The organism is Ensifer sp. BR816, from assembly GCF_000378985.1.
In the GTDB taxonomy this organism is placed as follows: domain Bacteria; phylum Pseudomonadota; class Alphaproteobacteria; order Rhizobiales; family Rhizobiaceae; genus Sinorhizobium.
Genome location: NZ_KB905370.1, coordinates 1 through 111,713, shown reverse-complemented (window position 1 = coordinate 111,713; position 111,713 = coordinate 1). Strand labels below are relative to the sequence as shown.

Annotated in this window: 108 protein-coding genes and 2 other RNA genes (1 of these 110 running past the window's edge); 73 read left to right on the top strand and 37 right to left on the bottom strand. The window is 63.2% G+C overall.

Annotation, left to right across the window (positions count from 1 at the left end; translation table 11 throughout):
• The 24 genes from RHIBR816_RS0100550 to ligA all read left to right on the top strand — a co-directional run.
• A protein-coding gene (locus RHIBR816_RS0100550; RefSeq protein ID WP_018234579.1) for an N-acetylmuramoyl-L-alanine amidase crosses the window boundary here: on the top strand, positions 1–155 show its 3' end. Its footprint begins 610 nt before the window's first position; the window shows 155 of its 765 coding nt (coding positions 611–765); its start codon lies beyond the left edge, outside the window; it ends in the stop codon at positions 153–155.
• Between the two features lie 224 nt (positions 156–379).
• A complete protein-coding gene (locus RHIBR816_RS0100545; protein WP_018234578.1) occupies positions 380–913 on the top strand; it encodes a lytic transglycosylase domain-containing protein in 534 nt (177 codons plus the stop codon).
• Positions 914–1,083: 170 nt separating this feature from the next.
• Positions 1,084–2,271: an FAD-binding oxidoreductase gene (locus tag RHIBR816_RS0100540; RefSeq protein ID WP_018234577.1), complete on the top strand. Its 1,188-nt coding sequence runs from the start codon at positions 1,084–1,086 to the stop codon at positions 2,269–2,271.
• Positions 2,272–2,343: 72 nt separating this feature from the next.
• An RNA gene (gene rnpB / locus RHIBR816_RS35365) (RNase P RNA component class A) lies at positions 2,344–2,737 on the top strand.
• A gap of 405 nt (positions 2,738–3,142) precedes the next feature.
• The gene (mraZ, locus tag RHIBR816_RS0100530) at positions 3,143–3,583 is read left to right on the top strand and encodes a division/cell wall cluster transcriptional repressor MraZ (protein ID WP_018234575.1); all 441 of its coding nucleotides are present in this window, start codon (positions 3,143–3,145) and stop codon (positions 3,581–3,583) included.
• Between the two features lie 14 nt (positions 3,584–3,597).
• Positions 3,598–4,623, top strand: a complete 1,026-nt coding sequence (gene rsmH, locus RHIBR816_RS0100525; protein WP_018234574.1) for a 16S rRNA (cytosine(1402)-N(4))-methyltransferase RsmH — start codon at positions 3,598–3,600, stop codon at positions 4,621–4,623.
• Between the two features lie 6 nt (positions 4,624–4,629).
• Positions 4,630–5,031: a hypothetical protein gene (locus RHIBR816_RS0100520; RefSeq protein WP_018234573.1), complete on the top strand. Its 402-nt coding sequence runs from the start codon at positions 4,630–4,632 to the stop codon at positions 5,029–5,031.
• Positions 5,031–6,779 (top strand): penicillin-binding protein 2, encoded by a 1,749-nt coding sequence (locus RHIBR816_RS0100515; RefSeq protein ID WP_018234572.1) that lies wholly within the window; start codon positions 5,031–5,033, stop codon positions 6,777–6,779. The genes RHIBR816_RS0100520 and RHIBR816_RS0100515 overlap by 1 nt, the downstream gene beginning before the upstream one ends.
• 67 nt (positions 6,780–6,846) lie before the next feature.
• A complete protein-coding gene (locus RHIBR816_RS0100510; RefSeq protein ID WP_018234571.1) occupies positions 6,847–8,307 on the top strand; it encodes a UDP-N-acetylmuramoyl-L-alanyl-D-glutamate--2,6-diaminopimelate ligase in 1,461 nt (486 codons plus the stop codon).
• 1 nt (position 8,308) lies between these two features.
• Positions 8,309–9,742, top strand: coding sequence for a UDP-N-acetylmuramoylalanyl-D-glutamyl-2,6-diaminopimelate--D-alanyl-D-alanine ligase (locus tag RHIBR816_RS0100505; RefSeq protein ID WP_018234570.1), 1,434 nt, complete (start codon positions 8,309–8,311; stop codon positions 9,740–9,742).
• A 137-nt stretch (positions 9,743–9,879) separates the two neighbouring features.
• On the top strand, positions 9,880–10,980 hold the full coding sequence (gene mraY / locus RHIBR816_RS0100500) for a phospho-N-acetylmuramoyl-pentapeptide-transferase (RefSeq protein WP_018234569.1): 1,101 nt from the start codon (positions 9,880–9,882) through the stop codon (positions 10,978–10,980).
• Between the two features lie 5 nt (positions 10,981–10,985).
• Positions 10,986–12,377 (top strand): UDP-N-acetylmuramoyl-L-alanine--D-glutamate ligase, encoded by a 1,392-nt coding sequence (gene murD, locus RHIBR816_RS0100495; protein ID WP_018234568.1) that lies wholly within the window; start codon positions 10,986–10,988, stop codon positions 12,375–12,377.
• An 80-nt stretch (positions 12,378–12,457) separates the two neighbouring features.
• Positions 12,458–13,612, top strand: coding sequence for a putative lipid II flippase FtsW (gene ftsW / locus RHIBR816_RS0100490; RefSeq protein ID WP_018234567.1), 1,155 nt, complete (start codon positions 12,458–12,460; stop codon positions 13,610–13,612).
• A gap of 3 nt (positions 13,613–13,615) precedes the next feature.
• Positions 13,616–14,737 carry an undecaprenyldiphospho-muramoylpentapeptide beta-N-acetylglucosaminyltransferase gene (gene murG / locus RHIBR816_RS0100485; RefSeq protein WP_018234566.1) on the top strand — a complete coding sequence of 374 codons (1,122 nt, stop codon included), beginning with the start codon at positions 13,616–13,618 and terminating at the stop codon, positions 14,735–14,737.
• A complete protein-coding gene (gene murC / locus RHIBR816_RS0100480; RefSeq protein ID WP_018234565.1) occupies positions 14,734–16,143 on the top strand; it encodes a UDP-N-acetylmuramate--L-alanine ligase in 1,410 nt (469 codons plus the stop codon). Before murG ends, murC begins: the two co-directional genes overlap by 4 nt.
• A gap of 3 nt (positions 16,144–16,146) precedes the next feature.
• Positions 16,147–17,121: a UDP-N-acetylmuramate dehydrogenase gene (murB, locus tag RHIBR816_RS0100475; RefSeq protein ID WP_018234564.1), complete on the top strand. Its 975-nt coding sequence runs from the start codon at positions 16,147–16,149 to the stop codon at positions 17,119–17,121.
• Between the two features lie 301 nt (positions 17,122–17,422).
• On the top strand, positions 17,423–18,349 hold the full coding sequence (locus RHIBR816_RS0100470; protein ID WP_018234563.1) for a D-alanine--D-alanine ligase: 927 nt from the start codon (positions 17,423–17,425) through the stop codon (positions 18,347–18,349).
• Positions 18,337–19,266, top strand: a complete 930-nt coding sequence (gene ftsQ / locus RHIBR816_RS0100465; protein ID WP_018234562.1) for a cell division protein FtsQ — start codon at positions 18,337–18,339, stop codon at positions 19,264–19,266. The genes RHIBR816_RS0100470 and ftsQ overlap by 13 nt, the downstream gene beginning before the upstream one ends.
• Positions 19,263–20,594, top strand: a complete 1,332-nt coding sequence (gene ftsA / locus RHIBR816_RS0100460; RefSeq protein WP_018234561.1) for a cell division protein FtsA — start codon at positions 19,263–19,265, stop codon at positions 20,592–20,594. Before ftsQ ends, ftsA begins: the two co-directional genes overlap by 4 nt.
• 101 nt (positions 20,595–20,695) lie before the next feature.
• A complete protein-coding gene (gene ftsZ, locus RHIBR816_RS0100455; RefSeq protein WP_018234560.1) occupies positions 20,696–22,474 on the top strand; it encodes a cell division protein FtsZ in 1,779 nt (592 codons plus the stop codon).
• A 328-nt stretch (positions 22,475–22,802) separates the two neighbouring features.
• The gene (gene lpxC / locus RHIBR816_RS0100450) at positions 22,803–23,756 is read left to right on the top strand and encodes a UDP-3-O-acyl-N-acetylglucosamine deacetylase (protein WP_018234559.1); all 954 of its coding nucleotides are present in this window, start codon (positions 22,803–22,805) and stop codon (positions 23,754–23,756) included.
• Between the two features lie 333 nt (positions 23,757–24,089).
• Positions 24,090–24,956: an outer membrane protein assembly factor BamD gene (locus tag RHIBR816_RS0100445; protein ID WP_018234558.1), complete on the top strand. Its 867-nt coding sequence runs from the start codon at positions 24,090–24,092 to the stop codon at positions 24,954–24,956.
• Positions 24,957–24,992: 36 nt separating this feature from the next.
• A complete protein-coding gene (recN, locus tag RHIBR816_RS0100440; RefSeq protein WP_018234557.1) occupies positions 24,993–26,666 on the top strand; it encodes a DNA repair protein RecN in 1,674 nt (557 codons plus the stop codon).
• Positions 26,667–26,831: 165 nt separating this feature from the next.
• On the top strand, positions 26,832–28,985 hold the full coding sequence (gene ligA, locus RHIBR816_RS0100435; protein WP_018234556.1) for an NAD-dependent DNA ligase LigA: 2,154 nt from the start codon (positions 26,832–26,834) through the stop codon (positions 28,983–28,985).
• Between the two features lie 281 nt (positions 28,986–29,266).
• Here the strand turns inward: ligA and RHIBR816_RS0100430 are convergent, their stop codons facing one another.
• Positions 29,267–29,671, bottom strand: coding sequence for a VOC family protein (locus RHIBR816_RS0100430; protein ID WP_018234555.1), 405 nt, complete (start codon positions 29,669–29,671; stop codon positions 29,267–29,269).
• Between the two features lie 75 nt (positions 29,672–29,746).
• Positions 29,747–29,902, bottom strand: coding sequence for a hypothetical protein (locus RHIBR816_RS37865; protein ID WP_198294129.1), 156 nt, complete (start codon positions 29,900–29,902; stop codon positions 29,747–29,749).
• 169 nt (positions 29,903–30,071) lie between these two features.
• On the opposite strand from RHIBR816_RS37865, the gene panC reads away from it, so the two are divergent.
• The 5 genes from panC (at position 30,072) to RHIBR816_RS0100400 (ending at position 33,397) form a co-directional block, all read left to right on the top strand.
• Entirely contained in the window at positions 30,072–30,947 is an 876-nt protein-coding gene (gene panC / locus RHIBR816_RS0100420) for a pantoate--beta-alanine ligase (RefSeq protein ID WP_018234553.1), read from the top strand.
• 2 nt (positions 30,948–30,949) lie between these two features.
• A complete protein-coding gene (gene panB, locus RHIBR816_RS0100415; protein WP_018234552.1) occupies positions 30,950–31,771 on the top strand; it encodes a 3-methyl-2-oxobutanoate hydroxymethyltransferase in 822 nt (273 codons plus the stop codon).
• A 167-nt stretch (positions 31,772–31,938) separates the two neighbouring features.
• Entirely contained in the window at positions 31,939–32,655 is a 717-nt protein-coding gene (locus tag RHIBR816_RS0100410; protein ID WP_018234551.1) for an AzlC family ABC transporter permease, read from the top strand.
• A 3-nt stretch (positions 32,656–32,658) separates the two neighbouring features.
• The gene (locus tag RHIBR816_RS0100405) at positions 32,659–32,967 is read left to right on the top strand and encodes an AzlD family protein (RefSeq protein WP_018234550.1); all 309 of its coding nucleotides are present in this window, start codon (positions 32,659–32,661) and stop codon (positions 32,965–32,967) included.
• Positions 32,968–33,157: 190 nt separating this feature from the next.
• Entirely contained in the window at positions 33,158–33,397 is a 240-nt protein-coding gene (locus RHIBR816_RS0100400) for a hypothetical protein (protein WP_018234549.1), read from the top strand.
• 270 nt (positions 33,398–33,667) lie between these two features.
• On the opposite strand, the gene RHIBR816_RS0100395 is transcribed toward RHIBR816_RS0100400, so the two are convergent.
• From RHIBR816_RS0100395 to RHIBR816_RS37860, 5 genes are all read right to left on the bottom strand, one after another.
• Positions 33,668–35,503: an aminopeptidase P family protein gene (locus RHIBR816_RS0100395; protein ID WP_018234548.1), complete on the bottom strand. Its 1,836-nt coding sequence runs from the start codon at positions 35,501–35,503 to the stop codon at positions 33,668–33,670.
• 363 nt (positions 35,504–35,866) lie between these two features.
• Positions 35,867–35,995, bottom strand: a complete 129-nt coding sequence (locus RHIBR816_RS38840) for a hypothetical protein (protein WP_018234547.1) — start codon at positions 35,993–35,995, stop codon at positions 35,867–35,869.
• 83 nt (positions 35,996–36,078) lie between these two features.
• A complete protein-coding gene (locus tag RHIBR816_RS0100385; RefSeq protein WP_018234546.1) occupies positions 36,079–36,954 on the bottom strand; it encodes a 50S ribosomal protein L11 methyltransferase in 876 nt (291 codons plus the stop codon).
• Between the two features lie 128 nt (positions 36,955–37,082).
• Positions 37,083–37,682: an SCO family protein gene (locus RHIBR816_RS0100380; protein WP_026186498.1), complete on the bottom strand. Its 600-nt coding sequence runs from the start codon at positions 37,680–37,682 to the stop codon at positions 37,083–37,085.
• Positions 37,683–37,835: 153 nt separating this feature from the next.
• On the bottom strand, positions 37,836–37,994 hold the full coding sequence (locus tag RHIBR816_RS37860; protein WP_018234544.1) for a hypothetical protein: 159 nt from the start codon (positions 37,992–37,994) through the stop codon (positions 37,836–37,838).
• A 248-nt stretch (positions 37,995–38,242) separates the two neighbouring features.
• On the opposite strand from RHIBR816_RS37860, the gene RHIBR816_RS0100370 reads away from it, so the two are divergent.
• The 4 genes from RHIBR816_RS0100370 to RHIBR816_RS0100355 all read left to right on the top strand — a co-directional run bounded on the left by RHIBR816_RS0100370 (position 38,243) and on the right by RHIBR816_RS0100355 (position 42,016).
• Positions 38,243–40,321, top strand: coding sequence for a methyl-accepting chemotaxis protein (locus tag RHIBR816_RS0100370; RefSeq protein WP_018234543.1), 2,079 nt, complete (start codon positions 38,243–38,245; stop codon positions 40,319–40,321).
• A gap of 2 nt (positions 40,322–40,323) precedes the next feature.
• Positions 40,324–40,788, top strand: coding sequence for a chemotaxis protein CheW (locus RHIBR816_RS0100365; protein WP_012708610.1), 465 nt, complete (start codon positions 40,324–40,326; stop codon positions 40,786–40,788).
• A gap of 266 nt (positions 40,789–41,054) precedes the next feature.
• Complete coding sequence (locus tag RHIBR816_RS0100360; RefSeq protein ID WP_018234542.1) at positions 41,055–41,438, top strand: hypothetical protein; 384 nt, start codon at positions 41,055–41,057, stop codon at positions 41,436–41,438.
• A gap of 275 nt (positions 41,439–41,713) precedes the next feature.
• Positions 41,714–42,016 carry a hypothetical protein gene (locus tag RHIBR816_RS0100355; protein ID WP_018234541.1) on the top strand — a complete coding sequence of 101 codons (303 nt, stop codon included), beginning with the start codon at positions 41,714–41,716 and terminating at the stop codon, positions 42,014–42,016.
• A gap of 75 nt (positions 42,017–42,091) precedes the next feature.
• Here the strand turns inward: RHIBR816_RS0100355 and RHIBR816_RS0100350 are convergent, their stop codons facing one another.
• Both RHIBR816_RS0100350 and RHIBR816_RS0100345 read right to left on the bottom strand, forming a co-directional pair.
• Entirely contained in the window at positions 42,092–42,592 is a 501-nt protein-coding gene (locus RHIBR816_RS0100350) for a CreA family protein (protein ID WP_018234540.1), read from the bottom strand.
• A gap of 85 nt (positions 42,593–42,677) precedes the next feature.
• Complete coding sequence (locus tag RHIBR816_RS0100345; RefSeq protein ID WP_034815865.1) at positions 42,678–43,913, bottom strand: diguanylate cyclase; 1,236 nt, start codon at positions 43,911–43,913, stop codon at positions 42,678–42,680.
• A gap of 273 nt (positions 43,914–44,186) precedes the next feature.
• On the opposite strand from RHIBR816_RS0100345, the gene RHIBR816_RS0100340 reads away from it, so the two are divergent.
• Both RHIBR816_RS0100340 and RHIBR816_RS0100335 read left to right on the top strand, forming a co-directional pair.
• Positions 44,187–44,879, top strand: a complete 693-nt coding sequence (locus RHIBR816_RS0100340; protein ID WP_026186497.1) for a phosphoribosyltransferase — start codon at positions 44,187–44,189, stop codon at positions 44,877–44,879.
• Positions 44,880–44,964: 85 nt separating this feature from the next.
• Positions 44,965–45,426: a GNAT family N-acetyltransferase gene (locus RHIBR816_RS0100335; RefSeq protein WP_018234537.1), complete on the top strand. Its 462-nt coding sequence runs from the start codon at positions 44,965–44,967 to the stop codon at positions 45,424–45,426.
• A gap of 12 nt (positions 45,427–45,438) precedes the next feature.
• On the opposite strand, the gene RHIBR816_RS0100330 is transcribed toward RHIBR816_RS0100335, so the two are convergent.
• The 3 genes from RHIBR816_RS0100330 to RHIBR816_RS0100320 form a co-directional block, all read right to left on the bottom strand.
• Positions 45,439–48,063 (bottom strand): ATP-dependent helicase, encoded by a 2,625-nt coding sequence (locus RHIBR816_RS0100330; protein ID WP_018234536.1) that lies wholly within the window; start codon positions 48,061–48,063, stop codon positions 45,439–45,441.
• A 103-nt stretch (positions 48,064–48,166) separates the two neighbouring features.
• Positions 48,167–48,598 (bottom strand): carboxymuconolactone decarboxylase family protein, encoded by a 432-nt coding sequence (locus tag RHIBR816_RS0100325; protein WP_018234535.1) that lies wholly within the window; start codon positions 48,596–48,598, stop codon positions 48,167–48,169.
• Between the two features lie 21 nt (positions 48,599–48,619).
• The gene (locus tag RHIBR816_RS0100320) at positions 48,620–49,441 is read right to left on the bottom strand and encodes a cyclase family protein (RefSeq protein ID WP_018234534.1); all 822 of its coding nucleotides are present in this window, start codon (positions 49,439–49,441) and stop codon (positions 48,620–48,622) included.
• A 253-nt stretch (positions 49,442–49,694) separates the two neighbouring features.
• On the opposite strand from RHIBR816_RS0100320, the gene RHIBR816_RS0100315 reads away from it, so the two are divergent.
• Entirely contained in the window at positions 49,695–50,888 is a 1,194-nt protein-coding gene (locus RHIBR816_RS0100315) for an efflux RND transporter periplasmic adaptor subunit (protein ID WP_018234533.1), read from the top strand.
• The gene (locus RHIBR816_RS0100310; RefSeq protein WP_018234532.1) at positions 50,885–54,040 is read left to right on the top strand and encodes an efflux RND transporter permease subunit; all 3,156 of its coding nucleotides are present in this window, start codon (positions 50,885–50,887) and stop codon (positions 54,038–54,040) included. Before RHIBR816_RS0100315 ends, RHIBR816_RS0100310 begins: the two co-directional genes overlap by 4 nt.
• A 39-nt stretch (positions 54,041–54,079) precedes the next feature.
• Here RHIBR816_RS0100310 and RHIBR816_RS0100305 read toward each other — a convergent pair whose 3' ends face one another.
• Positions 54,080–54,520: a DUF1772 domain-containing protein gene (locus tag RHIBR816_RS0100305; RefSeq protein WP_018234531.1), complete on the bottom strand. Its 441-nt coding sequence runs from the start codon at positions 54,518–54,520 to the stop codon at positions 54,080–54,082.
• A 477-nt stretch (positions 54,521–54,997) separates the two neighbouring features.
• Here RHIBR816_RS0100305 and RHIBR816_RS0100300 point away from each other — a divergent pair, with 477 nt between their 5' ends.
• Positions 54,998–56,404, top strand: a complete 1,407-nt coding sequence (locus RHIBR816_RS0100300; RefSeq protein ID WP_026186496.1) for an FAD-binding oxidoreductase — start codon at positions 54,998–55,000, stop codon at positions 56,402–56,404.
• Positions 56,405–56,467: 63 nt separating this feature from the next.
• Positions 56,468–60,211 carry an AsmA-like C-terminal region-containing protein gene (locus tag RHIBR816_RS0100295; protein ID WP_018234529.1) on the top strand — a complete coding sequence of 1,248 codons (3,744 nt, stop codon included), beginning with the start codon at positions 56,468–56,470 and terminating at the stop codon, positions 60,209–60,211.
• Between the two features lie 45 nt (positions 60,212–60,256).
• On the opposite strand, the gene RHIBR816_RS0100290 is transcribed toward RHIBR816_RS0100295, so the two are convergent.
• From RHIBR816_RS0100290 to ssrA, 4 genes are all read right to left on the bottom strand, one after another.
• A complete protein-coding gene (locus tag RHIBR816_RS0100290) occupies positions 60,257–60,481 on the bottom strand; it encodes a ribbon-helix-helix domain-containing protein (RefSeq protein WP_018234528.1) in 225 nt (74 codons plus the stop codon).
• Positions 60,482–60,574: 93 nt separating this feature from the next.
• Positions 60,575–60,793, bottom strand: coding sequence for a DUF4169 family protein (locus RHIBR816_RS0100285; protein WP_018234527.1), 219 nt, complete (start codon positions 60,791–60,793; stop codon positions 60,575–60,577).
• A gap of 16 nt (positions 60,794–60,809) precedes the next feature.
• Entirely contained in the window at positions 60,810–61,325 is a 516-nt protein-coding gene (locus RHIBR816_RS0100280; RefSeq protein ID WP_018234526.1) for an SspB family protein, read from the bottom strand.
• A 199-nt stretch (positions 61,326–61,524) separates the two neighbouring features.
• Positions 61,525–61,881, bottom strand: a transfer-messenger RNA (tmRNA) gene (gene ssrA, locus RHIBR816_RS35475).
• Positions 61,882–62,015: 134 nt separating this feature from the next.
• Here ssrA and RHIBR816_RS0100275 point away from each other — a divergent pair.
• From RHIBR816_RS0100275 to RHIBR816_RS0100240, 8 genes are all read left to right on the top strand, one after another.
• The gene (locus RHIBR816_RS0100275; RefSeq protein WP_018234525.1) at positions 62,016–62,810 is read left to right on the top strand and encodes a thymidylate synthase; all 795 of its coding nucleotides are present in this window, start codon (positions 62,016–62,018) and stop codon (positions 62,808–62,810) included.
• Between the two features lie 130 nt (positions 62,811–62,940).
• Positions 62,941–63,546, top strand: a complete 606-nt coding sequence (locus RHIBR816_RS0100270; RefSeq protein ID WP_018234524.1) for a glutathione S-transferase family protein — start codon at positions 62,941–62,943, stop codon at positions 63,544–63,546.
• Complete coding sequence (locus RHIBR816_RS0100265) at positions 63,539–64,078, top strand: dihydrofolate reductase (RefSeq protein WP_018234523.1); 540 nt, start codon at positions 63,539–63,541, stop codon at positions 64,076–64,078. Before RHIBR816_RS0100270 ends, RHIBR816_RS0100265 begins: the two co-directional genes overlap by 8 nt.
• Before the next feature lie 204 nt (positions 64,079–64,282).
• A complete protein-coding gene (gene hflK / locus RHIBR816_RS0100260; protein WP_018234522.1) occupies positions 64,283–65,365 on the top strand; it encodes an FtsH protease activity modulator HflK in 1,083 nt (360 codons plus the stop codon).
• The gene (gene hflC / locus RHIBR816_RS0100255) at positions 65,362–66,294 is read left to right on the top strand and encodes a protease modulator HflC (RefSeq protein ID WP_018234521.1); all 933 of its coding nucleotides are present in this window, start codon (positions 65,362–65,364) and stop codon (positions 66,292–66,294) included. The genes hflK and hflC overlap by 4 nt, the downstream gene beginning before the upstream one ends.
• A 7-nt stretch (positions 66,295–66,301) precedes the next feature.
• Complete coding sequence (locus RHIBR816_RS0100250; protein ID WP_012708553.1) at positions 66,302–66,487, top strand: DUF2065 domain-containing protein; 186 nt, start codon at positions 66,302–66,304, stop codon at positions 66,485–66,487.
• 6 nt (positions 66,488–66,493) lie between these two features.
• Positions 66,494–66,880 (top strand): ACT domain-containing protein, encoded by a 387-nt coding sequence (locus RHIBR816_RS0100245; RefSeq protein WP_018234520.1) that lies wholly within the window; start codon positions 66,494–66,496, stop codon positions 66,878–66,880.
• A 207-nt stretch (positions 66,881–67,087) separates the two neighbouring features.
• Positions 67,088–68,596 carry a Do family serine endopeptidase gene (locus RHIBR816_RS0100240; RefSeq protein WP_026186495.1) on the top strand — a complete coding sequence of 503 codons (1,509 nt, stop codon included), beginning with the start codon at positions 67,088–67,090 and terminating at the stop codon, positions 68,594–68,596.
• A gap of 41 nt (positions 68,597–68,637) precedes the next feature.
• On the opposite strand, the gene RHIBR816_RS0100235 is transcribed toward RHIBR816_RS0100240, so the two are convergent.
• Positions 68,638–69,210: a GNAT family N-acetyltransferase gene (locus tag RHIBR816_RS0100235; protein WP_018234518.1), complete on the bottom strand. Its 573-nt coding sequence runs from the start codon at positions 69,208–69,210 to the stop codon at positions 68,638–68,640.
• Positions 69,207–70,094, bottom strand: a complete 888-nt coding sequence (gene serB, locus RHIBR816_RS0100230) for a phosphoserine phosphatase SerB (protein WP_018234517.1) — start codon at positions 70,092–70,094, stop codon at positions 69,207–69,209. The genes RHIBR816_RS0100235 and serB overlap by 4 nt, the downstream gene beginning before the upstream one ends.
• On the opposite strand from serB, the gene miaA reads away from it, so the two are divergent.
• Complete coding sequence (gene miaA, locus RHIBR816_RS0100225) at positions 70,093–71,004, top strand: tRNA (adenosine(37)-N6)-dimethylallyltransferase MiaA (protein WP_018234516.1); 912 nt, start codon at positions 70,093–70,095, stop codon at positions 71,002–71,004. The two genes, serB and miaA, sit on opposite strands and share 2 nt — an antisense overlap.
• 11 nt (positions 71,005–71,015) lie before the next feature.
• Here the strand turns inward: miaA and RHIBR816_RS38965 are convergent, their stop codons facing one another.
• Positions 71,016–71,447: a hypothetical protein gene (locus tag RHIBR816_RS38965; RefSeq protein ID WP_026186494.1), complete on the bottom strand. Its 432-nt coding sequence runs from the start codon at positions 71,445–71,447 to the stop codon at positions 71,016–71,018.
• A gap of 455 nt (positions 71,448–71,902) precedes the next feature.
• Complete coding sequence (locus tag RHIBR816_RS0100215) at positions 71,903–73,885, bottom strand: ATP-binding protein (protein ID WP_198294163.1); 1,983 nt, start codon at positions 73,883–73,885, stop codon at positions 71,903–71,905.
• Positions 73,886–74,288: 403 nt separating this feature from the next.
• Here RHIBR816_RS0100215 and RHIBR816_RS0100210 point away from each other — a divergent pair, with 403 nt between their 5' ends.
• Both RHIBR816_RS0100210 and ilvN read left to right on the top strand, forming a co-directional pair.
• Positions 74,289–76,067, top strand: coding sequence for an acetolactate synthase 3 large subunit (locus RHIBR816_RS0100210; RefSeq protein WP_026186492.1), 1,779 nt, complete (start codon positions 74,289–74,291; stop codon positions 76,065–76,067).
• A 21-nt stretch (positions 76,068–76,088) separates the two neighbouring features.
• The gene (gene ilvN / locus RHIBR816_RS0100205) at positions 76,089–76,661 is read left to right on the top strand and encodes an acetolactate synthase small subunit (RefSeq protein WP_012708543.1); all 573 of its coding nucleotides are present in this window, start codon (positions 76,089–76,091) and stop codon (positions 76,659–76,661) included.
• Between the two features lie 228 nt (positions 76,662–76,889).
• On the opposite strand, the gene RHIBR816_RS0100200 is transcribed toward ilvN, so the two are convergent.
• Positions 76,890–77,735, bottom strand: a complete 846-nt coding sequence (locus tag RHIBR816_RS0100200) for an aldo/keto reductase (RefSeq protein WP_018234512.1) — start codon at positions 77,733–77,735, stop codon at positions 76,890–76,892.
• Between the two features lie 516 nt (positions 77,736–78,251).
• Here RHIBR816_RS0100200 and RHIBR816_RS0100195 point away from each other — a divergent pair.
• The 4 genes from RHIBR816_RS0100195 to RHIBR816_RS0100180 all read left to right on the top strand — a co-directional run bounded on the left by RHIBR816_RS0100195 (position 78,252) and on the right by RHIBR816_RS0100180 (position 80,583).
• Positions 78,252–78,845 carry a LysE family translocator gene (locus RHIBR816_RS0100195; protein ID WP_018234511.1) on the top strand — a complete coding sequence of 198 codons (594 nt, stop codon included), beginning with the start codon at positions 78,252–78,254 and terminating at the stop codon, positions 78,843–78,845.
• A gap of 79 nt (positions 78,846–78,924) precedes the next feature.
• Positions 78,925–79,557, top strand: coding sequence for a nitrile hydratase subunit alpha (gene nthA / locus RHIBR816_RS0100190; protein ID WP_018234510.1), 633 nt, complete (start codon positions 78,925–78,927; stop codon positions 79,555–79,557).
• Positions 79,554–80,213, top strand: a complete 660-nt coding sequence (gene nthB / locus RHIBR816_RS0100185) for a nitrile hydratase subunit beta (protein WP_018234509.1) — start codon at positions 79,554–79,556, stop codon at positions 80,211–80,213. Before nthA ends, nthB begins: the two co-directional genes overlap by 4 nt.
• A complete protein-coding gene (locus RHIBR816_RS0100180; protein ID WP_018234508.1) occupies positions 80,200–80,583 on the top strand; it encodes a nitrile hydratase accessory protein in 384 nt (127 codons plus the stop codon). Before nthB ends, RHIBR816_RS0100180 begins: the two co-directional genes overlap by 14 nt.
• A gap of 12 nt (positions 80,584–80,595) precedes the next feature.
• On the opposite strand, the gene RHIBR816_RS0100175 is transcribed toward RHIBR816_RS0100180, so the two are convergent.
• The 4 genes from RHIBR816_RS0100175 to RHIBR816_RS0100160 form a co-directional block, all read right to left on the bottom strand.
• On the bottom strand, positions 80,596–81,414 hold the full coding sequence (locus tag RHIBR816_RS0100175; RefSeq protein WP_018234507.1) for an anti-sigma factor: 819 nt from the start codon (positions 81,412–81,414) through the stop codon (positions 80,596–80,598).
• A complete protein-coding gene (locus RHIBR816_RS0100170) occupies positions 81,411–81,965 on the bottom strand; it encodes an RNA polymerase sigma factor (protein ID WP_018234506.1) in 555 nt (184 codons plus the stop codon). Before RHIBR816_RS0100170 ends, RHIBR816_RS0100175 begins: the two co-directional genes overlap by 4 nt.
• A complete protein-coding gene (locus RHIBR816_RS0100165) occupies positions 81,949–82,323 on the bottom strand; it encodes a hypothetical protein (RefSeq protein WP_026186491.1) in 375 nt (124 codons plus the stop codon). Before RHIBR816_RS0100165 ends, RHIBR816_RS0100170 begins: the two co-directional genes overlap by 17 nt.
• 167 nt (positions 82,324–82,490) lie before the next feature.
• Entirely contained in the window at positions 82,491–83,579 is a 1,089-nt protein-coding gene (locus RHIBR816_RS0100160; RefSeq protein WP_018234503.1) for an AbrB family transcriptional regulator, read from the bottom strand.
• 298 nt (positions 83,580–83,877) lie between these two features.
• Here RHIBR816_RS0100160 and RHIBR816_RS0100155 point away from each other — a divergent pair, with 298 nt between their 5' ends.
• The 7 genes from RHIBR816_RS0100155 to RHIBR816_RS0100125 all read left to right on the top strand — a co-directional run bounded on the left by RHIBR816_RS0100155 (position 83,878) and on the right by RHIBR816_RS0100125 (position 92,965).
• Positions 83,878–85,005 (top strand): ATP-dependent RecD-like DNA helicase, encoded by a 1,128-nt coding sequence (locus RHIBR816_RS0100155; RefSeq protein ID WP_026186490.1) that lies wholly within the window; start codon positions 83,878–83,880, stop codon positions 85,003–85,005.
• A 37-nt stretch (positions 85,006–85,042) separates the two neighbouring features.
• Positions 85,043–85,675, top strand: coding sequence for a LysE family translocator (locus RHIBR816_RS0100150; protein ID WP_018234501.1), 633 nt, complete (start codon positions 85,043–85,045; stop codon positions 85,673–85,675).
• Between the two features lie 280 nt (positions 85,676–85,955).
• Positions 85,956–89,030, top strand: coding sequence for an AAA family ATPase (locus tag RHIBR816_RS0100145; RefSeq protein WP_018234500.1), 3,075 nt, complete (start codon positions 85,956–85,958; stop codon positions 89,028–89,030).
• Positions 89,011–90,225, top strand: a complete 1,215-nt coding sequence (locus tag RHIBR816_RS33565; RefSeq protein WP_034814703.1) for a YcaO-like family protein — start codon at positions 89,011–89,013, stop codon at positions 90,223–90,225. The genes RHIBR816_RS0100145 and RHIBR816_RS33565 overlap by 20 nt, the downstream gene beginning before the upstream one ends.
• 4 nt (positions 90,226–90,229) lie before the next feature.
• Positions 90,230–91,036 (top strand): TfuA-like protein, encoded by an 807-nt coding sequence (locus RHIBR816_RS0100135; RefSeq protein WP_026186489.1) that lies wholly within the window; start codon positions 90,230–90,232, stop codon positions 91,034–91,036.
• A 36-nt stretch (positions 91,037–91,072) separates the two neighbouring features.
• Positions 91,073–92,257 carry a hypothetical protein gene (locus RHIBR816_RS0100130; protein ID WP_018234497.1) on the top strand — a complete coding sequence of 395 codons (1,185 nt, stop codon included), beginning with the start codon at positions 91,073–91,075 and terminating at the stop codon, positions 92,255–92,257.
• Between the two features lie 21 nt (positions 92,258–92,278).
• A complete protein-coding gene (locus tag RHIBR816_RS0100125) occupies positions 92,279–92,965 on the top strand; it encodes a hypothetical protein (RefSeq protein ID WP_026186488.1) in 687 nt (228 codons plus the stop codon).
• Positions 92,966–93,110: 145 nt separating this feature from the next.
• Here RHIBR816_RS0100125 and RHIBR816_RS37355 read toward each other — a convergent pair whose 3' ends face one another.
• The 5 genes from RHIBR816_RS37355 to RHIBR816_RS0100095 all read right to left on the bottom strand — a co-directional run bounded on the left by RHIBR816_RS37355 (position 93,111) and on the right by RHIBR816_RS0100095 (position 97,076).
• On the bottom strand, positions 93,111–93,461 hold the full coding sequence (locus tag RHIBR816_RS37355) for an EF-hand domain-containing protein (protein ID WP_026186487.1): 351 nt from the start codon (positions 93,459–93,461) through the stop codon (positions 93,111–93,113).
• A gap of 17 nt (positions 93,462–93,478) precedes the next feature.
• Positions 93,479–93,724, bottom strand: coding sequence for a glycine zipper 2TM domain-containing protein (locus tag RHIBR816_RS0100115; protein WP_018234494.1), 246 nt, complete (start codon positions 93,722–93,724; stop codon positions 93,479–93,481).
• A gap of 263 nt (positions 93,725–93,987) precedes the next feature.
• Positions 93,988–94,662, bottom strand: a complete 675-nt coding sequence (locus RHIBR816_RS0100105; protein WP_018234493.1) for a MerR family transcriptional regulator — start codon at positions 94,660–94,662, stop codon at positions 93,988–93,990.
• Between the two features lie 385 nt (positions 94,663–95,047).
• On the bottom strand, positions 95,048–96,151 hold the full coding sequence (locus RHIBR816_RS0100100) for a hypothetical protein (protein WP_018234492.1): 1,104 nt from the start codon (positions 96,149–96,151) through the stop codon (positions 95,048–95,050).
• Between the two features lie 214 nt (positions 96,152–96,365).
• Positions 96,366–97,076 carry a DUF899 family protein gene (locus RHIBR816_RS0100095; protein WP_018234490.1) on the bottom strand — a complete coding sequence of 237 codons (711 nt, stop codon included), beginning with the start codon at positions 97,074–97,076 and terminating at the stop codon, positions 96,366–96,368.
• A 299-nt stretch (positions 97,077–97,375) separates the two neighbouring features.
• Between RHIBR816_RS0100095 and RHIBR816_RS0100090 the strand changes: the two genes are divergently transcribed.
• The 4 genes from RHIBR816_RS0100090 (at position 97,376) to RHIBR816_RS38235 (ending at position 100,695) form a co-directional block, all read left to right on the top strand.
• The gene (locus RHIBR816_RS0100090) at positions 97,376–98,128 is read left to right on the top strand and encodes a pyridoxine 5'-phosphate synthase (protein ID WP_018234489.1); all 753 of its coding nucleotides are present in this window, start codon (positions 97,376–97,378) and stop codon (positions 98,126–98,128) included.
• Between the two features lie 187 nt (positions 98,129–98,315).
• Positions 98,316–99,713, top strand: coding sequence for a PLP-dependent aminotransferase family protein (locus RHIBR816_RS0100085; protein WP_018234488.1), 1,398 nt, complete (start codon positions 98,316–98,318; stop codon positions 99,711–99,713).
• A gap of 188 nt (positions 99,714–99,901) precedes the next feature.
• Positions 99,902–100,303 carry a DUF983 domain-containing protein gene (locus RHIBR816_RS0100080; protein ID WP_026186486.1) on the top strand — a complete coding sequence of 134 codons (402 nt, stop codon included), beginning with the start codon at positions 99,902–99,904 and terminating at the stop codon, positions 100,301–100,303.
• Between the two features lie 188 nt (positions 100,304–100,491).
• On the top strand, positions 100,492–100,695 hold the full coding sequence (locus RHIBR816_RS38235) for a GDCCVxC domain-containing (seleno)protein (RefSeq protein WP_084810967.1): 204 nt from the start codon (positions 100,492–100,494) through the stop codon (positions 100,693–100,695).
• Between the two features lie 28 nt (positions 100,696–100,723).
• Here RHIBR816_RS38235 and RHIBR816_RS0100075 read toward each other — a convergent pair whose 3' ends face one another.
• Both RHIBR816_RS0100075 and RHIBR816_RS0100070 read right to left on the bottom strand, forming a co-directional pair.
• Positions 100,724–101,362, bottom strand: coding sequence for an NrsF family protein (locus RHIBR816_RS0100075; protein ID WP_018234486.1), 639 nt, complete (start codon positions 101,360–101,362; stop codon positions 100,724–100,726).
• 1 nt (position 101,363) lies between these two features.
• Complete coding sequence (locus tag RHIBR816_RS0100070; protein WP_018234485.1) at positions 101,364–101,972, bottom strand: sigma-70 family RNA polymerase sigma factor; 609 nt, start codon at positions 101,970–101,972, stop codon at positions 101,364–101,366.
• 162 nt (positions 101,973–102,134) lie between these two features.
• Here RHIBR816_RS0100070 and RHIBR816_RS0100065 point away from each other — a divergent pair, with 162 nt between their 5' ends.
• Genes RHIBR816_RS0100065 through RHIBR816_RS0100050 form a run of 4 tightly spaced genes read left to right on the top strand, consistent with a single transcriptional unit; the run spans position 102,135 to position 104,704 of the window.
• A complete protein-coding gene (locus RHIBR816_RS0100065) occupies positions 102,135–102,458 on the top strand; it encodes a DUF2282 domain-containing protein (RefSeq protein WP_018234484.1) in 324 nt (107 codons plus the stop codon).
• Positions 102,459–102,488: 30 nt separating this feature from the next.
• Positions 102,489–103,415, top strand: coding sequence for a DUF692 domain-containing protein (locus RHIBR816_RS0100060; RefSeq protein WP_018234483.1), 927 nt, complete (start codon positions 102,489–102,491; stop codon positions 103,413–103,415).
• Positions 103,402–104,202, top strand: a complete 801-nt coding sequence (locus RHIBR816_RS0100055; RefSeq protein WP_018234482.1) for a DNA-binding domain-containing protein — start codon at positions 103,402–103,404, stop codon at positions 104,200–104,202. The genes RHIBR816_RS0100060 and RHIBR816_RS0100055 overlap by 14 nt, the downstream gene beginning before the upstream one ends.
• Before the next feature lies 1 nt (position 104,203).
• A complete protein-coding gene (locus RHIBR816_RS0100050; protein ID WP_052522664.1) occupies positions 104,204–104,704 on the top strand; it encodes a DoxX family protein in 501 nt (166 codons plus the stop codon).
• A gap of 45 nt (positions 104,705–104,749) precedes the next feature.
• On the opposite strand, the gene RHIBR816_RS0100045 is transcribed toward RHIBR816_RS0100050, so the two are convergent.
• A complete protein-coding gene (locus RHIBR816_RS0100045; RefSeq protein WP_018234480.1) occupies positions 104,750–105,361 on the bottom strand; it encodes a 2-hydroxychromene-2-carboxylate isomerase in 612 nt (203 codons plus the stop codon).
• A 147-nt stretch (positions 105,362–105,508) separates the two neighbouring features.
• Positions 105,509–106,396 (bottom strand): SDR family oxidoreductase, encoded by an 888-nt coding sequence (locus tag RHIBR816_RS0100040; protein WP_018234479.1) that lies wholly within the window; start codon positions 106,394–106,396, stop codon positions 105,509–105,511.
• Positions 106,397–106,550: 154 nt separating this feature from the next.
• On the opposite strand from RHIBR816_RS0100040, the gene RHIBR816_RS0100035 reads away from it, so the two are divergent.
• On the top strand, positions 106,551–106,955 hold the full coding sequence (locus RHIBR816_RS0100035; RefSeq protein WP_018234478.1) for a helix-turn-helix domain-containing protein: 405 nt from the start codon (positions 106,551–106,553) through the stop codon (positions 106,953–106,955).
• A 114-nt stretch (positions 106,956–107,069) separates the two neighbouring features.
• Here RHIBR816_RS0100035 and RHIBR816_RS0100030 read toward each other — a convergent pair whose 3' ends face one another.
• Complete coding sequence (locus tag RHIBR816_RS0100030; RefSeq protein ID WP_026186483.1) at positions 107,070–107,789, bottom strand: aspartate/glutamate racemase family protein; 720 nt, start codon at positions 107,787–107,789, stop codon at positions 107,070–107,072.
• Between the two features lie 221 nt (positions 107,790–108,010).
• Here RHIBR816_RS0100030 and RHIBR816_RS0100025 point away from each other — a divergent pair, with 221 nt between their 5' ends.
• From RHIBR816_RS0100025 to RHIBR816_RS0100015, 3 genes are read left to right on the top strand one after another with little or no spacing between them, the layout of a single operon-like run.
• A complete protein-coding gene (locus RHIBR816_RS0100025; protein ID WP_018234476.1) occupies positions 108,011–108,475 on the top strand; it encodes an Lrp/AsnC family transcriptional regulator in 465 nt (154 codons plus the stop codon).
• A gap of 45 nt (positions 108,476–108,520) precedes the next feature.
• Positions 108,521–109,789 carry an NAD(P)/FAD-dependent oxidoreductase gene (locus RHIBR816_RS0100020; protein WP_018234475.1) on the top strand — a complete coding sequence of 423 codons (1,269 nt, stop codon included), beginning with the start codon at positions 108,521–108,523 and terminating at the stop codon, positions 109,787–109,789.
• Positions 109,790–109,792: 3 nt separating this feature from the next.
• Positions 109,793–110,692: an aminoglycoside phosphotransferase family protein gene (locus tag RHIBR816_RS0100015; RefSeq protein WP_018234474.1), complete on the top strand. Its 900-nt coding sequence runs from the start codon at positions 109,793–109,795 to the stop codon at positions 110,690–110,692.
• Positions 110,693–110,695: 3 nt separating this feature from the next.
• Here the strand turns inward: RHIBR816_RS0100015 and RHIBR816_RS0100010 are convergent, their stop codons facing one another.
• Positions 110,696–111,394 carry a thermonuclease family protein gene (locus RHIBR816_RS0100010; RefSeq protein ID WP_026186482.1) on the bottom strand — a complete coding sequence of 233 codons (699 nt, stop codon included), beginning with the start codon at positions 111,392–111,394 and terminating at the stop codon, positions 110,696–110,698.
• Positions 111,395–111,713: the final 319 nt, after the last annotated feature.

The following is a 111,713-nucleotide window of genomic DNA, read 5'->3' as shown; positions in this document are numbered from 1 at the left end:
TTGAAGTTACCGGAGATTTTTGCGGGAGCACGGAAGGCGTCGTGGCCGCTTTCCAGCGGCATTTCCGCCAATCACGGGTAGACGGGATCGCCGATGTTTCCACCATCGATACGCTGCACCGGCTGCTTGCGGCACTGCCGAATTTCGGTGCTTAGGAAGCAATTTTCGATCGCCCTGATTTAGCGCCCCCGATGCTTTGATGCGCGATTTTTTTGCGTTTGCCACATGTTTACCATGATAGACCCTTCATTTCCGGTCCATCAACGCAGGAGATGCGGCGTCTAGCACGGGTGCTCCTGTCAAGGAAAACGATCGGGAAATCGGTCGACGGTGGGGTGCGCCGTCCGGCCAGTTCCCCAGACCGGAGACTTCAAACTAAATGAGAATAGCGTTTGTTGCTGCGGCGGCGGCATGCTTTGGCATGTTCATCGCCGGGATGGGTACGTCGTATGCAGGGGGTGTCGACAAGACCATCAAGACTTCTGCAATTCCCTCGGTAACGAGAACGACAGGCTATCCAACTCCCCAATTCGACCTGACGCGCGGATCGCAATACACGATCCTTATCCAGTCCTATGCCAAGCAATATGGCGTTCCCGTCGATCTCGCTCATGCCATCGTCCAGGTGGAAAGCAATTTCGATGCGAGCGCCCGGGGCAGCGCCGGTGAAGTCGGCCTCATGCAGATCAAGCCGGCCACGGCACGCATGATGGGCTATTCCGGTTCGGCCAAGGGCCTCTACGATCCCGCTACCAACATCAAGTTCGGCATGCTGTATCTGGCGAAGGCCCAGGAGCTTTCGGACGGGACGACCTGCGGCACGATCCTCAAGTACAATGCCGGCCACGGCGCCAAGCGCATGAACCCGGTGTCGAAGCGCTATTGCGGCAAGGTCAAGAACATTCTCAATTGATATCGAACGAGCCGCTCGCCGGGCGGCCGTCAAGGGTTCTGGAACTCCCGCGGGTTCGAGGACATGGCCGGATGGGTCTCGCGTTCCGGCATGACATTATATTTGAAGCAACTCGGTGTCATTGACCGGGCGGCATGTTATTCCCGCAGCGAAGCGTCAAGGGGATATCCATGTCGGAAAACTTTGATTTCGTTATTGTCGGCAAGGGCATGATGGGTGCTGCGGCGGCACGCCATTTGAGCCTTGCAGGTGCGCGTGTCGCCCTCGTCGGGCCGGACGAGCCGGAGGATTGGGCGAATCACGGCGGCGTTTTCGCCAGCCACTACGATAATGCCCGCATCACCCGGACGATCGACAATGATCCGGTCTGGGCGCGTCTCGCGCGCCGCTCGAACGATCGGTACCCCGAAATCACAGAGGCAAGCGGCGTCGAATTCTACTTCGAGGTCGGCTGCCTGATTGCGGCGCCGGCGCCTGGAAGCGCCTTCGACTATCTCGAGAAGGTGGCGCAGGCTCGCGACCGGCTCGGGGTCGATGCGCCATTGATCCCGAGCGACGATCTCGCGGACCGATTTCCCTGGTTCCGCTTTCCGCGCGGCTACGCGGGGATTCATGAGGCGCGCGGCGCCGGATATATCAATCCCCGGGCGCTGGTGCGTGCCCAGACGATCGCCGCGGAGAAATCCGGTGCGCGGGTGATCCGCTTCGAAGCGGTAGCTGTCGAAGAGGCCGGGGATTCGGTCGTCGTGACCACACTTGACCGTCGGTCGGTGCGCGCTGGACGCGTTCTCATCGCCGCCGGCGGCTTTTCGGTATCAGCCGCGCTGCTGCCGAGACCGATCGATCTGGTGGTGAAGGCGCGCACGGTGCTGTTCGCGCAAGTCGCGGCGGAGGATCTCGCCCGATTTCATGGCATGCCGTCACTGATCGGCGCGGCGCCCGAGCAGGAGAAAAGCTACTATCTTCTGCCGCCGGTTGCCTATGCCGACGGCAAACACTACATCAAGATCGGCGGCGATCCGACGGACCGGATCCTTGCCGGCGAACCGGCAATCAGGGAATGGTTCCGTGGCAGCGCCAGCGCCGAGGCGGCCGATCACCTGCATGCGGTGCTGGCCGATACAGTCCCGCGCTTCAGACCGGTTTCGACGCATCGTTCGCCTTGCGTCACGGCGTTCACGCCGCACGGCTATCCTTACATAGGCTTTGTAAGCGATCGCATCGCCGTGCTCACGGGCGGCAACGGGCAAGCGGCCAAAAGCTCCGACGAGATCGGCCGGCTGGGTGCGGCGCTGGTGATGGACGGTCGGCTCGATGCTGGCGAATACGAGACCGATTTCGCGATCGCCTACCGATGAGCGGCCGGTGCAGAGAAGCGAAAGCGTCGATTTTTCTGGCGCTAGCTTACCCGGTCGGTTAATGAGCCTCTGCCAGTTGGCCGGGCAGCCGCGCCCCGCAGGTGCCGAAAGGCCGCGGGGTGAGGAAAGTCCGGGCTCCACGGAAACACGGTGCCGGATAACGTCCGGCGGGGGCGACCCCAGGGAAAGTGCCACAGAAAGCAAACCGCTCCGCCTGCGGAGTAAGGGTGAAAGGGTGGGGTAAGAGCCCACCGCGGACATGGCGACATGGACGGCACGGTAAACCCCACCGGGAGCAAGACCGAATAGGGATGACACGGGCGTAAGCCCAGCCTGTTTCCAGGTCCGTCATCCGGGTGGGTTGCACGAGGCTGTGCGCAAGCGCAGTCCCAGATGAATGGCTGCCACGTTCCGCCTCTTCGAAGGTGGAGCCATACAGAACCCGGCTTACAGGCCAACTGGCGATTTTACTTCTTAGCGTTCAGGGTGCGGTTTCGGGCGTCGACGCCGGGGAACGGCGGGCCTTCGGTCGCGCCCTAGGTACACTTTGTGCACTGCTTTTGCGCGGGATTCCAAGGCATTAGCAGTCCGATCGTAACCCTTTGTTAAACTTAACAACCTATCAATATTTGATCATCCGCGAGGCTGTTTCCAGGCTTCTCCCATTGACGCCCATTTGGTCCCATGTTATCCCATAATGGTACTGCGCAAGGGCCGCGTCGTGGCCCATCATCGCAAAATTCCAGTGTTCCTTCCTCGGAAGGTTCAGGCGGACATGCTTATGTCCGGCGGGGGTCTTTTGTGCGTGCAGGCGAATGTTCGCGCGGGCCGATGACCATGGCCCGTCACGTGGGGGCGGCCGTTTCGCGTCATGAACCGCTTCTTGTCACATGCTACGAACCGGATCGATGCCAAGGGGCGGGTTTCCGTTCCTTCGGCCTTTCGCGCCGCGCTTACGGAGGCGGGGGTGCGAGAGCTATACTGTTTCCAGGACTTCGTCTTTCCGGCAATCAGCGTCGGCGGACCGGAGCTTCTGGATCGGTTCGAGAGGCAGATGGCGGCCGAGGATCCGTTTTCGGATGCGGCCAACCAGATGTCGCTCCTCGTTCACGGGGGCGGCGTCTTCGTGAGGCTCGACCCGGAGGGCCGGCTGATGGTGACGGATTTCATCCGCGACTTCACCGGCATTTCGACCGACGTGACCTTCGTCGGGCGGGGCGATCATTTTCAGCTCTGGGAGCCGCAGGCGTTTGCGAGGGCGCAGGCGGAGGCCCGGGAGGGGCGCAAGCAGCGGGGCCTGCGTCCGCAATAGTGTGGAGAGGCGGAATGGTGACGGATCAAGGCGACAGAGCTTCTGAAGCCGAAGGCGGACCGGTTCGTCACATTCCCGTCATGCTCGCCGAGGTGCTGGCGGCTCTTGCTCCGGCGTCCGGCAAGGTCATTCTCGACGGCACCTTCGGCGCCGGCGGCTATACGTCCGCGATCCTGGATGCGGGTGCCGACGTGATCGCGCTCGACCGCGACCCGACGGCGATCGCTGCGGGTCAGCCGATGGTGGCCGCTTCCGGGGGAAGACTCAAGCTCATCCATTCGCGTTTTTCCGAGTTGGCGGACCATGCGCCGGAAGGCGGGCTCGACGGCGTCGTGCTCGATATCGGCGTTTCGTCCATGCAGATCGATGAGGCGGAGCGTGGCTTCTCCTTCCAGAAGCAGGGGCCGCTCGACATGCGCATGTCGGGTGCCGGCGTCTCGGCCGCCGATGTCGTCAATCGGGCTAAGGTCTCCGATCTCATTCGCATCTTCGGATTCCTGGGCGAGGAAAAGCAGGCGGGCCGCATCGCGCGTGCGATCGAGAAGCGCCGTGCCGGGCAGCCCTTCGAAACGACCCGTGATCTCGCCAACCTCATCGAGACGGTGACGCCACGCAAGGCCAAGGACAAGATCCATCCGGCGACGCGCGTCTTCCAGGCGCTGCGCATCTTCGTCAACGACGAGCTCGGCGAACTCGCCAATGCGCTTTTTGCCGCCGAGCGCGTGCTGAAGCCCGGCGGGCGGCTCGTCATCGTCACCTTTCATTCGCTTGAGGACAGGATCGTCAAGACATTCTTCCAGGACCGCTCGGGCAAAGCGGGCGGGTCACGTCACCTTCCGCTGGTGACCGCTCGGGACGCAACCTTCACGCCAGTCGGCAAGCCTATGGTTGCGGCGAGCGAGGATGAAGCGTCCCGCAATCCGCGCGCCCGATCGGCGAAATTAAGAGCCGGCATCCGCACGGAGGCTCGGTCGCCGGGAGATGATCAGTCCATTTTCAACCTGCCGGAGCTGGCGAGTCTTGCCAGACTAGGGGGCTAAGAAACGATGCTCAGAACGCTCGATATCGTGCTGATTGTCATCATGACGGGGGCGGCCACGGTCACCTACACGATCAAGCACCAGGCCGAGAACAAGCTCGAGGAAGTCCGCAAGCTCGACGCCGCGATCAAGCTCGAGGAGGACACGATCGACCTGCTCAAGGCCGATTGGGCGCTGCTGACCCAGCCGAACCGGCTGGAACGGCTCGTCGGCGCCTTCGCCGCCGATCTGCAGCTGGCGCCGACCCCCTCGACGCAGCTCGCCAGGCCCGAGGAACTGCCGATGCTGAAGGCGGATGTGCCGCCCCCGGAGGAGGGCAAGGACAAGAAGAGCAAGGGCAAGAAGGAAGACGGCATCGCGGCCGTCATCAATGCCGATAACATCGCAACAGGTTCGGTGGCGCGCTGATGTCGTTTCTCTCCCGTATCATGGTGTTGAAGAGCAAGGCGCATTTCTCTGCCGGCGGCAACAACCGCCCCGTGGAATCAGGCGTCAACGTCACGTTCCAAGGGACGCGCAAGAAGAGCGCCAGCCAGGCGAAAAGCCGCGTTGCGATCGTGATTGCGAGCTTCGGTCTCGCCTATGCGGTGATCGGCGGGCGGCTGGTGCAATACGGGATGGCGCAGCCGGAGACGGTGTCCTCGATCGGGCGTGCCGACAATCTCATGGCCTCGCGTCCCGATATCCTCGATCGCAACGGCGAGATCCTCGCGACCGACATCCGCACCGTCTCGCTCTATGCCGAGCCGCACAAGATCGTCGATGCGGACGAGGCGGTTGAGCGGCTGGCAACGGTTCTGCCCGATCTTAACGCCCGGGAGATCTACAACAAGCTCAAGTCGAATTCGCGTTTCCAGTGGCTGCGCCGGCAATTGACGCCGAAACAGCAGAGCGAAATCCTGGCGCTCGGCATTCCCGGGATCGGCTTCCGCCCGGAAAAGCGCCGCTTCTACCCCGGCGGGCCGACTGCCGCCCATATCCTCGGTCATGTCAATATCGACAACCGCGGCGTCGCGGGCATGGAGCGCTACATCGACAGCCAAGGCCTCGCCGATCTCGCGGCGATCGGCATGACCAGCGACGCCAAGCTCGAGCCGGTCAAGCTCTCGATCGACGTGCGCGTCCAGAATATCGTCCGTGACGTCATCGATTCCGGCATGAAGAACTATAAGGCGATCGCCGCCGGCGCTGTCGTCATGGACGTCCATACTGGCGAGGTGCTGGCGATGGCATCGGTGCCGGATTACGACCCTAACAAGCCTGCCGAAGGTGCCGAAGAGGGATGGATGAACCGCATGTCGAACGGCACGTTCGAGATGGGCTCCACGTTCAAGACCTTCACTATCGCCATGGGCCTCGATTCCGGCAAGGTGACGCTCAACGACAGCTTCGACGCGAGGGCGCCGATCCGCATCGGTGGCTTCACCATCAAGGACTTCCACGGCAAGCGCCGGGTGCTGACCGTGCCGGAAATCTTCCAGTACTCCTCCAACATCGGCACGGCAAAGATCGCCGACCTCATCGGCATCCCGGGGCACAAGGAATTCCTCACCCGCCTCGGGCTGCTTTCCAAGCTGCCGACCGAACTGCCGGAGGTCAAATCGCCGACCCAGCCGCGCGAATGGAAGAAGATCAATTCGATCACCATCTCCTTCGGTCACGGCGTCTCGACCACGCCGCTGCAAACGGCGGTGGCCGGCGCGGCATTGGTCAACGGCGGCAAGCTCATTCCGCCGACCTTCCTGCCGCGCACGGAGGAACAGGCGAACGACCTTGCGACGGCGGTCGTCAAGAAAAGCACGAGCGACGACATGCGTTTCCTGCTTCGCTGGAACGGCATCGCCGGCTCCGGCAAGCGGGCGCTGGTGCCGGGCTTCAACGTCGGCGGCAAGACCGGCACGGCCGACAAGGTCGTCAACGGCCGCTATTCGAACGACCTGAACTTCAACGCCTTCCTTGCGGCCTTTCCGATCGACGATCCGAAGTACATCGTGCTGACCTTCATCGATGCGCCGACGACCGGCGAGGGCGGAGGGCGCACCGCTGGCTCGAACGCCGCGCCGATGGTGCGCGACATCATCAGTCGCTCGGCGCCGCTGCTCGGCGTCGAACCGAAATTCGGAGAAGACGGTTCTGCCTTGCTTGTGTCTTATTGACCGTGAAATGAGAATGCGGACGATTCGCGATTTCGGCGGATCGATATCGGTGTGAGACGTGCAGTTCATGAAGATCACGGACCTGGCGGGAACGAATTTCCCGGAACTTTCGGCGCAACTGACGGGCAACGCCTCGGCGATTGAGATTGCCGGCATCACCGCCGACAGCCGGCAGGTCAAGGCGGGCGATCTCTTCGTCGCCGTCGCCGGGACCAAGGCGAACGGCACGGCCTATATCGCCGATGCCCTGTCGCGCGGCGCGGCGGCCGTGATTGCCGCAAAGGGGGCCGGCGCGGAGACCGGCGCGCCGGTGTTCGAGCTTTCCGACCCGCGCCGGTTCCTGGCACGGGCCGCGGCCCGCTTCTACGGGCGCCAGCCCGAGACGATGGTGGCGGTGACCGGAACCGCGGGAAAGACGTCGGTCGCCTCCTTTACACGGCAGATCTGGGCGCATTCCGGCCTTGCGGCGGCAATGATCGGCACGACCGGCGTCACGGCGCCTGGCCGCAACGACTACGGCTCGCTGACGACACCGGATCCGGTGTCGCTGCACAAGCTGCTTGCCGAGCTCGCCGACGAGGGCGTGACCCACGCGGCAATGGAGGCGTCGAGCCACGGCCTCGACCAGAGCCGGCTCGACGGTGTCCGATTGGCCGCCGCCGCCTTTACCAATCTCGGCCGCGACCACATGGACTATCATCCGACCGTCGAGCACTACATGGCCTCGAAGATGCGCCTCTTCGGCGCGCTCCTGCCCAAGGGCTCGCCGGCGGTGATTTTTGCCGACGATCAATGGTCCGGCGAGGCGATCGCCGCGGCCAGGAAGGCGGGGCATGACGTGCGTACCGTCGGCCGCAATGGCGATTTCATCAGCTTGAAGCGGGTCGAGCATTTCCGTCACAAGCAGTCGGCGGAAGTCCATGTCGGCGACGACATCTTCGAAATCCACGTGCCGCTCGCCGGCGACTTCCAGGTCGCCAACGCGCTTGTCGCCGCCGGCCTCGCAATGTCCACCGGGATTGAGGCGAAGACCGCCTTCTCGGCGCTCGAAAAGCTGCAGGGCGCATCCGGCCGGCTGGAACTCGTCGGGCAGACGACGGACGGTGCACTTGCCTATGTGGATTACGCCCACAAGCCCGACGCACTCGAAAACGTGCTTGAATCGGTGCGCCCGTTCACCACCGGCCGGGTCATCATCGTCTTCGGTTGCGGCGGTGACCGGGACAAGGGCAAACGTCCGATCATGGGTGAAGTTGCCGCTCGGCTGGCGGACATAGTGATCGTCACCGATGACAATCCGCGCTCGGAAATTCCCGAGGTGATCCGTTCGGAGATCATGGCCGGTGCCAGGGGCGCCACCGAAATCAGCGACCGCGCCGAGGCGATCCGTACTGCGGTCGGCATGCTGAAGGCCGGTGATACGCTGATCGTTGCGGGCAAGGGACACGAGGAAGGGCAGACGATCGGCTCCGTGACGCTGCCGTTCTCCGATCATGCGGAAGTACGCAAGGCGCTGGGAGGGCGGTGAGTTGAACTGGCTCTGGACATGCAGCGATCTCCTGGCGGCCATGAACGGCCGCCCGGTCGGCAACCTGCCCGAAGGTATCATCGGCATCTCGATCGACAGCCGCACGATTGAAAAGGGCGAGGCCTTTTTCGCGATCCGGGGCGATCGCGTCGATGGCCATGACTATGCGGGAATCGCGCTTGCCAACGGAGCCTCATTGCTCGTCGTCAGCGAAGGAAAGCTCCCGGCGCTCGGGCGCCTGATCGCGCCGATGATCGTCGTCGACGATGTCTTGGAGGCGATGATCCGCCTCGGTTGCGCCGCGCGCGACCGGAGTGCGGCGAAAGTCATCGCCGTCACCGGCTCGGTCGGAAAGACGACGACGAAGGAGATGCTGAGGCATGTCCTGTCGCCGCTCGGGCGGGTCCACGCTTCCGTCGCATCCTTCAACAATCATTGGGGTGTGCCGCTGACGCTTGCGCGCATGCCGGAGACGACCGATTTCGGCATTTTCGAGATAGGCATGAATCACCATGGCGAGATCCGGCCGTTGACCGCGATGGTGCGTCCCCATGTGGCCGTCGTGACCAGCATTGCCGCTGCGCATCTTGGCAACTTTGCCAGTCTTGACGAGATTGCCTCGGCGAAGGCGGAGATCTTCGAGGGCGTCGTCAAGGGCGGCCACGCGGTCATCAACCGCGACAGCCCGCAGTTCGACATCCTCGAAAGGGCAGCCGTGGCGGCGGGCGTCAGCCACATCCACGCCTTCGGCGCAAATCCCAAATCGGAATATCGGCTGATCGAATTCGCCGGGGGAGCGGAGCGTTCCGTCCTGTGGGCAGGAATCGGCGGCAGGACGCTGGAGGTGACGATCGGCGCACCGGGACGGCATATCGCCGAGAATGCCCTGGCGGTGATTGCCGCCGCGCAGCTCGCCGGCGCGGACCTCGACCGCGTCATTGCCTCGCTCGCCACCATGCAGCCTGAAAAGGGTCGCGGCTTGCGGCATCGCCTCAGGATTGGCGCCGGCCACCTGACGCTGATCGATGAAAGCTACAATGCCAACCCGGCGTCGATGCGGGCGGCGATCGCCCTGCTGCGCGACGCCGAGCCGCCTGCCGGCAGCCGCCGTATCGCGATCCTCGGTGACATGCTGGAGATGGGCGAGCATTCCGCGGCCGTACACGCCGCTCTGGCGGAGCCGCTCGTTCAGGCGGGCATAACCGACATCTGGCTCGCCGGTCCCGACATGGCGCATCTGCGCGACGCTTTGCCGGCCGAGATTTCGGTCGTGCACCGCGAGGCCGTGGGCGACCTGATCGCCTACGCGCTCGGCGCCGTCGCCGCCGGCGACGTCGTAATGGTCAAGTCGTCGAAGGGCACCGGTTGCGCCAAGATCGTTCAGGCGCTTCTCGATGCCTATCCGCAAGAGTTGGCCGAAGCGGGGGAAGTATAACGGCGTTGCCACCAATGCTGGTGGATAAGGCCTCGGCCAGGGGAAATGGCCTAACATAGTCAAGTGCAAGTGGGTATCGTCTATCAGATGATTCTGTTGGACGATGTCCGATTCTAAACCTTTGGGGAAGGTCCCTTATGCTGATCTGGCTCGTGGAACTGGCGGACCACTTTCAATTCTTCAATCTCTTCCGCTACATCACTTTCCGCACGGGTGCAGCTCTCTTCACCTCCGCCCTGATCGTGTTCCTGTTCGGCCCGGCCATTATTTCCTCGTTGCGCATCCGCCAGGGCAAGGGTCAGCCGATCCGTGCCGACGGGCCACAGACGCATTTCAAGAAGGCCGGCACGCCCACCATGGGTGGCCTGATGATCCTCGCCGGCATCGTCGGCTCGGCGCTGCTCTGGGCCGACCTCTCGAGCATCTATGTCGTGTCGACGCTGCTCGTCACGCTCGGCTTCGGCGCAATCGGCTTCTACGACGATTATCTCAAGGTCACCAAGCAGTCGGACAAGGGCTTTTCCGGCAAGGCGCGCCTCGGCATCGAATTCGTGATTGCCGCGATTGCGGTTTTCTTCATGATGCGTGCGGCGCTTTCGACCGGAACGGCAGGCTCCACTTTCGGGTCGTCCGTGGCGTTCCCGTTCTTCAAGGACCTGATGCTCAATCTCGGCTATTTCTTCGTGCTTTTCGGCGGTTTCGTCATCGTCGGCGCGGGCAATGCCGTGAACCTGACCGACGGTCTCGATGGTCTCGCCATCGTGCCGGTGATGATCGCTTCCGCCGCCTTCGGGCTGATCGCCTATCTCGCCGGTAACGCGGTGTTCGCCAACTACCTGCAGATCCATTTCGTGCCCGGCACCGGCGAACTCGCCGTCATTCTCGGCGCCGTAATCGGGGCGGGGCTCGGCTTTCTGTGGTTCAACGCCCCGCCGGCGGCGATCTTCATGGGCGATACCGGCTCGCTTGCGCTGGGCGGCCTGATCGGCACCGTTGCCGTCGCGACCAAGCACGAGATCGTCATGATCATCATCGGCGGGCTCTTCGTCATCGAGACGCTGTCGGTCATTATCCAGGTCTTCTGGTTCAAGCGTACCGGCAAGCGCGTCTTCCTGATGGCGCCGATCCACCATCACTTCGAGAAGAAGGGCTGGACGGAGAGCCAGGTGGTGATCCGCTTCTGGATCGTTGCAGTCATTCTGGCGATGGTCGGCCTCTCGACCCTCAAGCTGCGGTAAGCGAGATGATCCCGGTCACCACATTCAGGGGCAGGAAGGTCGCGCTCTTCGGCCTCGGCGGTTCGGGGTTGGCGACGGCCGAGGCGCTGGTCGCAGGCGGCGCCGAGGTCACCGCCTGGGACGACAATCCGGAGAGCGTCGCGAAAGCCGGCGCCGCGGGAATCGCGACGGCGGATTTGCGTCATGTCGACTGGAACGGCTTCGCGGCTTTCGTGCTTTCGCCGGGTGTGCCGCTGACACATCCGAAGCCGCATTGGACCGTCGATCTCGCCCACCAAAACGGTGTCGATATTATCGGCGACGTCGAGCTTTTCGTGCGCGAGCGCCGCGCCCATGCCCCCGATTGCCCCTTCATCGCCATCACCGGCACCAACGGCAAATCGACGACGACGGCGCTGATCGCCCATATCCTCAAGACCAGCGGGCGGGACACGCAACTCGGCGGCAATATCGGCACGGCGGTGCTGACGCTCGATCCACCAAAGGCAGGACGCTTCTACGTGGTCGAATGCTCGTCCTACCAGATCGACCTGGCGCCGACGCTCGACCCGACGGCCGGCATCCTGCTCAATCTGACGCCCGACCATTTGGACCGGCACGGCACCATGCAGCACTATGCCGACATCAAGGAACGATTGGTGGCGGGAAGCGCTACCGCCGTCGTCGGCGTCGACGACAGTTTCTCCAGCCTGATTGCCGACCGGGTGGAGCGTGCCGGAACCAGGGTCGTGCGTATATCGCGCCGTCATGTGCCGGCCGACGGAATTTATGCCGAGGGATCGTCGCTCATGCGGGCTGAGGGCGGGACATCGTCGCTCTTTACCGATCTTTCCGGCATCCAGACGCTGCGCGGCGGGCACAATGCCCAGAATGCGGCGGCGGCCGTCGCCACCTGCCTTGCCGTCGGCGTCAGCGAAGATGAGATTGTCAACGGGCTGAAGAGTTTTCCGGGCCTCAAGCACCGGATGCAGCCGGTTGCGAAAAGGGACGACATCGTCTTCGTCAATGACAGCAAGGCGACCAATGCCGATGCGGCCGCTCCCGCGCTTTCGAGCTACGAGCGGATCTATTGGATTGCCGGCGGCCTGCCGAAGGAAGGCGGCATCACCTCGCTGTCGCCGTTCTTCCCGAAGATCGTCAAGGCCTATCTGATCGGCGAGGCGGCGCCGGCCTTCGCGGTGACGCTCGGCGAAGGCGTGCCCTACGAGATTTCCGGCACCTTGGAAAAGGCGGTCGCGCACGCGGCGGCGGATGCGGCGCGGGACCGCCAGGGCCCGGCCGCGGTGATGCTTTCCCCGGCTTGCGCAAGCTTCGACCAGTACAAGAATTTCGAGGTGCGGGGCGATGCCTTCGTCGGCCACGTAGCGGCCCTCGAAGGCGTGACCATGCTCATCTGACGCACGACGCCTGGACAGGCGCGTCGGAGCCGGGTTTTTCGGAAGTTGGCGTATGGTGCGCCGGAAAAGGGGACAGACAGATGGTAAGCCGAGCCGAACGTGGCCCCGTGGCCGACTGGTTCTGGACGATAGACAGGTTCTTCCTGGCGACCTTCATCCTGCTGATGGGCGTCGGCTTCATGCTTTCCTTCGCCGCCAGCCCGCCGGTCGCCGAGCGGCTCGGGCTCGACAGCTTCCACTTCGTCAAGCGTCACGCGGTCTTCCTCCTGCCGTCGCTCGTGGTGATGGTGGGCATATCCTTTCTGTCGCCGCGGCAGGTCCGGCGCGCGGCGATCATCCTGCTCGCTGCATCGCTCGGCATGATGGTGCTCGTTCTCTTCGTGGGCGAGGAGGTCAAGGGTTCGCTCCGCTGGATCTCGATCGCCGGCATTTCGATCCAGCCGTCCGAGTTCATGAAGCCGGCCTTCGTCGTCGTCTGCGCCTGGCTTTTTGCCGAGCACGCCAAGCAGCCGGAGATCCCCGGCAACCTCTTGTCGATCCTGCTCTTCGGCATCGTCGGCGCGCTGCTCGTCGCCCAGCCGGATCTCGGCCAGACGATTCTCACTGCAGCGGTATGGGGCGGCATGTTCTTCATGGCCGGCATGCCGTGGCTCTGGATCATCGTGCTGGCCGGGGCGGCCGCGGGCGGCTTCTTCGTCGCCTATACGATGCTGCCGCACGTCGCCGGCCGTATCGACCGATTCATGACCGGCGAGGGCGACACGTTCCAGGTGGATACGGCGCGCGATGCCATCATCCGCGGCGACTGGTTCGGCCGCGGCCCGGGCGAGGGTATCGTCAAGCGCATCATTCCCGATAGCCACACCGACTTCGTCTTCTCGGTGGCCGCAGAAGAGTTCGGCATCATCTTTTGCATGGTGATCGTGCTGATCTTCGCCTTCCTGGTCATGCGCGGGCTCAACCACGCTTTCCGCGAACGCAACGATTTCAACCGCTTTGCCGTCGCCGGCCTAGTGCTGCAGATCGGCATCCAGTCGATGATCAATATCGGCGTCAATCTCGAACTGCTCCCGGCCAAGGGCATGACGCTGCCGCTGATTTCCTATGGCGGCTCGTCGATGGTGGCGATCTGCGTGACCGCCGGCTTCGTCCTGGCGCTCACCCGTCACCGGCCGGAGAAACGCGCGGTGGAGCGCAGCCTCTTTCGATCCGGCATCGGAGTGCCGGCGGAGTAAGACATGGACAAGGGCATCATTTTTCTTGCCGCCGGTGGGACCGGCGGGCACCTCTTTCCCGCGGAGGCGCTTGCGCACGAGCTGAAGGCGTCCGGCTACGCCGTGCATCTGGTGACCGATAGCCGTGCCGAGCGCTATGCGGGAAAATTTCCGGCCGACGAGGTGCATGTCGTGCCTTCTGCGACGATCGGTTCGAAGAACCCGATCAAGTTGGCGCAATCGGCCTGGAAACTCTGGACCGGTTTGCGCGCTGCGCGGCGTCTGATTGCCCGTCACAAACCCAGGGCGGTCGTCGGGTTCGGCGGCTATCCGACGGTGCCGCCGCTGCTTGCCGCGACCGGCATGAGGGTTCCGTCGCTGATCCACGAGCAGAATGCCGTGATGGGGCGCGCCAACAAGATGCTGGCTTCGCGGGTGCAGGCGATTGCGGGCGGTTTTCTTCCCGAGAGGGTGGGCGCCTTTGCCGCGAAGACCGTGATGACCGGAAACCCTGTCCGCCCCGCGGTGCTGGATGCGGCGAGGGTCGCCTATGCGGCGTCGGATGGTGGCCCATTCCATCTCGTCGTCTTCGGCGGCAGCCAGGGGGCGCAATTTTTCTCGAAGGCCGTGCCGCAAGCGATCTGCCGTCTCGACGACGGGCAGCGCCAGCGGCTCAAGGTGACGCAACAGGCGCGCCCCGAGGATCGGGAAGGCGTCGCCGCCGCCTATGACAAGCTCGGCATCCCGGCGGAAGTGTCGCCGTTCTTCACCGACATGGCCGCGCGGATCGCCTCGGCGCATCTGGTGGTCTGCCGCTCCGGGGCCTCGACCGTTTCCGAGGTGTCGGCGATCGGCCGCCCGGCCGTCCTCGTTCCCTATCCCTACGCGCTCGATCACGACCAGGCGGCGAATGCCGCAGCACTTGCCGCCAAGGGTGGGGCGCGGGTCATCGCCCAGGCGGAGCTCAGCGCCGAGCGGCTCGCGGGCATCCTTTCCGACGCCATGAACAACCCCGAGGCGCTGGCGCAGATGGCCGCGAACGCCCGGGAAACCGGCAAACCGGACGCCGCGCGCTTGCTTGCGTCCCTGGTAGAGGCTATTGCCAGCGGCTCGACAGTCGCCAAGTTCAAGGAAGCACGCTCATGAAAATGCCGAAGACGATCGGGCTGGTACATTTCATTGGGATCGGCGGCATCGGCATGAGCGGCATCGCTGAGGTGCTGCACAATCTCGGCCACCGGGTGCAGGGCTCGGACCAATCGGACAGCGCCAATGTGCAGCGTCTGCGCGAAAAGGGCATCAAGATCTCGGTCGGTCACAAGGCGGAAAATCTCGGCGATGCCGAGGTGGTGGTCGTCTCGACGGCGATCAAGAAGGATAATCCCGAACTGATTGCGGCGCGCGAAAAATTCCTGCCGGTGGTGCGCCGCGCCGAGATGCTGGCCGAGCTGATGCGCTTCCGCAATGCGATCGCCATCGGCGGCACCCACGGCAAGACGACGACGACGTCGATGGTCGCGGCGCTGCTCGATGCCGGCGGTCTCGACCCGACGGTGATCAATGGCGGCATCATCAATGCCTATGGCACCAATGCGCGCATGGGGGCAGGCGAGTGGATGGTCGTCGAGGCGGACGAATCCGACGGTACCTTCCTGAAGCTTCCGGCCGATATCGCCGTCGTCACCAATATCGACCCGGAGCACCTCGACCATTACGGCAATTTCGACGCCGTGCGCGCGGCCTTCCGGCAGTTTGTCGAAAACGTGCCCTTTTACGGTTTCGGTGTACTCTGCCTCGATCATCCGGAAGTCCAGTCCATGGTCGGCAAGATCGAGGACCGCAAGGTCGTGACCTATGGCGAGAACCCGCAAGCCGATGTGCGCTATCACAATGTCCGGATGGACGGCGCAACCTCCGTCTTCGACATCGAGATCCGCCGCCGTCGCACCGGCCAGGTGATTCAGCTCGAGGGCCTGCGCCTGCCGATGCCCGGCCGCCACAACGTCTCGAACGCCACCGCAGCCGTCGCCGTCGCCCAGCGTCTCGGGATGGAGCCGGCGGCGATCGCCAAGGGACTTGCCTCCTTCGGCGGCGTGAAGCGCCGCTTCACGCTTACCGGCGAATGGAACGGGGCGCGTATCTTCGACGACTACGGCCATCATCCCGTGGAGATCAAGGCGGTCCTGAGGGCGGCGCGCGAGGCCTGCCAGGGGCGCATCGTCGCCGTGCACCAGCCGCACCGCTATTCGCGCCTGTCGAGCCTGTTCGAGGATTTCTCCTCCTGCTTCAACGATGCCGATACCATTCTGATCGCGCCGGTCTATGCGGCAGGCGAGGACGCGATCGACGGCGTCAATTCCGAAGCGCTCGTCAATCGTATCAAGGCCGCCGGCCACCGCGACGCTCGCTACCTCACCGGCCAGGAAACGCTGGCACCGGTCGTCTCGAAGATTGCGCAGCCGGGCGACTTTGTGGTTCTCTTGGGGGCTGGCAGCATCACCTATTGGGCCGCGGCGCTTCCCAGGGAACTCGCGGAAATTTCAGGAAGTTGAAGCATGAAGCAGGTTAACGGTCAGAAACTCCTGGACGCGCTCGGAAGCGGCGTCAGTGCAATTCGCGGTCGAATCACGCCCGATGCCCCGATGGACCGCGTGACCTGGTTTCGTGCGGGCGGGCTTGCCGAGCTGATGTTCCAGCCGCACGATACGGATGATCTGGTCGCTTTCCTCAAGCTGGTGCCGGAGGAGGTGCCGGTGATGGTGATCGGCGTCGGCTCGAACCTGCTGGTGCGCGACGGGGGTATTCCAGGGGTCGTCATTCGCCTTTCCGCCAAGGGCTTCGGCGATCTGGAGATCGTCGGCGAGAACCGCATCAAGGCGGGGGCGATCTGCCCGGACAAGAACATCGCGGCCATGGCGCTCGACCATGGCATCGGCGGCTTTTACTTCTACTATGGCATACCGGGCTCGATCGGCGGCGCGCTGAGGATGAACGCTGGCGCCAACGGCGGCGAGACGCGGGAACGCGTCGCCGAGGTCCACGCGGTCGATCGCAAGGGCAACCGGCATGTTTTGAGCAATGCCGATATGGGCTATTCCTATCGGCATACCGCCGCGGCCAAGGATCTGATCTTCACGCATGCGATCTTCGAAGGCTTTCCGGAAGACAAGGCGAAGATCCGCAACGACATGGATGCGGTGCGCCAGCATCGCGAGACGGTACAGCCGATCCGCGAGAAAACCGGCGGTTCCACTTTCAAGAATCCCGATGGCCATTCGGCCTGGAAGCTGATCGACGAGGCCGGTGGCCGCGGCATGATGATCGGCGGGGCCCAGATGTCGCCGCTCCACTGCAACTTCATGATCAACACCGGCCAGGCGAGCGGCTACGAGCTCGAATATCTCGGCGAGACGGTGCGCGCGCAAGTGCTGGAGCATTCCGGCATCAAGCTCGAATGGGAGATCAAGCGGATCGGCAAATTCATGCCGGGCTACGAGATCAAGGAGTTTCTCGGCCGCGCTGCGGGCTGAGGCGAAAAAAGCTCAAGTGAACGGGGGCCGCGACGGAGATACGTCGCGGCCCCTTTTGCATTCCGCGCTTAGCCGTAACCGCCGCCATAGAAAGTGCCGATTCAGCCGCGAAGCCGTTGATACGGGTTGATTCTGTTGAGGGCAGACAGCGCCCCCGCAACAAGAGTTAACCAAAGTAAACGATTCATTAACCATAATGTCGTTGTAGTGGCCCTACGCGGAGATCTCGCGACTCGGGGCTGATGGAAACAGCCAGACGCAAGCAAGCTTTGCGATAGTGGCGTACTGTTTGGGGGTCTAAATGAGCGGCAGGCATGTTGCTGTCCTGATGGGCGGATTTTCCTCGGAGAGGCCGGTGAGCCTGTCTTCCGGGGCGGCTTGCGCGGATGCCTTGGAAGCCGAGGGCTATCGCGTCACCCGCGTCGATGTCCGGCGTGACGTGGCTGCCGTCCTCGCAGAGTTGCGTCCGGATGTCGTCTTCAATGCGCTGCATGGGCCGTTCGGCGAGGACGGCACGATCCAGGGTATTCTCGAGTATCTCGAGATCCCCTACACCCACTCCGGTGTGCTGGCTTCGGCGCTTGCCATGGACAAGGCGCAGGCGAAGCACGTCGCCAAGGCCGCCGGCATTCCGGTTGCCGAGGCATTGATCATGGATCGCCGCGCGTTCGGTAACGCTCACCCGATGAAGCCGCCCTATGTGGTGAAGCCGGTGCGTGAGGGGTCGAGCTTCGGCGTCGTCATCGTCAAGGAAGACCAGTCGCATCCGCCGCAGGTCATTACCTCCAGCGAATGGCGCTACGGCGACCGGGTGATGGTCGAACGCTACATTGCCGGCCGCGAACTCACCTGCGGCGTCATGGGCGACGTGGCGCTTGGCGTCACCGAGATCATTCCGCAGGGCCACGCCTTCTACGACTATGATTCGAAATACGTAAAAGGTGGTTCGACGCATGTCATTCCGGCGCGGATTTCACCAAATATTTACCAAAAAATACAATCCTTGGCGGTGAAGGCGCATCAGGCGATCGGTTGCCGCGGCGTCAGCCGATCTGACTTCCGTCTCGATGATCGTGGCGATGGCGAGGGCGAGTTGATCTGGCTGGAGATCAACACGCAGCCCGGCATGACCCCGACCTCCCTGGTGCCAGAAATGGCGCAGCATGCGGGCCTTCAGTTTGGTGAGTTTCTAAGGTGGATCGTGGAGGACGCATCGTGCTTGCGTTGAGGGGCAGAAGGGGCAGAAGGGTTCGTCCTTCGCTCGGCGTCGCCGCCGAGGGTGATGACGCATTCGTGTTGCCGCGCCCGCTGCGCAAGGGCGTCCGCTTCCTGGTCAGCCTTGGTGCCGGCCGCGTCCGTTTCCCGGCTCATACCGGTACCTTTTCCGCTGCCGCCTTTCTTCTGGCGACCGGCCTCTACGGCATGTCGCTCGGCGGCCACACGCAGAACTTCGCGCAGGCGTCGACGACGGCTGCCGGCTTTGCCATCGAAGACGTCCGGGTCTCCGGCAACGAGCAGACCTCGGAGATCGACATCCTCCAGCAGCTCGGTCTCGACGGAACGACCTCGCTCGTGGCGCTCGATATCGCCGAGGCGCGCCGCCTGATCGGCGAATTGCCGTGGGTGGAAAGCGTCACCGTGCGCAAGGTCTATCCGGCGACCATCGAGGTGAACCTCAAGGAGCGCCGGGCCTTCGGCATATGGCAGCACGGGTCGGACCTGTCGCTTATCGAGCGCAGCGGCAGCGTGATCGCTCCCTTGCGCGACAACAAATTCGCCGCACTGCCGCTCTTCGTCGGCCGCGATGCCGAGACGGCGGCGGCCGCCTTCTACGACGAGTTTTCCCGCTGGCCGGAGTTCCGCTCGCGCGTAAGGGCCTTCGTGCGTGTCGCGAGCCGGCGCTGGGATCTGCGCCTCGACACCGGCATTGTCGTCAAGCTTCCCGAGAAGGATGTCGCCAGGGCGATGCGGGTTCTCGCGGAGATGGAAGAGGGTCACCAGCTTCTCGAGCGCGATATCGCTGCCGTCGATCTGAGGCTTGAGGACCGTACGACCGTGCAACTCACGCCGGAAGCGGTTGCGCGCCGGGAAGTGGCGCTGAAGGCGAGGGAGAAGATGCTGAAGGAGCAGGAGAAGCGGATATGAGTCTGTTCGGGTCCGCCAATTTTGGCCTTCCGCGCCTGAAGCCGCTTTCCTCGAAGCGGTCGCACGTCGTTTCGGTGCTCGACATCGGCTCGACCAAGGTCGTCTGCATGATCGGCCGGCTGACGCCGCGCGCCGAGAGCCAGATCCTGCCCGGCCGCACCCACAATATCGAGATCATCGGCATCGGCCACCAGAAATCGCGCGGCGTGAAGAACGGCGTGATCGCTGACCTGGATGCCGCCGAAAGCGTCGTGCGGCTTGCCGTCGATGCAGCCGAGCGGATGGCCGGGCTGACGATCGACAGCCTCATTGTCAATGTCTCGGCCGGCCGCCTGCAGAGCGACGTCTATACGGCGACGATCGACCTTGGCGGGCAGGAGGTCGACGCGAACGACCTCAAGAAGGTGCTCGCCGCCGCCGGCCAGCAGTCGCTCAGGACCGATCGGGCAATCCTCCATTCGCTGCCGACCGGCTTCTCGCTGGACGGAGAGCGCGGCATCCGCGACCCGCTGGCGATGTTCGGCGACGTCCTCGGCGTCGACATGCATGTACTGACCGTCGAACGGGCCGCGCTGAAGAATCTCGAGCTTTGCGTCAACCGCGCGCATCTCTCGGTCGAAGGCATCGTCGCCACGCCCTATGCCAGCGGCCTTGCCGCACTCGTCGACGACGAGGTCGAGCTCGGCTGCGCGGCGATCGACATGGGTGGTGGCACGACGACCATCTCGGTCTTCGCCGAGGGCAAGCTCGTCCATGCGGATGCCGTCAGCCTGGGTGGCCATCATGTGACGACCGATCTGGCACGGGGACTGTCGACGCGGATCGAGGATGCGGAGCGGCTGAAGGTCGTGCACGGCTCGGCACTTCCGAACAGCGCCGACGAGCGCGATATCGTTTCCGTGCCGCCGATCGGCGAGGACGACCGCGACCAGCCGACCCATGTGCCGCGCGCGCTCGTCTCGCGCATTGTCCGCGCCCGAATCGAGGAAACGCTGGAACTCATCCGGGACCGCATCCAACGGTCCGGTTTCAGTCCGATCGTCGGCAAGCGCATCGTGCTGACGGGCGGCGCCAGCCAGTTGACCGGCCTGCCGGAAGCGGCGCGGCGGATCCTGGCGCGCAACGTCCGCATCGGCCGGCCACTCGGCGTTTCGGGCCTGCCGGCGGCCGCCAAGGGTCCGGCATTCTCCACGGCCGTCGGTTTGATGATCTATCCGCAGGTCGCCGATCTCGAGACGCATGCCAGCCAGGGCGGCATGCTCTCCGCCTTCGGCGGCGGCAACAGCCGTATCGCCCGAATGGGCCAGTGGTTGAAAGAGAGTTTCTGAGTTCCGCCGGCGCAAGTGTGGCGCCGGGCAAGACGGGTATTTGAGTTTTAAAGATTTGGCCGGCTCGGCAAGGCGGCCAGAGAAAGAGAAGGAACGGTACTATGGCCATCAACTTGCAAAAGCCGGACATTACCGAGCTGAAGCCCCGTATCACGGTCTTTGGCGTCGGCGGCGGCGGCGGCAATGCCGTCAACAACATGATCACCGCGGGCCTCCAGGGCGTCGATTTCGTGGTCGCCAACACGGATGCGCAGGCGCTCACCATGACCAAGGCCGAACGGATCATCCAGATGGGTGTCGCCGTTACCGAAGGTCTCGGTGCTGGCTCGCAGCCGGAAGTGGGCCGCGCGGCTGCCGAAGAATGCATCGATGAGATCATCGATCATTTGCAGGGCACGCATATGTGCTTCGTCACCGCCGGCATGGGTGGCGGTACCGGCACGGGCGCTGCGCCGATCGTCGCCCAGGCGGCCCGCAACAAGGGCATCCTGACCGTCGGCGTCGTTACCAAGCCCTTCCAGTTCGAAGGCGGGCGCCGTATGCGCATCGCCGACCAGGGCATTGCCGACCTGCAGAAGTCGGTCGATACCCTGATCGTCATCCCGAACCAGAACCTCTTCCGGATCGCCAACGACAAGACGACCTTCGCGGACGCCTTCGCCATGGCCGACCAGGTTCTCTATTCCGGCGTCGCCTGCATCACCGACCTCATGGTCAAGGAAGGCCTCATCAACCTCGACTTCGCCGACGTCCGCTCGGTGATGCGCGAAATGGGCCGTGCCATGATGGGCACCGGCGAGGCATCCGGCGAAGGCCGTGCCATGGCCGCCGCGGAAGCGGCGATCGCCAACCCGCTGCTCGACGAAACTTCGATGAAGGGCGCGCAAGGCCTGCTCATCTCGATCACCGGCGGCCGCGACCTCACCCTCTTCGAGGTGGACGAGGCGGCAACGCGCATCCGCGAGGAAGTGGATCCGGACGCCAACATCATTCTCGGCGCCACTTTCGACGAAGACCTCGAAGGCCTGATCCGGGTCTCGGTGGTCGCAACCGGTATCGATCGTGGAGCTGCGGAGGTTGCCGGCCGTTCCGCCGACTTTCGCCCGGTAGCGCCGAAGCCGATCGTTCGTCCGTCTGTCGCCATTCCGGCCCCGCAGCAGCCCGTCCTGCAACAGCCAGTCGCGCAACAGCCGGTCCAGCAGATCGCCCCGCAGCCGGTCCAACAGCCGGTTCAGCAGGTCGATCCGATCGCACTTGCGATCCGCGAGGCCGAAATGGAGCGTGAACTCGACATTGCAACCCGGGCACAGGTCGCTGCACCGGCCCCACAGGTCCAGGAAGAGGCCTTTCGCCCGCAGAGCAAGCTCTTTGCCGGCGCCGCTCCGGTGGAGGCCGCTCCCGTAGCCCGCGCGCCGCAGCCGATGCCGCGGCCCGTCGAAGCGCCGATCCAGGCTCAGGCCCAGCCGCAGTTCCAACCGCAGCCGGTCCGCCAGGAACCCGCCCCGGTCGTGCGCCAGCAGGCCGAGCCGGTGCGCATGCCGAAGGTCGAGGACTTTCCGCCCGTCGTGAAGGCCGAGATCGACCACCGCGCGCAGCCGGCGGCCGCGCTTCAGGAAGAGCGGGGTCCGATGGGCCTGCTCAACCGCATCACCAGCTCGCTCGGGCTGCGTGAGCGGGAAAGCCAGAACGTCGCGTCCGACATGACATCGGCGCCGCCGAGTGCCGCTTCCCAGCAGCGCCGCCCGCTGTCGCCGGAGGCGAGCCTCTATGCGCCGCGTCGCGGTCAGCTCGACGATCATGGTCGCGCAGCGCCGCAAATGCGCTCGCAAGAAGACGATCAGCTTGAGATTCCGGCGTTCCTGCGCCGTCAATCGAACTGATTCGCGAGCCGTTCCCTCACCTTGCCGGTGCCCGGGCGTTAGCCCGGGCATTTTCACTTTCTCGTTTTGATTCAATGGGTTGAGATTTCCATTGTGCGCATATGAATTGCGTAACAAAGCGAAACGAACAGTGATTTGGAATGGTGCCTCCGAACTCTTATTTTCAACATCGGATAGGGGACGCATGCGATTCCATCGGACGCTGCAGTTCGAAGAACGTGTCTTCGGCCGACAGCTGCCGGGTCACGATCGGTAGGTCTGCGCTGATCGTCGCGGCGCCCCGCAAGAGTTTGGCTTCGGCCGGTATTGATTTGAAAGTGACGAGAGAATGGGAATCGAACTGCTCGGGTTTCAGACAACGATTGCAAGCCCGATAACTCTCAAGGGAATTGGCGTTCACTCCGGTGCCGAGGTGGAGATCACCTTCCATCCGGCCGAGGCGGATGCCGGGATCGTCTTCCAGCGGGTTCTTGCCGGCGGGCGCGTGAGCGAGTTCAGAGCCGTTTCGTCGCAGGTCGGCAACACGGATCTGTGCACCGTCCTCGGACTTTCGCCGGCGACGTCGATCGCAACCATCGAGCATGTTATGGCGGCGGTCTACGCGCTTGGCCTCGACAACTTGCTGATCGAAGTCAATGGCGCGGAAATGCCGATCATGGATGGCAGTTCCGAGCCTTTCATCGACGCCATCGAGCAGGCGGGGATCCAGGCGCTCGCGGTCAAGCGCCGCTACATCCGCATCCTCAAGCCGGTCCGCATCGAATCGGGCGCGTCCTGGTCGGAGTTCACGCCCTATGACGGCATGCGCTTCGAGGTCGAGATCGATTTCGACTGCCCGCTGATCGGTCGCCAGGCCTGGAAGGGCGACATGACACCGGCGGTCTTCAAGCGGGAACTGTCGCGGGCGCGGACCTTCGGCTTCATGCGCGACGTCGAGCGGCTGTGGGCTGCCGGCTTTGCGCTTGGCTCGTCGCTCGAAAATTCGGTGGTGATCTCCGACGACAACACGGTCGTCAATGTCGAGGGTCTTCGCTATGCGGACGAGTTCGTCCGCCACAAGACGCTCGACGCCGTGGGCGACCTTTCGCTTGCAGGCGCGCCGTTCCTCGGATGCTATCGCTCCTATCGCGGCGGCCACAAGATGAATGCCAACGCGCTCAAGGCTCTTCTGAGCGACCCGACGGCCTACGAGGTTGTCGAAACCGCATCCCAGCGCCAGCGCACGCGGTCCCGCGAATTGGTCGCGGTCGCTGCCCCGGGATTTGCGCCCTGGTCCGCATAAGAATACAGTTCATTTCTCTCCAGTCGCCGGCCGAAAGGCCGGCGTTTTTCATGAGGGGGTAGTAATGAAACAATACGAATCGGGTTGGAAAACAGCGCGTCCTCTGCGGAAACCAGCTGGAGCGTCACAAATTTGCATGAATTGCCGATCATGACGTTGCGGTCTTGAGGCAACTTGCTCTAAAACGCGCAAGTCTGGCGGATGCCAACCGCTACTGCATGTCTCCTTAAATCGACCTCGATGTAAGGAGACATGCAGCAATCTAAAGTGCTACAGCGACCTTTGCGCGTTTGGTTAAGACGCGCGGCGCTGTAGGTGAAACGGGAATATCCGATGGTTCTTGCAGTCTCTGTTGACATAAAAAAATCAGCGCGTGTCGCCGCCGTCGTTCTTGCGGCTATTGCCGGCAGCAGCCTGATCACCGCCTGCCAGAACGACCCGGATATCGATATTACCAAGCTCACCGCCGAGACCGATCCGCCGGAAGTGCTTTATAATCAGGGCCTGGCCAACTTGAATGCCGGCAAGACGACGGAAGCGGGGCGCAAGTTCGACGCGATCGACCGGCAGCATCCATTCTCCGAATATGCCCGCAAGGCACTGGTGATGAACGCCTTCGTGGCGTACCGCAACGGCCAGTACCAGGACGCCATCAACTCCACCAACCGTTATCTCAATCTCTATCCGCAGTCCGAGGACGCGGCCTATGCGCAATATATCCAGGGCCTCGCCTATACGAAGCAGATCCCGGCGGTGACGCAGGATCAGAAGCCTGCGCAGAGGGCGATCGAGGCGATGCAGGTGGTGGTCGACAAGTATCCGGACTCCGAATATGTCGATGACGCGCAGTCCAAGATCCGCTTCGCCCGGGACCAGCTCGCCGGCAAGGAGATGCAGGTCGGGCGCTATTACCTCGAGCGCAAGGAATATCTTGCCGCCATCTCCCGGTTCCGCGTCGTCGTCGAGCAATATCCGAACACCAACCAGGTCGAGGAAGCGCTGGCGCGTCTCGTCGAAGCCTATTTCTCGATGGGCGTGACGGCCGAAGCCCAGACGGCGGCGGCGGTGCTCGGGCACAACTACCCGGACAGCCAGTGGTACGCCGATTCCTACAAGCTGCTGCAGTCGGGCGGTCTCGAACCGCGCGAAAGCGGCACGTCCTGGATCGCGCGCGCGGGCAAGAAACTCATCGGCGCCTGATTGCCTCAGCGCTTCCCAAGGAAGATATGACACCGGATGCTCGCGCAGCTCTCGATCCGCGATATCGTCCTGATCGAACGGCTTGACCTCAGCTTCGACGCGGGGCTCTCGGTGCTGACCGGTGAAACCGGCGCGGGCAAATCCATCCTTCTCGACAGCCTGTCGCTGGCGCTCGGCGGCCGCGGCGACGGTTCGCTCGTGCGCCATGGCGAGGACAAGGGGCAGGTGACTGCGGTCTTCGACGTGCCGCCAGGCCACGCGGCGCGGATCCTCCTGCACGAAAACGGCATCGACGACGACGGCGACCTGATTTTCCGCCGCGTGCAATCGGCGGATGGCCGGACCAAGGCCTTCATCAACGACCAGCCGGTGAGCGTGCAACTGATGCGCCAGGCGGGGCAAGTGCTCGTCGAAATTCACGGCCAGCACGATGACCGGGCGCTTGTCGACATCGACGCGCACCGCGCGTTGCTCGACGCCTTCGGCGGCACCACCGAGCCGGCGCAAGAGGTCGCGGCGCTCTACCGTGCCTGGCGGGACGCCGAGCGGGGGCTGAAGAAGCACCGCGAGCGCGTCGAGGCTGCCGCGCGCGAGGCGGATTATCTGCGCGCCTCGGTCGAGGAACTGGAGACGCTGGCGCCGCGCGATGGCGAAGAAGAGGAACTGGCCGAGAGCCGGGCGCGGATGATGAAGGTCGAGCGCATCGCCGGCGACATCAGCGAAGCGTCCGAATTCCTGAACGGCAATGCTTCGCCGGTACCGCTGATCGCCTCGCTGGTGCGGCGGCTCGAGCGCAAGAGCCACGAGGCGCCGGGCCTGCTGGAAGAGACCGTAGAGCTCTTGGACACAGCACTCAACCAGCTTTCCGACGCGCAGATGGCGGTGGAGCGGGCGCTGCGAAACACCGAATTCGACCCGAAGGAACTGGAGCGCGTCGAGGAGCGGCTCTTCGCGCTCCGTGCCGCCAGCCGCAAATATTCGGTGCCGGTCACCGAACTGCCGGCACTTGCCGTGAGGATGATCGCCGATCTCGCCGACCTCGACGCCGGCGAGGAGAAACTGAAGCAGCTCGAAAAACAGGTGGGAGAGGCGAGGACGGCCTTCGATGCTGCGGCCCGATCGCTTTCCGAGAAACGCCACAACACGGCCACCGCGCTCTCGGCAGCGGTCATGGCAGAGCTGCCGGCACTGAAGCTCGAGCGCGCCCGGTTCATGGTCGAGGTCGCAAGCGATCCCAATTCGCCTTCGGCCGAGGGCATCGATGTCGTCGAGTTCCATGTGCAGACAAATCCCGGCACGCGTCCGGGGCCGATCATGAAAGTGGCCTCGGGCGGCGAGCTTTCCCGCTTCCTCCTGGCGCTGAAGGTGGCGCTTGCCGATCGGGGCTCGGCGCCGACGCTCGTCTTCGATGAGATCGATACCGGCGTCGGCGGTGCCGTGGCGGATGCCATCGGCCAGCGACTGAAGCGCCTTTCGAAGACCGTCCAGGTGCTTTCCGTCACGCATGCGCCGCAGGTTGCCGCGCGCGCCGCGACGCACCTGCTGATCTCCAAGGGGCCATCGGCGCAAAAGGCCGAGATGATCGCGACACGTGTCGCCCGCATGGACGATGAGGCGCGCACCGAGGAGATCGCCCGCATGCTCGCCGGCGCCTCGATCACCGAGGAAGCGAGGGCGGCGGCGGCGCGATTGCTGGCCGGCAACGGCTGATCGCAACGACTTCTTTCGCGCCGAATGCCTACCAGCGCCGCGCATCTGCTCAGTCGCGCAAAGGCCATTGTAGCACTTTGAAATGCTGCATGATTTTGTCGTCAAACCGATTCCGATTTGAGGAATCATGCAGTAAAAACGACTCCCAATCCGGAGTCGCCATTCATGCTGAACGAGAAGCCACCCGTCGAGCAATTGACCGAAACGGAAGCGGCGGAGGAACTTGCTTTCCTCGCCGCTGAACTCGCCCGCCACGATGCGCTCTATCACGGGCAGGATGCGCCAGAGATCTCGGACGCGGACTACGACGCGCTGAAGCGCCGAAACGATCTGATCGAGCAGCGCTTTCCGGCGCTCGTCCGCGAGGACAGCCCCTCGAAGAAGGTCGGTGCGGCGCCTTCGCTGACCTTCCAGGCGGTCGTCCACGCCCGGCCGATGCTCTCGCTGGACAACACCTTTTCCGACGAGGATGCGCGCGATTTCGTCGCTGGCGTCTACCGTTTCCTGGGGAAGCTCCCGGATCACTCGATCGCCTTTACCGCCGAACCGAAGATCGATGGGCTTTCCATGTCGCTGCGCTACGAGAACCGGCGGCTGGTGACCGCGGCAACGCGGGGCGACGGCACGACGGGCGAGAACGTCACCGCGAATATCCGGACGATCCGGATGATCCCCCAGACACTGCCCGCCGATGCGCCGGACGTCGTCGAGGTCCGCGGCGAGATCTATATGGCGAAATCCGATTTCGCCGCCCTCAATGCCGAGATGGCGGCGCAGGGCAGGCCGCTCTACGTCAACCCGCGCAACACGGCATCCGGGTCGCTCCGCCAACTCGACGCGAAGGTGACCGCGAGCCGCAAGCTGCGCTTCTTCGCCTATGCCTGGGGGGAGATCTCGGCAATGCCGGCGGATACGCAGTTCGGCATGGTCGAGACCTTCAAGGCCTGGGGCTTCCCGGTCAATCCGCTGATGCAGCGGCTCTCCTCCGCAGACGAGCTGCTGGAGCACTATCACCATATCGAGCGCGAGCGGCCGGATCTCGATTATGATATCGACGGCGTCGTCTACAAGGTCGACCGGCTCGATCTGCAGGGACGGCTCGGCTTCCGCTCACGCTCGCCCCGCTGGGCGACGGCGCACAAGTTTCCGGCCGAACAGGCCTTCACGCGGCTCAAGGGCATCGACATCCAGGTCGGCCGCACCGGCGCCCTGACGCCGGTCGCGCGGCTGGAGCCGATCACGGTCGGTGGCGTCGTCGTCACCAATGCGACGCTGCACAACGAGGACTATATCCGCGGCCTCGGCAACAGCGGTGAACCAATCCGCGAGGGGCGTGACATCCGCATTGGCGACATGGTCATCGTCCAGCGGGCAGGGGACGTCATCCCGCAGATCGTCGACGTGGTGATGGACGAGCGGGCGGAGGCGGCGGAGCCCTACAGGTTCCCGACCACATGCCCGATCTGCGGCAGCCATGCGGTGCGCGATATCAACGAGAAGACCGGCAAGGTGGACGCCGTGCGCCGCTGCACCGGCGGCTTCGTCTGCCGGGCCCAGGCTGTCGAGCACTTGAAGCACTTCGTCTCACGCCACGCCTTCGACATCGAGGGGCTCGGCTCCAAGCAGATCGAATACTTCTTCGAAAGCGAAGATCCGACACAGTCGATCCGGACCGCGCCCGACATCTTCACGCTGGAACGCCGGCAGGCGGGGTCGCTCACGAAACTCGAGAACATCGAGGGGTTCGGCAAGGTCAGCGTTCGCAAGCTCTATGAGGCGATCAATGCCCGCCGTTCGATCGCGCTCCATCGCTTCATCTACGCGCTCGGCATTCGCCACGTCGGCGAGACGACCGCGAAGCTGCTTGCCCGCTCCTATGGCAGCTATGAGCATTTTGGCGCGGCGATGTCAGAGGCGGGCAGTCTTGCCGGGGACGCCTGGAACGAGCTCAATAGCATCGAGGGCATCGGCGAAGTCGTCGCCCGCGCCATCGCTGAGTTCTACAAGGAACCGCGCAACCTGAAAGTTGTTGCGGATCTCCTCGAAGAAGTGACGCCGGAAAGCGCAGATACGAAGATCACGACGGACAGCCCCGTAGCCGGTAAGACCGTGGTCTTCACCGGGTCGCTCGAAAAGATGACACGCGACGAGGCGAAGGCGAGGGCGGAAAGTCTCGGCGCCAAGGTGGCGGGCTCCGTCTCGAAGAAGACCGATATCGTGGTCGCGGGCCCCGGCGCCGGATCGAAGCTCGACAAGGCCCGCGAACTCGGCGTTCAAACCATGGTCGAGGACGAGTGGCTGGCGCTGATCGGGGGGTAACGCGGCACACTCGATAGCGTGCGCGTCTTGAGTCTTTTCACGGCGCCGACGCGCAGTGGCTGGATTCCTGTGACAAGCACAGGAATGACGGATGCGGGGACCGACGCGTCCCCTTCCACCCTGGTGGTGCGCGGAATTGCATTCTGCTGGTTCAGGCGGAGGGCACGCTGCTCTTCCTGCGGTGGGGCAGCGCCTCCTCTCACACCTCATTCCTGCGCTTGTCACAAGAATCCAGCCGCGCCGCGTCGGCGGCGCGGAGAGATTCTCTTGTACCCTGCCGATCAGCCCTGTTGTTGCGCCGACATATCCATCCACATGAACTCCCAGACGTGGCCATCGAGGTCCTGGAAGCTGATGCCGTACATGAAGCCGTAGTCGATCGCCGGTTTCCAGGGCTTGGCCCCGGCGGCGAGTGCCTTGGCGAGCATGTCGTCACATTCTGCGCGGCTTGCGGCGGAGAGGGCGGTGATCACCTCGGTGCCCTTCGACGTGTCGCTGATCTCGCCGGTGATGAAACTGCGGAATTTCGGCTCCGTCAGAAGCATGGCGAAGATATTGTCGTCGATGACCATGCAGGCAGCCGTGTCATCCGAGAACTGCTCGTTGAAGCTGTAGCCGAGGGCAGAAAAAAAGGTCCTCGATGCTTTCAGGTCCTTGACCGGCAGGTTGACGAAAATCATGCGCATGGGGTGCTCCTCGTTGGGATGTTGATATTGTCAAGGACGAAGGCAAATGCTCTCTGCCGACAGGTGGGAGGGCATTTATCTGGCGTCGGGCCTGCGGCTTTCAAGTGCCTGATCAGCCGAGGCTGCGGCGAAGCGCTCGGCGAGCGGGTTTCGCTTGAAATGCTCGGCGACGAAATTGACGAAGACGCGGGTCTTCGCCGGAAGCAGGGTGCTGCTGGAGTAGTAGATCAAGATCGGAACCGCATCGGCCGCCCTACCAAATCCATTTGTGTTTTTGCGCTGCACAAGATAGACCTTGCACCCAAAATTTGTGCATTTGCCTTTTCGCGGGGCTGGCTACGCGCCATATCAGCGGAGCGGGGCGTATATATCCCGCCCCGGCGGATTGGAGGGTCCGGAGATGAAGACCATAACCACCATCGCCGAATTGCGCGCGGCCCTTGCCGACCACCGGCGTGCGGGCAAGACGATCGGCCTGGTGCCGACGATGGGTTACCTTCATGTCGGCCATATGGAGCTCGTACGCCGCGCCCGCAGTGAAAACGACGTGGTCGTCGCCAGCATTTTCGTCAATCCGCTGCAGTTCGGTCCGAACGAGGATCTGGCCAAATATCCGCGCGATCTCGCCCGTGACGAAAATATGCTGACCGAAGGCGGCGTCGATTTCCTCTTCGCACCGGGCGTCGCGGACATGTATCCGCATCCGATGGAAACGATGGTCGACCTGCCGAAGCTCGGCTCCGAGCTCGAAGGTTCGGTTCGGCCCGGCCACTTCGCCGGCGTTGCGACGGTCGTTACCAAGCTCTTCAATATCGTCCAGCCGGACCGCGCCTATTTCGGTGAGAAGGATTTCCAGCAGCTCCAGATCATCCGCCGCATGGTCGAGGATCTCGCCCAGCCGGTCACCGTCGTCGGCGTGCCGACGGTGCGGGAGGCCGACGGGCTCGCCTGTTCGTCGCGCAATGTCTATCTCAGCGCCGACGAACGCCGTGGCGCCGCGATCGTGCCGAGGGCCCTGGATGAGGCCGAGCGGCTGATCGCGAGCGGCGCCACCGATCCGGCCGTGGTCGAAAAGGGCGTCACCGAATTCCTGTCGAGCGAGCCATTGGCCCGCCCTGAGGTAGTGGCGCTGCGCGACCCGCAAACGCTCGAACCGGTGAGCGAGATCGGCGACAAACCGGTGCTGCTCCTGCTTTTCGTCCGCTTTGGCACGACCAAGCTGCTCGACAATCGCGTCATCGCTCCAAATTCCGCCCGTTTTGCAAAGGTTGCCTGAGAATGAGCGTCCAAACCACGAAGCGGCGGCTAAGCCCTGCCAGTATCGAAGCCTTGAAAGGCGAACGCCCGATCGTCAGTCTCACCGCCTATACGACGCCGATCGCGCGCCTTCTCGACCCGCATGTCGATTTCCTGCTGGTCGGGGATTCGCTCGGCATGGTGCTCTACGGCCTTGATACGACGGTCGGCGTCACTCTCGATATGATGATCGCCCATGGTCAGGCGGTGATGCGCGGCTCCGAACGCGCTTGCGTCGTCATCGACCTTCCCTTCGGCTCCTATCAGGAATCGAAGGAACAGGCCTTCCGCAGCGCCGCACGTATCCTCAAGGAAACCGGCTGCAGCGCGGTCAAGCTCGAGGGCGGCGCGGAAATGGCCGAGACGGTCGACTTCCTCGTCAGCCGCGGCATTCCGGTGCTCGGCCATGTCGGGCTGATGCCGCAGCTGGTCAACACGACCGGCGGCTATCGCTCGGTCGGCCGCAACGAGAAGGAAGTGGCGAAGATTCGCCGCGACGCCAAGGCGATCGACGATGCCGGCGCCTTTGCGATCGTCGTCGAAGGCACGGTCGAGCCGGTCGCCCGCGAGATTACCGCGACGCTGCGCTGCCCGACCATCGGGATTGGCGCGTCGCCTGCCTGCGACGGCCAGATCCTCGTGTCCGACGACATGCTTGGCATCTTCAACGATTTCAAGCCGCGCTTCGTCAAGCATTTCGCCGAGCTCGCCCCGGCGATCTCGAAGGCGGTGGAAGACTATGCCAGCGAGGTCAAGGCCCGCACCTTCCCGGGCATTGAGCATACGTTCCAGGTGAAGCGCTAAGACTATGCCGCGGCGGCAAGTGTCACGCCGCGGCCCTTCCAGCATCATAAAATTCAATCACTGCATCAGTGTAATTGAATTGTCGCGGCTTCCTTGAGGGCCTATCTGTCCCGCACGAAGAACTTGCGAGCGCCGCTCGCGCGTCGGGCTCCGACGGGAGGACATCGATGGACAGAGACGAATTCCGCGACGGCGTGCGCGGCGGCTTCCCGATCATGGTAGCGGCATCGCCTTTCGGCGCGCTGTTCGGGGCGCTGGCCGTCGACAACGGCTTTACCATTGCGGACGCCGTCTTCATGAGCGCGATGGTCTATGCCGGCGCCAGCCAGATGGTCGGCATCGAGCTGTTCGGCAACAATGTTCAGCCCTGGCTGGTGGTGCTTTCGGTCTTTGCCGTCAACTTCCGGCACGTGCTCTATTCGGCCTCGATCGCCAGGAACATCCGTCACTTCACGCCGGTCCAGAAGTTCTTCGCCTTCTTCCTGCTGATCGATCCGCAATATGCGGAGAGCGAAAGGCGGGCCGAGCGCGGGCTCCCGGTCAGCTTTTCCTGGTATCTCGGCTTCGGCCTGATCATCTATTTCCCCTGGCTCATCACCACGGCAATAGGGGCTGTCTTCGGACAGTTGATTGGCGATCCGAGGGTGATCGGTATCGACGTGCTCTTGCCGATCTATTTCCTCGGGCTGGTGCTCGGCTTCCGCAAGCGCGACCGGTTTCTGCCCGTTGTCGCGGCCAGCGCCGGCGCCTCCGTTCTGGCGATGCATTTCGTCGGCTCGCCCTGGCATGTCAGCATCGGCGCGCTCGCCGGCGTGCTGCTCGCCGCCTGCCTGCCGCTGGAGCGGCCGGCGAGCGACATTCCCGCCGTCGAAAGGGAGGCCTGAGCCTTGGACGCCCAGCACCTCAACCTGATCTATCTGATCATCGCCGCGGCGGTCGCCACCTTCGCCACGCGGGTCGGCGGCTATGTGCTGATCACCCAGCTAAAGCACATTCCCCCGCGGCTCGAAGCGGCGCTGAACGCCGTTCCGGCGGCCGTGCTGACGACGCTCGTGGCTCCTGCCTTCGTCTATGGCGGTTTCGACGTGGCCGCTTCGATGTTCGTCGCCTTTGCCGCGGGGCTCCGCTTCTCGACGCTGCGGATGCTGCTCATCGGCTGGATCGTGGTGATGGTGATCCGGCATCTGGTTCTTTAGAGCAGGACGCCCTCACATACGCTCGCGCCGTGGCTCTATCTGTCATTGCCGCATTTGTGCGACGTCAGATGATTCCACCTGTTTGCAAAATGCTGTCGCTAGCCACCCGCCATTGGCGTAAGCCGGCTCATGGATTATCATCCTCTCGTTGCCGGAGAGGCAATGTCCCTCCGGCCGTGGAGGAGCGACCATGATTACCCGGATCATTATTGCCTTATCGCTGGCGCTCGCGCCTGTCGCTGCATTTGCCAACTCCTGCCCCACCCAGATGGCGGCAATCGACGCGGCCCTGCCGAATGCTTCCCTTTCCGATGCCGACATGGCCAAGGTCAAGGAACTGCGGGCGAAGGGCGAGCAGTTGCACCAGGCCGGCGATCACGCCGGGTCGGAGGCAGCACTTGGCGAAGCAAAGAAAATGCTCGGAATCTGAATGGAGAAGCCGGGTTCGTCCCGGCTCTTCAGCTCCGATCGAGGCGTCGAATGGCCTATCGAAAGCGCCGTTCACGGCGAGTTTCGTCCAGAAATCTCGTGTGAACTGTGTAATCCAGTAAAATTCTCGGGTTACACGGAAGCGTCGGGGTGCATATAACGGCCTTGTTGGTTGAGACTTCAATCCTCCCAACGGAGGCCCGGCTGCCCCCTGTAGCCCCAGCCCACGCCGCCGGGCCTCCCTATCGACTTAATCAGATACCCAGCTGACTCAACGGGAAACGGGTTCCGTTGCGGCCGCCAGCCATTGGCGCGTATCGTCGCCGGCGATGAGCGGCATGAGCTTGTCCCGCGTTTCGGCATGATAATCGTTGAGCCAGGCAAGTTCCTCGTCGCTCAAAAGGGCCGGCAGGACGAGCCGTCGATCGATTGGGCAATAGGTCAGCGTGTCGAAGCCGAGCATCGGCAGATCGCCGCCGGCGATTGCTGCGGCTTCCCGGGCCACAACGAGGTTTTCGATACGGATGCCGAAGGCGCCGGGGCGATAATAGCCGGGCTCGTTGGAAAGGATCATGCCGGGCAACAGTTCCTGGGTCGCCAGCCGGGCGATCCGCTGCGGGCCTTCATGAACCGAGAGATAGGAGCCGACGCCGTGGCCGGTGCCGTGCGCGTAGTCGGCACCCGCCTTCCAGAGTGCGATGCGGGCGAGCGGGTCGAGATCGACACCGCGCGACCCCGTCGGGAAGCGCGCCGTGCTGATTGCGATCATACCCTTCAGCACCAAGGTGAAGAAGCGCTTCTGCTCCTCCGGCACGGCGCCGATCGCGACGGTGCGGGTGATGTCGGTCGTGCCGTTGATATATTGCGCACCCGAGTCGATCAGGAACATGGTTCCCGGCTCGATCGGTCGGTCAGTGTCCGTGGTGACGCGGTAGTGCATGATCGCGGCGTGCGAGCCGGCGCCGGCGATCGTGTCGAAGGAAATGTCCTTCAGCGGGTTCTGCATGCGCTCGCCGGCGGCTGTGCGCACCGCCTCCAACTTCTTCGTCGCGCCGATTTCCGTGACGCTGCCCGGCTCGGTCTTGTCCAGCCAGGCGAGGAATTCCACCATCGCCGCGCCGTCCTGCAGATGCGCGCGCACCGAACCGGCGATCTCCGCCGGGTTCTTGCAGGCGCGCGGCAGCCGCGCGGGGTCGGTCGCCTCGATCACGGAGCCGCCTTTCGACCGGATCAGTTCGCCGATCGCAAAGGGAGCGAGGTCTGGATCGATCATGATCGCCGCGCCGGTCGCGGCGAGGGCCGCGAGCCGGCCGTCGAGATCGCCAGGGGGTAGAATATCCCCAAGCTGGGTCAGATAGGCCTCCTGCTCGATGCCGGTCTTGCGCTTGTCGAGGAAGAGCTCGGCGCGGCCGTCCGCATGAATCATGGCGCGTGCCAGCGGATGCGGCGTGTGCGGCACGTCGCTGCCGCGGATATTGAAGGTCCAGGCGACGGAGGAGGGGTCGGTCAGCATCACCGCCGTCGCCTTGGCCTTTGCGACGCTTGCTGCAATCGTGGCGATCTTGTCCTTGGCCAACTGTCCCGCGTGCTCGATCGGCTGGATGGCGACGCGGCCGAGGGGAGTGGCAGGCCTGTCCGTCCAGAGCCGGTCGAGCGGATTGTGGTCGAGAAAGACGAGCGCGCCGCCAATTGCCGCGAGCGCCTTTTCGAGACGCCGGACCTCCGCCGCGGTGTGCAGCCAGGGATCGATGCCGAGCCGGAAACCCTTCGGCGCCTGCGCCTCCAGCCAGACATGCGGCGGCTTGCCGACGAGGTCGCCGCCGGAAAAGACGTTGCCGTCCACCTGTTCCTTCAGCTGGGTTACGTAACGTCCATCGACGAAGACGATCGCCTCACGCTGCGTGACGAGAGCGATACCGGCCGAACCGGTGAACCCGGTCAGCCAGGAGAGCCGTTCGGATGAGGCCGGCACGTATTCACCTTGGAATTCGTCGGCCCGCGGCACGAGGAAGCCGTCGATGCCGAGCGGCGCGAAGGCGGCACGCAAGGCGGTGGCCCGCTCCTTGCCGAACTGGGGCGTGGAGGTGACTTCGAAGGATTGAAACATGATTATTTCCAATAGGGCTTGGCGGGGAACCGCAGGGAAGGTTGCACCATGTTAGCGGAAACGGCGCTTCGGGGGAAAGAGGCGACATCCTGCCATGAGCAACAGGCCGAGCGGCTAACGATTCCCTCCGATTTGTCATACATATGCGCGGTCTGCATGGCTCCCATGCGCCGGTGTATCTTTCTCTATTGAAATGATAGGGTATAAGGGCGCCAACGAACGCGGACGAAGGTCCGGCAGTTCAAAAGACTGCAGTTCCGAGATAGTTGGTCGTCTGTTCTCCTCCTCCCTCAAGGCGGCCAATTTCGGAACGGTAGAGCCCGCTCGAGCGCTCCTCCTCCTCAAGCTCGCGGGCATGGTCGGTCAAAAGCCGGCCAGCGGGCGATGCTCCGGCATCGCCTTTGTTTCGAAAAGGCCGCCCTCCATGATGGATCGGGCGGCCTTTTCATTTTGGGCTGCCGAACAAGCCTTGCACCGCTCGGTCAAAAACATCCAGCAATTCTAAGTGCCGCAGCGTCCTTTGTACGTCTGATTACGTCTGATAAGACGCACGGCGCTGTAGTGAGGGGCCAAGCCTACTGCGTCAGGTGGATCGTCACCCAGCCGTTTCTCCAGATCGTCCGAACATGCCTGAGCCGCTGGCCGTTATAGGCGGCGAGCACCTTCCAGCGCTGTTCGGCAAGGATGCCGGAAAGGATGACCGAGCCGCCGGGGGCGAGGTTGGCGACGAGCTGGGGCGCCATCTTCATCAGTGGCCGCGCCAGAATATTGGCGATGATGAGATCGAAGGGACCGTGTGCGCCGAAGGTCGTCGAATGGAAACCGGGTGCCGTCGCGAAGGTCAGGCCGGCGGCGACGCCGTTGCGGCGCGCGTTCTCCGCGGCGACGCGGGTAGCAATCGGATCAATATCGGTTGCGAGCCCCGGTACATGCAGGAGCTTCCAGGCGGCAATCGCCAGCACGCCGCTTCCGGTGCCGAGGTCGAGGACGTTGCGGATGCGACGTGCGTGGGTCACGGAGGCGAGCATTTCCAGGCAGCCGGCCGTCGTTCCGTGGTGGCCGGTGCCGAAGGCCTGCCCGGCATCGATTTCGATGGCGATCTCGCCGGTCTTCACCTTGTCGCGATCATGGGAGCCGTGGACGACGAAACGGCCGGCGCGCACCGGTGCGAGGCCTTCCAGAGACTTGGCGATCCAGTCGATCTCCGGCAGCACCTCGCGCTCGATCGGAAGGTGAGAGAATTCGGCGGCGAGCGCATCGGCAAGGCGGCATCCGACGCTCTCCTCTTCGTCCGCCATCATGTAGACGGAGGCTTCCCAGATGTCGCGCTTCTCGTCGATTTCCATCGTCGCAACGGCGTAACCATCGTCTTCGAAGATCATGCTGATGACGTCGAGTACGGCTGCCGCCTGCTTCTCGGTGGTGGTGACGAAAAGACGTATCTCGCTCAAGGTTCTTCCCTTCGGCTGCCCAACGGCCTTCGCGCCTCGTTCAGGCGCGCGGGCTCCGCCGCTAACATGATTGGCGCACAAACGCAAAGTGCCGGATGACCGGCACTTTCGAGGCTATGGAGCTGCCGTCAACCCCTTACGAGGTTTTCGAGCTTCTTGACGGCGGTTTCGGGGTTTTCGCCATAGGAGATCGTGCCGGTGAACTTTCCGTCGGCGTCGATCAGGAAGACCGAAGCCGTGTGGTCCATGGTGTAGTCGCCATCAGGCTTAGCTTCGTCGACCGGCACCTTCTTGAAGTAGACCCGGTAGCCCTTGGCCATTTCGAGCACCTTGTCCGGGGGGCCGGAAATGCCGGTGATGCGTTTCGACACGTTGGAGACGTACTGACCGAGGATTTCCGGCGTATCGCGTTCCGGGTCCACCGTGACGAAATAGGCCTGCAGCCTCTGGCCCTCGGGATCGACCTTTTCCAGCCAGCCATTGAGTTCGAACAGTGTCGTCGGGCAGACTTCCGGGCAATGCGTGAATCCGAAGAAGAGCGCGGTCGCCTTGCCGGCGAACGCCTTCTCGGTGATCGGCTGGCCGTTCTGGGCAACCAGCGTGAAGGGCACGCCGAATGGGCCGGAGGATGCCTGTTGCTTCGGCTGGGTCATGTCGTAAGTGAGCCAGCCGAGGATGGCCACCATCACGAGTATGGCTGCCCAGAGGACGATGCGTATCGATTTCATCATTGCCACCGGTCTGTTGCGGCCGATTGCCGGCCGTCGATGAACACGAGGCTTTGATAGCGCGTCGTCGCGGGCGGCGCAAAGGCACAATTGCCGCAGCCATTTCCTGCCTCAGCATCGGAAGATTACTCCCGACCTCGTGCCGGATTTCTCTCAGAAGCACCAAGAAACGCCCGTCTGGGCGAGCGACAGGAAGATATCCGCGCCATGGGCAAGCCAGCCCTGGAAAGCGAACAGGCAGACCAGCGCGAATACACCCGTGAGAAGGGTGAGGACGAGGGGAGAAAGCGATCGTTTCGTGTCCGTGCGCATGAGGCGATCATAGCATCCCGAAATGGCAAAGATAGAGGTCCAGCCCGATCAGGGCGTTTAGAGGGAATGTGGGGCCGTGTATTAGCGAATGTTTAAGGTCTCTTTGACACTGTCGGCAGACGCGGAGAAGTGCACCACTTCGATATGACATGAGGTCATCCGGTTGATCGAGCCCGGTTATCCGCATCGATCGCAACGGAGGACCGCGCTCGCGCTGGGCAGGTCCATTGCCACGGACTGCCACTTAGATGACCACGTCTCCTTCCGAAACGCGCACCCTTTCTGTCAGCCAACGGCTGGCGACGCTCGCAGCAGCGGCCTTTCTCGGTTTTGGCTGCGTGCTCGGCGTCGGCTTCTACCAGAACAGCCGCTCCGAAGCCGCGCTCGAGAAGGCGATCGTCGCAGAAAACGGCATGAAAATCGCCGAGGACATGCGGTTTGCCAGTATCGAACTGGTGCTCATCGCGATGGATACGATCATCGACCGCGAAGAGGGCAGGATCCAGCCCGAACGGGCAACGCAGATCAAGGAGTCGCTCGCCCTGCTCGACGCCCAGATGCCCGATCTCGAGGCCTTGGCGCGGCTACTTGGCAAATCCGGGCAGCTCGCAAGTTTCGGATCCGATCTCGCCGCACTCCGCAAGGCGATCGAAGTCGACTTGAAGAAACTGGTGGAGGACGGCGCGCCGACGGAGGAATTCGCTCGCCTGGACGACGCGATCGACGGCGGTGGTGAGCGCATGAATGCCCTCCTGACCGAAATCACGGATGCCGCGGCCAACCTCGCCACGGAGCGCACCGAGGAAGCGCGCGTCGCGTCAAGCCACGCGCTGCTATTGCAAACCGCCGTGGGTATCCTGGCCATGGCCGGCATGCTGGGGCTGATCTGGTTCCACGGGAATGCGCTTCGCCGGGGTATTCTCGGGCTGCGCGACAGCATGCAGCGCATCCACTCCGGCGATCTGACCTCGGCCGTCGCTGCCCTCGACCGCGGCGACGAAATCGGCGAGATGGCCCGCTCGGTTGACCTGTTCCGCGCCGCGGCAATGGAAAAGCGCTCGCTCGAACAGAATGCCGCGGCAAGCCGCGGAGAGATGGAGCAGGAGCGCGAGCGCCAGGCTGCGGAGCGCGAGCAGGTTGTCGGTCGCATCAAGGCGGCTGTGGACGCTCTCGGCCGGGCGCTCAATCAGCTTGCCGAAGGCAATCTCGCCGTTACCATTCACCAGCCCTTCGAGGAGGGTCTCGACACGCTGCGCCGCGACTTCAACAACGCGGTCGAACGGCTGAGCCATGTTCTAAGCAACGTGAAGGAGAACGTGGTCTCGATCGACTCGAACGGCCGGCAGATGCGCAGCGCCGCCGACGACCTGGCGCGGCGGACGGAAAGGCAAGCGGCATCGCTGGAGCAGACATCGGCAGCACTGGAGGAGATCACCGTTACGGTCAAAACCGCGACCAACCGCGCCGAGGAGGCGAGCCGTATGGTCGGCGAGACGCGCGTCAACGCCGAGGAATCGGGCCGTATCGTCGGGGAGGCCATCTCCGCCATGGCCCGCATCGAGGGGGCATCCAACGAGATCGGTAAGATCATCAACGTCATCGACGAGATCGCCTTCCAGACGAACCTCTTGGCGCTCAACGCCGGCGTCGAGGCGGCGCGGGCCGGCGAGGCCGGCAAGGGCTTTGCCGTCGTCGCCCAGGAGGTCCGCGAACTGGCGCAACGGGCCGCCGGTGCCGCGAAGGACATCAAGGCATTGGTGTCGCGCTCGGGCAACGAGGTCGAAACCGGCGTCAAGCTGGTCCAGGCGACCGGTGACGCGCTCGGACGTATCGGTGCAAATGTCGTGCGCATCAACGAACACATGAGCACAATCGTGCAGGCGGCGCGCGAACAGTCGACCGGGCTCAACGAGATCAATGCTGCAGTCACCCAGCTCGACCAGATGACGCAGCAGAACGCCGCCATGGTCGAAGAGACCAATGCGGCCAGCCATACGCTCGCCCAGGATGCGGAGAAGCTCAGCGAGATCCTCAGCCAATTCCGCAACGGGCAGGCAAGCGAAATTGCAATGCGCGCGGCCGCTCCTGCAGCAGCAGCGCCGTCGATCAAGTCAAGCCCGGCAAGGCCCAACATTCAGGCCAACTCCGGCAAGGCGGTGGCCGCAAGACCCGTGGCGCTTCGCCAACCGGTGGCCGCACAGGCGTCCACCCGTCCGGCTCCATCTCCCGCCAAAGCGCTCATGGGCAAGCTGGCGGGTGCTTTCGGGAACACATCGGCCTCCGTGCCTTCCGCCACGGCCTCCGGTGACAATTGGGAAGAATTCTGATCATGAGCAACGCAATCAAGCAGTCCGGCGCCTATCTCGAAATCGTCTCCTTCCATCTGGGAGACCAGGAGTTCTGCATCGACATCATGGCGATCCGCGAAATCCGCGGCTGGGCGCCGGTGACGCCGATGCCGCACACGCCGCCCTATGTGCTCGGTCTCATCAACCTGCGCGGGGCGGTGATCCCCGTCATCGACATGGCGTGCCGGCTCGGCATGAAGATGACCGAGCCGTCGGAGCGTTCGGCGATCATCGTCACCGACATCGCCGGCAAGCTGGTAGGCCTTCTGGTCGAGCAGGTTTCGGACATGATGACGATCCGCAGCGAAGACCTGCAGCCGGCGCCGGAGATCATCCCGGAAGCCCAGCGGGCCTTCTGCCGCGGTATCGTCGCCCTCGAGAAATCGATGGTCTGCTTCCTCAACCTCGACACCGTCATTGCCGACGAATTGGCCCAGGCCGCATAGCTTCAACCGACAACCGCGCCCATTCCTCCAGGGTCCGCGAGAGCGGGCCCCTTTTTGCTTTCACAATAGGGAAGAGACAGCTCGGGCAAGCGCGCGATCCCGATCACGGTTGAATGAGCGAAAGTGACCAGTTGCCGTAGGCGCCAGCGAGGAACACCTGCACCGGAAACGAGTTATGGCAAGTGCAGCATCGGTGAGGAAGCCTTATACTGACAGCCGCAGCATCCCGCTCGAGCCGGATGCTGAACGGACACAGGAGCAATGCCATGAGAGTTTCGCTGAGAGCATCATTCGCCGCATTTGCCCTCTCATCCATTCTTGCCGGCGCTGCCGCACCGGCCTTTGCGAACGGCTTTTATGAGGGTATCGACCCGCATCATCCGCCGGGGACCCAGAACAGAGGATCGATGTTCGTTCCCATGGTTGAGAGCCCCTACTATGTCGAGCGCGATGTCTATGTCGATCCGGCACCGACCGGCAGTATCTATGTCGACCCGGCACCGACGGGCAGCATTTATGTTGAGCCTGTGCCGCTGGGCATTTACGGCCAATCCCCCTCCGAGATTCGCGAGCACTACGAGAACGAGTATCAGGGTGGCGGTCAGGGCGACTACTACCAGGGTATCATCCCTCCGGCTCCGGTTCCCTAATTCGCTGAGAGCCCGGCATCCGGTCAGCGCATCCCTGGTGTTCGGCGACAAGGCAGCGGCGTAACCGCAGCGGGCAAAGCTATGCGTCAAGTTAAAGTTGCTTAATCTGCTTCACGGTTGCATGAGCAAACGTGACGAAACATTGACTGGTCGAAGGAAGCCAGCGCTTTGAAAGGTGTTATGCTGGTAACTGCAGCATCCGTTAGGAGGCCGTATGCTGCCACTTTGCATCCGTCTGGAGGCGAGGATGCTGAACGGAGATAGGAGCTAACGCCATGAGAGTTTCTCTACGAACTTCATTCGCCGCATTCGTCCTCTCGTCCGCGCTTGCTGGTGTTGCCGCGCCGGCCCTTGCGGACAGTTATTATCAAGGCATTGATGCGAACAACCCTCCCGGGACGCAGAACAGCACGCGTGTGCTGATGCCCCGTAGGGCCGCTCCGTCGAATGTCGATGTCATGCCGACGGGCAGCATCGACGGCCAGCGCGTTTCCCCCAGCAGGGGTATGACTTATCAGGAAAGGTACGAGGCCGGCGAGGGCCAGTACTATCGCGGCATTATCCCGCCGACGCCCTGAGGGCTTGAGCGATCAGCTTTCGTCTCGCTTTGAAGACCTCTGTACCGCCGCCGCGATCGATCGCGACGGCGGTCTCTATTGGGGCTGGCCCTTTTCCCAGGTGACCGTCTGGCCGAAGAGCGGCACGGTCGTAATCGACATTTTCGCCGACCCGTCCGTTATCTGACGCGAGTGCGCCAAATAGATCAGCGTGTCGTTCGCCTTGTCGTAGATGCGGGTCACCAGGAGGTCCTTCCAGATCAGCGACAGGCCGGAACGGAAAACTTCCTCTCCTTCGTTCGAAAGATCGATGTCGCCGATGCTGATCGGCCCCGTCTGGCGGCAGGCGATCGAATTGTTCGAGGGATCCTCGAACCAGTTGCCGTTCTTCAGACGGTCGATGACGCTGCGGTCGAAATAGGTGACGTGGCAGGTGACGCCGCTGACCTTCGGGTCGCGCACCGCATCGATCTTGATATCGTTGCCGAGCCAGTCGACGCCGACTTTGCCGACCGTCTCGGCGCGGGCGGGCAGGGCGGCCGTGGCCGACAGGGCGAGGGAGGCGGCGAGAAGCAGGGTGCGGGTGCGGCGGGACATGGGTATCCTCCAATGGGCAGCACCGTTCACATAGGTGGTAGCGTTGGCAATGCAAGACGCCGGGAGCCCGTGTTGCTTCGGCGCCTCATGCGGTCTGTCGCAACTGCTCCTGTTGGACGAAGCCGGCCTGTCGCAACTGCGCGGCGGCCGCAGCAAGTGCCCGGGCGCTGGCATCGATCTGGCGATGCTTGGCGATCGAGCAGCGATCACGTCCATCGGCCTTGGAATCATAGAGCGCCAGGTCCGCGCGGATCATCACGTCCATGATCGTGTCGCCGGGCGCTGCGGCGGCGATGCCGATGCTGACCGTCAAGCGGATGCGCTGATGCGCCCGGCCGACCGGCGTATCGCGCACTGTGCGGCAGATCGCCTCGGCGACGGCTGCCGCCTGTTCTTCCGTATGGTCCGGCAGCAGGATCCCGAATTCCTCGCCGCCAATCCGTCCGAAAATACCGAGCCCATCGAGAAATACTGAAACCGTCTCCACGAAATGGGAGAGCGCCATGTCACCGCAAGCGTGGCCGTAGTGGTCGTTGATCTGCTTGAAATAATCGAGATCGAGCTGGAGGAAAGCTGCCGGCCGCTGATGACCAAGGCAGTCGGCGAGCGCCCGTTCTCCGTCTTCGATCAGCGCTCTGCGCGACATTGCGCCGGTCAGCGGGTCGCGAGCGAGCATCGTCCTCAGGCCGGCGATGACGCGATTTTCAATCGTCAGGATCATGGAGACGAAAAGGGCGGGGAGGAAGACGATCTGCAGGAAGGCGAGCGAAAATTCGAAGATGAACGCGGGGAAGGCGGTGAGGCCAAGCGACGTTTCCGGCGTGGAACCCACGGCGTTGACCAGCCCCGCAAAGGCGATCGTCAGCAAGCCGATAACCGCGGCCCGGAACGTTGGGTTGTCTTTCGCCCGCCCGTCAAGGCTTGGCAGGCCGATGACGACGAGGAAAGCGGCGCCGCAGCCCGTGATGACGATCATGCGTCCACCGAAGCTGTCTTGACCACTCAAACCGATAAGAAACCCGGCCGCGGCTGCCGCAGATGTGAGTGCGGCGCAGGCGCCGGTAGAAATCCTTGCGTCCATGAGCCGGCGAAGGCCAAAAAGGAGGGCGCAGAAGGCAGCTATCAACGCCGCATAGCCGGGCATGGCGACCAGCGGCACGTGCAACGACGTCGCCGCCAGCAGGAGAGGCATTGCAATCGCGGATAGTGCGCATGCGATCGAGAATTCCCGGGCGCCCAAGGCTTCGGAGCTTCGCAGGCGTAGAAGGGCGGGCAGGAGTGCCAAAAGCGCAATGACCGATATGGCAGGAAAAATGCTCATTTCGAAACGGCCTGTCGTGCTAAAATACAAAGGTTGGCTTTCGGGCCAGCGGTATGCGTGATCAAATTCGTAGCGGTGCCGTATTAACGAAGGCCGGCCAAATTCGCTGCAATTTGAGCGTTCTGCCTTTCTCGCATTGGTTGCGAACGAAAATCTCGGACCGGGTCAATGGGTCCAGGTCCAGGAGGGCAGGGTCTCGGTCGATCCATGGAGCCTGAATGGCCGATCGCCCTTGCGATATGCATCGTCAGACGATGGTCCGGAGCGTGCGCCATGTCCCATGAGAACCTCTGCTTTTCAGACCGGATCGACGCAGGCCGAAGGCTCGGCGTGGCGATCGCGCGGGAGGGCTTCGCCGATCCGCTTGTGATGGCGCTGCCGCGCGGCGGCGTGCCGGTTGCCTGCGAGGCGGCGGCGATCCTCGGTGCCCCGCTCGAGCTCCTGATCGTGCGGAAGATCGGCGCTCCGGGACATGCCGAGTTCGGCCTCGGCGCACTTGTCGATGGCGACGAACCACAAGTGGTCCTCAACGCCGAGGCGATGCGCCTGGTCAAGCCGTCCGAGGCCTATCTCGAGGCCGAAACTGCACGCCAGCGCCTCGAACTGGAGCGTCGCCGCAGGCTTTACCTCGGGGACCGGCCGCGCGTTTCGCCGGAGGGGCGCAATGTCATCATCGTCGACGACGGGATCGCCACCGGCGGCACGGTAAGGGCCGCCGTTCAGGCGCTCCGGAAGGCGGGGGCCACGGCGCTTATGGTCGCCGTCCCGGTGGCTCCGCCGAGCGCGATCGCCAGCCTTCGCCGGCAAGTGGAGCGGGTGATCTGCCTGGCAACGCCTCACCCTTTTCACGCCGTCAGCATTTACTACGACGACTTCGAGCAAACCACCGACGCGGAGGTGATCGCACTGATGCGGCGCGTGAAAGGCGAAGAAATCGCCTCGGCGGGTTCGGTTGAAAATCAGTGACGGACGGCGTGCGGCTGCGCATGGACCTCGCCGATATCAAGGGTTATGCTGGCGCCCCGTAACGGCCCTTCCGGTAGGTTCGACAATGAGTGAAAACCTCTCCATCCGCCCGGTCGTCCGGAGCGACTATGATCAGTGGCTGTCGCTCTGGGAAGGCTACAATGCCTTTTACGGACGCGCGGGCGACAGCGCGCTCGCACCGGACATCACCGGCATGACCTGGTCGCGCTTCTTCGACGCCTATGAGCCGATGCATGCGCTGGTTGCAGAGAAGAAGGGCCGGCTGGTCGGGCTCACTCACTTCATCTTTCACCGCACCACCACCGCAATCCAGCCGAACTGCTATCTCCAGGACCTCTTCATCAACGAGGCGGCGCGCGGCGGCGGGGTCGGCGAGGCGCTGATCAACGGGGTCTTCGACGCAGCGAGGCGCGCGGGCACCTCGCGTGTTTACTGGCTGACGCACGAGACGAACGTCAAGTCGATGCGGCTCTACGACAAGGTGGCGGAGAAATCCGGCTTCGTGATGTACCGGATGGTGATTTGAGGGCACTTTCCCTCACACCCTTTCCACAAAGCCATCCAGCACTCGCTTCTGGCCGGCGCGGTCGAAATCGATCGTCAGCTTGTTGCCTTCGATCGCGGCAATGTTGCCGTTGCCGAATTTGAGGTGGAAGACGCGGTCGCCGACACTGAAGCGCGAGGGTTCTGCGGTCGTCGACTTGGCGATCAACTCGCCCTCGATGGTGCGGGTTCGGGGGCCTGATTCACCGTAGCCGATGCGCTCGACGGCATGGCCGGAGCGGCTGCCCCAGTTGTCGCGGGTGGCGTCCGTGCGATGCTGCTGAGCGCGTTTCCAGCCGGGCGTCTGGTAGGTGTTTTCGAATGGGTCGGCCTTGTCGAAGCGCGATTGACCGTAACCGCCGCGATTGTAGCCGCCATAGGAGACGTCCTGCTCGGCGACTTCGACATGGTCGATCGGCAACTCGTCGAGGAAGCGCGACGGCATCGTCGACTGCCAGAGGCCATGGATGCGGCGGTTCGAGACGAACCAGATATGGCAGCGGCGCTTGGCCCGGGTGATGCCGACATAGGCGAGGCGGCGCTCCTCCTCGAGGCCGGCGCGGCCGCCCTCGTCGAGAGCGCGCTGATGCGGAAAGAGGCCTTCCTCCCAGCCAGGCAGGAAGACGGTGTCGAATTCCAGGCCCTTAGCGGAATGCAGGGTCATAATCGACACGGCATCCATGTCCTCGTTCTGCTCGACATCCATGACGAGCGCGACATGCTCGAGGAAACCGCGCATCGACTCGAAGGCCTCCATCGAGCGGATAAGTTCCTTGAGGTTTTCAAGCCGTCCCGGCGCCTCGGCCGACTTGTCCGCCTGCCACATCGCCGTGTAGCCGCTTTCGTCGAGGATCTGCTCGGCAAGCTCCGTATGCGGCGTCGTTTCGAGCAGCGTCTGCCAGCGGCGGAAATCGGTGACGACGTCGAAGAGCGCCTTGCGCGCCTTCGGCTTCAGCTCGTCGGTTTCGATGATCTCGGTAGCGGCGGCCAGCATCGGGACATCGCGGGCGCGGGCATAATCGTGTAGGTTGCGAACGGTCGTGTCGCCCAGCCCGCGTTTCGGCGTGTTGATGATGCGCTCGAAGGCGAGGTCATCGGCCGGCTGGCAGACGAGGCGGAAATAGGCCATGGCGTCGCGGATTTCGAGGCGCTCGTAGAAGCGCGGCCCGCCGATGACGCGATAATTGAGGCCGAGCGTGACGAAGCGGTCTTCGAATTCGCGCATCTGGAAGGAGGCGCGCACCAGGATCGCCATGTCGTTCAGATTGTGCTTCTGGCGCTGGAGCTGTTCGATCTCCTCGCCGACGGCGCGGGCTTCCTCTTCGGAATCCCAGGCCGCATGGACATGCACCTTCTCGTCGTCCGGGTGACTGCGCTCGGTGAAGAGCGTCTTGCCAAGCCGGCCCTCGTTGTGGGCGATCAGATGGGCGGCGGCACCGAGGATATGCTCGGTCGAGCGGTAGTTGCGCTCGAGCTTAATGACCTTGGCGCCGGGAAAATCCTTCTCGAAGCGGAGAATATTATCGACCTCGGCACCGCGCCAGCCGTAGATCGACTGGTCGTCGTCGCCGACGCAGCAGATGTTGACATGGGGTTTCGCCTCGGTCGTGCTGCGGGATTTCCCCTCCCCAACCCCTCCCCACAAGGGGGAGGGGCTAGATTGCCGCGCCGACTGGCGTTCATTTCTGTGTTCCGATTGGGTGCCGGAGGCGGCCACACGCTCCTGCCCCTCCCCCTCGTGGGGAGGGGTTGGGGAGGGGTCTTTTTCCCGGGCAGCTTGCGGCCGCTGCGCCAGAAGCCGCAGCCACATATATTGCGCCGTGTTGGTATCCTGATACTCGTCGACGAGGATATAGCGGAACTTGTCGTGATAGTCCTTGAGCACGTCCGGGTTGGCGCGGAACATGCGGATCGGATGCAGCAGCAGGTCGCCGAAGTCGCAGGCGTTCAGCGTCAGCAGCCGGTTCTGGTAGGCGGCGTAGAGCTCCCGGCCCTTGCCGTTGGCGAAGGCGCGGGCGTCTCCCTCGGGTATCTGCGCCGGGTCGAGGCCCTTGTTCTTCCAGGTGTCGATCATCCCGGCGAACTGCTTGGCCGGCCAGCGCTTGTCGTCGAGGCCCTCGGCCTGGATGAGCTGCTTGATCAGGCGCACGACGTCGTCGGTATCGAGGATGGTGAAATCGGACCTCAGGCCGACGAGTTCGGCATGGCGGCGCAGGAGCTTGACGCCGATCGAGTGGAAGGTGCCGAGCCAGGGCATGCCTTCGACCGCATGGCCGACGAGCACGCCGATGCGCTCCTTCATCTCGCGCGCCGCCTTGTTGGTGAAGGTCACTGCGAGGATCTGCGACGGGTAGGCGCGGCCGGCCGACAGGATATGGGCGATGCGGGTGGTGAGCACCCGCGTCTTGCCGGTGCCGGCGCCGGCAAGCACCAGGACCGGGCCATCCAGCGTTTCCACAGCTTCTCGCTGTTCCGGGTTGAGACCGGAGAGATAGTCCGGCCGCTGCGCCTTGTCGCGGGCGGCCATGGCGCGCGCGGCGATGCCGCCGGCGGCAGGCGCAGGTTTGCGCGGCGCCGGCTCCTCATCGAAGAAGGGAATGTCGTCGAAACCTTTGCTCATGCGGCCCAATGTAGTGATTCGGGACCGAAAGGCCAGAAAGGATGTTCTTCTTTTATTCCGGAGTCTCGACGGATCTGGGCAAGCCTGTGGAAAGACTGGTGTTTTAGGACTGCAATTTGATCTGCTGTCGGTGGAGCGTCGCGTCGAAGACAGGATCGACGGGAACCTGCAGCGCCGTCGCCAGCTGGTTGGTCTTGGCGGCGAGCGAAATGACGCGCAGCAGATCGGCGTGCTCGGCCTCGCTCATGCCCTTCGCCTTGGCGGCCGCCGTGTGCGAATGGATGCAATAGCCGCAGCCATTGGTGACGGAGACGGCGATATAGAGCATCTCCTTCACCAGCGGATCGAGCGCCGAGGGCGTCGCCATCACCGCCTTGGCCTCCGCCCAAGTGCGCTCCAGCAGATCCGGATCGAAGGCGAGCCAGAGCCACATATTGTTGATGAAGTCCGATTTCCGCGTGGCGCGTATGTCGTCGAATACCGCCTTGACGCGCGGGTCGGTTTCCGGATCGAGCGGCGGGGTGACGGTGCTCATGGTGCTCCTTTATCGCGGTTCCTAAACGAGGGCGAAGACGCGCGCCGGACCACCGGTGCCGCCGCGGTGCTTCGGCGCGCCGAGGACGAGCGTTGCGCCCTTGGCCGGAAGCTTGTCGAGATTGGCCGCGGCCTCCAGCCCCCAGCGCCCCTCCGGCAGCCAGGCGCGATGGGTGGCGAAATCCGGTGAAATGCCATGGTCGAGGGAGAGCGTGTCGACGGCGATGCCGGCTGCCTTCGTCTCCTCGAGCAGGAACTTGGCGGCTTCGACATGGAAACCCGGGAAGTGCAGCTTGCCTTCGCCATCGGCATTGCGGAACTTTTCCGTGACGACATGGTCGGCCCAGCCGGAAAGCATCGCGACGCAGGCATTTTCCGGGATGTCGCCATTGGCGGCGATCCACGCCTTGATGTCGTCCGGCGTGACCTGCGCATCGGGGTTGGCCCCGGCCTTCTCGCGAATGTCGACGACGCAGAGCGGCACGACGAGTTTTTCGACCGGCAGCTCGGCCACCGACAGGCCGTCGGCGGAGAAATGCAGCGGCGCGTCGACATGCGTGCCGGTATGTTCGTTCACCCGGAGCTCGAACAGGTTGAAGGTGTGTTCGGCGAAGTTGAACTTCTGCTCGCGGAAGAACTGCTGCTGGCCGAAGAAAGTCGGAAACTCTTCATGGAGTTCATGGGTAAGGTCGGTGACGTTCGCATGGCCGGCAGCGAGGGCCGGCGACGCTACCCCGATGCCGGCGGCCGCGGCGCCCGCCGTTCCAACCGCGGCGGCACGGAAGAAGCCGCGCCGCGACAACATCTGCTGTTTTACCGATTCGATCACGCATGCATCGCACATGTGCCTCTCCCGCGTTTCAACGTCCGGTTTCATGGACAGAATAGCCGAGCCGCGGCGGCTGTAAACAGGGATCGTCCAGCGCCGGCGTGCGGTCGCGCCATGATGCGGTCAACAAATTCTGCTTTCATTACAAATGCGTAATGATGGTGTTCCGAGATTGCCCGAACGCGCGCAAATAACGATACTCTGGACAACTCGGAACGTTCCGCCGGTACGCGCCGCGCTGGAGCGCGTATCTTATTCGGAGACATGAATGCGCTTTTTGAAGCAACTGGCGGTCAGCCTCGTCGTTCTCGTCGTCGGGGGCGCCGCCTGGGTGCGCTTTGCCCCCGGAGCGGGAGAAACGCTGGGGGCAATCGGTGTTTCGCATCCGCTGATCGATGCGCTGTCGGGATCCGAGAGCGGCGGAGGAGCAGGCGGCGGACGGCGCAACGGCGGGCGCGGAGAAGGTGGGCGCGGCTTCTCGGACGCGGCGCTGGTGGTCGTCAGGCCGGCTGAAAGCGCCATCGTCAACAACAGGCTGAACGCCATCGGCAATGGCGAGGCGATCCGTTCGGTGACCGTGACGCCGGCTTCCACGGGCAACCTCACGGAAATCCTGGTAAAATCCGGTGATCGGATCGAGGAGGGCCAGGTGATCGCGCGGCTTGACAGCGACGAGCAGATGATTGCTGCCGAACAGGCGAGGCTGACGCGCGACAGCGCCTCGGAAAAGGTCGAGCGCTACCGCAACCTCGGAACGGCGCGCGCGGTGACTGCGGTCGAGATCCGCGACGCAGAGATCGCCATGCAGGCGGCCGAACTGGCGCTGAGAACGGCTGAGCTCGATCTGAAGCGGCGCGACATCGTGGCGCCCTCGAAGGGCATTGTCGGCATCATCACCATCAATGTCGGCGATTATGTCACCACGTCGACGCCGATTGCCGTCGTCGACGACCGGTCGCAGATCCTGGTCGATTTCTGGGTACCGGAACGCTTTGCCAGCAAGATTTCCGTCGGGCAGCCGGTCACGGCGAATGCGGTGGCGCAGGCCGGCCGCCAGCTCACCGGTGCCATCCATGCGATCGACAACCGTCTCGATCAGGCAAGCCGGACGCTCCGGGTACGGGCGCGGCTCGAAAATCCGGACGACATGCTGCGCGCCGGCATGTCCTTTTCCGTCATGATGACCTTCGACGGCGATCGTTATCCGACCGTCGATCCACTGTCGGTCCAGTGGAGCTCGGAAGGGTCCTATATCTGGCGCGTCAGCGGCGACAAGAGCGAGCGGGTGCCGATCAAGATCATCCAGCGCAATCCCGACAAGGTGCTGGTCGAGGCGCAGATCGCCGAGGGCGACCGCATCGTTACCGAGGGTGTACAGCGGTTGCGCGATGGCGGTGCCGTGCGTGTCGCCGGCGAGGCGGGGTCCGAACGCGAGCAAAAGGTGGCGGGGGACGCGCAATGAACATCGGCATTGGCGGTCACCACGGCAGTTCGCCCGGCGGCCAGGGCGGAAAGACAGGCTTCACCGCGCTCTTCATCCGCCGGCCGATCTTCGCGCTGGTGGTCAACATGCTGATTGTCGTCGCGGGTCTTGCTGCCTGGAACGGCATCGAGATCCGCGAACTGCCGCAGGTCGACCAGCCGGTCATATCGGTGACGACGGAGTTCGAGGGTGCTTCGCCGGAGACGATCGACCGCGAGGTGACGTCAATCATCGAAGGCGCGGTGTCGCGCGTCCAGGGCATCAAGGGCATCTCCTCGTCATCGTCCTTCGGCCGCAGCCGCGTCACGCTCGAATTTTCCGACACGACCGACATCGGCCAGGCGGCAAACGATATCCGCGATGCGCTCGGCCGGATCAGCGGTCAACTGCCGGACGACGCGGAGGAGCCGCGCATCGTCAAGGCCGATTCCGACAGCCAGCCCATCATGCGCCTGGCACTCACCTCCGATACCATGTCGATGGAAGACATGACGCTCTTGGTCGAGAACGAGATTAGCGACCGGCTAGCGGCGGTCGAGGGCGTCGCCGATGTCACCGTCTATGGCGACCAGGAGAAGATCTTCCGCATCGATCTCAACCAGGCGAAGCTCGCCGGGCGCGGCGTCACCGTCGCCAATCTGCGCGAAGCGCTGGCGAATGCCTCCTACGACGTGCCCGCCGGCTCGCTGACGAGCGCCAGCCAGGACATCTCGGTCCGCGCGACCGCGGACCTGCAGACGCCCGAGCAGTTCGAGAACCTGATCCTCGGCAGCAATGTCCGGCTACGCGACGTGGCGACGGTGACGCTCGGTCCGGATACGGGGAGTTCGGCACTGCGCTCCAATGGCCGCCAGGGCATCGGCCTCGGCATCATCCGCCAGGCCCAGTCGAACACCGTCGATATTTCCGAAGGCGTTCGCAAGGTGGTCGATACGATCTCCACGGACATCCTGCCGCCGGGCACCGAGCTCAAGATCACCAGCGACGATGCGGTGTTCATCAATGGCGCTATCCACGAGGTGGAGATTGCGCTCGTCGTCGCCGTCTTCATCGTCACGCTCGTCATTTATCTCTTCCTGCTCGATTGGCGGGCGACGCTGATCCCGACGATCAGCATGCCGATCGCGCTGATCGGCACGGTGGCGGCGATCTATCTCGCCGGCTTTTCGATCAACATCCTGACGCTGCTTGCGATCGTGCTGGCGACCGGCCTCGTCGTCGACGATGCGATCGTCGTGCTGGAGAATATCGTGCGCCGCCGAGCGGAGGGCTTGGGCCCTCGTGCCGCCGCCGTGCATGGTACGCTCGAGGTCTTCTTCGCCGTTCTGGCGACCACTGCGACGCTGGCGGCCGTCTTCGTGCCGCTCTCCTTCCTGCCCGGGCAGACAGGCGGGCTTTTCCGCGAGTTCGGCTTCGTGCTCGCCTTTTCGATCCTGCTGTCCTCCTTCGTCTCGCTGACGCTCTGCCCGATGCTCGCCTCGCGCATGCTGACCAGCGAGGCGCATGCGCATCAGGGCCCGATGGCGCGCTTCGGCCAGCGTGCCGCCGGCTTCTACCGCGTGACGCTCCGCGCCTGCCTCAATGCGCCGCTCGTCGTCTTCACTGTCGCCGCCTTCTTCACGGTGGCCGGGGCGGCGGGGTTCATGACGCTGAAGTCGGAGCTGACGCCGAACGAGGACAGGTCGCAGGTGATGCTGAGGATCAACGCGCCGCAGGGCGTCTCCCTCGAATATACGCAGGCACAGATGCGCCGCATCGAGGATGGCTTGCAGCCGCTGGTCAAATCCGGCGAGATAACCAATGTGTTCTCGATTTCCGGCCAGGGCGGCTCGGCCAATAGCGGCTTCATGGTGCTAACGCTCGCTTCCTGGGAACAGCGGGACCGCACCCAGCAGCAGATCGTCGCCGACATCAACAAGGTGACCGCCAAGGTCCCTTCGCTGCGCGCCTTCACCATCCAGGCCAACAGCCTCGGCATTCGCGGCGCGGGCAGCGGTCTTCAGGTGGCACTGGTCGGCAACGACTACACCAAACTCGGCGATGCGGCGTTGAAGCTCGTGCGGGCGATGGAAGATACCGGCCGCTTCGAGAACGTTCGGCTGAACTACGAGGCCAACCAGGCGCAACTGTCGGTGACGATCGACCGCGAGCGCGCCTCCGATCTCGGCGTCGACATCAGTGCCCTTTCCTGGGCGATGCAGGCGATGCTCGACGGCAGCAGCGTCGTCGATATCTTCGTCGAGGGCGAGGCCTATCCGGTCAAGCTGCTCTCCTCGACCACGCCGCTGAACGACCCGACCGACCTTCAGAACATCTTCGTCAAGGCCGGCGATGGCCGGATCGTGCCGATGTCGTCGATCGCCTCGATCGAGGAAAAGGCCGTGGCGCCGCAGCTGGCGCGCGAGTCGCAGCTGCGTGCCGTCTCGCTGTCGGCCGGCCTGAAATCCGACCTGGCACTCGGCGAGGCGCTGACGATGGTGGAAGACATGGCCGAGCCGCTGCTGCCGCCGGGATCGCGTATCATGCCGCTGGCGGAGGCCGCGACGCTCGATGAGAATGCCAGCGGGCTTTTCATCACCTTCGGCTTCGCGATCGTCATCATCTTCCTGGTGCTGGCGGCGCAGTTCGAAAGCTTCGTCAGCGGCATCATCATCATGTCGACCGTGCCGCTCGGCCTCGCCTGCGCCGTGTTCGCGATGATCATGACCGGCAACACGCTGAACATCTACAGCCAGATCGGCCTCGTCATGCTGGTCGGCATCATGGCGAAGAACGGCATCCTGATCGTCGAATTCGCCAACCAGCTGCGCGACCGCGGCCAGGAGGTGCGCAGCGCCATCGAGAATGCCGCCAATATCCGGCTCAGGCCGGTGATGATGACGATGATCGCAACGATCGTCGGTGCACTTCCCTTGGTGCTGGCGAGCGGGGCAGGGGCGGAGGCGCGTATCGCACTCGGCTGGGTGCTCGTCGGCGGCCTCGGGCTTGCGGTGGTCGTGACGCTTTACCTGACCCCTGTCGCCTATCTCGTCATCGCCCGCTTCACCAAGCCGCATGCGGACGAGGAGCGCAAGCTGCACGAGGAAATGGATGCGGCCGTGGTGGTCGAAGGTTCGCCAAAGGCAGGGTGAGGGCGGTGGCGCAGCCGACGCGCGCCCGACGCGGAAGTATCAGCTCGACATTCCGTCGGCAGCGGCGATGAGAAAGATCACCGCTGCGACCGCGCCGAGGGCGCTTCGCCCTGCATGGAGCTTGCCCCAGCGCATGATGAGCTCGCGGGTCTCTTCGCTCGCCTGGTCCGGCGGGGTCTTCTCCAGGCGGTTGGTGATCGGCATGATCAGCATCAGGGTATAGGGCCAGTTCAGGATGATGACGGCCGCGCCGAGGCCCCAGAGGGCGTTGCCGCTCTGCCACCAGGCGGCAGCGCCGAGGAGGCCGGATATGATCGCGAGGGACGCCTGCATCTCGAAGCCGCGACGATAGGCCGGGCCCCATTCCGCGAGGGCGGCGCGATGATCGAGGCGAAGCCGGGCCGGTTGTTCTGCAATGTTGATATAGATGGCGGCGCCGAAGAAGACGGATGCCGTGAGTAAAGCGAGCAGGCCGAACATCAGACGCTCTCCCGTTTTCAGACATGATACCCGAAGGGCTCGCAAACAAAAGCTGCATTATAGGCTGATCGGCCGTCCTCCATTGTCCGCCCTGCGCGAGGTTTGTGACAGGCCGGTATCAGCGCCGGTGATTTCGCGTGCGTGAACCTCATGCAATGACGTAACGTCTGGACAAACCGATTCCGATTTGCACAGTAGCGCCTTGAAATGAAAGCGCTTCGCCATCGACGGTGGGCGCTGGCCGCCGGGAGGTCGCTCGGGCGTCCTCCGGGGAACGGCCGGATCCAGACAGGCACCGGTGGCCCGTGATCGTCTCGATCGCGTCTCGCTAGGCGGGCGAATGCGGCCGGAGATCTCCGCATTCGCGACCGCATAATTCCTTAATTCGGCATCGAATTGAGGATAGATTGTATGTGCGTTCAAAACGTTGCGACATAGCGTTTGTCAGGGCGTACGTCGCATGGGAAGGGACATGTCGTGGCGTTGAAAGCGATCAAGGCGGGGCCGAGAAACGAAAGCGGAATTGCGACCGCCAAGACGCTCCTCGGCGAACGGTTCGGCGATCGGTTCCAGACCGGGGAGGCGATCCGGGCCCAGCACGCCAACACGACGACCTACATCCCCGCGCAGCTTCCGGACGCGGTCATTTTTCCCGAAAGTGCCGGTGAAGTCCGCGAGATCGTCGAACTCGCATCGGCGCATCGCGTGCCGCTCATCGCCTTCGGCACGGGGTCATCGCTCGAAGGCCACGTCAACGCGCCTCACGGCGGCATATCGGTCGATATGACGCGGATGAACCGCGTCCTTTCGGTCAATGCCGAGGATCTCGACTGCACCGTCGAACCGGGTGTGACCCGTGAGGAATTGAATACCTATCTGCGCGACACCGGCCTCTTCTTCCCGATCGATCCGGGCGCAAACGCCTCGATCGGCGGCATGGCCTCGACGCGCGCATCCGGGACCAACGCCGTGCGTTACGGCACGATGAAGGAGAACGTGCTTGCGGTGACGGCGGTGGTTGCCGGGGGACGAGAGGTCAGGACCGCTCACCGGGCCCGCAAATCCTCGGCCGGCTACGATCTCACTCGGCTCTTCGTCGGGGCGGAAGGGACGCTTGGGATCATCACCTCGGTCACGCTGCGACTGCATGGCATACCCGAGGTGATTTCCGGCGGCGTCTGCCCGTTCCCGACGATCGCGGATGCCTGCAACGCAGTTATCCTGACAATTCAGTCGGGCATTCCGGTCGCGCGCATCGAACTTCTCGACGCAGTCCAGATGAAAGCCTGCAATGCCTATTCCGGATTGAGTTATGCGGAAACGCCGACGCTCTTCGTCGAGTTTCATGGCAGCGCCGCAAGCGTCGAACTGCAATCGCGGCAGTTCGCCGAAATAGCGTCGGAATTCGGGTCTACTGGTTTCGTCTGGACGACCAACCCGGAAGAGCGGGCGCGGCTCTGGAAGGCGCGGCACAACGCCTATTGGGCGCAAAAGAGCCTCAAACCCGGCGCCGCAATCCTGGCGACCGACGTCTGCGTGCCGATCTCGCGTCTTGCCGATTGCGTGGCGGCGACGCATGACGACATCGCCGAGCACGGGCTGATTGCCCCGATCGTCGGCCATGCGGGCGACGGCAATTTTCACGTCGGCGTGCTTTTCGACGACCAGGATCCTGCCGATGTTGCACGCGTCGAGGCCTTCGTCGAACGGCTGAATAGCCGCGCACTGTCGATGGATGGTACTTGTACGGGGGAGCACGGGATCGGGCAGGGCAAGATGCCGTTCCTGGAAACAGAGTTCGGCGAGGCGCTCGACCTGATGCGGCGGATCAAACGCTCGCTCGATCCGGAGAATATCTTCAATCCGGGCAAGATCTTTACGTGATGCCGGCGGACAGACTGGAGCCCGCAAGAGGGGCGCGTACGGAACAGATGGGAATGTGACACGGTGCTGGCGCGAATTTTCGTAACCATTGGCGGCCTGTTGGTTGTCGCTCTCTTCGTGGCGCTGATCGCACCTTTGTTCATCGACTGGACCGACTTCCGCACCGATTTCGAGCGCGAGGCGAGCCGCATCATGGGCAAGCCCGTGGTCGTGCACGGCAGCGTCGATGCGCGGCTCATTCCCTTCCCGACGGTGACGCTCAACGACGTGCGGGTGGGCGCCGAAGACGGCGGAGAGCCGCTGATCCAGGTCGCCCAGTTCTCGATGAGTGCCGAGCTTGCACCGTTTCTCAGCGGCGAGGCGCTGATCTTCGACATGCGCCTCGAGCGGCCCAAGGCGCGACTCCGGCTACAGCCGGATGGTACGCTCGATTGGGCGCGCGGTCCGCGCGCGGCGATCCCGGCCAACACCGTGGTGCTCGAAAATGTCGAGATCGCCGACGGCGAGATCGAATTCGTCGACGAGCAGACCGGGCGGACGCGCCGCATCAGCGACCTTTCCGCCGACCTGTCGGCGCGTTCGCTGGCGGGTCCCTGGAAGGTTGAGGGCCGCGCCGCGCTCGATGGCGAGGCGGGCAGCTTCTCCTTCACGAGCAACGCGGCAAATGAGCAAGGCGCGCTCAGCCTGCGGGCGCGACTGACGCCGGACAAGCGACCCTTCGGCGTCGAACTCGATGGCGAGCTCAAGGTCGTCGATTTCAGGCCGCTTTATGCGGGCCGGTTCACGCTGACGGAAAATCGGCCGGCCGACGAGGCCAAGGCCGGCGGCGCGCTGCGCATCAATGGCGCGTTCCAGCTCACGAATGAAAGCATCCGTGTCCCCGAGTATCATTTCGAGGCCGGCCCGTCGGACGATCCCTATATCGTCACCGGCGAGGCGACACTCGACACCGGCAAGGACCAGAAGTTCCTGCTGATCGCCGACGGGCAGCAGATCGATGTCAGCCGCATCGGCAATTCCGGCCGAGGCGGCAAGACCGGTCGCGACCCGGCAGTATCACTGCGCCAGCGGGTGGAAACGATGATGGCTATTGCGGCGGACATTCCCATCCCGCAGGTGCCCGGCCGTGCGAGCCTGAAGCTTCCGGCGATCGTGATCGGCGATACGACAGTGCGCGACGTACGTCTCGATGTCAGACCCGACGGCGCCGGCTGGATCGTCGAGAACGCGGTTGCGCTGCTGCCCGGCCGCACCCAGCTCGAAGCCAAGGGGCGGCTGAATCTCAAAGGCCAGCGCGCATTTCGCGGCGACATCGTCGTTGCCTCGAACCAGCCCTCGGGTCTTGCCAACTGGCTGGCGGGTTCGGTCGATCCCGTCATCCGTAAGTTGAAGACCGCAGGCTTTGCCGCGACCGTGAACCTCACCGACACCTTGCAACAATTCGAAAAGTTGGAGGTGGCGGCAGGTCCGGCGACGCTCAAGGGCAGGCTGGAGCGCCAGTCCTTTGCCGAGCAGCAGCCGTCGCTGTCGCTGCAGCTCAAGGGCAACCGCATCGACCTGGAGGCCTTGCAGGCGCTGGCCGGTCTCGTTGCCGGCGACGCATCGACCGCAACCTTGCTCAACCACGCGATCGCTGCCGAATTGTCCGCCGAGTCATTTTCCGCCTTCGGGGAGGAGGCACACGACGTGCAGGCGGTCCTGACGCTGAAGAACGGCCAGTTGCAGGCCGAGCGGGTGGCAATCGGCGATCTCTCCGGCGCCCAGCTCGCCTTTTCCGGTCGCATGAGCGGCGGTTTCGAAAAGCCGGTGATTTCGGCGAAGATGAAACTTGCCGCCGAAGCGTTGACGCCGTTCCTCGAATTGGTCGGGCGGCACACGATCGCCCACCCGGCCCTGGCGAGGCTGATCAAGGCTGGGCCTTACTATTCCGACGCGGCCCTCGATATGACGTTGACGGCGGGCGGCAACGAGGGCAACGCCCCCTTCACCTTCGGCGTGATCGGCACCGCCAACGGCGGCAAGATAGCCGCCAGCTACCAGGCACCTGACGTTGCCCAGGCGCTTGCCGGCAAGGGCATGCTGCTCGAGGCTACGCTCGAGAATCCGCAGACCCCCGTTCTTCTCGGGCAGGCCGGGCTCGACCCGCTGCCGTTCGATGCGGACGCCAACGGGATTCTCGCCGTCAAGCTGCAGAGCACGGAAGGTTCGCAGGCGAACGGGTCGCTGACCTTCACGACCGAGAAGACGCAGCTTGCCGCCAAGGGTAACGTCGACCTTTCGCGCGATCACTATCTCGAGGGGCAGGGCAAGCTGACGCTGCAGACGGAAGATCTCGAGCCCTATCTCTTGCTGCAGGGCATCGCATTGCCGCAGACGGGCAGCGGGTTGCCGGTAAAGCTGTCGGCCGACTTCGCTTCCGACCCGGAGAAGATCGCGTTCTCGGCCATAGAGGGCAAGGCCGATCACAACGGTTTTGCCGGGGCACTGACGATCGACCGCAAGGCCACGGGCACGGCGCGAGGCGAGCTGACGCTCGATACGATCGATCTCGCCTGGCTCGGCGAAGGGATCCTCGGGCAGGTAAAGGATGCATCGGTCGGCGGGTTGTCGACGGCGCCGGTGGTACAGCCGGCCTGGACGGGCCTGGATGTCGCTCTCGACATCGCGGCGAAGCACTTCTGGCCGGGCCTCTATGGCGAGGCGGCCGGTTTCAGCGGCAAGCTCGAATGGAAGGGCGACGAGCTCGCCTTGACCGAAGCGGCCGGAGACTGGTTGGGAGGCAAGCTCGAGGGACGGCTGCAAATCGGCAACGCGAACGGTTCGGGTTTCCTCCGCTCGCGGTTCGACCTGAAGGGCGGCGATCTGGCCGCGGCCGGATGGGCTCGGCAGAACGGGCCCGTGGCGACCGGTCGTTTCGACCTTTCCATCGCGATGGAAGCGTCCGGTGCTACGCCGAAGGCAATGGCAAGCTCGATAAGCGGCTCGGGAACGGCGACGTTCAATGGTGTGACGCTCAATGGCATCAATACGGCGGCGCTGCCGCAACTGATGGCGGCGGCCGATGCGATGAAGACCGAGATTTCGCCGGACGCCGTCCGTAAAGTCGCCGAAGGGGTTCTGTTCAGCGGACAATCGGTCGTCGGCGCGGTCAAGGTGCCCTTCAGCATTGCCGGCGGTACCGTCAGGGCGCAGAACGTAACGGCGGCGGACGGCAACGCCGCTTTCTCCGGCGAGGTCGCCTTCGACCTTCCAGCCGAACGCCTGAACGGCGCCATCGATCTCACCTTCCGGCCGGGCGAAGAGGCGCTTGCCGGGGCTGAACCGCGGGTGCGCTTCGGCTATGCGGGGCTTATCGAGGCGCCGGGTGTCAGCGTGGATGTCACTGACCTAGCCAATTTCCTGTCGCTTCGCGCTTACGAACGAGAGCGCCGGCGGGTGGAGACGCTGCAGGCAAACGTTCTTGAAAAGCAGCGCCTGCGCCGTGAGGCCGCGCTCTACAAGGCGCGTGCGGCAGAGCGTGAACTCCAGCGGCGGCGCGCGATCGTCGAAGAACGCCGACGTCAGGCGGCGGCGGTGCAGGCAGCGCAGATGAAGGCCGAGGCGGCGCGGGCCGCCGCTGAGCGCCGTGCGGCCGAAGAGGAACGCCAGCGTCTGCTGCAACTGTCGCCGGGCAGCGCAACGCAGCCTCAAGGAGCGCCCGCCGAGGACGTCCAGCGCAACGCGCCGCCGCCCGCCGGGCAGAATGCGGGGCCGCCGGCGGGGCAGGGGCTGAATTTCGACATGTTGCCCGACATTACGGTGCGGTAGGCCGAAAAGTCACCGCGTTTGCAGATGGCCCGCCGCGGGGCTGGCTCAGCCGGCGCTACTTGCCTGGGCCTTGACCCAAGCAAGCACGTAAAGCCGCAATGCGGAGGACAGATTTCCCTCGGGACCGCGGCCGTCGTCGATCTCCGCGATCAAGCGTGCGAGCGGCATGTCGCGGCTCTCGGCGATCGACTTCAGTTCCTGCCAAAAGGGGTCTTCAAGCGTGAAGCTGGTGCGGTGTCCGTGCAGCGTCGCCGAATGCTTGGCGATCATCCCTGGCCTCACAAGTCGATCCAACGCGTTGGCAATCCGATTCCGGAGCCTTTACCAAGTCCTTGTGGGGGAATCGTTTTTTCCCGGATCGGTTCAGGCGTCTTCCCCGTCACGGGCCGGTGTTCGAGGCACAGCCTCCTCCAATCGGCCCTGGTCATGCGCCTTGGACGCCTTTTCGTTCAGGGCCGTTGTGAGGGACTTTTCCATCTTGGTCCGGCCGAAGGAAATCCGGTTCTGTTCGGCCTCCTTCTCCCGCTCGGCACGGGCCTGGCGCTTGCGGAACTGTCGCAGGTTGACGACGTCGCCGGTCACCGCCACGCCTCCACGGTCAGTTCTTCTTGCGGAAGGAATCGAGCGAGACAACCGAGCCGCCGCCCTTTGGGCTGTCGCCCGGCTTTTCCGGGCTCTTCTGCGATGATGCCTCATCGGCTTCGCTGATCGGATAGGCGGTTATCTCCGCCGATTCCGAATCTTCGTCCTCGCCGGCGGCGACATCGAATTCGAGCTCGAAATTAACGGACGGATCGTAGAAGCCACGGACCGCATTGAAGGGGATCACCAGCTTCTCCGGCGTATCGGAGAAGGAGAGGCCGATTTCGAAACCAGTCTCGGAAACCTTCAGGTCCCAGAACTGATGCTGGACGACGATCGTCATCTGTTCCGGATACTTCGCCTTGAGATGCTGCGAGACACGTACGCCAGGGGCCCCGGTCAGGAAAGTGATGAAGAAATGGTGGTCACCGGGTAAATGGCCGGTGGCGGCAACTTCGGTGAGCACCTTGCGGATGACGCCGCGAAGCGCGTCCTGCGCCAGAATGTCGTAGCGGATGTGGTCCTGGCCCATGTGATCCCCGTCTTTCTTCAAACTCACTCTACCGCATGATGGCTCGGATCGAAATCGCGTTTCATACAGCAATTCAATGCCCTATTCGGGCTGTCGGCAGTCGGGCGATTGCCCTCGCCGTGTCTCGTCTTCCTTGCCCGTCCAATCGGGACGAGTCAATTATCGAGGCATCTATAGACCATTTCAGCACAGGGGAGAAGGTGAAGGCTTCTGTTGCCAGGTGCCTTCGGACCCCGCCTTACGGTGCTACCCGGAAGGACTTGATTTGAAGTGTCGCACCGCCGTTAGGCAGCGAGACGTGCTTCAGCATAGTTGTCGTTTGCAACTATAAGTTTAGCCCGATAACGGTGGTACAATGCCGAGCAAAAAGTCGATCTTTACGCCCTTGTCGATCCTATTTCGCCCCCATCAAAAGCCGGTCGTTCGACCGGTTTTTGGTGGAGGCGCCGGGTACCGCCCCCGGGTCCAATGGGTTTATTGCATCGCCCGTTTATTGCCATAGCCGCCCGAAGACGGCATTTGTCATATAGGTCTTTCCGGCGCTGAAGAAAAGGGGTTGGAAGGGGAAATGAGGCGGATAAGCATCGATGTCGGCGTTCCGCCAAATCGCTGGAAAACCGTCGCCGCGGCATTGGTTCGGCGCCCGCTTCGTCCTATTTTCAGCGAAGGACGAATCGGCGGCGAAAGACCATGCGGCAATATCTCGAGCTTCTCGACCATGTAATGAGCAACGGCAGCGACCGCGGCGACCGTACGGGCACCGGCACGCGCTCGGTGTTCGGTTACCAGATGCGCTTCGATCTGTCTGAAGGCTTTCCGGTGCTGACGACCAAGAAGCTGCACCTGCGGTCGATCATCCACGAACTCCTGTGGTTTCTGAGAGGCGAGACGAACATCACCTACCTCAAGGAAAACGGCGTCAGCATCTGGGACGAATGGGCGGATGAAAAGGGCGAGCTCGGGCCCGTCTATGGTTACCAGTGGCGATCCTGGCCGGCGCCCGCCGGTGGTCACATCGACCAGATCGCCGGGCTGGTCGAGGCGCTGAAGACCAATCCGAATTCGCGCCGGCACATCGTCTCGGCATGGAACCCGGCGCTCGTCGACGAAATGGCGCTGCCGCCCTGCCATTGCCTGTTCCAGTTCTACGTGGCGGACGGCAAGCTTTCCTGCCAGCTCTATCAGCGATCCGGCGACATCTTCCTGGGCGTCCCATTCAACATCGCATCCTATGCCTTGCTGACGATGATGGTGGCGCAGGTGACGGGGCTGAAGCCCGGAGACTTCGTACACACGCTCGGCGACGCGCATATCTACCACAACCACTTCGATCAGGCGCGGCTGCAGCTGACGAGGACGCCCAAGGCGTTGCCGAGGATGAAGATCAATCCGGCGGTCAATGACATATTTTCCTTCAAGTTCGAAGACTTTACGCTCGTCGGCTACGAAGCCGATTCACATATAAAAGCGCCTGTCGCGGTCTGATCCGCCAAGCCGGAGAGCCGGTGTGGATTTTCCGGCGGCGGCCCTATGTCATTCGAATAAGCATGGCCGGCCGATCGACCCGACCATGCTTCGAAAAGACCGGCAACGACCGGCGGGACGGGAGGTTTTGATGCTGACGCTGATCCATGCGCCCTTGTCGCGCTCGTCGCGGATCATATGGCTGCTCGAGGAACTCGGGGCGGAATACGAGATCCGCTACGTCAATATTTGTCGTTGGGACGGATCCGGTGGTCCGGACGAGAACAATCCGCATCCCCACAAACAGGTGCCGGCACTCCTGCACGACGGCACGCTGGTCTGGGAGTCGGCCGCGGTCGTGCAATATCTGACCGATCTCTACCCCGATTGCAGCCTCGGTCGGCCGCCCGGCCATCCCGATCGTGGCGCATACCTCTCCTGGCTGGCCTATTATGCCGGGGTGATCGAGCCGACAGCGCTCGCCCATATGTCCGGTGTTACGGTCAACAACCCGGCGCTTGCGCGCCTTTATACCGAGATGTGCGCGCATGTGATCGACGTATTGACGCGGCATCCCTATCTCATTGGCGAGAAGATGAGTGCAGCCGACCTGCTGCTCGCCAGCGCCCTGCAATGGATGCGCAAGATCCTGCCGGAAAGCGACGTCATCGATCGTTACATCCGCGTCGTGACCGACCGTCCGGCGCTGCAGCGGGCCCGCGAAATCGACAGCAAACCGAGTGGTTTCCATGACTGATGCAAGACCGGATCCAAAGATCGTCATCGTCGTGGCGGTCGCGACCAATGGTGTGATCGGGCGCGAGGGCGACCTGCCGTGGCGGCTCTCGACGGATCTCAAGCGTTTCAAGGCGCTGACGATCGGCAAGCCGGTTGTCATGGGAAGAAAGACCTGGGCGTCGCTCGGTCGTCCGCTGCCCGGCCGGCCGAACATCGTCGTCAGCCGCGACCCGAATTTTACGGCTGCCGGAGCCGAGGTTGCCTCGTCACTCCAGGAAGCGCTCGAAAAGGCGCGGGCGCATGCCGCGGCGCTCGGCGCCGACGAAATCTGCATCATTGGCGGGGGGGAGATTTACCGGCAGTCGATCGATCTCGCCGACGTGCTGCATGTGACCGAGGTGCAGGCGGCGGTGGAGGGCGACACCCGCTTTCCACCGATTGATCCGGTGTCTTTCGAGAAAGTCTTCGAGGAGGATCTGCCGCGTGGAGAGAAGGACAGTCATGCGATGCATTTTGTCACGTGGCGGCGCCACGAAACACTGGCAAAATAGCCGAAGGCGGGGCCGAGGCACATGACCGCTTCGTTCCTTTCCCATCGCGCCGGGAAGCCGTCAACTATTTTTAGCACTTTACGGTGAAGTCGCCCGTATCGCGTTGAAAGCAATGCACATGATACCTATAACGGGACCACGTCGTGACCGGCCGCATATCTGCGGGACGTTCAGCGAGAGAATATTCTTTGAAGAGAGGTTTTGATGCCCTGGAGCAATCAGAATGGCGGCGGCGGCCCATGGGGTGGCGGCGGCAATCAAGGGCCATGGGGTCAGGGAAATAAGCCACGCGGCGGCCGAGGTGGGCCGCCGGATCTGGAAGAGATCATCCGTCGCGGCCAGGATCAGTTGAAGAACGTGGTTCCGGGCGGCTTCAACGGCGGCGTCTTCGTCATTGTCGGCCTGTTGATCCTCGGTTTCCTCCTGCTCAATTCGATCTACACCGTTCAGCCGGACGAACGCGGCGTCGAGATGCGCTTCGGCAAGCCGAAGGAAGAAATCTCCATGCCCGGCCTGCACTATCATTTCTGGCCGCTGGAGACTGTCGAGATCGTCAAGGTGACGGAGCAGCAACTCAATATCGGCAGCCGCGTCGGCGCGCAGTCGAGCGCGGGCCTGATGCTGACCGGTGACCAGAATATCGTCAACGTGCAATTCTCCGTGCTGTTCGCGGTCACGGATCCGAAGTCGTATCTCTTCAACGTCGAGAATCCGGCCGACACGCTGCAGCAGGTGGCCGAAAGCGCCATGCGCGAGGTCGTCGGACGGCGCCCCGCGCAGGACATCTTCCGCGACAATCGCCAGGCGATCGCCGCAGACGTCAAGAACACGATCCAGGCAACCATGGACACCTACGGTGCCGGCATCTCGGTGAACACGGTCGCGATCGAGGACGCCGCGCCGCCGCGCGAGGTGGCCGACGCGTTCGATGAAGTGCAGCGCGCCGAGCAGGACGAGGACCGTTTCGTCGAGGAAGCCAACCAGTACGCCAACCAGGTGCTCGGCAAGGCCCGCGGCCAGGGAGCGCAGATCCGCGAAGAGGCGGCCGCCTACAAGGACCGTGTCGTCAAGGAAGCCCAGGGTGAGGCGCAGCGGTTCATTTCGGTCTATGACGCCTATACCAAGGCGCCTGAGGTCACGCGCCGGCGGCTCTATCTCGAAACCATGCAGGATGTTCTCGGCAAGTCGAAGAAGGTCATTCTCGATGAGAAGAACGGCCAGGGCGTGCTGCCCTATCTGCCGCTCAACGAAATCGGCAGACCCGCGCAGTCGGGAGGTACCCAATGATAAACAATCGCAGCTCAATCATTCTCATCGTTCTCGCAGCGGTCTTGGTCGTCGTCTACTCGTCGGTGTTCGTGGTCAATGAGCGCCAGCAGGCGATCGTCGTTCGCTTCGGCGAAATCCGGGACGTGAAGACCGAACCGGGCCTCTATTTCAAGCTGCCCTTCGCCTTCATGGATGCGGACCGCGTCCAATATGTCGAGGACCAGGCACTCCGCTTCGATCTCGACAATATCCGCGTGCAGGTATCCGGCGGCAAGTTCTACGAGGTGGATGCCTTCGTGGTCTACAGGATCGCCGACCCACGCCGCTTCCGCGAAACTGTTTCCGGCGACCGCGAATCTGCCGAAGCGCGGCTTCGCACCCGTCTCGATGCGTCGCTGCGCCGTGTCTACGGCCTGAGGGGGTTCGAGGCGGCGCTTTCGGACGAGCGCGCATCGATGATGCGCGAGGTTCGGACCGATCTCAGGGGCGACGCAGAATCGCTGGGCCTCAACATCGAGGACGTGCGCATCCGCCGGACGGATTTGACCCAGGAGGTCTCGCAGCAGACCTATGACCGCATGAAGGCGGAGCGTCTGGCGGAAGCCGAACTGATCCGCGCGCGCGGCAACGAAGAAGGCCAGCGTCGTCGCGCGATTGCCGATCGCCAGGTGGTGGAGATCGTCGCGGAAGCACAGCGTGATTCGGAAATCCTTCGAGGCGAGGGCGAGGCCGAGCGGACCGGCATCTTTGCGGACGCCTTCACGCGCGATCCGGGCTTCTTCGAATTCTACCGCTCGATGGCAGCTTACACGCAATCGATCGGAAATCCGGATACAACCGTCGTGCTGTCGCCACACTCGGAATTCTTCCGGTATTTCAACAGCGCGGACGGGGCAGCGCCGCCGCTATCGCCGGCCGCGCCGGTGGCGCCTGCGACCGGAGATTGAGCGGACGATGTCCGATCTTTTGACCGGGTTCGCATTTTTCCTGATCATCGAGGGGCTGGTGTACGCACTGGCCCCTTTGGTTCTTGTGGAATTGGCGAAGCGTTTGCCGTATGTCCCGGAACATCAGCTGCGCCTTGCCGGACTCACATCGGTGGCCGTTGGCGTCGGACTTGTTTGGTTGCTTCGAGGATAATGCGAAATGCCACATAAACTCCTGATCCGGTTGGTCGATGCCGAATATGCGATTACCCGCCTGACGATCGGGTCCGCTGTTCCGGAGTGGCTGCCCGGGCCGGGGTTCTGGACGGTTTCGAGTTCGCGCGAGGAAATGACGCTCGTCTGCCGCGCCGCCCGCATTCCTTCCAGTGTCCAGAGCTCGCTCGGCTGGCGCTGCTTCCGCATAGAACAGCATTTCAGCTTCTCCGTGCCGGGTGTCCTGTCTTCGGTGCTTCGTCCGCTTTCGGCAGCCGGTGTTGGCGTCTTCGCCAATTCGACCTTTAGTACCGATTATATCTTCGTTGCCGGCTCCGATCTCGACAAGGCGGTGCAGGCGCTGAAGGAGCACGGTCACGAAATCACGACGTGATCCCAGCGAAATCAGGAAATCGTGTCTGGACGCTCCGGAAATCCGCCGTATCTTCAGAAGAAGATCGTTTGCTGCGCCAAGCAGCCGCCGCAACGCCTTGCGGCAGTGGTATAATTCGCCAAAACGGATGAATGGCTCACGCAGTGATCGCGGACCGCCAGAGCCGGTGATCGGCGTGATGCAAGGGAATCATAGGAGCACAGCGACTTGTCGAAACGACCTGAAATCCTCCGCAGCCTGTTGCTGGCGGCTGCGACGGCATTGCTCTTTTCCAACTCGGCGCTTGCCGAAACGGCGCTGCCCAGCCCCGCCGCCGGGCCCCCCTCCGTCGCCGATCTCGCTGCAAACCTGCTCGACGCTGTGGTGAACATCTCCATCTCGCAGAACGTCAAGGGTGAAGATGACAACGCACCGATGCCGCAGGTGCCCGAGGGCTCGCCGCATCAGGAGTTCTTCGACGAATTCTTCAAGGGGCAACGCGGCGAGGGCGGACGCCCGCGCACGGTCAACTCACTTGGTTCCGGCTTCATCATCGATGCGTCCGGCTATATCGTCACCAACAACCACGTGATCCAGGACGCCGACGATATCGAGATCAACCTCTCGGACGGCACCAGGTTGAAGGCGAAGCTGGTCGGCACCGATGCCAAGACCGACCTGGCGGTGTTGAAAGTCGAGCCGAAGAAGCCACTCAAGGCGGTGTCCTTCGGCGACTCACGGAAGATCAGGATCGGCGATTGGGTAATGGTCGTCGGCAATCCCTTCGGGCTCGGCGTGTCGGTCTCTGTCGGTGTGGTTTCGGCGCGCGGCCGCAACATCAATGCCGGTCCCTATGACAGCTTCATCCAGACGGATGCCGCGATTAACCGCGGCAATTCCGGCGGCCCCCTGTTCAACATGCAGGGTGAGGTGATCGGCATCAACACTGCGATCCTTTCTCAGACCGGCATGTCGGTCGGCATCGGCTTTGCAGTGCCGACGGAGCTTGCGATGAACGTCGTCAACCAGCTCAAGGAATTCGGCGAGACGCGGCGCGGCTGGCTTGGCGTGCGTATTCAGCCGGTCACCGACGATATCGCCGAGAGCCTGAAGATGGACATGCCGCACGGGGCGCTGGTTTCCGGCATCATCGAGGGCGGTCCAATTTCGCATGGCGAGATCAAGGCGGGCGACATCATTATCCGGTTCGACGGAACCGTGATCGGCGAAATGCGCGATCTGATGCGCGCGGTCGGAGAAAGCCCGGTCGGCAAAGCGGTCGAGGTCGTGGTCATCCGCGACGGCAAGGAGCAGACGGTGCGCGTGACGCTCGGCCGGCTTGAGGATGGCGAACACCTGGCGGCCGCCGGAAGTGGCGGGGAACTGAAAAACGAGAGCGCCAAGCCGAGCGAGCCGCCGGCCGCCACCCTGCCGGCGACGGACGTCGTCCTCGGCATGAAGCTTGCGGTGCTCGACGCCGATCGCCGCAAGAGCTTTGGAATCGCCGAGAACGTTAACGGTGTTGTCGTGACCGAGGTTCAGCCGAACTCGCCTGCCGCCGAGCGTCGCGTCGAGGCGGGAGACGTCATTGTCGAGGTCGGCCAGGAGGCAATGGACTCCCCGGAAGACGTCACCTCACGCGTCGGCGAGCTGAAGGCCGACGGCCGCCGCAATGCATTGCTGATGATCGCCAGCAAGACCGGGGAGCTGCGCTTCGTGACCGTGCGGATGGAGTAGCGAGGCGTAGGCATCGAGCCCGCCGGAGAGGGCGCTGGAAATCAGGTCGACGTCTTTGCACCCAGCCTCCAATCGTCCGCTGTGATCGCGTAAAGCAGGTGGCGCCGTAGATGCTGATGCGTCTTGGGCACGCCCGGATGATCGAAGTCGCGAGAAGGGTCCGGCCGCATGCCGATGCGCCTCATCACGGCGATGGACCGGGCATTCGTCGCCACCGCGAAGGAGACGATTTCGCTTAGGTTCCTTTCACCGAAACCATGGTCGAGAAGCGCCAGCGCCGCCTCGGTGACATAGCCCTTGCCCCAATGGGAAACGGCAAGGCGCCAGCCGATTTCGACTGCGCCGTCGGGCAGATGCGGCTCAAGATGGGTGCGGGCCAGCCCGCAGAAGCCGATCGGCACGTCAATGTCGCGCAGCGCAAGCGCGAAGAAGCCGAAGCCCGTCTCGGCGATGGTGCCGGCATTGCGGTCGAACAGCGCATCGGCCGCCGCCCGGTCACGTCGAAACGGAAAAAATTCCATCACCTTCGGATCGCTGTTGATCTCGGCGAAGAGATCGCGATCGCCCTCGCGCCAGTTGCGGATGATAAGGCGCGGCGTTTCGCAGATGATCACATCACGAAATCCGTCTTGCGGTAGCCCTGGAGATAGAGAAGGGCGGTGAGATCGCCATGATCGATGCGGATATTCGCCTGTTCGGCGACGACCGGTTTGGCGTGCAGCGCCACGCCGCTGCCGGCGAGCTGCAGCATGCCGAGATCGTTGGCGCCGTCGCCGACGGCGATGGCGTCGGCTGTCGAGATGCCGAGCCGTTCGGTGATGTCGATGAGGGCGTCGACCTTGGCCTGCTTGCCCAGGATCGGTCGGGCAACGTCGCCGGTCAGCATTCCGCCGTCTTCGATGAGTACGTTGGCACGGTTCTCGTCGAAACCGAGCTTTTCGGCGATCGGGCCGGTGAAGACGGTGAAGCCGCCGGAAACGAGTGCCGTGTAGTGACCCTTCGCCTTCATGGTGGCAATCAGTTCGCGCCCGCCGGGGGTGAGCGTGATACGCTTGGCAATCACCTCGGCGACGACCGTGGCGGGTAGACCTTTCAGAAGCGCGACGCGCTCGATCAGCGCCGGTTCGAAGGCGATCTCGCCGTTCATGGCGCGGGCCGTGATCGCGGCGACCTTTTCCTTGAGGCCGACTTCCGCGGCGAGTTCGTCGATGCATTCCTGGCCGATCATGGTCGAGTCCATATCGGCGATGAGAAATTTCTTGCGGCGGCTTTCGGCGTCCTGCACGGCGACATCGATGGCAGCTCCATCCACCGTGGCCCGCAGCCGCGCTTCGGCTTCGATTGGATCCGTGCCGTCCTTGAGCGCGATGTCGCAGGCAACGCCATCGGCCAGCCAGTAAAGCCCGAATGCCTCAACGGCTGCGGCCGCCGCCTCAGCCAGAGCAGGGGTGAGGACGGGATTTGACGGATTGGCGATAAGCGTGGCAACGAGAGCCATGATGAAAAACCTTGAACGAGATCTGGACGCGATCCTGATAACCGGGCCGACCGCCAGCGGCAAGTCCGCGCTTGCGGTGAAACTCGCCCAGCGTCACGGCGGCGTGGTTGTCAATGCCGATAGCATGCAGGTCTATGACACGCTGAAGGTGCTGACCGCGCGTCCAGATGAATCCGATATGGGCGGCATCGCACATTTTCTCTACGGCCATGTGCCGGCGGGGCGTCTCTATTCCACCGGCGCGTGGCTGCGGGACGCCAAGGCATTGGCCGCGAGGCTGCGCGGCGAGGGCAGGTTGCCCGTTTTCGTCGGCGGCACCGGCCTTTATTTCAAGGCTCTCACCGGTGGGCTAGCGGACATGCCCGATATTCCGCCGGCGGTCCGGGAGCGGTTGCGAGAACGGCTGAAGCTAGAAGGCGCTGCCGCACTCCACGCCGACCTCGAGCGAAGCGACCCGCAGGCGGCAGCACAATTGAGGCCCGAGGACGGGCAACGGATCGTGCGCGCGCTCGAGGTCGTCGAGGCGACCGGCAAGCCTATCGGTCTTTATCAGCAGATGCGTGGCCCGGTGGTTGTCGATCCGGACCGAGCCGGGAAATTCGTGGTGCTGCCGGAACGGTCGCTTCTTCACAGCCGGATCGATCGGCGCTTCGAGGCGATGCTTGCAAGCGGTGCGGTGCAGGAAGTGCAAGCGCTTCTCGCGCTTCAACTGTCGCCGGAGATGCCGGTGATGAAGGCGATCGGCGTGCAGCAGATCGCCGCCATGCTGAGGGGCGAGACAAACCAGGCGGAGGTGATCGCAACCGGAGCGGCGGCGACGCGGCAATATGCCAAGCGCCAGATGACCTGGTTTCGCAACCAGCTCGATGGGAGCTGGCAGCGGATCGCGCAGCCAGACGACGTTCTATAGGGGCGTTTCGCTCAGCCGATCCCGTGTTCCCGGAGCACGGCCTCTTCGTCGCCGCTCACCCAGCCGAAGATCTTCGGCTCTCCATTGCGCAGCTGGACAAGATAGTGGACCTCGAAATCGATGACCACATCGGGACGCCCATCCGCCTCATAGACTGAGCGCCAGTCGACGCGGACAAGCGAATGCAGCGCATCGATCGGCGTTATCTTGAGGTCGCGGATCTTCAGTTCCCTTGTGCCGATTTCCCTATAGCGGGCGTAGCCCTTTTCCATCGCGGCTTTGAGGCTCTGGTCGTTCTTTCCCGCCATGACGCCCGCCGGTGAGGCGGCGATGAAATCGGATGCGAAGGCAAAGGTCGTCTCGGCTACATCCATTTCCCGGGCGAGGACGCGGTTTGCCATGCTTTCATAGCGCGTGAAAAAGCTCCGAAGGGTTTCATCCATTGAGTTCTCCTGTCGCGGTGCCGTGCCCGATTGGTTTGCCGAGGGATCGATCGGCGTCTGCTGGTGCTGAACGAGCCGCCACGCCTTGCCGGTTCGTGCATAGGTCGAGGTGCAATAGGCCGCATAGGGGTCATCGGAGTCGCGTCGGGCGTTGGCCCGGTAGGCCAATACGCGGACGCTGTCATTCGGCCGCGCGCTCCTTTGCTCTGTCATCTCCACGTCCAGCCAGCGCGGTGCGCCGTCGAGAGCCCGGATGATTTCCACTCCGCCGAGGATGCCGACCGGCGCAAAGGCCATCAGGGATTCGTCATCGAGCAGTTGCTGGTACGCGCCGGCTCCTTCAAGCCACAGTCTGCGTTCCCGTTCCCAGGCTTCTCGCTCGTCCATTGCATCCTGCCGTCCTGTTGCCGCGCCGTTCTATGGCAACAACGTCGGAGGGCGGAATCCGATCCCTGCTATTTGCGGACGATGCTGCCGAGAGGCCGTTTCAGCAGGCTCTCGCGCAACGATCCCGAGCGTTGCGGCTCGGTTGCCGAGCCCGAGACGCCGCGCTCCGGCTGCGCCGGCGTGTTCAGCATCCGCGCCGCGTCTCTTTCCGCCTGCCCTGAGAGGATCTGGTCGCGGATCTGATTGAAGCGCTCGAGTTGCGGATTGGCGGGCTCCGGCGCACGCGGCAGCATCTCCGGCCGATAGGATTCAAGCGTGGGCCCAGGCAAATCGTAGGCGCTGTGGACTGGCTCGGCATGGTCGGGAGTACCGTCCGCGTCATCCTGGCGCGGGATCGCCAGACCGCTCTGGGCGGCGAGATAGCTTTGCTGGAAGCTCGAAATATCGGGCCCGTTCATGGCACGCATGCGGCTGACGATCGAACGAAGGTCGACGACGGGCGGCGCATCCTCGTCGACCTTGTCGATGATACCGTGGGCGCGGGGAAGCCTCTCCTCCTCGACCCGGCTGAAACGCATGCGCATCGGCACCGCGACGGCTTCGCCGAAGGCGATCGCCTCGCCGTTGCCGATCGAGGAGATGAAGCTGGTGGTCGAAATCGACGAGTTGGAAATCGCCGAGCGGATGATTTCCTGGTCGCGGTCGTTGGCGAGCCGCATGGCAAAGACGGTCGAGCACTGCGACAGGATCGTCGGATCGAGCTCGCCGGGGCGTTGCGTGATGATGCCGAGCGACACGCCATATTTGCGGCCTTCCTTGGCGATACGCGCGATCGCCTGGCGCGTCGGCAGGAAACCGAGCGTCGGGTCGGCAGGCACATAACGGTGAGCCTCTTCGCAGACGACCAGCATATGGATGCCGCCATTGCTCCAGAGGCCGATTTCGAACGCCATGCGGCAGAGCACCGAGGCGACCGAATTGACGACCTCGGACGGGATGCCGGCCAGTTCGAAGGTGGCGATCGGCTTGCCTTCGCCCGGTATGCGGAAGATCTTGGCGATCGTATCCTGGATCGTGTCGGTGATCGTGTTCGACGAGAACATGAAGTGATAGCGCGGATCGTTGATCGCCGAGACGATCTTGACCTTCAGCGAGCGCAGATGCGGCTTGTCGTTGCGGCCCTCGAGCCGGCCGATGCGCTCGTCGATCATCGCCAGCAGATCGGCGATGCGGTAGGGGACCGGCGTGTCCGCGGTGATCGAGCTTTTCTCGGTCTGGCGGCGCATCAGGCCGGATTCGCCGCCCTTGAAGGCCTTCTTCGCGTCCGGGATCACGTCGCGCAGGATGTCGAGCTCTTCCGGCACCGGCGGTCGTCCGCGAAAGATAACTTCGGCGAACTCCTCGAGGCGGAAGAACCAGAAGGGCAGGTCGAGCGTATCGGTTTCGATGACCACGGCACTTTCGGGAAAGGCGGCGGCGAATTCATTGTGTGGATCGAGGATCAGGACGCGCAGCTTCGGATCGGCGGCGATGGCCTTGTTGAGCAGCAGGGTGACTGCCGTCGACTTGCCGACGCCGGTCGTCCCGACGATGGCGAAATGCTTGGCGAGCATCGAAGGGACATGGATCGTTGCATCAAGGCTTTCGTCCTGCGTCAGCCTGCCGATGACGCAACTGTCCAGCTGCCTGGAATCATAGATGCGTGCGAGGTCGGTGGCACGGATCCGATGCGCGATCGCGCCGAGATGGGGATAGCGGCTGATGCCGGCCGAGAACTCCTCGCGTCCGTCGGGGCCCATATAGACTTCGCCCATCAGTTCGACTTCGATGCGGAAGGTGTTGTTGGTCTCCTCGCTCCATTCTTCGGCGGCAGTCTGCATGGAGCAGACGAGGGCGACGACGCGGTTCGTGCCGACCGAGATCGAAATCAGCCGGCCGACCGACCACAGTTCCGCGAGCGAGGTTTCGCCCTTCTCGGCGACCGCTGCGATTGTTGCGCGCGAGCCGTTGCATGCGACGACCCGTCCGAGGAAACGGTTCCCCGGCTTCATGCCGTCGCGGCGATCCTGCTCCCCGTCGCGGATCGGGCTTGGAGTTTCACTGTTGAGCAACACACACCTCGGGCGAATAGCGTCCCAGGATAGTCGAACCGCTTTAACAAGTGGTTGCGGCGCCGGCGCCGCAGTGCGCGCCTTTGTTTCACGTTGGTTCAGGATAGACCTGAGCGCGAGAATCCTGGCAATCGGCGTTGACGGGTCACGGATTTCTGTTTATCAAATCGCCCCATGAAAAATTTCGCGGTTATTCTTGTGGTGGGACGGCGCATGGGCAGGATGGTGTAACCATCCGGCGTTAGCCACCCATGCGCTGAACGAGGCTCCTGATGGGGCCTTTTTTTATGTCCTCAAACAAGCTAATCACCCCAAGCCTTACAAAAGGGACGGAAGCAGGCCAATGAGCGGAACTGAAAACCAGATGACAGGGGCGGAGATTGTTCTCCAGGCTCTGAAGGACAATGGCGTCGAACACATCTTCGGCTATCCCGGCGGCGCCGTGCTTCCGATCTATGACGAGATCTTCCAGCAGGAAGAGATCCAGCACATTCTTGTTCGTCATGAGCAGGGCGCCGGCCACATGGCCGAAGGCTATGCCCGCTCCACCGGCAAGGTCGGCGTCATGCTCGTCACCTCCGGTCCCGGCGCCACGAATGCCGTCACGCCGCTGCAGGACGCGCTGATGGATTCGATCCCGCTCGTCTGCATCTCCGGCCAGGTTCCGACTCCCCTGATCGGTTCGGATGCCTTCCAGGAGTGCGACACGGTCGGGATCACGCGGCCCTGCACGAAGCACAACTGGCTGGTCAAGGATGTCAACGACCTGGCGCGCATCATCCATGAGGCGTTCCGCGTCGCCCAGTCCGGGCGCCCGGGTCCGGTCGTCGTCGATATCCCGAAGGACATCCAGTTCGCGACCGGCACCTACACGCCCCCTTCCGCCGTTCCGACGCAGAAGAGCTATCAGCCGAAGACGCAGGGCGACCTGAAGAAGATCGAGGAAGCGATCGCGCTGATGAAGACGGCGCGCCAGCCGGTCATCTATTCCGGCGGCGGCGTCATCAATTCGGGACCGCAGGCTTCGCATTTCCTGCGCGAGCTGGTCGAACTCACCGGCTTCCCGATCACCTCGACGCTCATGGGGCTCGGCGCCTATCCGGCCTCCGGCAAGAACTGGCTCGGCATGCTCGGCATGCACGGCACCTACGAGGCCAACATGGCGATGCATGATTGCGACGTCATGGTCTGCATCGGCGCCCGCTTCGACGACCGCATCACAGGCCGGCTCAATGCGTTTTCGCCGAACTCGAAGAAGATCCACATCGATATCGACCCGTCCTCGATCAACAAGAACGTCCGGGTCGATGTTCCGATCCTCGGCGACGTCGGGAACGTCCTCGAAGACATGGTCCGGCTCTGGCGGGCGGCGTCGAAGACGGTCGACAAGGCACGGCTCAATGACTGGTGGGGATCGATCGCCAAGTGGCGGGCGCGCAATTCGCTCGCGTATACGCCAAACGACGACGTCATCATGCCGCAATATGCGATCCAGCGGCTCTACGAACTCAGCAAGGACCGCGACACCTACATCACCACCGAGGTCGGCCAGCACCAGATGTGGGCGGCACAGTTCTTCGGTTTCGAGCAGCCGAACCGCTGGATGACCTCGGGTGGTCTCGGCACGATGGGCTACGGCTTCCCGGCCGCTATCGGCGTCCAGGTCGCGCATCCGGAGAGCCTCGTCATCGATATCGCCGGCGACGCCTCGATCCAGATGTGCATCCAGGAAATGTCCTGTGCGGTCCAATATGGTCTGCCGGTCAAGATATTCATCCTCAACAACCAGTACATGGGCATGGTCCGGCAATGGCAGCAGCTGCTGCACGGCAACCGCCTGTCGCATTCCTATACGGAAGCGATGCCCGACTTCGTCAAGCTGGCCGAAGCCTATGGCGGCGTCGGCATCCGCTGCGAAAAGCCTGGCGAACTGGACGATGCGATCCGGCGGATGATCGACACGCCGGCGCCGGTCATCTTCGACTGCCGCGTCGCCAACCTCGCCAACTGCTTCCCGATGATCCCTTCCGGCAAGGCGCATAACGAAATGCTGCTGCCCGACGAGGCAACGGACGAAGCGGTTGCGAATGCGATCGACGCCAAGGGCCGCCAGCTCGTTTGATGAAAAGGTAGGAACAAAAGAATGAGTGCACATCTTCAGCCGACGGGCTCCGCCTATTTCATCGCCAAGGAGACGGAGCTTGCGGAGACGCACACGCTCTCCGTCCTCGTCGACAACGAGCCGGGCGTGCTTGCCCGCGTCATCGGCCTGTTTTCCGGCCGCGGCTACAACATCGAAAGCCTGACGGTTTCCGAGACCGAGCACGAGGCGCATCTGTCGCGCATCACCATCGTCACCCGCGGCACGCCGCATGTGCTGGAGCAGATCAAGAACCAGCTCGAGCGGCTCGTGCCGGTGCACCGCGTCGTCGACCTCACCGTGCGCGCCGCCGGGCTTGGTCACGACCGGCCGGTCGAGCGCGAGCTGGCACTCGTCAAGGTGCATGGCTCGGGCGAGCACCGTGTCGAGGCACTCAGGCTTGCCGATGCCTTCCGTGCTTCGGTGATCGACGCCAATATCGATCACTTCGTCTTCGAGATCACGGGCAAGCCGTCGAAGATCGAGCAGTTCATCGCCATCATGAAGCCGCTCGGCCTGATCGAAGTGTGCCGGACGGGCATTGCGGCGATGAACCGCGGACCGCAGGGTATGTGAGGAGGAGAATTGCGCACCTATGGTGCGCGCCCCTCCCCAACCCCTCCCCACAGGTGGGAGGGGCTTAACCTGCCGCGCCCTCTCCGGCAGTTACTGGCCGGTCCAGCGAGCAAAACCGATTGAAATTGCAGGGGCGCGCCGCGAGCGCCAGGCCCCTCCCACCTGTGGGGAGGGGGAGGGGTATTTTTCCCATGAAGCTCGTTTGGGCAAGGCTACCTCCCTGTGTTCTCAAATAACCTCCAGCCGCATCTTCTTCCTCGGCGGCGGAAAGACGCGGTCGAGTTCACTGAGATTTTCGGCTGTGAGGTGGATATCCATCGCCTGGCGGTTTTCGCGGGCGCGTTCGGGCGAACCGGTCTTCGGGATCGAGATCACGCCGGAGCGAGTCTTCAAAAAGGCAAGGGCGACCTGAGCGGGGGTTGCCTGGTGCGCTTTGGCGATATGAACCAGGTCGGCATCGTGGAGCAGTCGCCCTTCATCGAGCGGCGAATAGGCCATGATCGGCACGCCACGGTCCCGGCACCAGGGCAAGAGGTCGTACTCGATGCCGCGGCGGGCGAGATTGTAGAGCACCTGGTTCGCCGCGACGTTGCCGCCGTCCGGCGCAGACTGCAATTCCTTCATATCGTCGAGGTCGAAGTTCGAAACGCCCCAGGCTAGGATCTTGCCCGCCTTCTTCAGGTCTTCGAATGCGGCGACGGTTTCGGCGAGCGGATGGCCACCGCGCCAATGCAGGAGATAGAGGTCGATGCGGTCGGTGCCGAGATTGCGCAGGCTGCGCTCGCAGGCGGCGAGCGTGCCTGATCGGCTGGCATTGGAGGGCAGAACCTTGCTGACGATGAATGCCTCGTCGCGGCGGCCGCTGACCGCTTCGCCGACAACCCGCTCGGCGGCGCCGTCGCCGTACATTTCGGCCGTGTCAATCAGCGTCATGCCGAGATCGAGGCCAAGCTGCAGGCTGCGGATTTCGTCGGCAGCCTTGGTGCGGTTCTCGCCCATCCGCCAGGTTCCCTGGCCGAGGACCGGGACCTTACGCCCGTCGGGGAAAGTCGTGGCCGGGACCGGATCGTGCATGACATACGCCCTCGCTCGCTTCTGACGATGACAAAATGGGACCCGGGCGGAAAAAGTCCATGATCTGCGGGCGACGGGAGACCAGATTGAAAAAATGCCGCGCTACGCCTTGCGGAGAACACATTGGCTCACTACATGCGGCTCATCGATGTTGAGCGGCGACGTTCTTTGCGCCAAGGCGCGATGTTGCTAGATCCTCCCGAGGTCGGCTGGATATGTTTTGCGGAGACGCAAGGCGGGCCATTTTGGGACGGGACGTTCGCTCAACGGATGTCATCTCCCTGCCTTTGACCACGGATGTACTGGCATCGGCAGGTCGAGATGACGAGGAAGGTCGGGTTTTCGCCCGGCCTTTTTTGTTGCCTGGAAATCTGACGGCGGCGACACATCGGTTTGTGACCATGACAAGTTTTTCCTGGCCTTCGCATTTAGGTCAGCTAACCTGACCTAAATGCGAGTTTGATGTGAGAATGCGGGTTCCGTCGCCGTTCTCCGATCGACGTTCGGGAGGAATGCATGCAACCGGATACGCTTCTGGCGCTGTTTCTATTCGCTTTCACCACATCGATTACGCCAGGCCCGAACAACATGATGCTGTTTGCCTCGGGCGTGAATTTCGGGTTTGCGCGTACGATCCCGCATATGCTTGGTATCGGCGGCGGCTTCTTCGTCCTGTTGATCGCAGTCGGCCTGGGGCTTGGTGCGCTGCTTCACTCCATGCCGCTTCTCTATACCGCGATGAAATTCGCCGGCGGTGCCTATCTCGTCTGGATCGCCTGGAAGATCGGATCCTCACGTTCGCTTGGCGAGGGCAAGGCGGGTGCTGCGCCCATGACCTTCCTGCAGGCGGCCGCCTTCCAATGGGTCAATCCGAAGGCCTGGGTGATGGCCGTCTCGGCGATGGCGACCTATACGAGCAGTGGAAACTATCTCGTGAGCGTGCTCATCGTCGGTCTCGTCTTTGCACTGGTCAACGTTCCGAGCGTGTCGACCTGGGCCGGCTTCGGTTCTGCGCTGAGGCAATGGCTGTCCGAGCCGGTCCGGCTCAAATGGTTCAACATCACCATGGCCGTGCTGCTCGTTGTCAGCCTCTGGCCGATGCTAAAATAGAGAAGCTCTTGAAATATTGATTCCGATTTCCGCCCCAATACATTAGAAAGAAACGGGTTTCCGGCAGAGGAGCGACGGGATGTCCGGGCATGATCATGGCCATGACGACCATCACCCCGACAATCATTTCACCGATATGGAAGCGCGGGTGAAGGCGCTCGAAACGGTGCTGACGCGAAAGGGGCTGATCGACCCGGCGGCGATCGACGCGATTGTCGAAACCTACGAGACCAAGGTCGGGCCGCGAAACGGCGCCCGCGTCGTCGCCAAGGCTTGGAGCGATGCGGGCTTTTCCGACTGGCTGAAGCGCGACGCAACCGCTGCGATCGCCAGCCTCGGCTTTACCGGCCGGCAGGGCGAGCATATGCGCGCCGTGTTCAACACGCCAGACACCCACAATCTCGTCGTCTGCACGCTCTGCTCCTGCTATCCCTGGGCGGTGCTCGGCTTACCGCCCGTCTGGTACAAGGCGCCGTCCTATCGCTCGCGCGCCGTCATTGATCCACGTGGCGTGCTTGCCGAATTCGGACTTGCACTGCCGGCGGACAAGAAAATCCGCGTTTGGGATTCGACGGCGGAGCTGCGCTATATCGTGGTGCCCGAACGGCCCGATGGTACCGAAGGTCTTGACGACGAGGCGCTGGCCGATCTTGTCACGCGTGACTCGATGATCGGTACCGGACTGGCATTGTCACCGGAGGCCGGGCGATGAACGGACCGCATGATCTTGGCGGCCAGCACGGTCTTGGCCCGATCGCGCCGGAAAAGGACGAGCCCTATTTTCATGCGGAATGGGAGAAGCGGGCTCTCGGTATCACGCTCTCCTGCGGTGCCTTTGGTGCCTGGACGATCGATGAGAGCCGGCATGCGCGCGAAAGCCTGCCGCCGGCGACCTATCTTGCGGCAAGCTACTACGAGATCTGGACCCGGGCGCTGGAAACGCTGCTGAAGCGCCATGGCTTTGTGACCCAGGAGGAGCTCGATGCCGGCCATGGACTTCAGGCGGGCGCCACGCCGAAGCGGATTCTGAAGGCGGAAATGGTTGCGGGCGTGCTCGCCAGGGGCGGCCCCTGCGATCGGCCGGTGCAGACGCCGCCGCGTTTCGTCGTCGGGGAAACCGTGCGCACGAAGAACTTCAATCCGGAGACTCATACGCGCCTGCCGCGCTATGCCCGCGCCAAGGTCGGCGTAGTGGAAGCGGTGCAGGGCAGTTTCGTTTTCCCGGACGACAACGCCCACGGCAAGGGCGAGAATCCGCAATGGGTCTACACGGTCGTCTTTGACGGCGGCGAGATCTGGGGCGAGGGCGCAGATCCGACCCTGACCGTCTCCATCGATGCCTGGGAGAGCTATCTTGAGCGCGTGTAACACCACATCGCCGCTGGTTGCCTCCGCCCAATTGCCGAAATCGGCGGACGGCGATCCGGTCTTTGCCGAGCCCTGGCAGGCGGCCGCCTTCGCCATGACCGTCAGGCTCCATGAGCAGGGCGTGTTCTCCTGGAGCGAATGGGCCGAGGCGCTCTCGGCCGAACTCCACAAGCCCAACCGAAAGGCGGACGGCATCGACTACTATGATTGCTGGGTGGCGGCGCTCAGCCATCTGGTCGCGGCGCTTTCCATCACGTCCGGCCCGGAGCTCGAGGCGCTCGTCCGAAGCTGGCAGCGTGCTGCCGAAGCCACGCCGCATGGGAAGCCGATCGCCCTCGAAAACGACCCGCGGCGGCGTGAACGCAAGTGAGCGCATCCCGCTCTAAGATGCCTCCGCCCCCTCGAATTGCCGATAGCATTCGTCGGCGACTTTCTGCAGGAGGCTGCGCGGCACTTCGCCGGTGACGGCGTAGCCGATCTCGCCGTCGATCCAGTAGAAGGTTTCCAGGCTGCCGCCCTGGCTCGCAATACGGAAGCTCGTTTCGCGATTGTCCCGGTTGCGGCCGAGAAGCACGGTTAGCCGCTGGCCGGTACCATCCTCGTACATCAGCATGGCGCCCGCCGTTCCGTTGACGGGGATGAGCCTACCGCCGACGAGCGAGAACCCGAGCGCCGCGAGATCGGGGATCTTCAATCCGTAATCGAGACGCTTGCCGAGCCAGGTGGCGAGATGGGCCTGTTGATCGGCCCCGACCTCGACCGGATGGCGCACCTCACTTGCGTAGACGAGGAAGGCCGATTGCGCCTGGCGGGGAAGGCTGTCGGGGCTCGCAGCCATCTCAGGTGACCGAACCGGGGCGAGGATGCCGGGGGTATACATGCCGGCAAGAGCGCCTGCGGCGAAGATCAGCAGACCGGCAGCGATGCGCCGGAACATGGGGGTCGGGCCTGAATCCACGCCGCCCTGATTTCTACGTCGACGGACGGAAACCAGCGCCCGGTCGCCTTCGTCGCCGCGCGCATAGGGTGCGAAGTGCTCTTGCAACGCCGCCGCCTGCGTCTGCCATTCGCGTACCTCTTGGGCGCGGGCTGGGTGTTTTTCCAGCCAGGCTTCGATACGCTCCCGTTCCGGCTGGCTGAGCTGGCCGTCGACATAGGCGTGCAGATCGTCTTCGGAGACTGTGTCGAATTCATCCGTCATTTCGGTCTCCGCAGGGCAACTACGTTGTCGTCCTTCATCGCTTCGGCAAGTTGGCGACGGGCGCGCGACAGGCGCGACATCACCGTGCCGATCGGAATAACCATCATCTCCGCGACATCCTGATAGCGGTAACCCTCGATCACCACGAGCATCAGCACCGCGCGGTTTTCCGGAGAGAGCCGGTCCAGCGCCCGTTCGAGCCGGCGGCGCTGCAAAGGGTCGGCGCCTTGCTCTTCGGCAACGAGACTGAGCCCTTCCTCGTAGTCGACCTCGGGATGCCGGGCGCGATGGCGATGGTGGTTGCGGTAGAGGTTCGTCATGATCGTAAAGGCCCAGGCGCGCAGGTTCACGCCTCGCCATTGCCGGCGGCGCGTCAGCACCTTCTCGACGCAATCCTGCAGAAGATCGTCGCCGTCCGAATCGGACCGGGCGAGACTGCGCGAATAGCGCCTGAGCGCGGGCATCAGGGCCAGAACGTCCTCTTCAAAGGCGTCGGGCGCGGACGCATCCGCGCCCGCGCCAGCATCCGAACCGTCATGGCCGCGCGACATCCCATTCGCCCTTCACGCCATCCCCGGTGATGTCGCCCATCTTCTTGTCCTTGACCCAGAAATAGAGCGGCATTCCGTCCTTGGCCCATTGCTTGCTGCCGTCCTTGCGCTCGACGATCGAATAGGCACCTTCGGCCATTGCGTCGCCTTCCACCATGAAGGGCGGCCAGTTCTTCGCGCATTGATCATAGCAGCTGGAGACGCCCTTCTGGTCGTCTTTGTATGTGTAAAGCGTCATGCCGTTCGCCGCGGCGAGGACCGGGCCCTTTTCGCTCTCGACGGTCTTGACCGGCGGCGCGGCGAGTGCCGAGGCTGTTGCGGCAAATGAAATGGCAATGGCCATTGCGAACGTTTTCATGGGAGCAATCCCTCCTCGATCTGATGAAGGTCGCGCAGCGCCATGCTTCCGACGGCTGGCCGGCGGTGGGCGCTACGCGGAACCGGTTCCAGGTTCAGGCATGAGACACGAATGGTGCTGGATTTATTCCCTACTCGCCCACGTTGTGAGGACGGTGCGGTCGGATGTCAGGCGCGGTCGGCGACAAAGCGGGCGAGGACGGGGCCAATCAGCGTGATGATCAACAGCCGCGCGGTCTGCAGCGCCATGACGAAGGGAAGATCGACATCGCTCGAGGCGGCGATGACGGCAATGGAATCGAGGCCGCCGGGGCTGGTGGCGAGATAGGCCGTCAGCGGATCGATACCGGCCGCCTTGGTGAGCAGCAATGCGAGCGAGCCGGAAAACCCCATCAGAACGAGGATGGAGACGACCGTCGGCACGAAGGCGCGGCGCGCATGAGCGATGATGCTGCGGGTGAAGCTCAGCCCGATGTTCCAGCCAAGCAGCGCAAAGGAAAGCGCCAGCAGCCATTGCGGCAGTTCGATCGTCAGGGCACCGGAAACATTAAGCGCCGAACCGATGGCGAAAGGGACGAGGAAGGCGCCGGCCGGCACGCGCAGTACCTTGCCGAGCAAGCCGCCGCCGACACCGACGGCGAGCGTGGCGAGGAAGGGCAGGCCGGCGACCGGTGCAAACCAGCGGGTCGCGGCCTCGGCCTCCGCGCCGCTGACCCAGAGATGTGCGACCACCGTCGCGGTGCCGGCGACGAAGACGACCCGCAGATATTGCATGAAGGCAACGAGACGGGCGTCCGCGCCATAGGCATCGGCCATGAGCAGCATGGTCGAGGCGGCTCCGGCCGAAGAGCCCCATATCGCCGTCGTTCCCGGCAGGATGCGCATCCGGGTGATCGTCCAGCCGCAGAGCGTGCTGACGCCGATCACGGACAGGATGACCGCGAGGAAGAGCGGCCAATTGCTGGAAAAGGTCGCGAAGAGATCGGGTCGCACCGAGCCGGCGATCATCATCGCCAGGACGAACTGGACACAGAAGAAGAACTGGCGGGGCAGGCGGATCGTCCCGCCGCTCATGCCGATGAGCGCGCCGGCAACCATCGGGCCCATCAGAAGCCCGGCCGGAATGCCCGCGAATTCAAGAAGGGCGGCGAAGGTCACGGAAAGCACGGCCAGCAGACACCATTGCCAGATGCGAGGCAAGCGACCCAACCCGGTGCTTTCGGGCGTCATCGGCGTTGCGGGCTGTTCCGGCTTCAAGGGCATTCTCCGGCAAGGATGGCATTCGGGGCACTCGTGCACACAGTATGCAGCCGCCATGTTGTTAGCAGCATCGCGCGAGCCGTTTCAAGGTGCCGCGGCAAGAAACTGCCACACGCGATGTTTACGCAGAGTGGGCTTCCGCACACGGCGCATGGACCTGATTGACGCCTCTTCCGCCGCAGAAGATTTCGCGCTGGCGCCGCGCGACGGCATTGTGATCGCCGAAGCGTCCACATCGATGGGTAGATGGAAATCCGGGCTTGCGCCGCGCCACCGAATCCTGACACTGCAGGCGATGCAGTTCGCTCCGCAACAGGATGAGGCCCTGAAGGCCGTTTCGCGCTGGCTGAAGGAAGGCCGTTCGCCGCTCTTCCGGCTGTTCGGCTATGCCGGCACCGGCAAGACGACACTTGCGCGGCATTTCGCGGAGCATGTCGACGGCGAGGTGCTCTTTGCGGCCTTCACCGGCAAGGCCGCGCAGGTGCTGCGCTCGAAGGGTGCGAGCAACGCCAAGACGATACATTCGCTGATCTACCGACCGCGCGGCGAGGAGGAGGTCGAGGACGAGGAAACCGGCAAGACGTCGATCGCGCCGATGTTCGCCATCAACCGCCAGAGCCCGGTCGCCAAGGCGGCGCTGATCATCATCGACGAATGCTCGATGGTCGACGAGGCACTCGGCAAGGACCTGATGAGCTTCGGCACGCCGATCCTTGTGCTCGGCGATCCGGGTCAGCTGCCGCCGGTGTCGGGCGGCGGCTATTTCACCAATCACGAGCCGGACTATCTGCTGACAGACATCCACCGCCAGGCGCGCGACAACCCGATCATCCAGCTCGCCATGCATGTGCGCGAGGGCAAGGAGATCATGCATGGCGATTACGGCACCGCCCAGATCATCTCGAAGGGCGAGGTGACCCAGCCTCTGGTGCTGGACGCCGACCAGGTGCTTGTCGGCACCAACCGGACGCGGCGGCGCTACAACCAGCGTCTGCGCGAGCTGAAGGGCTTTACGAGCGAGTATCCGCAATCGGGCGACAAACTCGTGTGCCTCAGGAACGATCCGGCCAAGGGCCTGCTCAACGGCTCGCTCTGGCAGGTGATGAGTTCGTCGAAGGAGACGGTGAAGGCGGGGATCAACCTGATGATCCGTCCCGAGGACGACGACATGGATCGCGGTGCGGCGAAGATCAAACTCTTGAAGGCCGCCTTCGAGGACGTCGAGGGCGAGATTCCCTGGACCACCCGCAAGCGCTACGACGAGTTCGACTACGGCTACGCGCTGACTGTCCACAAGGCGCAGGGCTCGCAATGGGACAATGTCGTTCTCTTCGACGAGAGCTGGGCCTTCCGCGACACGCGCGAACGCTGGCTTTATACGGCAATTACCCGCGCGGCGGAGCGGTTGACCATCGTCAGGTGATTGCTTCGCAGTGGCGTTGCCTTGAGAGGAGCCGAGAATGCCGTCGACCGGTTTGCTGGTCACCTTTCTCATCACCACTGCCGTATTCGCCTATGTGCCGGGGCCGGCCATGCTCTATGCGACGGCGCAGACCGTTGCGCGCGGCCGCTGGTCCGGGGTGATGGCGACGCTCGGCATTCACATCGGCGGCTATGTGCACGTCGCGGCAGCGGCTGCGGGGCTTTCGGCGCTCTTTCATGCCGTGCCCACGCTCTACCTGGCGGTCAAGCTGGCCGGCGCCGGCTATCTCATCTGGATGGGGATTTCGCTCTTCCGCGCCAAGGGTGGAGGCGATGTGGCATTGCCGGAGGTCCAGGCGAAATCGGGCAGGCGCGCCCTTCTCGAGAGCGTCATCGTCGAAGTTCTCAATCCGAAAACGGCGATCTTCTTCGTTGCCTTCCTGCCGCAGTTCATCGACACGGCGGCGGCGCTTCCCGTTTGGCTCCAGTTCGTCGTGCTCGGATCGATCGTCAACCTGATGTTCTCGTCGGCGGATATTCTTTGTGTCCTCTTGGCCGGCGCGCTTCTGTCGAGGCTCAGGCGTTCAAGTCGCATGCAGCGCCTGGTCCAGCGCGCCGGCGGCGTGACCCTCATCGGACTAGGCACCCATCTCGCCCTGCAGAAGAGCTGAGAAAATGGCCGCGTTCGTCGCGCGGTCGCGGTCATTCCGATCTTCGACATGCCATCGTGCGCACACAAACAGAGAAATCTGGATCGTTGCAACTCGCCGCCGATTGACATAGACCGGTCCGGCGGTCAGCCTTGGGTTTGACGGAGGGACGGGGGCGGCGTGGGTCTTGCACCAAGCCTCCTCACACCAGATCTTTCAGGAATTACAAGAACTAGATTATTTGTCTTGAACATGCGCGTGTAAGTCCGAGGGGAGCGCGCTGCCGAACGCGGGGTGGTGCATGCTGCGCGAAAGCCGGACCAATACGCCACGAAAAGCGGTCAATCGCGCGGCACGTGCCGGCGGCTCCTCGGCGCATGGCAGCGAGCGCCACATCGTTACCGCACTTTGCTACGACCTGGTCGGCTCGACCGATCTCCTGCATGTCATGGACATGGAGGACTACCAGGAACTGATGTCGGCCTTTCAGCGGTCGAGCAGGCAATCGATCGCCTCGCACTCCGGCGTGATGCAGCATGAGGCTGGCGACGGCGGTGTGGCGCTGTTCCCGATCGATCTCGATGCCAAGGATGCGGCTTCCCTCGCCATCCGCGCCGGGCTCGATATCGTCGACGCCTGCAAGCGCGTTGGCCGGGAGCGCGGGCGGGATGATCTTCGGGTCCGCGTCGGGATCGCAACCTCGGCGGCCCTTATCCGCGACATGGAGCGTGAGAGTTGGCTCCAGGAGCCCGTCACTGGCGCCGCACTCGCCATGGCGGCTCGTCTTCAAGTCATCGCCGAGCCGAACAGTGTGCTGGTTTCCGAGGAGACGCGAAACCTCGCCGGACGATCGCATGCCTTCGTCTTCCAGGGCAGCAAGACACTCAAGGGCTTTGCGGCGCCGGAAAAGGTGTGGCGGGCGCTTGGCCACAAAATGGAGGTCGATCGCTTCTATGCCTATGGCCGGCTCGGCGGCCCCTTCATCAATCGCGAGAGCGAGTTGAACACGATCGCTCGTACCTGGGATGGCGTCCTTGCCGGGCGGGGGGCGAGCCTCCTGATCGAAGGGGATGCGGGGATCGGCAAGTCCCGCCTGCTGCGGGAAATTCGCAGGAGAACGCGGGATCGACGGTCGAAGCTGTTCTTCTTCCAGTGCCTGCCCGGAGGGTTGCGCTCGACGCTGCATCCCCTGCTGCACAGTTTTCCCGGATCGACGACGAGAAACGGCCAGATGGGCGTCACGGCTTCCGACGTGGCGGCACTGTTCGGGCGCAACGGCATCGAGGACAGGGAGGCTATCGATGTCTTTGCCTATCTGCTCGGCGCAGAGGGGCGGAACCAGCTGCTGTCGAATGACAATCCCAAGACGATCCGCGAGAAGGCGCACCGGGCGCTCTTGCTGACTCTCGAAGCGGTCTGCCGGAGCGGCCCCGTGGTCGTCGCCGTAGAGGACGTCCATTGGATCGATCCGACGTCGCGCGACCTGCTCGGCGAAGCGGCCCGGCTCATCGGTCAGTTCCCGCTCTTTCTCGTCCTGACGTCGCGTCGTGGTTCGCCCGCCGAATGGTTGGACGCGGCAAACCCGTTGCGGCTGTCGCTGCAACCGCTCGACAGCGACGAGACGAGACTGGCGATCAGGGCGAAGTGGCCGGAGCATCAGCTGGCGAGGCTGCCGGAACTCTTCGACGTGGCGGAACGGATATCCGGCGGCGTGCCTCTATTCATCGAGGAAATCTGCCAATGGGCTTCCCAAAATGCCGAAGCGGATGAGGCGAGCCTGTCGGAAAACATGAAGCCTGCGCATCTATCGGCATTCGAGTCCATCCTTGACCAGCGGCTGCAGCACCTGGGCCCGGCCAGAGAGGTGGCCCGAGCCGCCGCCGCGGCCGGCACGCAGATTACCTTGCCGCTGCTGCGTGTGCTCCTGCCGGACTTCAGCAAGAAGGCAATCGCAAGTGCGGCCGATATGCTGTGCGAAACCGGGTTCCTGACACGTATCAGGGCGCCCGGACGCGTTGCCTACGGCTTTCGCCACGTGCTGGTCCAGGAGACGATCTATAATGGGCTATTGCGCAAACAGCGGCAGGTATTGCACCGGCGGCTCTTTGGCGCTGTCAACCAGGACCGCGGCATGGCCGCGTGGCTCGATACCGGCGCACTTGCCGAACATGCGGAGCGGGCCGGGCTTCTCGACGATGCAATCGAACTGCTCATTGCGGCCGGAAAGGAAAGTTCGAGCCGCTCGGCAATGATCGAGGCGCGCCAGTATCTGGAGCATGCGTTGACGCTTTGCGATCAATTGGGCGAGGGACGCGCCGTCGAGAGCCTGCAGCTTGCCGCGCTGACGGCGTTGGGGCCGATCCTGACCGGACTGGTGGGGCTGAACTCGCCCCCCGCGCGCAAGCTTTATGAAGACGGCGTGGAAATCGCCCGCCGGCAGCCGATGTCGGAGCAGTCCAGGTGGTTTCCGATCTATTGGGGCTGGTGGCTCACCGGATCGAATTTTCGCGTCATGCATGACCGCGCCCTGGAAGTCCAGGCTATGCTGGCGCGGGCCGACGACCCGGAAATCCAACTGCAGGTGAATCATTGCATATGGGCCATCGATTTCAATCTCGGCCGGCACCGGGAAACCCAGGAGGCAATCAGGGCCGGCTTGGCGCTCTATGACGAGCAAACGGCAAGGAAGAGTCGAACGGAGTTCGGCGGGCACGACGCGAAGGTGTGCGGGCTCGGGCAGTTGGCCCTTTCATTGTGGCTGACCGGACAAACAAAGGCATCGGACGCGGCGCTGTCCAGGATGATCGCATTTGTGGATCGTATCGAACACGCCCCCAGCAAGGCGCACTCGCTCGATACCGAAGCGGTTTCCGCCTTTTATCGGGACGACTTCGAGCGTCTTGCCGATGTTACCGAACGGATGGCGCGTTTTGCGACGAAGCATGAGATGCAGTCCTTGTCCGGACTGTCGCTCCTCTTCGGGGGATGGGCGAAGGCACATGGGGGCAGTCTCGACGATGGGCACAGCGTTTTTCGGGAGGGCCTCTCGCTTCTTAGAAAGCTGGGCGCAGTCGCGGACCTGCCGATCTATCTCTACATGCACGCCACCCTATTGGGGCGGGCTGGCAAGATCGGCGCCGCAATCGACATCGTGAACGAGGCGATCGAAAAGGCGGAGGAAACGGGCCATGCCTATTGGCTGGCAGAGCTGCACCGCTGCCGTGCCGTTCTCAACGCGCAGGCGGGCGTGTCGCAGGATGCGCTTGGAGCCGACTTGCGATCGGCCATCGAAATTGCCGAGACTCAGGGCGCAATGGCCCTTGCCAAGCGCGCCCGGCAGTCGATTCAGGAGCTCGGTGTTGGCGGCCAGTGCTGATCGAAGCAGTCTGAATGGGAGCCTGACCGATCTTCAGGCCTCCATCTTTTCGAACCCGCACGCCTCTCTCTCCGTTCGCCCCGCCCCGGAAGACATCAAGCGTCGATTCCACGCGCTTTTACCGCTCTGCCGAAGAGCGCGAATTACCCGGATCGGTGACCTGACCGGGCTGGACCGGCTCGGGCTCCCCGTGGTGCAAGCCGTTCGTCCGGCGGCTCTATCCGAAGTCACGTCACTCGGGCGTGGCCTTACGACGACTGAAGCCTCGGTGGGCGCGATCATGGAAGCGCTGGAGCGCTATTATGCCGAAGCCATTCCCCCGCAGCGCGTCTTCCTGGCGACCGCCGACGAGCTCGAAATCGCCGATGGCCTATTCGACACTCATGTCGTCGCGGGATCGGAAGATTGGAGAACCAGCACCATACCTTGGATCGCAGGCCTCGATGTCGCCACGGGTCAGGTGCTGCCGGTTCCCTTGGAACTGGTCCACACCTGCTATACCGATCCGCCGCCTGTTCGCGATGGCTGGTTTGTCCGCACGACGACGGGCTTGGCCTGCCACATGGATGCCTACAGCGCCTATCTGCACGGTTTGTTCGAATGCATCGAGCGCGACGCCATCGCGCGCGCCTTCGCCACGCACGGGTTCTTCGACCGGATGCGCATTGCCATCACGGGTCTCGGTGCTCGGGTGGATCATATCCGCTCCGTCGCCGAGCCCTGCGGAATATCGTTTGCCCTGTGGCATGCCCCTTCGCCAACCGGCATTCCGGTCATCTGGTGCCAGACGATCGAGACGTCTCCCGGTGAACCGATCCTCGCCCTGCCGACCGAAGGCTATGCCGCGGGGCCGAGTGTCGAAGGGGCGGCAGCAAGCGCCATGCTTGAAGCGCTGGCAGCCCGGGCGGGGGCGATCTCCGGTGCCCGTGACGACCAGACGAGAGCACACTACAAGAGAAGCACCGAGGAGGCCGTAGCGAGGGCCCGTCAGCTTATCCTCGCGGAAGGTGCGGGAGGACTGATGCCGGCAGGGCCTTTGCCGACTATCGTCGACGCCGGCTCCCTGCTGGACAGAGTGCTGGCCGCCGGTCTCGGTCCTGTCGTCGCCGTGCCGGTGGGGCACGATCTCGAAACGGGCGTGCAATGCGTGAGGACAGTCCTTGCCCGCGCGCATCCCTTCTCTGTCGTACGGTGAGCAGATGGCGGATGCGAGCCAAGACGGTCCGATCCTGGTGTTTCTTGGCCCGACGCTTCGGCTGAGCGAGGCGGAGGCGGTGCTCGACGCCATCTATCTGCAGCCCGCCGCGCAGGGCGATATTCTGTTGGCCGCCCATGCGTTCCGCCCGCGTGCCATGGTCCTGATCGATGGCCAGTTCGAAGACCGGCCCGCCGTCCGGCACAAGGAAATACTCTGGGCCATGGCGCAGGGAATTGTGGTGATCGGAGCCGCCAGCATGGGGGCGCTCAGGGCAGCGGAACTCCACGACTTCGGCATGGTCGGTGTTGGGCTGATCTACAGGTGGTATCGGCGATGGGCTCTTTCGTCGCTCAGGGACGTTCGCGGCTCGCCTCTGGCCCTGGCCCCGGACGATGCTGTCGCTGTGCATTCGGGGCCGGCAGAGCTTGGCTTTCTGCAGTTGACCGACTCGCTGGTCGATCTGCAGCGGACCTTTTCCGCCCTGATGCGCAATAGCGTCATCACCCGTGCCGAACGCACGCTTCTCACAACAATGGCGCGAAATCTGAACTTTCGCGACCGCACGCTTGCGGCGGTGCTGGGTGCGGCGGGATGGCCGGACGACCGCATACAAGGGCTGGGGCGGACTGGAACAAGCCAGAAGAGGCAGGATGCTCTCCTCGCACTTCGTACCGCGCCGAGCCTTGTGCGAAGCGCGCCGGCGGCTAAGCCAGGCGATTTATGGGTGGCGACGAATACCTTCATCCGGGATCTGGAAGCCGGTGGCATTGACTCAAAATTAGTGAGCACTTATAAATTCAATCCCTGATTGCCGGATTTCACCGACCGAGGGGGCAATTGTGCGATGCGTTTGCTTCGGAATGAGGCCCTTGAGTCCGGTGACGCGCGTCTTGGAACGCGCTTCTGGATTTTCCCCCAGCCGCCTTTCATCCCCGGCTACGAGCAACCGGATCGTGTCTGGCTGCCGATCTTGAAGGATGAGATCGGCGAGGGGCCAAGCGACTCGCTGATGTATGTCGTCGATCCGCTCTCCGACAAGCAGCCATACGGCCTCGACCGACTGCCGCCATTCAACGGGGCGAGACGTCCACCGCCAAGTCCGGGGCCAGACCGTCACTTCGACAATGTGGCGCCGGACTCAAGGGAATTCCTCGCTGTGCATGCCTATGCCTGCGTGCACTTCGTTCTGGACATATGGCAGAGCTATCTCGGCCGTCCGGTTCGATGGTTCTTTGACGAGACCTTTCCGCGCCTCGAGATCGTTGCCTTTGTAAATTGGGACAACGCACAGGCGGGCTACGGCTTCCTGGAACTCGGGTGTTCGGACACGGACGGGGTGCTGCGGCCCTATGCGTTGAATTTCGATACGATTGCCCATGAAGTCGGACACCTGATCCTCCTGTCCGAAACGGGCGTGCCGAGGATATTCTCGCAGACAGCCGACTTCTTCCCGTTTTCGGAGGCATTTTCGGACGCCGTGTCGTTGATTTCGTTCCTGCATTTCGGCTCCGCCATCGACCGGCTGCTGCGACGAACGAAGGGCAACCTGCTGCTTTACAACGAGCTCAACCGCTTCGCGGAGACGAGTCCCGAGGCGCAGGTTCGCCTGGCCACCAATTTCCGTCGCATGTCAGAGGTGACACGCGAGGTCCACGACCGCGCTCTTCCTTTCGTCGGCGCGATCTTCGATACGGTCGTCGAGCTCTATCACCGTGAACTTGTCGCGCGGGATTGCGCGGACGGACGGCTCCTCGACATCGACCTGCGCGAGCTGAGCCAGCGGGACTTCGATACGTTCCGTGCGGCAACGGCGGAAGCTTTTCAGGTCAAGCCGCTGGTCTTCGAACTCGCGCTGGCAGCGGCTCGTGACACGGTCGGACAGGCGCTTGCGGCCGCTCTGAGGACGCTCGACCCGACCACGATGCGCCTGGATCAGGCTGCAGCCGCCGTCGTTGCCGCCGCCCAGGGCGCGGCTGCAGGCGTCCTGGAAGCAAATTTCGCATGGCGTGAGATTATCGGTCGAAGGTGAAGCCAGGAAAAGGAGAGGAACATGAGTGATTGTTGCAACCATCCCGGAGTGGGTAACCAGGCAAAGGGCCTCGATGCTCCACAATATGACGCTTACAATCCAAGCGAGGTGCGTCTCTATGGCCGTCCGGCTGCCTCTCTATCCATATTTACGCCCGAGGAAATTGTGGGCCTCGACGCAAATCTTGAAGAGGAACTGAGAGGCCGTGACATAAAGCCAGACGACAAGAAATTGATCTCCGGCATTATCAGGCGAGTTGCCCAAAAGAAGCTGATAGACCTGTTTCAGCAGCAGATCGTCTTGGCCCTCGTTGACGAGAGGGAAGCTGAAGTCTTGAAGCTGACGGTAGAGATAAACATTCCATCGCGCAATTTTCGCGGCGACGACGGAAAATATATCAAGAGCATCGGCGTGATCTATGGCTATGCCTATGAGGGCCATTGCTACAAGTTGCCGAAGCCGCAAATCATGTATCTGCCGGCAGAGCCGAGGGAGATCCTCGGCGGCGATTGCGGTTGCGACTGCGGATATGTTCCAGAACTTGGCTACGCCGTCTGGCAGATCGACAAGCTTGAACGTGTCATTGCACTCGACGTTCGCTCCGATGACGTGAAAACGCTGGTCCTGGACGAGAACATGCCTGGCAGCCGCTCGCCGATGGCCTATGCGCAAACCATGGCGCTGGCGCCAGCCCGGCACCGCGATTGAGATATTCGAACACTTTGCGTGACGATTTACGCGCGCTCAAGAGCTGCGCGCGTCGCGTTCTGGTCGAAGTTGGTCCGAACCCCGGGCGCACACTGCTTGATCCAGGGGACATCCGCGTCTGAAAAAGTATGCGTGCAGGGCCTTCCTATTGCAGGCTGCCGTCGCCGCTGCGGTCGGCCGCCTTGAAGTCCGACATGACCCTGTTCAGGAACTCGCTCTGGGTAAGCTTGCCGTCGCCGTTCTGGTCGGTGGCGGCAAATTGCTGGGCGTTCAGCGCCTGCGCCACCTCGTCGGAGCGCAGGCTGCCGTCCTTGTTCTTGTCCAGGCCTGCGAAGGCCATCGTCATGAACGCCTGGTATTCGGACCGGTCGACCGCTCCGTTCCTGTCACGGTCGAGTCGATCCATTTGCCCTTGGTTCATTGCCGCAGACTGAGCTTGCGCGGCCGAAACGAGCTGGCAAAGCGCGAATGCCGTAGAAAGAACCACTTTTCGCATCATGCCGGCGCCTTCCGCTAATAGTAGCAAGTCAAGGCATTGCCGGCCGCGCTACCTAGCGTCGCGCCGCCGCCAACGGCCCAGAGCTGGCCGGTTCCCGAGCCGATTGTCGCGCCGACTACGCCGCCGACGATGGCGCCGCCGACCGTTCCGGCAATGCAGCCGAACTCGCCGGCGCGTCCCCCTTGGGACGTTGCAGCGGATTGGCACCCGGATAAGGCGAGGGCGCCAAAGATAATGAGAGTTACAGTAGGCTTGCTCATCTTCTCCTCCAAGATACTCGTCCGAAGGCAATACGAATCGGCGGAGGCGCCAATGTTGGCGTCGGATGTAAATAAGCTTCTGAGTATGTCTCCCGAAGTGCGAGAGGCTCTTCTGTTCGATCAGAAGCAGCTCACGTAACATGCAGCCTGTCGACGAAGCCGTCCGGAACTGCGCGCAAATACTACTGCCACGAACGGATAATGACAACTCTTTGGGGACTGCAGGTCGTGGGCCTCGCGTGGCGGAATCGCGGCGGACAGCGTTATTCCGATGCGATCATTCCAGCCAGCACGGCCTTGGCGACGGCCTGGAAGCGGTTTTGTGCATCGAACTTGCGGATGATGCCCGATTCGAGCGTGAGGGCTGCGGCGATATCCATATCCATCAGTTGGGCGATGCGCGCGGCCGGGTGCCCTTGTGCCATCAGGCCGAGGCATTCGCTCTCGATCGGCGACAGGTGAACATCTCCGGATGCAGGATCGGCATGCCCGCTCGAACCGGTTTCGAGCAGCTCGGCGATCCGCTGCATCTGCCGGCGCAGGATCGATTGCTGGGCCGCCAGTTCGCGGCGGCGCGACTGCAGCGCCTTCTCGAAGATCCGGTCGGCCTCTTTCTGGTGCGGTGCCGCGTCGAGCGCCGCCATCAGATCCTGGATCGTGGCAACCGGCATGTCGACCTCGCGGCATGCGTTGATCACGGCCATGCGGCGGATGTGCCCTTCGCCGTAGACACGCATGGGACCGAGGCGTGCGGCGCTCAGCAGTCCCTTCTCCTCGTAGAAGTGCAAGGTCCGGTGCGTCACACCGAAGGCCTCCGCCATTTCGGCAATGGCAAGCCGATCATCCGAACCGAAATAGGGAATGGGCAGTTTCGGCAGAAACCCCCGAGGGCCAGGTGTTGCACCGGCCTCAGCACTCTTCCATGGATCCCGTGACATTTTTCGCGTCCCCCGTTTCCGTGCCACGGCGTTGCGATCCTCCATCGCAATTGCCGCCACCGGCCGCCTTCGGGGCACATCGTGCGCATCGCACGACTACTGCAGACAATGTGCTTGCCGTTCATCGGGCCACGCGCTGTAAAGGCGCTGCGCCGCCATGACGGGCTGGAGCTCTTTGCGCGTTCGTCCGAACGTGCTGTGCTCCATCGGGCAGCCAGGCATTCTGAATTCTACCGCACGGATTTACGGTAGGTGCGAATCGTCGAAATGAACAGCCCTCAATATTGCGGGTGAAATCTTGGCAATAATAGCTTGCGCCCAGGTCGGCGTCATCGCGCTATGGTTGCTGACGGCCTCTTCCAAAACCTACAGCAATTCAAGCTGCTCAGTGGCTGAAGAGCTGGTTCGGTTTGCTGGCGGACAGAATGAAGAGAGGCTCATTACCCTTGAGAGGGGCAAGTTCCTGCTGGCAGGCCCAGGCCTCCTGGAAGCTCTCGCGCGTCAGCAGTTTCTTGTAGTGCGCCGTCGTTACCATGCATCTCATCAAGGTACTCTGCAGCCCCTCCGTGGCGGCATGGGCGTAGATTTCGCCATCGAGACCGAAGAGCTGGGCGGCAAGCGAGGTGGTCCTGTAGAGAATGTCGGATTCGCTTGCGAGTTGTTGTGCGCCAATGAAATCCTGACGGAGCGGCACGGCTTCGCCATTGTGCGAAAGCGTGACGCGAAGACCAGGCGCCGGGGTCTCGTGCCAGGCGACCTTGACGGAGAAGGCGAGCGCCGGGTTCAAGGTACCGGTCGCACGCGAAGGGCCTGTCATGTCCGCCGCGGCAAGGGTCCTGTGGCGAAGCGCGGCTGCATGCAGCAAGGCGGCGAAATGCTCGGCATTCTTGTGGTCCGCCTCGACAATCAGATCCACTGAGGGAAGCCCGCGGACGGAGGCCATCGGGCCGTTCACAAGCTTGGCTTCTGCGTCGAAGTCGAGCGTCATCTTCGGCGAGGGCAGGGGGGTGAACAACAGGAGCGGCAGCACCGTCAGCACGGCCCAGGGGGAGGAAAAGGGTGTGGGATGCCATGCGGGCCGGCGCCTGGGAGGGCGACCTCCGTCAGTTGTCACCAGGCGCTGAGGAGCTGCCGTTGCGGATACACACAGGCGGCTATACTCCGGCACATAGGTTCCCTTCGGAATGCTGATCTGCCAGTCCTCTTTGGCCCCATCGGTTTCATAGAAGGCTTTCAGCAATTTGCGCAATTTTCCGGCGTGGACGCGCACGAGGGGATCGCTGTCGGCATCGAATGCCTGGCTGCGTCCGAAGGCATCGACGGCGATCGAATAGCCCTTCAACTGCCCGGCCTCGCCGGCGATTTCCGTCTCGACAACATAGGTGAGAAAGGCACGCAGCCGTTCGGAACGCTGAAAGCCCTTGCTGTCAAGAACCCGGCCGAGCGCCGATCGAATCGTTTCGTCGCAGGGCCTTTCGGCTGGCGTCATCAATGGCTCCGGAAGAAAGGGCGCTATGCCACGGCGTCTGAAAAGCGGGAAATCGAACCTGATTCGAAACTTAGACCCAAAAATGTCGACTGTCAGGTTCAGAACAAGAAATGTCAGCTTTTTCTGAAATGAATCAAGACGGCGCCAACCACGAAAGCGTGGGTGGCGCCGGAGAATATCCGTCCCAGGCCGATATGCCAATCGGGGCGGATGGCTAAACGCTGCGGCGATACTCCAGTTTGGGATACCAATCCGCGCCGCGGCCTTCCGGTGTGGTGTCGAGCAGGTGCCACAGCGGATCGGGGTCGGGGGCGTCGCGCGGGTCCTGGCCGGGATCGGCCATTTCGCCGCTCATCTCGCCGCTCCAGAAATGCCGGATGGCGCCGTCCCGGCGCGTGAAGACCGTGTAACCGGGGACGTCCGCGTCCTCGGCGCTGACATAATCGCGGGTGAAGCTCCCCTCGCTATCGGAATAGACCTTCAGCTGGGCCCAGCCGCGCGCTTTCTTGGCTTCGACCAGCCGCTCGATCGGCGAGCGGGCGACCATCGCCAGGGCGACGCGTTGTTCGATGTCGGGGACCTTGCCCTCCCAGGCGGCCATCAGCGATGTGCACATAGGGCAGGGCTTTTCGCGCTTCGGGCCGAACATGTAGCTGTAGATGATGAGCGTTTCCTTGTCCCCAAAGAGATCGGTAAGCGTTGCCGGACCTTTCTCCCCCTCGAAAACATAGGTCCGTGGCACTTCGCCGCCCGGTGGCAGTTGTCTGCGCTGCGCGGCCACGCGTTCGATATGGCGGCGGAGTTCGATTTCCTCGACGAGCAAAGCGTTGCGTGCCTGACGATACTCCGCGCTCTCATTCGGGAAGCGGGCGCGGTTCCTCGCGGCGAGTTCCGTTGCCGGGACGAGTGGGGTCTGCGTCGTCATGGTGGTCTCCTCCTTGATCGTTGCGATATGGTGCTCACGTAATAAGGTTGATATCAACATAAATGAGCGGTGTCAAAACGCCCACTGCATGTTTCCTCAAATCGTACCCGATTTAAGGATAAAAACATGCAGTAATTCAAAGCGCTACAGCGACCTTTGCGCGTCTGATAAGACGCGCGGCGCTGTAGACGAAACCGTGCAAAGGCCGATTCCAGTCTTGCAAAATCTGCGGTAGAACTGCGACGATCGATCTGGCCGCCGACACGCTCGCTTGAGTGCATCGTTTTGAAAGTTTCAATATGCCCGCAAAGCTCTCCGTCAATCTCAATGCCATCGCCATGCTGCGCAACCGGCGTGATCTCCCATGGCCCTCCGTGACGGGCCTCGGCCGGATCGCGCTTCAGGCCGGGGCGAGCGGGCTGACCGTGCATCCGCGTCCGGATCAGCGGCACATCCGCTTTTCCGACCTGCAACCGATCCGCGACCTGATCGATGACGAATTCCCGGCAGCGGAGTTCAACATGGAAGGCTATCCCAACGAGGAATTCCTCCAGCTCGTCGAGCGGCATGAACCGGAGCAGGTGACGCTGGTGCCCGACGATCCAGCACAGGCGACCTCCGACCATGGCTGGGATTTTCGGCAGAACCAGGCTCTGCTCGGCAGCGTCGTCGGGCGTCTCAAGAAGAAGGGCTTCCGCGTATCTGTCTTTGCCGATGGGGATCCGGACCCGGAAGCTCTGAAGATCGCCAAGGCGATTGGCGCGGACCGCATCGAACTCTATACCGGCCCCTATGGCGGCTGCCACGACGATCCGGGGAAGGCCGAGCGGATCGCTGGCGAGCTCGGCCGCACCGCCGAAATTGCAACGGGCCTCGGACTCGCGGTCAACGCGGGACACGACCTGACGGTCGCCAACCTGCCGCTGCTCGTCAAGCATATCCCGGCGCTCGCCGAGGTCTCGATCGGCCATGGCCTGACGGCCGACGCGTTGGAATACGGCATGGCCGAGACGGTGCGCCGCTTCCGCCGTGCTTGCGGCGAGGCGGTGTAAGCGTTGGACGGGGCGCTCGTCGCATTGCCCCGAGCACGCCCGCCGGAAAGAATGGCGACCGTGTTCCTTATACTTCGCCTACGCCGTAGCGCGAGATGCCACGCGGTTTCACGGGATCTGATATCGCCGACTTGCCCAGAGCAATGATCCATGCAATATCCATACATTCTGGAATGAGGATGTATGCATGGACAGGGATCGCGCCGGTCTTTCGTGGGTGCCGGCGCCTGGCAAGGCGCAGGGGCCGCTCTACCTCGCCATTGCCGACCAGCTTGCTGCGGACATCGCGGCAGGGCGGTTGACGGCCGGAACCCGCTTGCCGCCGCAGCGGGCACTCGCGGCCGTGCTCGGCATCGATTTTACGACCGTAAGCCGTGCCTATAACGAGGCGCGACGCCGCGGTCTGATCGAAGGCCGGGTCGGACAGGGTACCTATGTCAGGGGACGATCGAGAAGTGCCGACGGTTCGTCTCCGGGCGGGCTCGTCGACATGAGCATGAACCTGCCGCCGCTTTTCGACGATCCGGCGCTTGCGGAACGGATGTGGCGCGATATCGCTGATCTGCAGCAGGAGCGGGGCCTGGCCCAGCTGATGCGCTATCAGCCTGTCGGTGGCGCCCGGCAGGACCGGGCCGCAGGCGCGGCCTGGCTGAAGCCGCGGCTCGGCGAGGTCTCTCCCGATCGGGTGCTCGTCTGCCCCGGGGCGCAAGGGGCGCTGCTTGCGACCCTCGGCATGCTGGCGGCGAAGGGTGAGAGGATCTGTGCCGAGGCACTCGCCTATCCCGGTCTTCGCTCGCTGGCTGCCTATCTCGGCATCGACGTCCTCGGTGTTGCGATCGACGAAAAGGGTCTTTTGCCGGAAGCTTTCGAGGCCGTGTGCCGCGAGCATCGGCCCAAGGCGCTCTACTGCAATCCGACGCTGCACAATCCAACAACCGCCACGCTGCCGCTGAAACGGCGCGAGGCGATCCTGGCGATTGCGCGCAGGCACGGCGTTGCCGTCATCGAGGACGACGCCTATGGCGCGTTGCCCGCAACGCCGGTACCGCCACTCGCGGCGCTTGCTCCGGATCTCGTCTACCACGTGGCGGGGCTTGCCAAATGTCTCTCGCCCTCACTTCGGATCGCCTATCTGGCGGTGCCCGATTCAGCGACGGCCCTTCGCCTGGAGGGCGCCATCCGAGCCACGGCTGGTATGGCGTCGCCGCTTTCCGCGGCGATTGCCACCCGTTGGCTCGAGGACGGGACGGCGCAAGTGGTGCTGGCCGCCATACGGCGTGAGGCGGGGCGCCGCCAGCAGATGGTTGCCGACAGCTTGCCGCGTGCGGATGTTCTTACCGATCGCGAAGGCTTCCACCTGTGGCTGAGATTGCCGTCCCATTGGAACCGTGGCGAGTTTACGGCGCGGCTGAGATCAGCGGGGACCAGCGTCGTGGCGAGCGATGCCTTCGCTCTTTCCATGCCTCCCGAGGCTGTGCGTCTCGGTCTCGGTGCCGCCGAGACGCGGGCCGAGCTCCAGCGAAGCCTCGATGTCATTGCCGACCTTCTGACGCACCCGTCGGCGGCACTCAACCTCGTCGTCTGAACGGCAACGCCGATCAGTTGTCTCTCGGCGGGCGGAATTGTCGCAGCCGCAGGTGCATACAATTATTTGACTATGTATGTTTTGTATGGCTCCCTCTCTTTCAAGAGAAGTCGCCGGGTCCCCCCGTGCTCACCGCAGCTCATTTTTGGTGCGTCCTTCGCGCGACTAAACCTTTGAAAGGAAGAATGATGTCTTCGAACCAGGACTGGCCGCCTCTGTCGCCGCTGCATACGGGCCTGCGCGGTCGCTGCCCGCGTTGCGCGCAGGGGCATCTGTTCGAGGGGTTCCTAAGACTCCGGCCCGCGTGTGAGGTCTGCGGACTTGACTATTCCTTCGCCGACCCGGCCGACGGCCCTGCTTTCTTCGTGATCTGTTTCGCCTGCGTACCGAGTGTATTTCTCGGCGTCTGGCTGGAAGTGCAATACAGTGCGCCGCTCTGGGTGCATTTGTTGGTCACGGGGCCGTTCATGCTCCTGACCTGCATTCCGCCGCTCAGGCCGCTGAAAGGCTGGCTGGTCGCCAGCCAGTTCTTCTACAAGGCGGAGGAGGGCAGGCTCGTGCGCAAGCCTGTAGCGCCGGAGCCGGAGTAGCCCAAAGCGAGCGCCGCGCAGTGACTTGAGGTAGAATGCTGTTGCATGTTTCCTTAAATCGTAGCCGATTTGAGGACAAAAACATGCAGCAATTCAAAGTGCTACAGCGTCCTTTGTGCGTCTGATAAGACGCACGGCGCTGTAGGGGCGCCCGCGCGGCAGTCGCGGGGCGTTGAAAGACACGCCGTATGACGGAGTTCATCTCGATCCTGACCTGTCCCGGCTGCCGGCATCAGTCGGTGGAAAGGATGCGCATGGATGCGTGCCTGCATTTTTACGAGTGCAAGGGCTGCGGTCTGCTCATGAGGCCGAAGGGGGGGGACTGTTGCGTGTTCTGTTCCTATGGTTCCGTGCCCTGTCCGCCAGTCCAGGAGGAGCGCGGCCGTCGTTAGCCACTTCTCACGTGCCTGATTCCGTTTGCTACCAGCGGGCGATGCGGCTAGCGCCGAGCGCCCCGAGGAGCGCCAGCATCGCGATCGCGATCGTATACCATGTCGCAACGAACAACGGTGAATCGTCCGTGCAATGGGCGGCATAGAAGGTCGCGGCAAGGCCGCCGGCGGTAAGACCGGCAACGGCGCCTGCCAGCGCAGGATGGGAGGGCGCGCCGTGGCGTAGCGCGCGCAGCAGCAGTGCGAGCGGACCGATGCCGATCAGCGGAATGAAGGTGAGGCATACGAAGCCGTTTGTGCCGACGAGCCTTGCCGACCACGTGTCCGGTGACGAGACGGCGAGTTCAACGACAAGGCCTGCCGCCAGCAGCGCCGGGGCCACGGCAAGACGCGGCAGCGACCGGCGCGCCTCCGATTCCGGCCGCGACAGCATATGCAAGAGAGCGAAAGCGCTCGCGGCAAGGGCGATGGTCACCGCGAACTTGAAGAGGAAGCGGAAGGTTTGCGCGGCCTCGGCAATATCCGGCCTCGCGCCGAGGAGGGCGAAGAAGACGGTGGCGGCGACGAGGACGGCCGCGAGAACCGCACTCGACCAGGCGACTGGCATCGACATAGTGCTTCGCCGGGCGTCCGCCGCAAGGGCTTTGATGAGTTCGTGCGTTTCCATTTCAGTCACGTCCAAATCGTCTGGCGATAGCAGCAAGGCCGCGATGGAGAGCGACACGAACTGCGGTTTCGTTCATGTGGAGGCTTCTTGCCGCCTCGCCTATGGTGCGTCCTTCGACCGAGATCGCCGTCACCACCGAACGCTGGCCGGGGGTTAGCATCTCAAGCGCGCGTTCTATCTCCCAACCCCTCACGCTTTCCGCTTCCTCAACGGCGAGTTGTCCCTCCAACTCGCTGATTTCCACCCGAGGGTGGCGGCCCATTCGTCGCAAGGCATCGACAAGCTTGTGCTTTGCGATCGCATAGAGCCATGGCGCCACTGGACCGTCGGCTCGCCAGGTGTGCCGCTTCACATGGATCGCCAGCAGCGTTTCCTGGACGATATCTTCCGGATCCAGGCCACCAAAAGCTGTTCTACGCCGAGCCCAGGCACGAACAAGCTCCGCAGCGGCATGCAGGAAGTCGCCATAGGCTCGCTCATCGCCGGCGAGCCCTGCGCGGAACAGCCGGGCGAGATCGCTGTCCTCCACTTGTACTTCCTCCCAATTCGCCGGCTCCGACCGCTTGTTACATATGCGTCCGCAAATCTTCTTTCCGGCGATCACGTTCATGATCTTCGGTGGAGTCAATCCAAAATCAACGTGATCTTGCACGGTATAGTGCTCACGAAAGCGTGTGGGCGGGTGATGTAACAAATCTCCGATTGGCGGCGAACCAGGCTTTGTGTGGCCCTGAACAAGGGCTCACGAGACCCGTCAACATGGAGAGATGTCATGTCCCAGAAATCCACGATCAATGCCGCCGTACTGGCGGGCGCTGTGGCAGCAGCGGTTTCGTCGCTTGCGCTCGCTGCGCCGCTTTCGCAGGAACAGGTCAAAGCCGCGATGGATGCCGGCAAGGAGAAATGCTTCGGTGTCGCGCTGAAGGGCCAGAATGATTGCGCGGCCGGACCGGGCACGACCTGCCAGGCCACCTCGACGGTCGACTATCAGGGCAACGCCTGGAAATTCGTCGATGGCGGCACCTGCGCGACGATGGAACTGCCGGATGGCCGCAAGGGCTCGCCCGAAGCGCTGTCGCGCGACCTTCCCTCTTAAGCAACATCGCGCCGGAAAGTGGAGGCAACGATGCCCAAATTGGCAATTCATGCGGATCGCAGCACATCGGGAACACTCCGCTTTCCGGCACACCCGATCGACGGGCTGGCTGGTACGAGTTTCAAGCACCAGCATCTGCAATCCATCCTTGCGGACGGCGACCGCGATCACGGCTTCTTCGAGGTTCACGCGGAAAACTACATGGGAGCGGGCGGTCCTCCGCATGCGGCGCTCACGCGCATACGCGAGGACTATCCGGTTTCGCTCCATGGTGTCTGCATGTCGATCGGCGGGCCGCAGCCGCTCGACAAGGCCCATCTCGGCCGCTTCGCAGGGCTGGTGGAACGATATGAGCCGGCGCTCGTCTCGGAGCACCTGGCCTGGTCGACGCACGACACAACCTATTACAACGACCTCCTGCCGCTGCCTTATACGGAAGCCACCTTGCGGCGCGTCGCTGAGCACATAGACGAGGTGCAGGAGGCGATCCGCCGGCCCCTCCTGCTGGAGAATCCGTCGACTTATGTGCTCTTCAAGGAGTCGACGATGGGCGAAACCGCCTTCATCCGGGAGATCGTGAGACGCACCGGCTGCGGTCTGCTGCTCGACATCAACAACGTCTTCGTCTCGGCGACCAACCAGGATTTTTCCGCGCTTGAGTATCTTTCGGATTACCCGCTCGAACACGTCGGCGAGATCCACCTGGCCGGTCATGCCGAGCAGGAGGACGACGAAGGCGATCGCCTGCTGATCGACAGTCACGACGGGCCGGTCGCCGATGCCGTGTGGAAACTCTTCGATCTTGTCGTCGGTCGCTGCGGCCCGATCCCGACGCTGGTCGAATGGGATAGCGCGATTCCCGAATGGCCGGTGCTGAAAGCCGAGGCGAAGGCCGCGCAAGCTGTCCTCGATCGTCACGCGGCATTGCAGCGGGGGAGGATGCATGCAAACGCTTAGCAAGTGCCATGCGGAAACCGCCGACGGGCTTGATTATCCGGAAGGCCTTGTGCACGGGCTGCTCGATCCCGGCTGCGCAACCCCCGCGCTTGTCGCAGGGCCGAAAGGCAAGGCCGCCGACATGCGCTTCAACGTCTATCGCAACAATGTCACCGTCAGCCTGATCGATGCGCTCGCTGCCGTGTTCCCGGCAACCATGCGCATCACCGGGGAGACGTTCTTTCGCGCCATGGCGCGGTTTCACATCCGCAACACGCCGCCGACGTCGCCGCTGCTCTTCGAGTATGGCCGGGATTTTCCCGATTTCATCGAGCGCTACGAACATGCGCAATCCATGCCCTGGCTGGCGGATGTGGCGCGCATCGAGAGGGCCTGGCTCGATGCCTATCACGCGGCGGATGCTGCCGTGTTGGAGGCGGGTCGCCTGGCCTTGATCCCCCCAGAGCAGCTTGGCGACCTGGTGTTTGCAGCGCATCCAGCGACCCGCATCGTCCGTTCTGCCTATCCGGCCGTGACGATCTTTTCAGCGAATAGGGCGAGCGGTTCGGTGGGCCGCATCGATGCTACGGCTCCGGAGAGCGCGCTTGTAACGAGGCCGGCGCTGGAGGTGGAGGTGCGCCTTCTTCCCCCGGGGGCCGATATTTTTCTTGGCCGCCTTATTGCCGGTGAGCGGCTTGGAAGTGCGGCGGCGACGGCGAGCACGTGCTGTCCGGAATTCGATCTCGCATTTGCAATCCGCACGATGCTCGAGGCCGGCGCCGTCGGTGCGATCCAACATGGAGGATGAGATGCTGACGTCCAAATGGAGACACTTCGACAAGCCCACGGAGGCAGGCTGGCTCGGTCGGATCGACGGACTGATTGCCGGCATGGCGCCTGTATCCCTTGCTCAGCTTGCCTTGCGCTTCGGCCTCTCCGTACCATTCTGGCGCTCCGGCATGAGCAAGTGGGACGGCTTCCTGCAGTTGAACGATGTCGCCATCCTTCTCTTCACTTCGGAATTCAAATTGCATCTACCGGGTGGCCCCTATGACTTTCCGGCGCCGGCGGTGATGGCGTTTGCGGTCGCTTGCGCCGAAATCCTGTTGCCGACCTTCCTGATGTTGGGGCTGGCGACGCGCCTTGCCGCTCTCGGCCTGCTCGCCATGACGATCGTCATTCAACTGACGGTGCCAGATGGATGGCCCATACACTTGACGTGGGCCGCGATGGCACTCGCTATCGTCACCTGGGGTGCGGGGAGGTTGTCGCTGGATTGGTGGCTGGTTTCTCGATCGAAAAGGATGTGAGTGCCTTGCGCCCCGAATCCGGCCTGCTAGCCACCACGTCAGAATTCACCCCGGATTCCCCTGGTCCAGATTGTGCTGCCATTCGATCGCGTCCTCCAGGCGATCGTGGCCCCAGAACAGTTCGCCATCGGCGACGAAGGAGGGCGTACCGAAGATGCCGATCGTCGTCGCCTCGCTGGTGGCGGCTTTTAGCGCCTCGGCGGCGGCACGGGCGCTCGCCTGCTCCAACACGCGCGCAGGGTCTTGCCCCGCTTCCTTGATGCTTGCCGAGAGGTTTGGCTCGCTCCCGGCAGGCTCGCGGTCGACGAACCAGCGCCGATACGTGGCGATGGCATAGGCAGGGCACCAGCCTTCCCTGGCGGCGAGGACCGCGACGCAGTTGGCCAGCGCGAGGTTGGCGAGCGGATAGGGGACAGGCAATCTCACGGGCAGGCCGAACCTCGCGGCACGCCGTTCGATATCACGCCACATATAGGTGGCCTTGAGCGGCTTGTCGGCGAAAGGGCTGTCATTCGCCTCGGCTTGGATCGCTTGAACGTCGAAGGGCCTCCAACGAACCTCGACGCCGGCCCTTTCGGCGATCTCCGGCAGTCGCATCACGGCGAGAAAAGTGTAGGGGCTTCCTATCGAGAACCAGAAGTCGACCGGTGCCGTCATCGTCCTTCCTCCCAATCATCCATACCTCACGATAACAACGCGCTGAGGCAAGAGGGTGGCGGATGCCGGCTTCCAGGAAAGCTTGATGATGGGCTGAGGCGACGGAAGAGAAGGCCCGGCGTCGGGCGCCGGGCCGATCGTTTTCGATTAGTGAGCGAGCGCAGCCTTGTTTGCGGTTAGGAAGGCCGGCAGGCCGACCGGAGTTCTGCCGGTCAAGGTGGCCACGTCGTCGGTCACCAGGTCGAAATGACCCTCACGCGTATTGGTGTCGAAGGAAACGAGGATCGGGACGAAGAAGTCCGGCAGCCCGGCTCCCTTGAGACCGCCTGCCAGAGCCTCGTCGGAAATGTGGATGACCTCGAGCGTCTTGCCGGTGGTTTCGGCGACGAGGGCGGCAATCTCCGCGGTCGTCAGCGCCTGCGCTCCGGTCAGCGTATAGGTGCGGCTTTCCGTCGAGCCCGATTCCAGCGCGGCGGCAGCGGCCTTGGCGAGGTCGTCGCGGGCGATGTGGGAGATCCGGCCTTCGCCGGCCGACGAGAACCATTGTCCGGTCTGGAGCGCATGCGGCAGCGCCAGGAACAGGTTTTCCATGTACCAGGCATTGCGCAGGATCGTATGGGGAATGCCGCTTGCCTTGATGGCGTTTTCCGTGCCGAGATGGTCGGCGGCAAAGGGAATGACCGAGGTTTCCGGATTGGGCATGGACGTATAGAGGATGTGCTTCACGCCGGCCTTTTTGGCGGCGTCGACGGCGGTAGTATGCTGCTTCAGCCGCTTGCCCGGCTCGTCCAGTGTGTCGGTCGAGATGATGAGGATCCGGTCGGCACCGGCAAAGGCCTTTTCCAGCGAGGCAGGGTCGTCGAAGTTGGCGGCGCGGGTCTCGATGCCCCTGGCGGCATAATCGGAGAGCTTGGCGGTATCGCGGCTGGTGGCGATGATATCGGCGGGCGTCGTCTTGCCGGAGGCGAGAAGCGCATCGAGGACGAGTTTGCCGAGCTGACCTGCAGCGCCGGTTACGAGCAATCTCTGGGACATGATCTTCCTTTCACTTCGCTTTCCAGCTTCGCAATGCCTCGACCGGCTGATGTCGAATACTGGTCTCTTTTTGAGAGTTGCTCTTATCCCGTAATCTGCTAAGAGCTGTAAAGGAGGCAGTTTTTTCTGCGAAGGTTACGGAAAGGGTACCGCCATGAACAAGGCGACCGGCAAGGTGAAGGGAAAGCGCGTGGCCCTGATCGGCGGCGTGCCGCTCGACATCGACGACTGTCCGGTGCGAGATGTGATGGACAATATCGGCGGCAAATGGAATTCGCTGATGATCCTGTCGCTCGCCGACGGGCCGCTGCGCTTTTCGCAATTGCGCCGGCTGATCCCGGACATTTCCCAGCGGATGCTGACGCAGACACTGCGCGACCTGCAGCGCGACGGCTATTTGAGCCGCACCGTCTATCCGACGCAGCCGCCGAGCGTGGAATACAGCCTCACCGACCTCGGCCGGTCGTTCCTGGTCGTCCTCAGGCTGTTCGTCGACTGGTCACTCGAAAATCACGCGGCGATCCGCAACGCGCGGGCGGAGTATGACGCCGCCGTTTAGAGCATTTAGCAGTCAGGCGAAATCACCTGACGTCGCGCAAACGGGGAAAAAACGAGCAGGTAGAGGGGGACGCAGACCTATGCGCGTCCATCCCGCCCTGATGCGGCGCCGAACTCAGGCGGCGCGGCTTACGTCGCGCTTGCTCAGAGAGAATTCGACTGCCGCCTCGGCGTGAATTGCCGTCGAATCGAAACCCGACAGGGGCAGATTGGCCGGATCGAGGATTAGGCAGATCTCGGTGCAGCCGAGAATGACCGCATCGGCGCCTTCTGTCTTTGCCTTTTCGATCAGCGCCAGCAGCGCCTCGCGCGAAGCGTCCAGCACCTTGCCGGCGCAGAGTTCGTCGAAAATCACTCCGTGGGTCAGCGTACGTCCGTCTGCATCCGGCACGACCACGTCGATGCCGTGCGCCTTCATCCGCTCGGCATAGAAGCCGTGCTCCATCGTGTAGCGGGTGGCGAGCAGCAGCGGCCGGCGACTGCCGGCGGCCTTGAGGCGAAGCGCGGTCTCGTCGATGATGTTGATCAGCGGGATTTCGACGGAATCGGCAACCGCGTCGGCGATCAGGTGCATGGTGTTGGTGCAGATCAGCACGCAGTCGGCGCCGCTGGACTGAAGTGCACGCGCAACATCGGACAGGCGTCCCGCCGCCTCGTCCCAGCGGCCGGCCTTCTGCAGGTCGACGATTTTCTGGAAGTCGACGGAATGGAGGAGCACCTCGGCCGAGTGAAGTGCGCCCAGACGCTCGCGAACGGCCTCGTTGACCATCCGATAGTAGACCGCCGAGCTTTCAAAGCTCATGCCGCCGATGAGGCCGATCTTGCGCATTTCCATGATGTCGCTCCCTTTTTGCATCCGATCGCTGGAACTGAAGCCGGAAGTGCGCGTTGCCACTTTCCTATCTCGTTCCACCGGTAAGATTATGACGCGACTCGGGTTGGATTTGTTTGCTTTGAGGGCTATTTAAAAGAGAAACATCAATAGGTTTTTGCGTCATTTCTTCAGTTCATGCAAAATTCAGGCGTCGTTGTGGCATAGGGTGAGGAGTAAAGGGCGTGCTGGATGAGAGGGACCGAAAGCTGCTCACACTTCTGCAAGAAGATGCGAGCGTTGCCATGGGCGATCTCGCCGAGCGGGTGAACCTTTCCTTGTCCGCCTGCTCGCGCCGTATCCAGCGGCTGGAAGAGGCGGGTTATGTGTCGAGGCGCATCGTCGTTCTCGACCGAGAGAAGATGGGCGTGCCCACGACGGTCTTCGCGCTGATCAAGACTGCGCATCACTCCGATGAGTGGATCGAGACGTTTCGGCGCGCGATCAGCGATATACCCGAAATCGTCGAGGCGCACCGGCTGACCGGCAATTACGACTACATCGTCAAGGTCGTCCTGCCGCGCGTGGAGCAATATGACATGGTCTACAAGCAGATCGTACGCAAAGTGGAGCTTTTCGACGTTACCGCTTCGATCTCCATGGAAGTCCTGAAAAGCGGCACGGCAATTCCGGTCCGTTACGCCGAGTAGGGGTTGCGGCGCGGGTGGTTCTCTTCAGCAACGAGGCAGGTATCCATGCAGGAAAAACATCATGTCGTGGTCGTGGGCGGCGGCTTCGGCGGACTGCAACTTATCAATGACCTCAAGGGCGTCCCGGTGCGCATCACGCTGATCGATCGGCGCAACCACCACCTCTTTCAGCCGCTGCTTTACCAGGTCGCGACCACCATTCTTGCCACCTCCGAGATTGCCTGGCCGATCCGTCATCTCTATCGCGACCGACCGGAGGTGACGACGCTGCTTGGCGACGTGCAGGGTGTCGATAGCGCGGCAAGGGCCGTGGCGTTGGCGAGTGGCCAGAAAGTTCCCTACGATACGCTGGTGCTCGCGACCGGCGCGACGCACGCCTATTTCGGCCATGACGAATGGGCCCCGGTGGCGCCGGGGTTGAAGACGCTCGAGGATGCGACGACCATTCGCCGGCGCGTGCTGCTCGCATTCGAGCAGGCCGAGATCGAGGACGATCCCGCCACGCGCGATGCGCTGTTGACCTTCACGATTGTTGGCGCGGGTCCGACGGGCGTCGAGCTTGCCGGGATCATTGCAGAGATGGCGCACCGGACCTTGCCGGACGAATTCCGTCGCATCGATACGCGTCAGGCTCGCGTCGTGCTCGTCGAGGCCGGGCCCCGCATTCTGCCGGCCTTTGCGGAGGCGCTTTCCGGCTACGCAATGCGCGAGTTGGCGAAGCTCGGCGTCGAGGTGCGCACCGGAACGCCGGTGACGGACTGCACCGATGCCGGCGTGAGGATCGGCGACAGTTTCGTCCCCAGCCGCACGCTCGTCTGGGCGGCGGGCGTTCAGGCCTCTCCGGCCGCGAAATGGCTCGGCATCGAAGCGGATCGCGCGGGGCGCGCAATGGTCGACCAGGATTTGACCGCGCCGGGAAACCCGGATGTCTTCGTGATCGGCGACACCGCGTCGGTCAAACAGGAGAATGGTGCTGCTGTGCCGGGGATTGCGCCCGCTGCCAAGCAGCAGGGTGCCTTTGTGGCGCGGGTGATCCGCGCCCGGCTCGAAGGCAAGCCGATGCCTGGGCAGTTCCGGTACCGCCACCAGGGAAGCCTCGCCACGATCGGCAAGCGTGCCGCGATCATCGACTTCGGCAGGATAAAGCTCAAGGGCGGGCTTGCCTGGTGGATCTGGGGCATTGCCCATATCTACTTCCTGATCGGCACCCGCAGCCGCTTTGCCGTCGCCTGGAGTTGGTTGTGGATCTATCTGAGCGGCCAGCACAGCGCGCGGCTGATCACGCAAAAAGAAACGATGCGCGGAGAGGGATAAGCCTTGGGTCCTTCCGAAAGCATCGCAATCGACACCTCCCTTGTCAGGCGGCTGATCGCGGCTCAGTTTCCGCAATGGGCGGACCTGCCGGTGCGACCGGTCCGGCATGGCGGCTGGGACAACCGGACCTTTCATCTTGGCGATGACCTCTCCGTTCGTCTGCCGAGTGCCGCGTCCTATGCGCTGCAGGTCGAGAAGGAGCAGCGCTGGCTGCCGCGGCTGGCACCGCACCTGCCGCTGCCGATCCCGGCGCCCGTGGCGATGGGGCGGCCCGGCGAAGGCTATCCCTGGCCCTGGTCCGTCTATCGATGGCGCCATGGCGAAATTGCCACGCATGCTCCGATCGGCGATTTGCCGGTCTTCGCGGCGAAGCTCGGCAAATTTCTCGCCGACCTGCAGCGGATCGATGCCGATGGCGGGCCGTCACCTGGGCAGCACAATTTCTTCCGCGGCGGTCCGCTGACCGTCTACAACCATGAAGCGCGCTGGGCTCTCGAGGCACTTGCGGGCCAAATCGACACCGATGCGGCGCATTCGGTATGGGAAGCGGCGCTCGCCGCCCAGTGGACGGCAAAACCGGTCTGGTTCCATGGCGATGTCAGTTCCAGCAACCTGCTCGTCGAAAGCGGTTGTCTCGCCGCCGTCATCGATTTCGGCACGTCCGGCGTCGGCGATCCGGCCTGCGACCTCTCGATTGCCTGGACGATGTTCAGCGGCGAAAGCCGCGAGGCGTTTCGCGCGACACTTCCACTCGACCGGGGAACCTGGGCTCGCGGCCGTGGCTGGACCCTGTGGAAAGCGATGATCGTCGCTGCCGAAATGCCGGGCACCGATCGGCTCGAAGTCGAAAAGTCGCGGCGCGTGCTTGCCGAAGTCCTCGCCGATCACGGGCGGTACGGTTGAGGGTCAGCCGGAGGCGCGCGCCGCCTGGCCGCACCAGTTTGCGGGCCGGCTGGCGCGCTTTCTCACCAGCCCCTCGGAAACGAGGAGGTCCCCCAGCGATTTGCCACCTCTCATCACCACCCGTGGCTTACCCGCTTCCTCGTCCGCGAAGCCGCCCGCCGAAGCAACCAGCGTGAATTCGCCGCCGTTCAGCAATTCGCGCAGTCTTGCCTTGGCATAGGAACCGCGCGACCGCTCGGCGTCGCACTTCGCGAGCTTCGTCTCGGGCGCGTCGATATCGGCAATGAGAATTCTTTCGCCGTTGAAGAGGAACGTGTCACCGTCGATCACGCAGTTGTCGTGGCGAATGCCGCAGAAGAAGAAAGTGTTGCTTCCTGTCTGAACGGAGGCGAGTTGTGCCGGCGGCTGCTGCATCGGTCTGCCGACAGGTGCCGGTGGCACTAGTGCGGGTTGCCGAGCGACGGTGCCGGTGTGTTCCTTCGGCCGGATCGCCAAGTTGGCCGACTTCGTCTTCTTCTCAGGTTGCGAAATCAAGGCCGTCAGCTCTCGTCCGCCGGGTAGGGCGCCAAGTTGCTTCCTGTGATCATAGGCAGCGACCCCTGCCACAAGAATGATGGCTGCAAGATACCAACGCATCATCCCGCCGTGGTTGCTCTTCCTGCTCGTGCTGCGCTTGCGTCGCCTGGAATTTCCTTTGGCCATCCGATTCGGTCCTCGATTGCGCGGGCATTATCGGGGCGAGGAGTTGCCGAAAGGTTTTCACGGAGTTCGGACGCCTTCGTTTCTCACATCCTCAAGTACGAAGGGCGGGCTCCGCCGGAGCCCGCCCCCTTGTCGGTCGTTTGTCTCGGTAGCTGCTATGTCCCGCTCTACCGGAGGCGAGCCTCGCACGACTTTGATGCGATCGCGCAGTACCGCGATGCGCTAGCGCGTGTCGTCGCTCTTACCGGAATTGCCCGGGGTCCCGTCGCCACCGCCGTTGCCATTTCCATTGTTGCCGCTGCCACCGCCGCCGGAGCCG

Coding starts and splice junctions, on each gene's coding strand:
- RHIBR816_RS0100545 (WP_018234578.1), top strand. CDS start 380: ATGAGAATAGCGTTTGTTGCTGCGGCGGCGGCATGCTTTGGCATGTTC.
- RHIBR816_RS0100540 (WP_018234577.1), top strand. CDS start 1,084: ATGTCGGAAAACTTTGATTTCGTTATTGTCGGCAAGGGCATGATGGGT.
- mraZ (WP_018234575.1), top strand. CDS start 3,143: ATGAACCGCTTCTTGTCACATGCTACGAACCGGATCGATGCCAAGGGG.
- rsmH (WP_018234574.1), top strand. CDS start 3,598: ATGGTGACGGATCAAGGCGACAGAGCTTCTGAAGCCGAAGGCGGACCG.
- RHIBR816_RS0100520 (WP_018234573.1), top strand. CDS start 4,630: ATGCTCAGAACGCTCGATATCGTGCTGATTGTCATCATGACGGGGGCG.
- RHIBR816_RS0100515 (WP_018234572.1), top strand. CDS start 5,031: ATGTCGTTTCTCTCCCGTATCATGGTGTTGAAGAGCAAGGCGCATTTC.
- RHIBR816_RS0100510 (WP_018234571.1), top strand. CDS start 6,847: ATGAAGATCACGGACCTGGCGGGAACGAATTTCCCGGAACTTTCGGCG.
- mraY (WP_018234569.1), top strand. CDS start 9,880: ATGCTGATCTGGCTCGTGGAACTGGCGGACCACTTTCAATTCTTCAAT.
- murD (WP_018234568.1), top strand. CDS start 10,986: ATGATCCCGGTCACCACATTCAGGGGCAGGAAGGTCGCGCTCTTCGGC.
- ftsW (WP_018234567.1), top strand. CDS start 12,458: ATGGTAAGCCGAGCCGAACGTGGCCCCGTGGCCGACTGGTTCTGGACG.
- murG (WP_018234566.1), top strand. CDS start 13,616: ATGGACAAGGGCATCATTTTTCTTGCCGCCGGTGGGACCGGCGGGCAC.
- murC (WP_018234565.1), top strand. CDS start 14,734: ATGAAAATGCCGAAGACGATCGGGCTGGTACATTTCATTGGGATCGGC.
- murB (WP_018234564.1), top strand. CDS start 16,147: ATGAAGCAGGTTAACGGTCAGAAACTCCTGGACGCGCTCGGAAGCGGC.
- RHIBR816_RS0100470 (WP_018234563.1), top strand. CDS start 17,423: ATGAGCGGCAGGCATGTTGCTGTCCTGATGGGCGGATTTTCCTCGGAG.
- ftsA (WP_018234561.1), top strand. CDS start 19,263: ATGAGTCTGTTCGGGTCCGCCAATTTTGGCCTTCCGCGCCTGAAGCCG.
- ftsZ (WP_018234560.1), top strand. CDS start 20,696: ATGGCCATCAACTTGCAAAAGCCGGACATTACCGAGCTGAAGCCCCGT.
- lpxC (WP_018234559.1), top strand. CDS start 22,803: ATGGGAATCGAACTGCTCGGGTTTCAGACAACGATTGCAAGCCCGATA.
- RHIBR816_RS0100445 (WP_018234558.1), top strand. CDS start 24,090: ATGGTTCTTGCAGTCTCTGTTGACATAAAAAAATCAGCGCGTGTCGCC.
- recN (WP_018234557.1), top strand. CDS start 24,993: ATGCTCGCGCAGCTCTCGATCCGCGATATCGTCCTGATCGAACGGCTT.
- ligA (WP_018234556.1), top strand. CDS start 26,832: ATGCTGAACGAGAAGCCACCCGTCGAGCAATTGACCGAAACGGAAGCG.
- RHIBR816_RS0100430 (WP_018234555.1), bottom strand. CDS start 29,671: ATGCGCATGATTTTCGTCAACCTGCCGGTCAAGGACCTGAAAGCATCG.
- panC (WP_018234553.1), top strand. CDS start 30,072: ATGAAGACCATAACCACCATCGCCGAATTGCGCGCGGCCCTTGCCGAC.
- panB (WP_018234552.1), top strand. CDS start 30,950: ATGAGCGTCCAAACCACGAAGCGGCGGCTAAGCCCTGCCAGTATCGAA.
- RHIBR816_RS0100410 (WP_018234551.1), top strand. CDS start 31,939: ATGGACAGAGACGAATTCCGCGACGGCGTGCGCGGCGGCTTCCCGATC.
- RHIBR816_RS0100400 (WP_018234549.1), top strand. CDS start 33,158: ATGATTACCCGGATCATTATTGCCTTATCGCTGGCGCTCGCGCCTGTC.
- RHIBR816_RS0100395 (WP_018234548.1), bottom strand. CDS start 35,503: ATGTTTCAATCCTTCGAAGTCACCTCCACGCCCCAGTTCGGCAAGGAG.
- RHIBR816_RS38840 (WP_018234547.1), bottom strand. CDS start 35,995: ATGTTTTTGACCGAGCGGTGCAAGGCTTGTTCGGCAGCCCAAAATGAA.
- RHIBR816_RS0100380 (WP_026186498.1), bottom strand. CDS start 37,682: ATGAAATCGATACGCATCGTCCTCTGGGCAGCCATACTCGTGATGGTG.
- RHIBR816_RS37860 (WP_018234544.1), bottom strand. CDS start 37,994: ATGCGCACGGACACGAAACGATCGCTTTCTCCCCTCGTCCTCACCCTT.
- RHIBR816_RS0100370 (WP_018234543.1), top strand. CDS start 38,243: ATGACCACGTCTCCTTCCGAAACGCGCACCCTTTCTGTCAGCCAACGG.
- RHIBR816_RS0100365 (WP_012708610.1), top strand. CDS start 40,324: ATGAGCAACGCAATCAAGCAGTCCGGCGCCTATCTCGAAATCGTCTCC.
- RHIBR816_RS0100360 (WP_018234542.1), top strand. CDS start 41,055: ATGAGAGTTTCGCTGAGAGCATCATTCGCCGCATTTGCCCTCTCATCC.
- RHIBR816_RS0100355 (WP_018234541.1), top strand. CDS start 41,714: ATGAGAGTTTCTCTACGAACTTCATTCGCCGCATTCGTCCTCTCGTCC.
- RHIBR816_RS0100350 (WP_018234540.1), bottom strand. CDS start 42,592: ATGTCCCGCCGCACCCGCACCCTGCTTCTCGCCGCCTCCCTCGCCCTG.
- RHIBR816_RS0100345 (WP_034815865.1), bottom strand. CDS start 43,913: ATGAGCATTTTTCCTGCCATATCGGTCATTGCGCTTTTGGCACTCCTG.
- RHIBR816_RS0100340 (WP_026186497.1), top strand. CDS start 44,187: ATGTCCCATGAGAACCTCTGCTTTTCAGACCGGATCGACGCAGGCCGA.
- RHIBR816_RS0100335 (WP_018234537.1), top strand. CDS start 44,965: ATGAGTGAAAACCTCTCCATCCGCCCGGTCGTCCGGAGCGACTATGAT.
- RHIBR816_RS0100330 (WP_018234536.1), bottom strand. CDS start 48,063: ATGAGCAAAGGTTTCGACGACATTCCCTTCTTCGATGAGGAGCCGGCG.
- RHIBR816_RS0100325 (WP_018234535.1), bottom strand. CDS start 48,598: ATGAGCACCGTCACCCCGCCGCTCGATCCGGAAACCGACCCGCGCGTC.
- RHIBR816_RS0100320 (WP_018234534.1), bottom strand. CDS start 49,441: ATGTGCGATGCATGCGTGATCGAATCGGTAAAACAGCAGATGTTGTCG.
- RHIBR816_RS0100315 (WP_018234533.1), top strand. CDS start 49,695: ATGCGCTTTTTGAAGCAACTGGCGGTCAGCCTCGTCGTTCTCGTCGTC.
- RHIBR816_RS0100310 (WP_018234532.1), top strand. CDS start 50,885: ATGAACATCGGCATTGGCGGTCACCACGGCAGTTCGCCCGGCGGCCAG.
- RHIBR816_RS0100305 (WP_018234531.1), bottom strand. CDS start 54,520: ATGTTCGGCCTGCTCGCTTTACTCACGGCATCCGTCTTCTTCGGCGCC.
- RHIBR816_RS0100290 (WP_018234528.1), bottom strand. CDS start 60,481: ATGATCGCCAAGCATTCGGCGACGCTGCACGGACACCGCACCAGCTTC.
- RHIBR816_RS0100280 (WP_018234526.1), bottom strand. CDS start 61,325: ATGGGCCAGGACCACATCCGCTACGACATTCTGGCGCAGGACGCGCTT.
- RHIBR816_RS0100275 (WP_018234525.1), top strand. CDS start 62,016: ATGCGGCAATATCTCGAGCTTCTCGACCATGTAATGAGCAACGGCAGC.
- RHIBR816_RS0100270 (WP_018234524.1), top strand. CDS start 62,941: ATGCTGACGCTGATCCATGCGCCCTTGTCGCGCTCGTCGCGGATCATA.
- RHIBR816_RS0100265 (WP_018234523.1), top strand. CDS start 63,539: ATGACTGATGCAAGACCGGATCCAAAGATCGTCATCGTCGTGGCGGTC.
- hflK (WP_018234522.1), top strand. CDS start 64,283: ATGCCCTGGAGCAATCAGAATGGCGGCGGCGGCCCATGGGGTGGCGGC.
- hflC (WP_018234521.1), top strand. CDS start 65,362: ATGATAAACAATCGCAGCTCAATCATTCTCATCGTTCTCGCAGCGGTC.
- RHIBR816_RS0100250 (WP_012708553.1), top strand. CDS start 66,302: ATGTCCGATCTTTTGACCGGGTTCGCATTTTTCCTGATCATCGAGGGG.
- RHIBR816_RS0100245 (WP_018234520.1), top strand. CDS start 66,494: ATGCCACATAAACTCCTGATCCGGTTGGTCGATGCCGAATATGCGATT.
- miaA (WP_018234516.1), top strand. CDS start 70,093: ATGATGAAAAACCTTGAACGAGATCTGGACGCGATCCTGATAACCGGG.
- serB (WP_018234517.1), bottom strand. CDS start 70,094: ATGGCTCTCGTTGCCACGCTTATCGCCAATCCGTCAAATCCCGTCCTC.
- RHIBR816_RS38965 (WP_026186494.1), bottom strand. CDS start 71,447: ATGGATGAAACCCTTCGGAGCTTTTTCACGCGCTATGAAAGCATGGCA.
- RHIBR816_RS0100215 (WP_198294163.1), bottom strand. CDS start 73,885: ATGAAGCCGGGGAACCGTTTCCTCGGACGGGTCGTCGCATGCAACGGC.
- RHIBR816_RS0100210 (WP_026186492.1), top strand. CDS start 74,289: ATGAGCGGAACTGAAAACCAGATGACAGGGGCGGAGATTGTTCTCCAG.
- ilvN (WP_012708543.1), top strand. CDS start 76,089: ATGAGTGCACATCTTCAGCCGACGGGCTCCGCCTATTTCATCGCCAAG.
- RHIBR816_RS0100200 (WP_018234512.1), bottom strand. CDS start 77,735: ATGCACGATCCGGTCCCGGCCACGACTTTCCCCGACGGGCGTAAGGTC.
- RHIBR816_RS0100195 (WP_018234511.1), top strand. CDS start 78,252: ATGCAACCGGATACGCTTCTGGCGCTGTTTCTATTCGCTTTCACCACA.
- nthA (WP_018234510.1), top strand. CDS start 78,925: ATGTCCGGGCATGATCATGGCCATGACGACCATCACCCCGACAATCAT.
- nthB (WP_018234509.1), top strand. CDS start 79,554: ATGAACGGACCGCATGATCTTGGCGGCCAGCACGGTCTTGGCCCGATC.
- RHIBR816_RS0100175 (WP_018234507.1), bottom strand. CDS start 81,414: ATGACGGATGAATTCGACACAGTCTCCGAAGACGATCTGCACGCCTAT.
- RHIBR816_RS0100170 (WP_018234506.1), bottom strand. CDS start 81,965: ATGTCGCGCGGCCATGACGGTTCGGATGCTGGCGCGGGCGCGGATGCG.
- RHIBR816_RS0100165 (WP_026186491.1), bottom strand. CDS start 82,323: ATGAAAACGTTCGCAATGGCCATTGCCATTTCATTTGCCGCAACAGCC.
- RHIBR816_RS0100155 (WP_026186490.1), top strand. CDS start 83,878: ATGCAGTTCGCTCCGCAACAGGATGAGGCCCTGAAGGCCGTTTCGCGC.
- RHIBR816_RS0100150 (WP_018234501.1), top strand. CDS start 85,043: ATGCCGTCGACCGGTTTGCTGGTCACCTTTCTCATCACCACTGCCGTA.
- RHIBR816_RS0100145 (WP_018234500.1), top strand. CDS start 85,956: ATGCTGCGCGAAAGCCGGACCAATACGCCACGAAAAGCGGTCAATCGC.
- RHIBR816_RS0100135 (WP_026186489.1), top strand. CDS start 90,230: ATGGCGGATGCGAGCCAAGACGGTCCGATCCTGGTGTTTCTTGGCCCG.
- RHIBR816_RS0100130 (WP_018234497.1), top strand. CDS start 91,073: ATGCGTTTGCTTCGGAATGAGGCCCTTGAGTCCGGTGACGCGCGTCTT.
- RHIBR816_RS0100125 (WP_026186488.1), top strand. CDS start 92,279: ATGAGTGATTGTTGCAACCATCCCGGAGTGGGTAACCAGGCAAAGGGC.
- RHIBR816_RS37355 (WP_026186487.1), bottom strand. CDS start 93,461: ATGCGAAAAGTGGTTCTTTCTACGGCATTCGCGCTTTGCCAGCTCGTT.
- RHIBR816_RS0100115 (WP_018234494.1), bottom strand. CDS start 93,724: ATGAGCAAGCCTACTGTAACTCTCATTATCTTTGGCGCCCTCGCCTTA.
- RHIBR816_RS0100105 (WP_018234493.1), bottom strand. CDS start 94,662: ATGTCACGGGATCCATGGAAGAGTGCTGAGGCCGGTGCAACACCTGGC.
- RHIBR816_RS0100100 (WP_018234492.1), bottom strand. CDS start 96,151: ATGACGCCAGCCGAAAGGCCCTGCGACGAAACGATTCGATCGGCGCTC.
- RHIBR816_RS0100095 (WP_018234490.1), bottom strand. CDS start 97,076: ATGACGACGCAGACCCCACTCGTCCCGGCAACGGAACTCGCCGCGAGG.
- RHIBR816_RS0100090 (WP_018234489.1), top strand. CDS start 97,376: ATGCCCGCAAAGCTCTCCGTCAATCTCAATGCCATCGCCATGCTGCGC.
- RHIBR816_RS0100085 (WP_018234488.1), top strand. CDS start 98,316: ATGGACAGGGATCGCGCCGGTCTTTCGTGGGTGCCGGCGCCTGGCAAG.
- RHIBR816_RS0100080 (WP_026186486.1), top strand. CDS start 99,902: ATGTCTTCGAACCAGGACTGGCCGCCTCTGTCGCCGCTGCATACGGGC.
- RHIBR816_RS38235 (WP_084810967.1), top strand. CDS start 100,492: ATGACGGAGTTCATCTCGATCCTGACCTGTCCCGGCTGCCGGCATCAG.
- RHIBR816_RS0100075 (WP_018234486.1), bottom strand. CDS start 101,362: ATGGAAACGCACGAACTCATCAAAGCCCTTGCGGCGGACGCCCGGCGA.
- RHIBR816_RS0100070 (WP_018234485.1), bottom strand. CDS start 101,972: ATGAACGTGATCGCCGGAAAGAAGATTTGCGGACGCATATGTAACAAG.
- RHIBR816_RS0100065 (WP_018234484.1), top strand. CDS start 102,135: ATGTCCCAGAAATCCACGATCAATGCCGCCGTACTGGCGGGCGCTGTG.
- RHIBR816_RS0100060 (WP_018234483.1), top strand. CDS start 102,489: ATGCCCAAATTGGCAATTCATGCGGATCGCAGCACATCGGGAACACTC.
- RHIBR816_RS0100055 (WP_018234482.1), top strand. CDS start 103,402: ATGCAAACGCTTAGCAAGTGCCATGCGGAAACCGCCGACGGGCTTGAT.
- RHIBR816_RS0100050 (WP_052522664.1), top strand. CDS start 104,204: ATGCTGACGTCCAAATGGAGACACTTCGACAAGCCCACGGAGGCAGGC.
- RHIBR816_RS0100045 (WP_018234480.1), bottom strand. CDS start 105,361: ATGACGGCACCGGTCGACTTCTGGTTCTCGATAGGAAGCCCCTACACT.
- RHIBR816_RS0100040 (WP_018234479.1), bottom strand. CDS start 106,396: ATGTCCCAGAGATTGCTCGTAACCGGCGCTGCAGGTCAGCTCGGCAAA.
- RHIBR816_RS0100035 (WP_018234478.1), top strand. CDS start 106,551: ATGAACAAGGCGACCGGCAAGGTGAAGGGAAAGCGCGTGGCCCTGATC.
- RHIBR816_RS0100030 (WP_026186483.1), bottom strand. CDS start 107,789: ATGGAAATGCGCAAGATCGGCCTCATCGGCGGCATGAGCTTTGAAAGC.
- RHIBR816_RS0100020 (WP_018234475.1), top strand. CDS start 108,521: ATGCAGGAAAAACATCATGTCGTGGTCGTGGGCGGCGGCTTCGGCGGA.
- RHIBR816_RS0100010 (WP_026186482.1), bottom strand. CDS start 111,394: ATGGCCAAAGGAAATTCCAGGCGACGCAAGCGCAGCACGAGCAGGAAG.